The organism is Tenacibaculum aiptasiae, assembly GCF_008806755.1.
Classification (GTDB): domain Bacteria; phylum Bacteroidota; class Bacteroidia; order Flavobacteriales; family Flavobacteriaceae; genus Polaribacter; species Polaribacter aiptasiae.
The window spans coordinates 170,753-264,540 of sequence record NZ_WAAU01000003.1; the positions used below are offsets into that span (position 1 = coordinate 170,753).

Annotated in this window: 94 protein-coding genes and 1 pseudogene (1 of these 95 cut by a window edge); 14 read left to right on the top strand and 81 right to left on the bottom strand. The window is 29.8% G+C overall.

Features of this window, described 5'->3' with window-relative positions; all coding sequences use genetic code 11:
* Nucleotides 1–545: the beginning of a tetratricopeptide repeat-containing sensor histidine kinase gene (locus F7018_RS00815; protein ID WP_150898078.1), read on the bottom strand. 1,441 nt of this gene lie to the left of the window's left edge; the window shows 545 of its 1,986 coding nt (coding positions 1–545); it begins with the start codon at nucleotides 543–545; the stop codon falls past the left edge of the window.
* A 181-nt stretch (nucleotides 546–726) separates the two neighbouring features.
* Here F7018_RS00815 and F7018_RS00820 point away from each other — a divergent pair, with 181 nt between their 5' ends.
* Nucleotides 727–1,584 carry a DMT family transporter gene (locus tag F7018_RS00820; RefSeq protein ID WP_150898079.1) on the top strand — a complete coding sequence of 286 codons (858 nt, stop codon included), beginning with the start codon at nucleotides 727–729 and terminating at the stop codon, nucleotides 1,582–1,584.
* 4 nt (nucleotides 1,585–1,588) lie between these two features.
* Here the strand turns inward: F7018_RS00820 and F7018_RS00825 are convergent, their stop codons facing one another.
* Nucleotides 1,589–2,647 (bottom strand): hypothetical protein, encoded by a 1,059-nt coding sequence (locus tag F7018_RS00825; protein ID WP_150898080.1) that lies wholly within the window; start codon nucleotides 2,645–2,647, stop codon nucleotides 1,589–1,591.
* 82 nt (nucleotides 2,648–2,729) lie between these two features.
* Here F7018_RS00825 and F7018_RS00830 point away from each other — a divergent pair, with 82 nt between their 5' ends.
* Complete coding sequence (locus F7018_RS00830) at nucleotides 2,730–3,629, top strand: energy transducer TonB (RefSeq protein ID WP_150898081.1); 900 nt, start codon at nucleotides 2,730–2,732, stop codon at nucleotides 3,627–3,629.
* Here F7018_RS00830 and dprA read toward each other — a convergent pair.
* Complete coding sequence (gene dprA, locus F7018_RS00835; protein WP_150898082.1) at nucleotides 3,626–4,729, bottom strand: DNA-processing protein DprA; 1,104 nt, start codon at nucleotides 4,727–4,729, stop codon at nucleotides 3,626–3,628. The two genes, F7018_RS00830 and dprA, sit on opposite strands and share 4 nt — an antisense overlap.
* A 95-nt stretch (nucleotides 4,730–4,824) precedes the next feature.
* Here dprA and F7018_RS00840 point away from each other — a divergent pair, with 95 nt between their 5' ends.
* Both F7018_RS00840 and F7018_RS00845 read left to right on the top strand, forming a co-directional pair.
* On the top strand, nucleotides 4,825–5,724 hold the full coding sequence (locus F7018_RS00840) for an HU domain-containing protein (protein ID WP_150898083.1): 900 nt from the start codon (nucleotides 4,825–4,827) through the stop codon (nucleotides 5,722–5,724).
* A 61-nt stretch (nucleotides 5,725–5,785) separates the two neighbouring features.
* Entirely contained in the window at nucleotides 5,786–6,298 is a 513-nt protein-coding gene (locus tag F7018_RS00845) for an acyl-CoA thioesterase (protein ID WP_150898084.1), read from the top strand.
* Between the two features lie 7 nt (nucleotides 6,299–6,305).
* Here F7018_RS00845 and F7018_RS00850 read toward each other — a convergent pair whose 3' ends face one another.
* Genes F7018_RS00850 through F7018_RS00875 form a run of 6 tightly spaced genes read right to left on the bottom strand, consistent with a single transcriptional unit; the run spans nucleotide 6,306 to nucleotide 13,069 of the window.
* Nucleotides 6,306–7,340, bottom strand: coding sequence for an AI-2E family transporter (locus F7018_RS00850; protein ID WP_150898085.1), 1,035 nt, complete (start codon nucleotides 7,338–7,340; stop codon nucleotides 6,306–6,308).
* 6 nt (nucleotides 7,341–7,346) lie between these two features.
* Nucleotides 7,347–8,570 carry a murein hydrolase activator EnvC family protein gene (locus F7018_RS00855; protein ID WP_150898086.1) on the bottom strand — a complete coding sequence of 408 codons (1,224 nt, stop codon included), beginning with the start codon at nucleotides 8,568–8,570 and terminating at the stop codon, nucleotides 7,347–7,349.
* A complete protein-coding gene (locus tag F7018_RS00860) occupies nucleotides 8,570–9,337 on the bottom strand; it encodes a DUF4292 domain-containing protein (protein WP_150898087.1) in 768 nt (255 codons plus the stop codon). The genes F7018_RS00855 and F7018_RS00860 overlap by 1 nt, the downstream gene beginning before the upstream one ends.
* A gap of 22 nt (nucleotides 9,338–9,359) precedes the next feature.
* Complete coding sequence (locus tag F7018_RS00865; protein WP_217701341.1) at nucleotides 9,360–10,289, bottom strand: tetratricopeptide repeat protein; 930 nt, start codon at nucleotides 10,287–10,289, stop codon at nucleotides 9,360–9,362.
* A 43-nt stretch (nucleotides 10,290–10,332) separates the two neighbouring features.
* Entirely contained in the window at nucleotides 10,333–11,349 is a 1,017-nt protein-coding gene (locus F7018_RS00870; protein ID WP_150898089.1) for a sugar phosphate nucleotidyltransferase, read from the bottom strand.
* 58 nt (nucleotides 11,350–11,407) lie between these two features.
* Nucleotides 11,408–13,069, bottom strand: coding sequence for an ABC transporter ATP-binding protein (locus F7018_RS00875; RefSeq protein ID WP_150898090.1), 1,662 nt, complete (start codon nucleotides 13,067–13,069; stop codon nucleotides 11,408–11,410).
* 290 nt (nucleotides 13,070–13,359) lie between these two features.
* Between F7018_RS00875 and F7018_RS00880 the strand changes: the two genes are divergently transcribed.
* The 6 genes from F7018_RS00880 to F7018_RS00905 all read left to right on the top strand — a co-directional run bounded on the left by F7018_RS00880 (nucleotide 13,360) and on the right by F7018_RS00905 (nucleotide 33,586).
* Nucleotides 13,360–15,726, top strand: a complete 2,367-nt coding sequence (locus F7018_RS00880) for a GEVED domain-containing protein (RefSeq protein WP_150898091.1) — start codon at nucleotides 13,360–13,362, stop codon at nucleotides 15,724–15,726.
* Nucleotides 15,727–15,818: 92 nt separating this feature from the next.
* Nucleotides 15,819–20,102 carry a GEVED domain-containing protein gene (locus tag F7018_RS00885; protein WP_150898092.1) on the top strand — a complete coding sequence of 1,428 codons (4,284 nt, stop codon included), beginning with the start codon at nucleotides 15,819–15,821 and terminating at the stop codon, nucleotides 20,100–20,102.
* 241 nt (nucleotides 20,103–20,343) lie between these two features.
* Nucleotides 20,344–23,754, top strand: coding sequence for a GEVED domain-containing protein (locus F7018_RS00890; RefSeq protein WP_150898093.1), 3,411 nt, complete (start codon nucleotides 20,344–20,346; stop codon nucleotides 23,752–23,754).
* Between the two features lie 208 nt (nucleotides 23,755–23,962).
* Complete coding sequence (locus tag F7018_RS00895; protein WP_150898094.1) at nucleotides 23,963–27,445, top strand: M4 family metallopeptidase; 3,483 nt, start codon at nucleotides 23,963–23,965, stop codon at nucleotides 27,443–27,445.
* A gap of 192 nt (nucleotides 27,446–27,637) precedes the next feature.
* On the top strand, nucleotides 27,638–31,648 hold the full coding sequence (locus F7018_RS00900; RefSeq protein ID WP_150898095.1) for a M4 family metallopeptidase: 4,011 nt from the start codon (nucleotides 27,638–27,640) through the stop codon (nucleotides 31,646–31,648).
* Nucleotides 31,649–31,723: 75 nt separating this feature from the next.
* Nucleotides 31,724–33,586, top strand: coding sequence for an ABC-F family ATP-binding cassette domain-containing protein (locus F7018_RS00905; protein WP_150898096.1), 1,863 nt, complete (start codon nucleotides 31,724–31,726; stop codon nucleotides 33,584–33,586).
* A gap of 294 nt (nucleotides 33,587–33,880) precedes the next feature.
* Here the strand turns inward: F7018_RS00905 and F7018_RS00910 are convergent, their stop codons facing one another.
* The 57 genes and pseudogenes from F7018_RS00910 to F7018_RS01185 all read right to left on the bottom strand — a co-directional run bounded on the left by F7018_RS00910 (nucleotide 33,881) and on the right by F7018_RS01185 (nucleotide 75,297).
* Nucleotides 33,881–34,603: a hypothetical protein gene (locus tag F7018_RS00910; protein ID WP_150898097.1), complete on the bottom strand. Its 723-nt coding sequence runs from the start codon at nucleotides 34,601–34,603 to the stop codon at nucleotides 33,881–33,883.
* Between the two features lie 194 nt (nucleotides 34,604–34,797).
* Nucleotides 34,798–35,649 carry a hypothetical protein gene (locus F7018_RS00915; RefSeq protein ID WP_150898098.1) on the bottom strand — a complete coding sequence of 284 codons (852 nt, stop codon included), beginning with the start codon at nucleotides 35,647–35,649 and terminating at the stop codon, nucleotides 34,798–34,800.
* A 141-nt stretch (nucleotides 35,650–35,790) separates the two neighbouring features.
* A complete protein-coding gene (locus tag F7018_RS00920; RefSeq protein WP_150898099.1) occupies nucleotides 35,791–37,365 on the bottom strand; it encodes a leucine-rich repeat domain-containing protein in 1,575 nt (524 codons plus the stop codon).
* Between the two features lie 170 nt (nucleotides 37,366–37,535).
* Nucleotides 37,536–37,946: a hypothetical protein gene (locus F7018_RS00925; RefSeq protein WP_150898100.1), complete on the bottom strand. Its 411-nt coding sequence runs from the start codon at nucleotides 37,944–37,946 to the stop codon at nucleotides 37,536–37,538.
* A 264-nt stretch (nucleotides 37,947–38,210) separates the two neighbouring features.
* A complete protein-coding gene (locus F7018_RS00930; RefSeq protein ID WP_150898101.1) occupies nucleotides 38,211–38,552 on the bottom strand; it encodes a cyclic-phosphate processing receiver domain-containing protein in 342 nt (113 codons plus the stop codon).
* Between the two features lie 62 nt (nucleotides 38,553–38,614).
* Nucleotides 38,615–39,298: a hypothetical protein gene (locus tag F7018_RS00935; RefSeq protein ID WP_150898102.1), complete on the bottom strand. Its 684-nt coding sequence runs from the start codon at nucleotides 39,296–39,298 to the stop codon at nucleotides 38,615–38,617.
* Nucleotides 39,299–39,392: 94 nt separating this feature from the next.
* Nucleotides 39,393–39,761, bottom strand: coding sequence for a hypothetical protein (locus F7018_RS00940; protein WP_150898103.1), 369 nt, complete (start codon nucleotides 39,759–39,761; stop codon nucleotides 39,393–39,395).
* A 5-nt stretch (nucleotides 39,762–39,766) separates the two neighbouring features.
* On the bottom strand, nucleotides 39,767–40,249 hold the full coding sequence (locus tag F7018_RS00945) for a hypothetical protein (protein WP_150898104.1): 483 nt from the start codon (nucleotides 40,247–40,249) through the stop codon (nucleotides 39,767–39,769).
* Nucleotides 40,250–40,320: 71 nt separating this feature from the next.
* Nucleotides 40,321–40,854, bottom strand: coding sequence for a hypothetical protein (locus F7018_RS00950; protein WP_150898105.1), 534 nt, complete (start codon nucleotides 40,852–40,854; stop codon nucleotides 40,321–40,323).
* A gap of 96 nt (nucleotides 40,855–40,950) precedes the next feature.
* The gene (locus F7018_RS00955) at nucleotides 40,951–41,529 is read right to left on the bottom strand and encodes a hypothetical protein (protein WP_150898106.1); all 579 of its coding nucleotides are present in this window, start codon (nucleotides 41,527–41,529) and stop codon (nucleotides 40,951–40,953) included.
* 157 nt (nucleotides 41,530–41,686) lie between these two features.
* Complete coding sequence (locus F7018_RS18825; RefSeq protein WP_150898460.1) at nucleotides 41,687–41,851, bottom strand: CPBP family intramembrane glutamic endopeptidase; 165 nt, start codon at nucleotides 41,849–41,851, stop codon at nucleotides 41,687–41,689.
* Nucleotides 41,852–41,896: 45 nt separating this feature from the next.
* Entirely contained in the window at nucleotides 41,897–42,616 is a 720-nt protein-coding gene (locus F7018_RS00965) for a hypothetical protein (RefSeq protein ID WP_150898107.1), read from the bottom strand.
* Nucleotide 42,617: 1 nt separating this feature from the next.
* Entirely contained in the window at nucleotides 42,618–42,968 is a 351-nt protein-coding gene (locus F7018_RS00970) for a hypothetical protein (protein ID WP_150898108.1), read from the bottom strand.
* Nucleotides 42,969–42,972: 4 nt separating this feature from the next.
* Entirely contained in the window at nucleotides 42,973–43,371 is a 399-nt protein-coding gene (locus F7018_RS00975) for a hypothetical protein (protein WP_150898109.1), read from the bottom strand.
* A 171-nt stretch (nucleotides 43,372–43,542) separates the two neighbouring features.
* Nucleotides 43,543–43,995: a hypothetical protein gene (locus tag F7018_RS00980; protein WP_150898110.1), complete on the bottom strand. Its 453-nt coding sequence runs from the start codon at nucleotides 43,993–43,995 to the stop codon at nucleotides 43,543–43,545.
* 101 nt (nucleotides 43,996–44,096) lie between these two features.
* Entirely contained in the window at nucleotides 44,097–44,636 is a 540-nt protein-coding gene (locus F7018_RS00985; protein ID WP_150898111.1) for a hypothetical protein, read from the bottom strand.
* Nucleotides 44,637–44,721: 85 nt separating this feature from the next.
* Complete coding sequence (locus F7018_RS00990; RefSeq protein WP_150898112.1) at nucleotides 44,722–45,165, bottom strand: hypothetical protein; 444 nt, start codon at nucleotides 45,163–45,165, stop codon at nucleotides 44,722–44,724.
* A gap of 45 nt (nucleotides 45,166–45,210) precedes the next feature.
* Nucleotides 45,211–45,774 carry an NIF family HAD-type phosphatase gene (locus F7018_RS00995; protein ID WP_150898113.1) on the bottom strand — a complete coding sequence of 188 codons (564 nt, stop codon included), beginning with the start codon at nucleotides 45,772–45,774 and terminating at the stop codon, nucleotides 45,211–45,213.
* A gap of 135 nt (nucleotides 45,775–45,909) precedes the next feature.
* Nucleotides 45,910–46,059, bottom strand: coding sequence for a hypothetical protein (locus F7018_RS18230; protein ID WP_175578600.1), 150 nt, complete (start codon nucleotides 46,057–46,059; stop codon nucleotides 45,910–45,912).
* 54 nt (nucleotides 46,060–46,113) lie between these two features.
* The gene (locus tag F7018_RS01000; RefSeq protein WP_150898114.1) at nucleotides 46,114–46,686 is read right to left on the bottom strand and encodes a hypothetical protein; all 573 of its coding nucleotides are present in this window, start codon (nucleotides 46,684–46,686) and stop codon (nucleotides 46,114–46,116) included.
* 46 nt (nucleotides 46,687–46,732) lie between these two features.
* Entirely contained in the window at nucleotides 46,733–47,113 is a 381-nt protein-coding gene (locus F7018_RS01005; protein ID WP_246175019.1) for a hypothetical protein, read from the bottom strand.
* Nucleotides 47,114–47,189: 76 nt separating this feature from the next.
* A complete protein-coding gene (locus F7018_RS01010; protein ID WP_150898115.1) occupies nucleotides 47,190–47,750 on the bottom strand; it encodes a hypothetical protein in 561 nt (186 codons plus the stop codon).
* 105 nt (nucleotides 47,751–47,855) lie between these two features.
* Nucleotides 47,856–48,545, bottom strand: coding sequence for a hypothetical protein (locus F7018_RS01015; protein ID WP_150898116.1), 690 nt, complete (start codon nucleotides 48,543–48,545; stop codon nucleotides 47,856–47,858).
* Nucleotides 48,546–48,593: 48 nt separating this feature from the next.
* Complete coding sequence (locus tag F7018_RS01020; RefSeq protein ID WP_150898117.1) at nucleotides 48,594–49,688, bottom strand: SEL1-like repeat protein; 1,095 nt, start codon at nucleotides 49,686–49,688, stop codon at nucleotides 48,594–48,596.
* An 89-nt stretch (nucleotides 49,689–49,777) separates the two neighbouring features.
* Nucleotides 49,778–50,824: a hypothetical protein gene (locus tag F7018_RS01025; RefSeq protein WP_150898118.1), complete on the bottom strand. Its 1,047-nt coding sequence runs from the start codon at nucleotides 50,822–50,824 to the stop codon at nucleotides 49,778–49,780.
* Nucleotides 50,825–51,000: 176 nt separating this feature from the next.
* Nucleotides 51,001–51,393 (bottom strand): hypothetical protein, encoded by a 393-nt coding sequence (locus F7018_RS01030; RefSeq protein ID WP_150898119.1) that lies wholly within the window; start codon nucleotides 51,391–51,393, stop codon nucleotides 51,001–51,003.
* Between the two features lie 69 nt (nucleotides 51,394–51,462).
* Complete coding sequence (locus tag F7018_RS01035; protein ID WP_150898120.1) at nucleotides 51,463–52,539, bottom strand: AAA family ATPase; 1,077 nt, start codon at nucleotides 52,537–52,539, stop codon at nucleotides 51,463–51,465.
* A gap of 221 nt (nucleotides 52,540–52,760) precedes the next feature.
* Nucleotides 52,761–53,336, bottom strand: a complete 576-nt coding sequence (locus F7018_RS01040) for a hypothetical protein (protein ID WP_150898121.1) — start codon at nucleotides 53,334–53,336, stop codon at nucleotides 52,761–52,763.
* 87 nt (nucleotides 53,337–53,423) lie between these two features.
* Entirely contained in the window at nucleotides 53,424–53,939 is a 516-nt protein-coding gene (locus F7018_RS01045; protein WP_150898122.1) for a hypothetical protein, read from the bottom strand.
* A gap of 137 nt (nucleotides 53,940–54,076) precedes the next feature.
* The gene (locus F7018_RS01050; protein WP_150898123.1) at nucleotides 54,077–54,661 is read right to left on the bottom strand and encodes an RDD family protein; all 585 of its coding nucleotides are present in this window, start codon (nucleotides 54,659–54,661) and stop codon (nucleotides 54,077–54,079) included.
* Between the two features lie 144 nt (nucleotides 54,662–54,805).
* Nucleotides 54,806–55,102 (bottom strand): hypothetical protein, encoded by a 297-nt coding sequence (locus F7018_RS01055; RefSeq protein WP_150898124.1) that lies wholly within the window; start codon nucleotides 55,100–55,102, stop codon nucleotides 54,806–54,808.
* A gap of 221 nt (nucleotides 55,103–55,323) precedes the next feature.
* Nucleotides 55,324–55,941, bottom strand: a complete 618-nt coding sequence (locus tag F7018_RS01060) for a hypothetical protein (RefSeq protein ID WP_150898125.1) — start codon at nucleotides 55,939–55,941, stop codon at nucleotides 55,324–55,326.
* A gap of 116 nt (nucleotides 55,942–56,057) precedes the next feature.
* Entirely contained in the window at nucleotides 56,058–56,681 is a 624-nt protein-coding gene (locus F7018_RS01065) for a JAB domain-containing protein (protein ID WP_150898126.1), read from the bottom strand.
* 335 nt (nucleotides 56,682–57,016) lie between these two features.
* The gene (locus F7018_RS01070) at nucleotides 57,017–57,424 is read right to left on the bottom strand and encodes a hypothetical protein (RefSeq protein WP_246175020.1); all 408 of its coding nucleotides are present in this window, start codon (nucleotides 57,422–57,424) and stop codon (nucleotides 57,017–57,019) included.
* 178 nt (nucleotides 57,425–57,602) lie between these two features.
* Nucleotides 57,603–57,995 (bottom strand): hypothetical protein, encoded by a 393-nt coding sequence (locus F7018_RS01075; RefSeq protein ID WP_150898127.1) that lies wholly within the window; start codon nucleotides 57,993–57,995, stop codon nucleotides 57,603–57,605.
* 127 nt (nucleotides 57,996–58,122) lie between these two features.
* Nucleotides 58,123–58,791 (bottom strand): hypothetical protein, encoded by a 669-nt coding sequence (locus tag F7018_RS01080; RefSeq protein ID WP_150898128.1) that lies wholly within the window; start codon nucleotides 58,789–58,791, stop codon nucleotides 58,123–58,125.
* Nucleotides 58,792–59,043: 252 nt separating this feature from the next.
* Entirely contained in the window at nucleotides 59,044–59,562 is a 519-nt protein-coding gene (locus tag F7018_RS01085; protein WP_150898129.1) for an STM3941 family protein, read from the bottom strand.
* 56 nt (nucleotides 59,563–59,618) lie between these two features.
* The gene (locus tag F7018_RS01090) at nucleotides 59,619–60,089 is read right to left on the bottom strand and encodes a hypothetical protein (RefSeq protein ID WP_150898130.1); all 471 of its coding nucleotides are present in this window, start codon (nucleotides 60,087–60,089) and stop codon (nucleotides 59,619–59,621) included.
* A 226-nt stretch (nucleotides 60,090–60,315) separates the two neighbouring features.
* On the bottom strand, nucleotides 60,316–60,906 hold the full coding sequence (locus tag F7018_RS01095; protein WP_150898131.1) for a DUF6624 domain-containing protein: 591 nt from the start codon (nucleotides 60,904–60,906) through the stop codon (nucleotides 60,316–60,318).
* Between the two features lie 172 nt (nucleotides 60,907–61,078).
* Nucleotides 61,079–61,837: a hypothetical protein gene (locus F7018_RS01100; protein WP_150898132.1), complete on the bottom strand. Its 759-nt coding sequence runs from the start codon at nucleotides 61,835–61,837 to the stop codon at nucleotides 61,079–61,081.
* Between the two features lie 45 nt (nucleotides 61,838–61,882).
* On the bottom strand, nucleotides 61,883–62,467 hold the full coding sequence (locus F7018_RS01105; RefSeq protein WP_217701343.1) for a nucleotidyltransferase family protein: 585 nt from the start codon (nucleotides 62,465–62,467) through the stop codon (nucleotides 61,883–61,885).
* Nucleotides 62,468–62,492: 25 nt separating this feature from the next.
* Entirely contained in the window at nucleotides 62,493–62,780 is a 288-nt protein-coding gene (locus F7018_RS01110; protein WP_150898464.1) for a biotin/lipoyl-containing protein, read from the bottom strand.
* Nucleotides 62,781–63,095: 315 nt separating this feature from the next.
* Entirely contained in the window at nucleotides 63,096–63,551 is a 456-nt protein-coding gene (locus tag F7018_RS01115; RefSeq protein WP_150898133.1) for a GNAT family N-acetyltransferase, read from the bottom strand.
* Nucleotides 63,552–63,705: 154 nt separating this feature from the next.
* Nucleotides 63,706–64,422 carry a hypothetical protein gene (locus tag F7018_RS01120; protein WP_150898134.1) on the bottom strand — a complete coding sequence of 239 codons (717 nt, stop codon included), beginning with the start codon at nucleotides 64,420–64,422 and terminating at the stop codon, nucleotides 63,706–63,708.
* A 571-nt stretch (nucleotides 64,423–64,993) separates the two neighbouring features.
* Nucleotides 64,994–65,374: a hypothetical protein gene (locus tag F7018_RS01125; RefSeq protein WP_150898135.1), complete on the bottom strand. Its 381-nt coding sequence runs from the start codon at nucleotides 65,372–65,374 to the stop codon at nucleotides 64,994–64,996.
* Between the two features lie 161 nt (nucleotides 65,375–65,535).
* A complete protein-coding gene (locus tag F7018_RS01130; RefSeq protein WP_150898136.1) occupies nucleotides 65,536–65,961 on the bottom strand; it encodes a hypothetical protein in 426 nt (141 codons plus the stop codon).
* A 330-nt stretch (nucleotides 65,962–66,291) separates the two neighbouring features.
* A complete protein-coding gene (locus F7018_RS01135) occupies nucleotides 66,292–66,948 on the bottom strand; it encodes a DUF6705 family protein (RefSeq protein WP_150898137.1) in 657 nt (218 codons plus the stop codon).
* A gap of 16 nt (nucleotides 66,949–66,964) precedes the next feature.
* Complete coding sequence (locus tag F7018_RS01140) at nucleotides 66,965–68,497, bottom strand: hypothetical protein (RefSeq protein ID WP_150898138.1); 1,533 nt, start codon at nucleotides 68,495–68,497, stop codon at nucleotides 66,965–66,967.
* Nucleotides 68,498–68,789: 292 nt separating this feature from the next.
* Complete coding sequence (locus F7018_RS01145) at nucleotides 68,790–69,452, bottom strand: CPBP family intramembrane glutamic endopeptidase (protein ID WP_150898139.1); 663 nt, start codon at nucleotides 69,450–69,452, stop codon at nucleotides 68,790–68,792.
* 113 nt (nucleotides 69,453–69,565) lie between these two features.
* The gene (locus F7018_RS01150) at nucleotides 69,566–70,405 is read right to left on the bottom strand and encodes a LytR/AlgR family response regulator transcription factor (protein WP_150898140.1); all 840 of its coding nucleotides are present in this window, start codon (nucleotides 70,403–70,405) and stop codon (nucleotides 69,566–69,568) included.
* Between the two features lie 16 nt (nucleotides 70,406–70,421).
* Nucleotides 70,422–71,168: a hypothetical protein gene (locus F7018_RS01155; protein ID WP_150898141.1), complete on the bottom strand. Its 747-nt coding sequence runs from the start codon at nucleotides 71,166–71,168 to the stop codon at nucleotides 70,422–70,424.
* A gap of 18 nt (nucleotides 71,169–71,186) precedes the next feature.
* Nucleotides 71,187–71,570 (bottom strand): hypothetical protein, encoded by a 384-nt coding sequence (locus tag F7018_RS01160; protein ID WP_150898142.1) that lies wholly within the window; start codon nucleotides 71,568–71,570, stop codon nucleotides 71,187–71,189.
* On the bottom strand, nucleotides 71,567–71,794 hold the full coding sequence (locus tag F7018_RS01165; protein ID WP_150898143.1) for a DUF7660 family protein: 228 nt from the start codon (nucleotides 71,792–71,794) through the stop codon (nucleotides 71,567–71,569). The genes F7018_RS01160 and F7018_RS01165 overlap by 4 nt, the downstream gene beginning before the upstream one ends.
* A 103-nt stretch (nucleotides 71,795–71,897) precedes the next feature.
* Nucleotides 71,898–72,485 carry a hypothetical protein gene (locus tag F7018_RS01170; RefSeq protein WP_150898144.1) on the bottom strand — a complete coding sequence of 196 codons (588 nt, stop codon included), beginning with the start codon at nucleotides 72,483–72,485 and terminating at the stop codon, nucleotides 71,898–71,900.
* A gap of 76 nt (nucleotides 72,486–72,561) precedes the next feature.
* Complete coding sequence (locus F7018_RS01175) at nucleotides 72,562–73,491, bottom strand: hypothetical protein (RefSeq protein ID WP_150898145.1); 930 nt, start codon at nucleotides 73,489–73,491, stop codon at nucleotides 72,562–72,564.
* Between the two features lie 650 nt (nucleotides 73,492–74,141).
* A pseudogene (gene bla / locus F7018_RS18715) lies at nucleotides 74,142–74,864 on the bottom strand (subclass B1 metallo-beta-lactamase); the annotation flags it as partial.
* Nucleotides 74,865–74,907: 43 nt separating this feature from the next.
* The gene (locus F7018_RS01185; RefSeq protein WP_150898147.1) at nucleotides 74,908–75,297 is read right to left on the bottom strand and encodes a nuclear transport factor 2 family protein; all 390 of its coding nucleotides are present in this window, start codon (nucleotides 75,295–75,297) and stop codon (nucleotides 74,908–74,910) included.
* A 129-nt stretch (nucleotides 75,298–75,426) separates the two neighbouring features.
* Here F7018_RS01185 and F7018_RS01190 point away from each other — a divergent pair, with 129 nt between their 5' ends.
* The gene (locus F7018_RS01190) at nucleotides 75,427–76,317 is read left to right on the top strand and encodes a LysR family transcriptional regulator (RefSeq protein ID WP_150898148.1); all 891 of its coding nucleotides are present in this window, start codon (nucleotides 75,427–75,429) and stop codon (nucleotides 76,315–76,317) included.
* On the opposite strand, the gene F7018_RS01195 is transcribed toward F7018_RS01190, so the two are convergent.
* From F7018_RS01195 to F7018_RS01230, 8 genes are all read right to left on the bottom strand, one after another.
* Nucleotides 76,314–76,736 (bottom strand): SRPBCC domain-containing protein, encoded by a 423-nt coding sequence (locus F7018_RS01195; RefSeq protein ID WP_150898149.1) that lies wholly within the window; start codon nucleotides 76,734–76,736, stop codon nucleotides 76,314–76,316. The genes F7018_RS01190 and F7018_RS01195 overlap by 4 nt on opposite strands.
* A 58-nt stretch (nucleotides 76,737–76,794) precedes the next feature.
* Nucleotides 76,795–77,364 (bottom strand): Crp/Fnr family transcriptional regulator, encoded by a 570-nt coding sequence (locus F7018_RS01200; RefSeq protein ID WP_150898150.1) that lies wholly within the window; start codon nucleotides 77,362–77,364, stop codon nucleotides 76,795–76,797.
* A 25-nt stretch (nucleotides 77,365–77,389) separates the two neighbouring features.
* Entirely contained in the window at nucleotides 77,390–78,046 is a 657-nt protein-coding gene (locus tag F7018_RS01205; RefSeq protein WP_150898151.1) for a hypothetical protein, read from the bottom strand.
* A 99-nt stretch (nucleotides 78,047–78,145) separates the two neighbouring features.
* Nucleotides 78,146–78,349 carry a hypothetical protein gene (locus F7018_RS01210; protein WP_150898152.1) on the bottom strand — a complete coding sequence of 68 codons (204 nt, stop codon included), beginning with the start codon at nucleotides 78,347–78,349 and terminating at the stop codon, nucleotides 78,146–78,148.
* Nucleotides 78,350–78,361: 12 nt separating this feature from the next.
* Nucleotides 78,362–78,823: a hypothetical protein gene (locus F7018_RS01215; RefSeq protein ID WP_150898153.1), complete on the bottom strand. Its 462-nt coding sequence runs from the start codon at nucleotides 78,821–78,823 to the stop codon at nucleotides 78,362–78,364.
* Between the two features lie 37 nt (nucleotides 78,824–78,860).
* Nucleotides 78,861–79,466, bottom strand: coding sequence for an SMI1/KNR4 family protein (locus F7018_RS01220; protein WP_175578602.1), 606 nt, complete (start codon nucleotides 79,464–79,466; stop codon nucleotides 78,861–78,863).
* A 21-nt stretch (nucleotides 79,467–79,487) separates the two neighbouring features.
* Complete coding sequence (locus F7018_RS01225) at nucleotides 79,488–81,080, bottom strand: alpha/beta hydrolase (RefSeq protein ID WP_150898155.1); 1,593 nt, start codon at nucleotides 81,078–81,080, stop codon at nucleotides 79,488–79,490.
* A 70-nt stretch (nucleotides 81,081–81,150) separates the two neighbouring features.
* Nucleotides 81,151–81,867 (bottom strand): 3'-5' exonuclease, encoded by a 717-nt coding sequence (locus F7018_RS01230; protein ID WP_150898156.1) that lies wholly within the window; start codon nucleotides 81,865–81,867, stop codon nucleotides 81,151–81,153.
* A 360-nt stretch (nucleotides 81,868–82,227) separates the two neighbouring features.
* On the opposite strand from F7018_RS01230, the gene F7018_RS01235 reads away from it, so the two are divergent.
* Both F7018_RS01235 and F7018_RS01240 read left to right on the top strand, forming a co-directional pair.
* Nucleotides 82,228–82,926, top strand: coding sequence for a response regulator transcription factor (locus tag F7018_RS01235; protein ID WP_150898157.1), 699 nt, complete (start codon nucleotides 82,228–82,230; stop codon nucleotides 82,924–82,926).
* 55 nt (nucleotides 82,927–82,981) lie between these two features.
* Complete coding sequence (locus tag F7018_RS01240) at nucleotides 82,982–84,025, top strand: sensor histidine kinase (protein ID WP_150898158.1); 1,044 nt, start codon at nucleotides 82,982–82,984, stop codon at nucleotides 84,023–84,025.
* Nucleotides 84,026–84,064: 39 nt separating this feature from the next.
* On the opposite strand, the gene purD is transcribed toward F7018_RS01240, so the two are convergent.
* The 4 genes from purD to rnpA all read right to left on the bottom strand — a co-directional run bounded on the left by purD (nucleotide 84,065) and on the right by rnpA (nucleotide 89,136).
* A complete protein-coding gene (purD, locus tag F7018_RS01245) occupies nucleotides 84,065–85,339 on the bottom strand; it encodes a phosphoribosylamine--glycine ligase (RefSeq protein WP_150898159.1) in 1,275 nt (424 codons plus the stop codon).
* A gap of 76 nt (nucleotides 85,340–85,415) precedes the next feature.
* Nucleotides 85,416–87,095 carry a DUF6909 family protein gene (locus F7018_RS01250; RefSeq protein WP_150898160.1) on the bottom strand — a complete coding sequence of 560 codons (1,680 nt, stop codon included), beginning with the start codon at nucleotides 87,093–87,095 and terminating at the stop codon, nucleotides 85,416–85,418.
* A 42-nt stretch (nucleotides 87,096–87,137) separates the two neighbouring features.
* On the bottom strand, nucleotides 87,138–88,763 hold the full coding sequence (locus F7018_RS01255) for a S41 family peptidase (RefSeq protein ID WP_150898161.1): 1,626 nt from the start codon (nucleotides 88,761–88,763) through the stop codon (nucleotides 87,138–87,140).
* Nucleotides 88,753–89,136 carry a ribonuclease P protein component gene (gene rnpA, locus F7018_RS01260; RefSeq protein ID WP_150898162.1) on the bottom strand — a complete coding sequence of 128 codons (384 nt, stop codon included), beginning with the start codon at nucleotides 89,134–89,136 and terminating at the stop codon, nucleotides 88,753–88,755. Before rnpA ends, F7018_RS01255 begins: the two co-directional genes overlap by 11 nt.
* 139 nt (nucleotides 89,137–89,275) lie before the next feature.
* Between rnpA and F7018_RS01265 the strand changes: the two genes are divergently transcribed.
* Nucleotides 89,276–90,454: an acyl-CoA dehydrogenase family protein gene (locus tag F7018_RS01265; protein ID WP_150898163.1), complete on the top strand. Its 1,179-nt coding sequence runs from the start codon at nucleotides 89,276–89,278 to the stop codon at nucleotides 90,452–90,454.
* Nucleotides 90,455–90,547: 93 nt separating this feature from the next.
* Here F7018_RS01265 and F7018_RS18235 read toward each other — a convergent pair whose 3' ends face one another.
* The 3 genes from F7018_RS18235 to glpK form a co-directional block, all read right to left on the bottom strand.
* Nucleotides 90,548–90,685, bottom strand: coding sequence for a hypothetical protein (locus tag F7018_RS18235; protein WP_175578591.1), 138 nt, complete (start codon nucleotides 90,683–90,685; stop codon nucleotides 90,548–90,550).
* A gap of 104 nt (nucleotides 90,686–90,789) precedes the next feature.
* Nucleotides 90,790–91,332 (bottom strand): pyridoxamine 5'-phosphate oxidase family protein, encoded by a 543-nt coding sequence (locus F7018_RS01270; RefSeq protein WP_150898164.1) that lies wholly within the window; start codon nucleotides 91,330–91,332, stop codon nucleotides 90,790–90,792.
* Nucleotides 91,333–91,344: 12 nt separating this feature from the next.
* A complete protein-coding gene (glpK, locus tag F7018_RS01275; RefSeq protein ID WP_150898165.1) occupies nucleotides 91,345–92,826 on the bottom strand; it encodes a glycerol kinase GlpK in 1,482 nt (493 codons plus the stop codon).
* Nucleotides 92,827–93,788 lie beyond the last annotated feature (962 nt).

Genomic DNA, 93,788 nt, shown 5'->3' on the forward strand with positions numbered 1-93,788 from the left:
TGATCGATATGATTTTCTGCTTTAAAAAAATTACTCTGACCAAGGTAAAGACCTACCAAGTTAATATGCACTCTACACTCTCCAGAAATATCATTTAATTTTCTATAATTAGTTAAGGCTTGATTGTATAACTCTAAGGCTTTTTTAGTTTGGTTATTTTCTTTGTAATGATTAGCCAAATTCATTTTTAAACCAGCTAAATTGCTGAAATCATTATTTTTTTCGGCAACTTTAATACCTCTCTTTAATTGACTTTTAGCACTATCTACTTTATTTAATGAACTCCATAAATTTCCTTTTAACAAGTATTGCCAAGCAATAAGTGATTGGTTTTTCGTGTTTTTTTGAATAGAATCTAGAAAAAGTAATCCCTCTTCTATTTTTCGATGTGAATCGTAATAATTAGTAATCGTAGTTTGAATATCTTTTTTTGCTTTATAGGTGTAAGCAGTATCTAAAATATGACGTAAACTATCTGGAATTTGTGAAAAACAATTAGAAACGGTGAATATAATACCAATTAAAATGAAGGGATACGTTTTCATACCTACAAAAATAGCGTATGAAATTAGCCTTCGTTATGCAGATATTACCCTATACCTTGAGTCATTTACCTTAAATTGTATTTTTTAGGGGTTATAAACTCCAAAAGATCAGTTTAAACACAATTTTTCCAATAATTAATTATCAGGAATCCTTTTATATTTGCGGGCATATTTTAATAGCATGCAAAACAATCATATTCAAAACTTAACAGGCTTATTGTTAGCAACATTTTTTATCAGTACTTCAGGTGTTTTAGGTAAATATATTGCCATGCCTTCTGAAGTAATTGTTTGGTTTCGATCAGCTTTTGCTATGGTGTTTTTATACGTGTTTTGCCGTTATAAGAAAATAACAGTTACTATTAAATCAAGGAAGCACTTAATACCGTTTATTATTAGCGGGATTTTTATGGCAATTCATTGGATTACTTATTTCTATGCTTTAAAAAAATCGAGTGTTGCTATTGGGATGTTATCATTGTACACGTTTCCAGTTATGATTGCTTTTTTAGAGCCTTTATTTTTAAAAGTTAAGTTCAATCCTATATATATTGTTTTAGGGATTATGGTGTTGTTAGGAATTTATATTCTTGCACCCGATTTTAATTTAGAAAGTTCTAATGTACAAGGAGTTTTGTTTGGACTTTTATCTGCGCTATGTTATTCTATTAGAATCTTAATATTAAAGCAATATGTTACTCAATATGATGGAGTATTACTCATGTTTTTTCAAACCTTAATAATTACTGTTTGTTTGGTACCTGTTCTGTTTTTTATGGACGTATCAGGATTCGAAAGTCAATTTCCATTTTTATTATTATTAGCTTTATTAACTACAGCTATTGGACATAGTTTAATGGTACATTCGTTGCAGTTTTTCTCAGTGTCTACAGCTAGTATCATTAGTAGCGTGCAACCTATTTTTGGAATTATTTTAGCTTTTTTATTTTTAAATGAAATTCCCACATGGAACACTTATTTGGGAGGAAGTTTAATTTTAGCTACTGTAATTATAGAAAGTATTAGAAGTAAAAAATAATCGATTAGATTACTCTCATATTTTCATAATTACGCTTTACAAACTCTAGTGCAGTATCTAGTATTTCTCCCATATTATTGCTCTTTTTAAAATGAACATCTTTAGTAAAATCAAAAATTTGCTGTTTTAACAAGCTAATGTTTTTTTCGGTTGAAATTACATCGTTTTTCATACAATAAACGAGTTGGTCTACCCTACTTTCAGAACTTAAAATACGTTTAGCAACAATAGAGCGTTCTTCAATTTTGTATTGATTAATAGAAGTTTCTTGAAGCTTTTGCCCTACTAAGGTTACCATTGAAAAGTTTTCTTTAAAAAATTGAGGATAATACACTTTGAATTTTCCTTCAAAACATTGTTGATCAAAATCTATTGCACGAATTTTATACACTACATGATCAAAGTCATGAGTAGGTACAATTACGTAGTTATATGAACGCATATCGCCCAATAAACGAATCATACAACGTTCGTTAAATTTCACAAACTCTTTAGCTATCTGAGCTTTTTCAGATTCGGTACATTTTGGTAAAAAATCTTTAATAAAAACATCACCTGGAATTCCAGCAATATGTTCTTCAATTAGTGTGTCTTTATACACTAAAAAATTGAGATTGTAAGGTGATAAAATATGTTCTAATTCAAGCCCATAAATACGAGAGGCATCGGTTTTTTTTACATAAAAATAGGTATAGTTATCGTTTAAAATATTACGAACTTTTACACGGAATGGTTTAGAGTTACCAAAAGTACAGTAGTCTATGGCATCAATATTTAAAAAAGGAATGGTTTCTTCATTACCATTTGAATGTAAAATAGTGTATACTTTTTTAAGACTTAAATCAATTTCTTCACGATCAAATTCAGAATAATAGGTGCGCACCCAGAGTGTATCAACATCATTGTTATCATATACAACTATCGATCCTTGAAATCGCAATAAATCATCATAAAAAATAGGGATTTTAATGTTTCTACTATGCTCGGTTAAATAAGTATGCAGCTCTTCAGTTACTGGAAAAGCAGGCTTTTTTTGAGACATTAATTTTTCTTCTGATGACATTCGGATGGTTAATTTTTGATGTTAGCTAATTTAAATTATTTCTTTGGAATAGTCTTTGCTACTTTTTACAAAACGATTAACTATGAAAAATTATAAACTACGTATTCCAAAACCTTGTCATGAAGATTGGGAAGAAATGACAGCTAATGAAAAAGGAAAATTTTGTACTTCTTGTTCTAAGACTGTAATAGATTTTACTAAGAACTCAACATATGAAATTAAAAAATATTTGATTGAAAATATAAACCAAAGAGTTTGCGGACACTTTCATAGAAAACAGTTAGATAGCATAGTTATTCAGCTATCAGAAAATACTTTTAACCAGCAGTTGACATTTCAAAAACTATTTTTATTGACTTTATTATTAGTAATGGGAACAACTTTATTTAGCTGTAAAACAAAGACTGGTAAGATTCAAAAAATAGAGAAAGTTGAAATAATAGATAGTTTACTGGTTGATATAAAAGATGATACTATAAAATATTTGAACCCAAAAGATTCAATAGTAAAAAGGAGCTCTTTATGTGCAATGAAAGAAAATAATGAAGATGATGTAATGATTGATGGATTAATTGAAATTACTGGAAAAATAAGAATAGAAGAAGCTGTATTTGAAGAAAATAAGGTATATCCTATTCATTTAGTTGATGAATATATTAGGTTTAAAGAAGATAAACCACTTTCAGAAAATAAAGCAAAAAAGGCATTTGAAAAAAAAATTAGAACATTCGTGAAGAATAACTTTAAAATGGATATAACCAATAATCTTGGTTTACATTCTGGAAAATATAAAATTTTTACACAACTTATAATTGATAAAAAAGGAATTGTATCCAATATAAAAGTAAGAGCGCCTCATCAAAAATTGATAGAACATATCAAAGAAGTTTTAAAAGAACTACCACAGTTTATACCAGGGAAAATAGAAGAAAAAAATGTGAGTGTTAAATATACTTTTCCAATAACTTTTAAAATAAACTAAACTTCAAACATTTTACCTGGTAAAGGTTTTACAATATCTTTTAATTCCATTTGTAATAATATAGAAGATAGCTGATATATGGGAATTTCGCATTTTATAGCAATAGTATCCATGAGTTGCTTACCATGTTGCTGTAAGTAATCATAAATCTTTTTTTCAGTATCATTTAAACTTACAAATAATTGTTTTTGTATGGCCTGTACCTTTTTAGTTTGTTGAACATCCCAATTCAGCATTTTTACAATATCCTCAGCTGAGGTTAATAAATGTGCTTGATTGTTTTTTATTAAGTTATTACAACCTATGCTATAGGTGTCTGTGTATTTTCCAGGTAAAGCAAAAACATCTCTGTTATAAGAATTAGCAATATCAGCAGTAACTAATGAGCCTCCTTTTTCTGCAGATTCTACAATAATTGTGGCTTTAGAAAGTCCAGCAACAATACGATTACGCTTTAAAAAGTTTTCTCGTTGAGGTTTTTCCTGATGCCAAAATTCGGTAATAAAACCACCATTTTTATGTAATTGAGAAATATATCTTTTATGAGTTTTTGGATAAATATCTTCCAAACCATGTGCTAAAACAGCTATGGTTTGTAAGTTGTTTTTTATGGCTGCTTTGTGAGCATATATATCAACACCATAGGCAAAACCACTAACTATTATAGGGTTATAAGTTTTTAAATCTTCAATCAATTGATTACAAAAATCACGTCCATACGAAGTACACTTTCTAGTCCCAACAATTGAAATAATTTTTTGATTGTTCAAATTCATGTCTCCATCTTTAAAAATAAGAATGGGGGGATCTACAGAATTTTTTAAATTAATAGGGTAATCTTCTTCTAAAAAATATGAATATTGAATGTTTTTTTGCTGTATATATTTTAACTCCTCCTCTGCTCTTTTTAGGTTTTTTGTATCCAATAAATGTGTTGTAATATTTGGACCAATTCCATTAATTTTATGAAGAGAGTTTTTATGTTCTTTAAATACATTTTCTACACCTCCAGTAGTACTAATTAGCTTTTTTGCTAAAACACTACCAATGTTTTTTGTAGTCTGTAGCCTAAGAATGGCTAGTAATTTTTCTTCTTTCATATAGCAATATTTTGATTATCAATATACAAAAAAACTGTTGATAAATTTTAGAAGTAACCTTGACAAGAAACGCTAAAAAAACTATCTTTGTTTTTATGACATTAGCCAACTATATAAACGATTTATTATACAGATACGATTGCGTAATTGTTCCTAACTTTGGTGGATTTGTAACCAACAAAATAGGTGCTAAAGTGAATAACTTTACTCATACCTTTTCACCACCTAAGAAACAAATTACTTTTAATTCGTATTTGCAACACAATGATGGTTTATTGGCTAATTACATAGCTTCTAACAAAAACATTTCTTTCGAGAAAGCAAATGCATTTATTGCTAGTGAAGTAGCAAAGTGGAAAAAGGAGTTAGAATCTAAAACTATTACTGTTGCTTCAGTAGGTGCTTTATCTTTAAACGAAGCAAAGCAAGTAGTTTTTGAACCTAATACTTCTAGTAACTTTTTAGCAGAATCTTTTGGTTTAGCTGAGGTAGAAAGTCCTGCAATAAAAAGATTTAAAGAAGAAGTTAAAACATTACCAGCTACTGCTGAGGAAAAAGAAAGAAGAATGCCTATTTTATTAAAGCGTGCTGCTGTAGCTGCCGCTGTTGTAGGTATTGCTTATGTTGGTTGGAATGGAGTTCAAAACCAACAGCAAAAAGAAGTTTTAGCAAATCAAGAGAAATCTTTACAAAAGAAAATACAATCTGCAACTTTTGTAATTGATAATCCGTTACCAACAATCAATTTAAATGTAGCAAAGGCTGAAGATAATAACTTTCATATTATTGCTGGTGCTTTTCAAGAAGTTGAAAATGCTGAAAACAAGCTACAAGAGTTAAAAGACTTAGGTTATGATGCAAGCATCATTGGAGAAAATGCTTATGGTTTAACTCAAGTTGCTTTTGCTAGTTATAGTAACAAATCAGATGCAAGAAAAGCATTAGAATTGATTAAAGAAAAGGTAAGCGAAGACGCTTGGTTATTGGCTAAATAATCACATTTAAAATTACCCGTTTTTTTGGCTTTATGTATATCTTTGCATCAAAATTTAATTGATGAGAGTTAAAACGCCAAAAGAGTCATTAACTGTACTTACCGATCTTGTTTTACCAGGTGAAACAAATTATTTAGATAACCTTTTTGGAGGTGAATTATTAGCACGTATGGACAGAGCTTGTAGTATCGCAGCTCGTCGCCATTCGAGAAGAATTGTGGTTACTGCATCCGTAAATCATGTCGCGTTTACTAAATCAGTTCCTGTAGGAAGTGTTGTAACAGTAGAAGCGAAGGTTTCAAGAGCTTTTAAATCATCAATGGAGGTTTATGTAGATGTTTGGATAGAAGATCGTCAATCGGGTGAAAAAACAAAGGTAAATGAAGGAATTTACACATTTGTTGCTGTTGACGAAACTGGAAAACCAGTACCTATTGCACAAATTAAACCAGAAACTGAATTGGAAAAGCAACGTTACGACGGAGCTTTACGTAGAAAGCAGCTTAGCTTAGTTTTAGCGAATAAATTAGCGCCTAAAGATGCAACTGAGTTAAAAGCATTGTTTTCTGAATAAAACGAGCTTAAACCTCTTCTAAATCGCCGTTTTCGGATAAGAAAATGGCGATTGTTTTAGTTTTCTCAAACTGTGAGAATATTATAATCATAATTACAGTAATTGGTACACTTAAAATCATACCTGTAATTCCCCAAATTTTTCCCCACACAGCTAACGATAATATTGTTACAAGTGGACTTAAATTTAACGACTTTCCAAATAACTTAGGCTCAATTACATTTCCTACGATTACTTGTACGGTACCTACAGCAATTAATACGATTATAAAAGGAGTAAATTCACCAAACTGTATTAAACTAAAAATTGCTGGGAAAACTGTAGCTATTAAAGAACCAATAGTTGGGATGTAATTTAATAAGAAGATTAAAAAAGCCCAGAAAGGAGCGCTATCTACCCCTACTACTAGTAAAACAATATAACTTAGAACTCCAGTAAGTAAGCTTACATACGTTTTTAAACGAAGATAATTTGAAATTGAAAACTCAATTTTAGATAACATAGATTGCATGCTATCATAACTTGTTTGTTTACCCTGAAACATCTTTACTAGTTTCTTTTTAAAGCTAGTTTCTTCTAAGAAAATAAACAACGCATAGATTACAATCATAAAAGTATCACCTAGTAAACCGCTTATTCCATTGGCGATATTTCCTAGTACAGAACCATAATTAAAATCTCCTAAAACAGAAGTAATTGATTTAATTATATCAATATGAAAATAAGTATCTAACTTTTTAATAATTGCCTCAACATTAGGTTCGTATTTTGAATAGGAAGTAGTTAAGTCAGAAATACTGTTTGTTATAATTCCTGAAATAAATCCAAAGCTTAAAATTATTAAAGTGAAAACTATAAGGTTACTTAACCAAAAAGGAATAAACTTTTTAGCAAAAGGTATCTTATAAATAGTCTTTCGTATTTCACGAGTTAAAAACCAAAAGATTAAAGCAAAAATGAATGGAATTAGGATACCTTTTCCAATTACTAATGTTGCAATTAATGCTATGGTTATAATAATAAAGTTAGCTGAATTTTTCATGTATTTTTATTTACTACGTATCCAAAGAGCTGGATTTAAACGAACAATATTTTTGTATAAAATGAACACTAATTTTGTTTTACCTGAGATTTTATCTGTAAAAACTTTACCTAATTTATCTCCCGTTTTTATTGAGTTACCTTTTTTAACATATACTTTCTCTAAGTTATTGTAGGCAGAAATATAATTACCATGCTGTACTAAGACAGATTTTTTACCTCCTAATTGTGTTTGAATAGCTAATACTTTTCCATTAAAAATACTTTGAGCATCAGTGTTTGCTTTGGTTGTAATATGTAAACCAGGACTACTAACATTAATTCCAGGAAAAGTTGGATGTGGTTGTACACCGAATTTTCTTGTTATAATACCATGTACTGGCCAAGGTAAACGCCCTTTATTTTGTTCAAAATTTGCTAATAATTTCTTTTCAGCAGCATTTAAAACAAAACTAGCAGATGATGACTTTTTCTTATTACTTTTTTTATTCTTATTGGCACGAGCAATTGCATTTCTAATTAACCTGTCAATACGTGCAGTAATACGTTTTTCCTCTTTTAATTTCTTTTGTAAATCTCTCTTATACTTCTTCTCCTGTCTCTTAATTTTAGAAATTAACTTTTCCTGACTCTTTTTATCAGATTCTATTTTATCCTTCTGATCTTTTTCATCAGTAATTAATAACTCTTTAGATTTTTTTCGTTCAATTAAAGAATCATTTAGCTTTTGTATGTCTTTGGTTTTTACAATAATCTCCTCTCCTTGTTTTTTTCTATAGTCGCTATATTGTTGCATATATTTTATACGCTTATAGGCTTGATAGAAACTTTCAGAAGAAAGTAAAAACATAGTTTTACTTTGTTGCGATTTGCTTTTATGAGTTTTAACTACCATATCAGCATATTCTTTCTTTAGGTTTTTTAGCTGATTATTGTAGTCTTTTAGCTGTTTTTCGTTGTTATCTATCTCTTTTGATAGTAGTTTAGCTTCTAATTCAATTGTTTCAATTAAACGTTCTCTAGCGTTTATTTTTTGACTTAAATCTTTTAAATCATCTAAAGCATTACTTTTTTTCTTTACTGTTTTAATTAGTAAAGTATTTACTTGTTTTATTTCATTTTTTAGCTTCTTACGTTTGTTTTCAAGCGCTTTTCTGCTTTGTCCAAATGAAGAGAAACTAGCCAAAAAAAGGCATAGAAAAGAAAGGGTAAATAGCGTGTGCTTCTTCATTATAGTTTAATTTCTTTATATCCGCTAGGAATTTTAAAATCAGTGTTTAATTTTTTATTAAATTCTACAGAACGAGTTGTAAGGTTGATATTAGTAAACTTATCTTTTGTTTTAGCGTTTATGATAATTTTTTGTGGAAATAAAACATTCTTTTTATTTGAATATTTTGGGTAAGAAATATCTAAACGTTGATTTTTTGCTTGGTTTACAATTGATTGTTTATCTAGCTTGTAATGATTCGGATTTACATGAAAGAAAATATCAAACAATTCAGCTTGTTTTTTAGGTGAAAGTTGATAAGATTGATCTTTTATAATTACTTCTTGGCGTTGCGATTTTACATTCAAAATTGATTGCCCTAATAACATATTTTGAAGTTGTTCAAAGTTGATGTCTGTGCCTAATATTTTTCTTAGCATTGCAAAATCACCATCAAAATAGTTTTTGTAATAAGAAGAGTAAAATTGGACTTTGTTTGGTGTTATTTTGGCTTTAAAAATATTGATAACTTTAGTTCCTTTTAACCAAATAACTTCATCTTTTATGATTTTCATGCGTACAGAAAATCCTATTTTATCTTTAGTATCTCTATAATTTACTTTTAAGCGTGCATCAATAGTTTTCTCATCGAAGTTAGAAGACATATGTTTCTTTGCAACTTTACGAGCAGACATTTTTTTTACTACTGTAGAATTGATTACCTTTTTGCTCGATTTACATGAAGTAAAACCAATGAATAATATAAATAAGAGAGTATAATATTTCATAAACTAGTAATAGAGAAGTAAATTATTTTAGAACTTTTGCTGCTTTCTTTTTATAAGTTTTTACTTTTTCCGGATTGTTTAATCCTTTGTAAGCTCGTGCAATTTCTAGATAAAATTTAGCTTCAATTTCATTATTATCAATTACAAAATCGATGCCATTTTGTAAGCTTTGAATTGCCTTTTTAAATTGATTTTTGTTGTTTAACGCTTTTCCATTCATAAAATAAACTAAGGGCTGTGCAGGAAATAATGCTAAACCTTGTTCACTGTATTTTAATAAATCATCATCATTGTTTGATGAAAGTTTATTTAATAAAAGTTTTAAATTATTGAATGATTTTTCCTTTTCAAAATTAGCTTTTAAGTCTGTACTAGCAATTGTATTTTCTTCTTTCTTTATAGTTTTCTTAGTAGATCTTGTTTCCTCCAGTTTTTCTTGTATTAGTCTTAATCTAGCATTTAATAGCTTGCTCTTTTTTAATTCAAACAAAACTTCTTTTGCTGAAGGGATATCTCTGTTTTGTAAATGTAAAAAAACTAAAAGACGTTTCTTTTTTGGGTATTTATGAGCAATTTTTTCTTGAACTTCAATTGCTTCATCAAAAGCTGCAATTTTTCTTAAAATATGTACTTGATGTTCTAAAAGCCAAATGTTTTCATTGTCGATTTCTACGGCAGCTTTTATGTACTCTAAGGCTTCGTTATTTCTGCCTAGTTTTACATAATTTTTAGAGAGTTCAAATAATACAGATTTATTATTTGGGTCTAACTCATTACATTTTTCTAGGTTTTCAATTGCTTTTTGATAATTGAAAATAGCTTTGTTAGACAGTGCTTTAAAGAAGTTTTCTTGAAATTCAATATTGTCACTTTCACTAACATCTTCTGAAGGAGGAATGCTGTCTTGTGCTTTTAAGGAGAGAAAATAAAACAAAAAGAAAAATAGAGACAAAAAGAAGTTCCTTCTTGCCTCTTTAATTTTTCTTCTATTTTTTTTATGTAAGTTCTGTATAATCACCTATACTTACTGATGTATAATTAGCATTGTATTTTGCATGATTACCAATCATGGCGTTATCTAATTTTGCATTAGATATTTGAACATTTGTTTGTATTAATGAATTTACAATAGTAGAATTTTCAACTATACTATTTTCACCAATAGAAACATAAGGTCCTATTTTTGTGTTTTTTAATGTTACGTTATTTCCAACATAACATGGTTGAATAATTTCAGAGTTTTCTAATACAACGTCGTTAGCTACTAAATTGTTGCCATTGTTTTGTTCAAAACCTAAAACTTGCTTGTTTGTATCTACTGTTGGATCTTTCTTTCCGCAATCCATCCAAGCGTCAACAGTACCAGGAATAAACTTAGCTCCTTGTTGCTTTAAAGATTCTAAAACATTGGTTAATTGATATTCACCATTTTCTTTAATATCATTATCTAACAAATATTTTATTTCGTTACGAACCTTAGCTCCATCTTTAAAGTAATATATACCAATAATAGCTAAGTCAGAAACAAAATCTTTTGGTTTCTCTACGAAATCTGTAATAAAACCATCTTTTAGTTTTACAACTCCAAAAGCACTTGGGTCCTCTACTCTTTTTACCCAAATAGCACCATCTGCATTTGAATCTAATTTAAAATCTGCTTTAAATAAAGTGTCAGCAAAAGCTACTACACAAGGTCCATCTAAAGACTCTTGAGCACAGTAAATTGCATGAGCAGTTCCTAAAGCTTCTTCTTGAACATATACAGAACCTTTTGCTCCAAGATTCTCAGCGATACTTTTAAGTTTATCTGCAGTGTTTGCAGGGAACCCTTTGGCAGCAGGACCAATTATAAAAGCTATTTCTTCTATTGGTTGGTTTACTACTGAAGTTATATCTTCAACTAAGCGTTGTACAATTGACTTACCCGCTATGACGGTTAAAGGTTTAGGAATAGTTAAAGTATGAGGTCTCAAACGAGAACCTATTCCTGCCATTGGGACTATTATTTTCATGTTTCTCTTTTCTATTTTTTAACAGCGCAATATACTACTAATATAGTATTGAAAAAAGTTAAAGCCCTTTTGGGACGGCTTCTACTAATGTTTTGGTATACGTTGTTTTTGGGTTATTATATATTTCGTCTGCATCTGCAATTTCCTCTATTTTACCTTTGTTCATTACAACTAATTGATCAGCCATGTATTTAACTACTGATAAATCGTGTGAAATGAATATGTAAGTAAAATTAAATTCAGCTTTTAATTGATTTAATAAGTTCAAAACTTGCGCTTGGACTGATACATCTAAAGCTGAAACTGATTCGTCGCAAATAATTAATTTTGGTTGTAAAGCTATGGTACGAGCAATCCCTATACGTTGCCTTTGTCCTCCAGAAAATTCATGAGGATATCGATAAAAATGTTCTTTATCAAGTCCCACTTTTTCTAATAAATTAAGCACATAATCTTTTCTTTCTTTCGATGAATTAAGAATGTTATGAACTTTCATAGGTTCAAGAATTGCATTACCAATAGTAATTCTTGGGTTTAAGGAAGAGAAAGGATCTTGAAATATTATTTGAATGTCCTTTCTTAGTTTTTTAAATTCTGATTTTGAAAGCTTTGTAATGTCTTTTCCTTTGTATATAATTGCTCCTGAACTGGCTGTTTCTAGTTGTAAAATTGTTCTACTTAATGTAGTTTTTCCACAACCACTTTCACCAACTAAACCTAAGGTTTCTCCTTCATAAATTTTAAAAGAAACATCATTTACTGCTTTTACTATGTTTGGTTTTGAAAACCAAGAAGCATTAGAAATAAAATCTTTATGTAAATTTTCGATTTCCAGTAATGGGGATTTATTGTAAATTTTGTTATGATACTCTTCTCGTTCTTTATCGGTATATAAAGTAGTATCAACAGAATTGGTTATAAAATCGCTAACTGTTGGTAATGTTTTTAAACGATTCTTAGTATTTGGTTTCGAGTTTATTAATGCTTTGGTGTAATTCTCTTTTGGGTTTAAAAATATATCTTTTGAAGCGCCTTGTTCTATAACTATTCCTTTGTGCATTACAACTACATTATCGGCAATTTCTGAAACAAGCGCTAAATCATGAGAAATAAATAATATTCCCATTTTAAACTCTTTTTGTAGCTCTTTTAATAGTAAAATTATTTCTTTTTGAACCGTAACATCTAATGCTGTTGTAGGTTCATCGGCAATTAATAATTGTGGCTTACAAGCTATTGCCATGGCAATCATAACTCGTTGTTTTTGTCCACCGCTTATTTGGTGTGGATAAGAGTTATAAATATCATTTGGCCTAGGTAATTTGACTTTATTAAAAAGAGAAATAACTTCTTCTTTTATTTCACTACTTGATAGTGTTGTATGTAATTGTAATATCTCTGCAACCTGATAACCACAAGTTAAGGTTGGATTTAAAGAACTCATTGGTTCTTGAAAAATCATAGCGATTTCGCTCCCTCTAATTTTTTGAAAGGATTGATTATCAAATGCTAATAAATTTTGTTGGTTAAAAAGGATTTCTCCTTTAATATCTGCAAACTTAGGTAAAAGTCCTAAGATTGCAAGAGAGGTTATAGATTTTCCACTTCCACTCTCTCCTACTATTCCAAGTATTTCATTCTGCTGTAAATTAAAAGATATGTTTTTAACAACTGAAGGTGATTTTTTAAAAGCTATTTCTAAGTTTTTAATTTGGAGCATTCGTGTGAAATTTTAATAAAAATACAATTAATCTTATTGAAAAGTTAATGACAGATGTATTTTTTTTAAAAGTTTTAAAAATGCTTTAAACCTAGTGTAGTACTGGGTTTATAAAAAAATGAAAAGACTTAAAGATATTAAAAGTTTTTGTTTTTTGCAAAAAAAATAGCAGAACTAATGTTTTTTTCTATATTTGTTGCCCGTTTAACAAAAATTTAAGAGTTTTTATTGCGAATATGATAATAGTTAACTTTTAAATAAAAAATAATTAATTAAAAACCCCTTCAGAAATGAAAAACAAAATTACTCTGGCATTTTTATGCTTATTTTTTATTGGAGCGACATTTGCTCAACAAAAAAGGACCTGCTATGCAATGGAGGACATAGAGGAACGAAAGGCTACAGACCCTGGTCTTGAAAACCGAATGAAAGAGATTGAAAAGTTTACTCAAAAAAGAGTAAAAGAAATGGAGAGTTACCAAGGTAAGGTAAATGGAAGTATTATTACGATTCCTGTTGTAGTTCACGTTTTATATACTAATTCGACAAACAACATTAGTGACGCACAAATTCTTTCTCAAATTGATGTTTTAAATAAAGATTTTAGAAGAACTAATACTGATAAAACTAATAAATGGTCTCAAGCTGCTGATACTCAGATAGAGTTCGCTATGGCTAAAGTTGACCCTAATGGAAACGCTACTACAGCAATTACTAGAAAGCAAGTAAGTGGAGCTGATTGGGGGACAAAATTTAAAGCATACAATGCAATGAAAAGTTCAGCTTCTGGTGGGGTTGATCCATGGAATACTGCTGAGTATTTAAACATGTGGATTGTACCAAAAATGACAAATACTAGTCCTCAAGGAGATAGAACTATTTTAGGTTTTGCACAATTTCCAGGAGGATCAGCTGCAACTGATGGATTAGTAATGATTCACGATGCTTTTGGTTCAACAGGAACTCTTAATCCTTCTTTTAACTTAGGAAGAACTACTACTCACGAGATTGGACACTATTTAAATTTACGTCACATTTGGGGTGATGGTGGATGTGGTGTTGATGATTTCGTATCTGATACTCCAGAATCTGATGCTCCAAACTATGGATGTAAAACTGGACACGTTTCTTGTGGTTCTGAAGATATGGTTCAAAACTTTATGGATTATTCTGACGATGCTTGTATGAACTTATTTACTGTAGGACAAAAAAATAGAATGCGTGCTGTTTTAGAAGCTGGTGGTTCTAGACGTTCTTTAGCGTTATCTGATAAATTTGGTAGCGGTAATACAGGTGGAGGTACTACTCAAGATCCTTGTAATGGTGGTGCTACTTTAACTGAAAACACAGGTTCTTTTAATGATGGAAGTGGAAGTCAAAACTATGGAAATGGTAAAAACTGTACTTGGTTAATTAAACCTGCTAACGGAGGAAAAGTTACTTTAAACTTTAGTAGTTTTAATACTGAAAGTGGTTATGATTTCGTAACTGTTTACGATGGTTCTAGTGCTAGTGCGACTCAATTAGGTAAGTTCTCAGGAACTTCTACTCCAAGTGCTGTAACTTCTACAGGAAATGCAATGTTTGTTAAGTTTACTTCTGATGGATCTGTAACAGCTGCTGGATGGGCTGCAAACTATACTTCTGCAACTTCTAGTGCGGATACTCAAGCACCAACTGCTCCATCAAGTTTAACTGCTTCTAATGTAGCTCAAACTACTTTAACTTTAAACTGGTCTGCTTCTTCTGATAACGTAGGAGTAACTGAATATGACGTATACCGTGGTTCTACAAAATTAGGAAGCACTGCTAATACATCTGTAAATATTACTGGATTAACTGCTGGAACTGCTTATACTTTCTCTGTAAGAGCAAAAGATGCTGCTGGAAATGTATCTTCAAGTAGTAATACTGTAAGTGTTTCAACTTTATCTAATTCTGTATCTTACTGTTCTTATAAAGGAACTACTTCTTATGAGTGGATTGATTATGTATCATTCGGAGGAATGACAAATTCTACTGGTGCTAATGGTGGTTATGGTGACTTTACTTCTAAAGTAGCTACAGTTGCTAAAGGAAGTACTAGTAAAATTGTATTAAGTGTTGGATACTCAAGTACTGTTTATAAAGAGTACTGGTCTGTTTGGATTGATTTTAATAAAAATGGAACTTTTGAATCTAGCGAAAGAGTAGTAGCTGGTTCTGCTTCAACTGCATCAAATGTATCTGCTGATATTACAATTCCTGCATCTGCATTATTAGGTCAAACTAGAATGCGTGTTGCAATGAAAGATACTGCTCAACATACTACTTCTTGTGGAACTTATAACTACGGAGAGGTTGAAGATTATACTGTAAATATTACAGCAAGTACTACCAGAGATTCTGATGTAGTAAGAGCTACAAACTTAGGAAACGATACAAGCTTAAGCTTAATGGCTTACCCTAACCCTTCATCTGATTTTGTTCAGGTTGAATTAGCTTCTAAGTCTAACGATATTGCTTATAGAGTTGTAAACACTATAGGAAAAGTTGTAAAAGCTGGACGTTTAGATAACTCTCGTAGTTTAAATGTATCTAATTTAAACACTGGAATTTATATTTTAGAAGTTAATGATGGACAAAAATTATTAAAAACTAAAATTATTAAGAAATAGCTTATTAGAAACTAATAAAGCTAAGTATAACCCGGGCTTTCGCCTGGGTTTTTTTATCAATTTAATTTATTAACAATCAAACCCTTTACAAAATGAATAACAATTTAAAGTTGTTAATGGGTGGTTTGTCTATAGCCTTAGTCACGTCTATAGGTTATAAGCATTTCTCTGATAAAAATGAGATGCTAGATGTTGAAAAACAGCGACAAACACACGCAGAGTTCTTAAAGAACAGCCCTTATCAAGAAACCTTGAAATGGGATAAAAAAAAGAGAAAAAACTATGGTTTACCTCCTAATCGATATTTCGAACAAATGTGGGGTCTTACTATTAACCCAGCTACTGGTAAATTAGAAGATGGGTCTTTAAATGAGTTAAGAAATAGATTAATAGCTGAAAGAAAAGGACAAAAGAATCCTGGTACTAGTACGAATGCTTGGGTTGAAAGAGGACCTAATAATGTTGGTGGTAGAACGAGAGCTATTATGTTTGACCCTAATGATGCTACTAACAATCGTGTTTATGCCGGTGGTGTTAGTGGTGGTTTATGGGTAAATAATAATATTAGTAACTCAAATTCTCAGTGGCAAAGAGTTCAAAATGTACCTGGAAATTTATCGGTAACTTCTATTACTGTTGATCCTAGAAACTCTAATACTTGGTATGTAGGTACAGGTGAGCAGTATACTGCTGGTGATGTAGTAGGAAATGGAGTATATAGAACTACAGATGGAGGTACTACTTGGACAGCTGTTAATATACCTGCTGCTGGTACTGCTGTTATTAACCATAATGCGAGCAATGTTTTTCTTTCTGGTATTCACTATGTAAACGATGTTTTAGCATGGGATAATGGAAATTCTACTGAATTATTTGTAGCGGTTGGATCACATGTTTATGGTGATTCATCAAGTCCAAAAAATTGGTTAGGATTACAATCTGCTGGATTATATCGTTCTACCGATGGTGGTGCTAACTGGAATAGGATTGAGTCTGATAATATGAAGTATACTTTTAGTGGTAATGATTATTATTATACTCCTAACGATTTAGAAGTAAGTGCCAACAATACTATTTGGATGGGTACTATTAAGTCTGTATTAAGTGCTACTAGCGGTGGTAGAGTATTTAGTTCTACAAACGGTTCTACTTGGAATGAAGCTGCTGCTTCTCCTTTAACTGATTCGAATAGAGTTGAATTAGAGCCTTCTGCAACTGATGCTAATAAGATTTATGCGCTTACTGAAGGTTTGGCTAGAGATGCTCAAAATAGATTAATTGATCCTGTTCATATTTACAAGACTACAAATGGTTTTGCAACGATTTCTGCTACTTCTTTACCTAATGATGCTGATTTAAGTATTCCTGCTAAAGATTTTACTAGAGGTCAATCTTTTTATAACTTAGTAATTGAAGCTGATCCTACAAATGATGATATTGTTTATGTAGGTGGTATTGATTTATTTAAATCGACAAATGGAGGTACTTCTTGGTCTCAAATATCTAAGTGGTCTAACAATAACAATTTAGCTGGTTTAAATGTTTCTATTGTTCATGCAGATCAGCATGCTATTGCTTTTGGAAATAACGATTCTTCTAAAATCTTATTTGGTACTGATGGTGGTATTTACTACTCTGGAAACTCTGGAGGTTCTTTAAATGTTAGAAACAGAGGATATAATGTAACTCAGTTTGTGAAAGCTGGTATAGGTCCTGATGGAGTTGGTGATGTTAATGGTATTTTTAGTGCTGGTGCTCAGGATAACGGTACTCAAGGTTTTAGAAATGCGGTTGCTGGTGTAAATAGTTCTACAGAAGTTTCTGGTGGTGACGGTTTTTACACTTTTATTGATAAAGATGGTCAGTATATGATTGCTACGTATACGAACAATGTTATTTATCGTTTTAACTTACCTTGGAATGGTGTAAGCAGAATTCAAGGAGGTGCTACTACGATTTTAAATGAGCGTAATACAGGTGATTTCGTAAACCCTATGGGGTATGATAGTCAAGCAAATCGTTTATTATCGAATGCTTCTGCATCTTCTAAATCTATTAAAAGTATTAATGTAGCTTCTAATACTAAAGGGAATATTACAAATGCTCTTTTAGATGCAAGCCCTACTGCTTTTAGAGCTTCTCCTTTTGCTAATAATACTTGGTATGTTGGTTTATCTAATGGTAAATTATTAAAGTTAACTAACGTTACTAATAGTAGTGCTACTTGGACTAATGTTGCTACTCCTTTTGTAGGATCAGTTTCTTCTGTTCGTTTTGGTGCTACTGATGATGATATTTTTGTTACTATTCATAACTATGGTGTAACAAGTGTATGGGCTACTACTGATGGTGGTGCTAACTGGGTAAATAAAGAAGGTAATTTACCAAACATTCCTGTAAGAGATATTTTACAAAATCCATTAGACAGAACTGAAGCTATTTTAGCAACTCAATTAGGAGTATGGTCTACTACAAACTTTAACGAAGCGAATCCAACTTGGACACAAGCTTATAATGGTATGAGCGATGTTAGTGTTACTTCTTTTGATTATTGGAATGTGAATGGTAATCATTCTCAAAATAAAATTATTGCTGCTACTTATGGTAGAGGAGTGTTTACTGGTTCTTTTACTGCTAATGCTGTAAATGACACACAAGCTCCTACTGCTCCAAGTAATTTGGCTGCTTCTAATGTAGTATCTACTTCTTTAACTTTAAACTGGACTGGTTCAACTGATAATGTTGCTGTATCTGGTTATGATGTATATCAAGGTTCTACTAAGTTAGGAACTACTACTAATACTACTTATAATGTAACTGGTTTAACTGCTTCTACGGCTTATACTTTTTCTGTAAAAGCTAAAGATGCAGCTGGTAATGAATCTTCGGCTAGTAATGTTGTTAGTGTAACTACACCTGCTAAAACAGTTTCTTACTGTAATGCTAGCGGTAACACTTCTTATGCTACTGGAATTACTAGAGTTGTTTTTGGTTCTATTAACAATGCTGATGGGCCTGCTAAAGATAAAGGTTATGAAGACTTTACAAGTATGAGTACAACGGTTTCTCAGTCTTCTACAGAGAATCTTACAGTATCTGTAAATACTGATGGTAACTATAGAATTGATGTTATTGCATGGATTGACTGGAATCAAGATGGTGATTTTGCTGATGCTGGTGAATCTTTTGATTTAGGTAATATTAGTAATGTACCAAATGGTGCTTTACCTACTAAAGCTATTGCTGTACCTGCTAGTGCTAAGGCTGGTGCTACTCGAATGAGAGTTGCTGCTAGATATAATACAAACCCTACTTCTTGTGGAACTAACTTTGATGGTGAAGTTGAAGATTATACGGTTAATGTTCAGGCTGCTGTTGCTGATACTACTGCACCAACTGCTCCTAGTAGTTTAGCTGCTGCTAGTGTTGCTCAAACTTCTTTAACTTTAAACTGGACTGCTGCTACTGATAATGTTGCTGTAACTGGTTATGATGTATATCAAGGTTCTACTAAATTAGGTTCTACTACTTCTGCAACTACCTATGATGTAACTGGTTTAACTGCTGCTACTGCTTATACTTTCTCTGTAAAAGCTAAAGATGCTGCTGGTAATGAGTCTGCTTCTAGTAATGTTGTAAATGTAACTACTTTAGCAAATGCTGTTACTTATTGTGAGTCTAAAGGTGAAAGAGTTAGTTATGAATGGATTGATTATGTTGCTTTTGGTGGTATGACAAACACTACTGCTGCTAATGGTGGTTATGGTGACTTTACTTCTAAAGTTGCTACTGTTGCTAAAGGAAGTACGAATCAAATTGTTGTAAGTGCTGGATTTGCTAGTAGTGCATATACTGAGTATTTTACAGTATGGATCGATTATGATAGAGATGGTACTTTTGAAGATAGTGAAAGAACTCTTTTAGGTTCTTCTAATACAGCTTCTAATAGAACTGCAAATATTAGTATCCCTTCTACTGCATTAGTTGGTCAAACTAGAATGCGTGTTTCTATGAAGTATAATGCTGCTTCTACTCCATGTGAAACTTTTAGAGATGGTGAAGTTGAAGATTACACAGTTAACATTACTGAAACTTCTTCTTCAGGTACTGAAATTATTGCTGAAAATCCTTTAGATCAAACAGCTACGGTTGATTTAATGACATACCCTAACCCTGCAAAATCTTTTGTTCGTGTTAAAATTGCTTCTAAAGCTAATAACATGACTTATAAACTTGTAAATACGGCTGGGAAAGTTGTTCAATCTGGTTATTTAGATGTTTCTAATTTAGATGTTTCTAATTTGAATACTGGAATTTATATTTTAGAGGTTAATGATGGTCAAAAATCATTAAAAACTAAAATAATGAAGAAATAATTTGACTTTCAAGGACTTATATTTTTATATAAGTCCTTTTTTTTCAAAACCTCATAAACCTACATAAACACTAGGCTTATGAGGTTTTTTAATTATTGTTTTTTGAATATAATTTTGTGTTTTTGGTGTTTGATTAGGAATAATTCATTTTTTTAGTATATTTGCCAACGAAATGATAAAATATTAAGAGTAATTAATATTAAATTTCGCTATTAAATAACTAATCAAAATAACCCTTCAAATGAAACAGAAGTACTTTAAAAGTATTGTCTTGGCAAGTGCTATTTTGGGATTAAGTTTCCAAGCGCAAGCTCAAAACAAAAGAGAGGTTGAAAAAATCAAAAGTCAATATGACTTAGGAAAACTTCAAAGAATTCAAAAAACTTTAAAAGCTAAAGAAGATTCTGAAAGAAAAGAAGCTTTAAGAATCGCAAAACAAAATGGGTGGGAAACTCAAATTAACAATCCAGATGGAAGTTTTATGGAACTTCAAAGAGTTGTTAATGGAAAACCTATCTACTACACTACTTACAATGTAGATGCTGCCAAATCTACAAGAACCAATCATTTACATTCTGGAGGATCATTAGGATTAAATTTAATGGGTCAAGGAATGACTGCCTATGTATGGGATGGTGGTGGAACTCGTTTAACGCATCAAGAATTTGATGGAGCGGGTGGAAACAATCGTGTATCTATTATTGATGGATCTACTTTAAACAGTAATAGTTTCCATGCACAACACGTAACAGGAACTATTGTAGCATCTGGTGTAGTTGCCAATGCTAAAGGAATGGCTCCTCATGCCAAAGCTAAAACTGCCGATTGGACAAATGATAAGTCTGAAGCAACAGCTGAGGTATCTAATGGAATGATTTTATCAAATCACTCTTATGGTTTTGCTTTTAGAAACCAATTTGGTCAAGTTCAATTACCACAACACTATTTTGGTGGTTATATTACTGAATCTCGTGAGTGGGATCAAATTATGTTTAACGCTCCTAACTATTTAATGGTTGTGGCTGCTGGTAACGACGGTAATGATAACTCGGCTAATAACAATCCTACTGGTGGTTCTGGATGGGATAAATTAACTGGGCACTCTACTTCTAAAAACAACTTAGTAGTAGCAAATGCTCAAGACGCGAACATCGATTCTAGTGGTAACTTAGTTTCTGTTTCTATAAACAGTTCTAGTAGTGAGGGACCTACTGATGATATGCGTATTAAACCAGACATTACTGGTAACGGTACTGGTGTATATTCTACGTATGATAATAGTGATACTGCTTATAATTCTATTACGGGTACTTCTATGGCTTCGCCTAATGTAACTGGATCTTTATTATTATTACAACAACACTATAAAAATTTAAACAGTGGTAACTTTATGAAAGCTGCAACTTTAAAAGGTTTAGCTTTACATACTGCTGATGATGCTGGTGCTTCTGGTCCTGATGCCGTTTTTGGATGGGGATTATTAAACACCAAGAGAGCTGCTGAAACAATTACTAAAAAAGGTAATCAAGCTAAAATTGAGGAGTTAACTTTAACTTCTGGTCAAACCTACACAATTACAGTTGATTCTGATGGTACTAACCCTTTATTAGCTTCTATTTCATGGACTGATAGACCTGGTACTGCTAATACTACTGTAAACTCTACAACTCCTGTATTAGTAAACGATTTAGATATTAGAGTTTCTAAAGGTGGTACTACTCACTTACCTTATGAGTTAACTGGTCCAACTACTTCTGCTAAGAGAGATAACAATGTTGATCCTTATGAAAGAGTTGATGTTGCTAACGCTTCTGGAACGTATACTATTACAGTTACTCATAAAGGTTCTTTAACTGGTGGTAGCCAAAACTATTCTTTAATTGTAACTGGTATTACTGGTACTCCTGTAGTATGTAATGCTACTGTACCAACTGGTGTTTCTACTGGTTCTGTAACTGCTTCTGGAGCTTCTGTTTCTTGGACTGCTGTTCCTGGTGCTACTTATGATGTACGTTACCGTCAAGTAGGTACTTCTTCTTGGACTACTAACGCTGTTACTGGTACTTCTACTACTTTAAGTGGTTTATCGGCTTCTACTCAATATGAAGTACAAGTTCGTTCTAAATGTTCTTCTGGAAACTCTAATTACAGTTCTTCTGTAAACTTTACAACTACAGCTGTTCAAATTAACTATTGTGCTTCTAGTGGTAATACTTCGTATGCTACTGGTGTAACTAGAGTTCGTTTTGGATCTATTGATAATGCTGATGGTACTGCTAAAGATAAAGGATATGAAGACTTTACAAGTATGAGTACTACGGTATCTCAATCATCTAATGTAAACCTTACTGTTAATGTAAATACAGATGGTAACTATAGAGTTGATGCTATTGCTTGGATTGACTGGAACCGTGATGGTGACTTTGCCGATGCTGGTGAGACTATTGATTTAGGTAATATAAGTAATGTATCTAATGGTGCGTTACCAACTAAAGCTGTAGCTGTTCCTGCAAACGCTGCTGTGGGTGCTACTCGAATGAGAGTTTCTGCTCGTTACAATGCTAACCCAACTTCTTGTCAGACTAATTTTGATGGTGAGGTTGAAGATTATACGGTAAATGTTCAAGCTGGTTCTGCTGATACTACTGCACCAAGTGCACCAAGTAGTTTAGCTGCTGCTAGTGTAACTCAAACTACCTTAACTTTAAACTGGTCCGCTTCTACTGATAATGTAGGTGTAACTGGATACGATGTATTTAGAGGTTCTACTAAGATTGGATCGACTACTTCTGCTACTACTTATAATGTAACTGGATTAACTGCTGCTACTGCTTATACGTTCTCTGTAAAAGCTAAGGATGCTGCTGGTAATGAGTCTGCTTCTAGTAATGTAGTAAATGTAACTACTTTAGCAAATGCTGTTTCTTACTGTGCTTCTAAAGGTACTCGTGTTACTTATGAGTGGATTGATTATGTATCATTTGGTGGAATGACTAATTCTACGGGTGCTAACGGTGGTTATGGTGACTTTACGTCTAAAGTAGCTAATGTTGCTCAAGGTAGTACAAGTCAATTAGTAGTAAGTGCTGGATTTAGCGGTACAGCTTATAACGAATATTTTGTAATTTGGATTGACTTTAACGGTGACGGTGATTTCGCTGATAGTGGAGAGCAAGTAGCTTCTGGAAACTCAACTAGCTCTGGAAACAGAACTGCTAATGTTACCATTCCTGCAACTGCTAAAATTGGTCAAACAAGAATGCGTGTATCTATGAAGTATAACTCTGCACCAACTGCTTGTGAAGCTAACTTAGGAGACGGTGAGGTTGAAGATTATACTGTAAATATTACTGGTGCTTCTTCTTCTAGTTTCAATGCTATTTTTGCTGACGTACCAGGAGAAACTATAAGAAATAATAATATATCTGAGTTATTAGCATATCCTAACCCTGCTATTAACAATGTACAAGTTAAATTAGCTTCTAAAGCTGATGCTGTTAGCTATAGAATTGTAAACACTATAGGTAAAGTTGTGCAAGCAGGTAAATTAACTTCACCTAATATTAATGTATCTGATTTAAATACTGGAATGTATATTTTAGAAGTTAATGATGGTCAAAAATTATTGAAGACCAAGTTGATGAAGAAATAAATGTTTTAAATTTATAAAATCATTAAATCCGTTAAATCCAATGTCTATTGGGTTTAGCGGATTTTTTCTTTTTAAATCACTTATTTAATTGATAATCAGTTGTTTGAATGTTTTTTGTTTGTTATATTTATGTAGTGTAATGCTATTTCTATCTTATTTAAGGTACTTATCATTACACCCCAATTAACTAACTTAAACCCTTCAAACGATGAAGCACAATTATTTAAAAAATGTGTTTTTATCTTCTTTATTATTGGCTGGAATTACTACGGTAACCGCCCAAGATAATAGAGGATTAAAACATATTAAGCTCGAGAAATCTTCTAAAATCTCTTTACAGCAAGCGCCTGATATCATCAGGAAAAAATTAGAATTATCCCCGAATGACAACTTACAAAAAATTAAATCTGAAGTAGATAATTTAGGATTTACTCATGAAAAATTTCAACAAAAATTTAAAGGTTTAAAAGTCGAATTTGGAACGTACTCTGCTCATGCTAAAAATAGCGTGTTGCAAACGATGAATGGTGAATTTTACGATGTAGGTAAGGTAAATGTAAAACCGAACTTATCTAAGAATTCTGCTTTTAATAGAGCTATTGCTCATACTGGAGCCCAACAATACTTATGGGAACTACCTAAAGAGGCAAAAGCTTTAGGTAATTATAAAAAGCCCGAAGGTGAATTACTCATTCTTCCTAGAGAGGTTATTGGTACTAAAACTGCTAGATTAGCATACAAGTTTGATATTTATGCTACAAAACCTTTGAGTAGGGGTGACTTGTATATTGATGCTCATACAGGTGAGGTTTTATTTTTTAATGCTACTATTAAACATTTAGATGAGCATGCTCATTCTTCTAAACATTTAGGAGCTGTTAGTCATGATATTGGTGCTAAGTTTATTGAAACTTTGGCTACTGGTAATGCTGCTACTCGATATAGTGGTACACGTTCTATTACAACTAGAATTATTGGAAGTACTTATGCTTTACGTGATAACACAAGAGGTAATGGAGTAAATACTTATAATAGTGGTGGTCAGCCAAGTTATCCTTCTACTAATTTTACGGATGCTGATAACAATTGGACTGCTGCTGAATTTGACAATGCTGCTAAAGATAATGCTGCCTTAGATGCTCACTGGGGTGCTATGATGACTTATGATTATTTTCAAAATAAACATAATAGAAATAGTTTTAATGGTTCTGGTGCTGCTATTAATAGTTATGTGCATTACGATAATATTGCGGGTGGTCCTGGATATGACAATGCTTTCTGGAATGGTTCGGTAATGACCTATGGTGATGGTTCTTCTAACGGACAAGAAGGTAATGGTAATTTTGATGCTTTAACTTCTATTGACGTTGCTGCGCACGAAATAGGTCACGCTGTTTGTTCTAATACAGCTAATTTAGCTTACCAAAGAGAATCAGGTGCTTTAAATGAGGGTTTTTCTGATATTTGGGGTGCTGCTGTTGAGCATTTTGCGAAAGGAAATGGTAGTGACACTGCTCCTAGTAACGCTGTATGGCTTATTGGTGATGAAATTGATAGAAGAGTTGGTGCTGTTGCATTGCGTTCTATGAGCAATCCTAACGAAAGAAATCAGCCTGATACTTATGGTGGTACTTATTGGAAAGAACCTAATTGTGGTGTTCCTACTCGTGCCAATGATTATTGTGGTGTTCACACGAATTCTGGTGTTTTAAATTATTGGTTTTACTTATTAACGGTAGGTGGTTCTGGTACGAACGATATTAATAATGCTTATAATGTTACTGGTATTGGTATGGAGAAAGCTGCTAAAATATCATATCGTTTAGAGGTGAATTATTTATCTGCTAATTCTACTTTTGCGAATGCTAGAACAGGGGCTATTACTGCTGCTACTGATTTGTATGGTGCTAATAGTAATGAGGTTAAATCTGTTACCAATGCTTGGCATGCTGTTGGTGTAGGGGATGCTTATTCTGAGCCTTGTGCTTTGGCTGCTCCTGCTAATTTTGCCGGTAGTAGTATTAATGATAACGGATTTACATTGTCGTGGACTGCTGTTTCTGGTGCTGTATCATATACAGTAACTGCAAATGGTACTTCTACTACGGTAACTACTACTTCGCAGGTTATTACAGGTTTAAATCCTGGTACTGAATATGCATGTACGGTAACTGCTAACTGTTCTGCTAATGGTAGTGGTACTGCTGCGAATGTTTCTGTAACAACTACGGGTACTGCTCCTCTAGTGTATTGTACCTCTAAAGGTGCGAATGTTAGTGATGAATATATTCAAAAAGTTGAATTAGGTTCTATTAATAATACATCTACAGGTGGTAATGGATACTCTGATCATACTTCTATTTCTACGAATTTAACGAAAGGTGATTCTAACACAATTACGATTACTCCTAAATGGACAGGTACTGTTTATGATGAAGGTTATGGTGTTTGGATTGATTATAACCAAGATGGTGATTTTTCTGATGCTGGTGAAACGGTTTGGACGAAAGCTAAATCGAAAACTACTCCTGTGAGTGGAACTTTTACTGTTCCAGCTTCGGCTACTAATGGTGCAACGAGAATGCGTGTTGTTATGAAATACAATGCTACTCCAACTGCCTGTGAAGCTTCTATTCAATATGGTGAGGTTGAAGATTATACAGTTGTTATTGGTGCTGGTCAAGCCGATACTACTGCGCCAACTGCTCCTAGTAGTTTAGCTGCTGCTAGTGTTGCTCAAACTACCTTAACGTTAAATTGGTCTGCTTCTACCGATAATGTAGGTGTAACAGGTTATGATGTATATCAAGGATCTACTGTTATTGGGTCGACTACTACGGCTACTTCTTATAATGTAACTGGATTAACTGCTGCTACTGCATATTCTTTTTCTGTAAAAGCTAAAGATGCTGCTGGTAATGAATCGGCTGCTAGTAATGTTGTTAACGTTACTACTTTAGATAACCAAGTTTCTTATTGTGATTCTAAAGGTACTCGTGTTACTTACGAGTGGATTGATTATGTTGCTTTTGGTGGAATGACTAATTCTACTGGTGCGAACGGTGGTTATGGCGATTTTACTTCTAAAGTTGCTACAGTAGCTCAAGGTAGTACAAGTCAGTTAGTAGTAAGTGCTGGTTTTAGTGGAAGTGCTTATAACGAATACTTTGTTGTATGGATTGACTTTAATGGTGACGGTGATTTTTCTGATAGTGGCGAACAGGTTACTTCTGGTAATTCTACCACAGCTGGTAATAGAACAACTAATGTAACAGTACCTGCTGGTGCTAAATTAGGAGCAACTAGAATGCGTGTTTCTATGAAATATAATTCAGCACCAACTGCTTGTGAGGCTAATTTAGGTGATGGTGAGGTTGAAGATTATACAGTAAATATTACTGCTTCTAGTGTTGGTATTGTAGATACTAATATCGTTGGTGAAACTATTAGAACTAATGCTATTTCTAATTTAATGGCTTATCCGAATCCTGCTAAAAATACGATTCAAATTAAGTTGTCTTCTGAGGCTAATAATATGTCTTACAGAATTGTAAATACGATTGGGAAAATTGTTCAAGTTGGTCGTTTATCTTCTTCTGAAATTAATGTTTCTAAATTGAATACTGGAATTTATATTTTAGAGGTTAATGATGGTCAAAAAATATTGAAGACTAAATTAATGAAAGAGTAAAAAAGGGTAAAACCTTACTTGCAATATGGGAAAGCCAGAACGAAATTTTGTTCTGGCTTTTTTCGTTTTTTTTCGTTGTTGAAAAATTATTTTTTTAATACATTTATTGAGTGAAGAATAAAAATTTAAGACTTTTTATGTTTTAAATTTTATTTTTCACATATTTTTTATTAATCAAAACCCCCCGGAACAATGAAACACAATTGTATTAAAAATGTGTTTTTAGCATCTTTCATGCTCGCTGGTTTCTTAACAACCACAGCACAAGAAAGTAGAAGTCTAAAGCGAATCAAGATGGTTGAATCTTCTAAATCATCTTTAGAAAAAGCCCCCGAAATTCTTAGAAAAAAACTTCAACTCTCCTCCAACGATGGTTTGGTAAAAGTAAAGGAGAAACGTGATGACCTCGGTTTTACTCACAAGAAATTTCAACAAAAATTTAAGGGTCTTAAAGTTGAATTTGCCACCTATACAGCACATGCTAAAAATGGCAGATTGAAAACTATGAATGGTCAATTTTATGATGTTGGTAAAGTGAATGTTATTCCTAAACTCTCTAATCAACAGGCCTTTCAAAAAGCGTTGGATCATACCGGCGCTGAAAAATACCTTTGGGAGTTTCCAAAAGCTGCCAAAGAGATGGATAATTACCAAAAACCTGAAGGTGAATTGGTAATTTTACCTAGAGAAGTTATACGTACTGATGTCCCTAAATTAGCATACAAGTTTGACATTTTTGCTACCAAGCCTTTGAGCAGAGGTTACTTGTATATTGATGCGCATACAGGTAAAGCTTTGTTTTTTAACCCTATTATTAAGCACGCAGACAACTTTGGTCATGTAGGTGAGGTTTCTCATGTTTCTCATGAACATGCTAAAGAAAGTTTTGAATCTATGCTGGTTGCTGGTTCTGCTCAGACTCGTTATAGCGGCACTCGTTCTATTGAAACTAGAAATGATGGTGGCGTATTTAGCTTGAATGATGAATCTAGGAAAGTGTATACTAGAAATGCTAATAATCAGCCTGCTTCTGGTTATCCTTATATTAACAATTATACGGAGTTTACCGATAATGATAATAATTGGACTACGGCCGAACATAGTGCGAATAAAGACGATGCTGCTTTAGATGCGCATTGGGGTGCTATGATGACCTATGATTATTTCCAAGCTGAGCATAATAGAAATAGTTTTGACGATAATGGTGCTGCTATTCGTAGTTATGTGCATGTTGGTACGAATTATGACAATGCCTTTTGGAATGGTTCGGTAATGTCGTACGGTGATGGTTCTTCTAATGGTGCTGAAGGTAATGGTCGTTTTGATGCATTAACTTCTATTGATGTAGCTGCTCATGAAATTGGACATGCTGTATGTACGAGTACTGCCGATTTAGCTTATCAACGTGAATCTGGTGCTTTGAATGAAGGTTTTTCTGATATTTGGGGTGCTGCTGTTGAGCATTTTGCGAAAGGTAATGGTAACGATATGGCTCCTGACCCTGCGGTATGGTTAATTGGTGATGAAATTGATAGAAGAGCTGGTGCTGTTGCTTTGCGTTCTATGAGTAATCCTAATGAAAGAAGTCAGCCTGATACTTATGGTGGTTCTTATTGGAAAGACCCTAACTGTGCTTTTCCTAGTTTTTTTAATGATTATTGTGGTGTGCATACCAATTCTGGTGTTTTAAATTACTGGTTCTACTTGCTTACTGTTGGTGGTTCTGGTACAAATGATATTGGTAATAATTTTAATGTTGCTGGTATTGGTATGACTAAGGCTGCTAAGATTTCGTACCGTTTGGAAGCGAATTATTTATCGGCGAATTCTACTTTTGCCGATGCTAGAGAGGGCGCTATTATTGCTGCTTCTGATTTGTATGGTGAGGATAGTGCTGAGGTTTTTTCGGTAATTAATGCTTGGTATGCTGTAGGTGTTGGAGAACTTTGTTTCTTAGATGCTCCTGATAATTTTGTTTCTTCTTCTATTTCCGATGCAGCATTTTCTTTATCTTGGGATGCCGTTCCTAGCGCGATGTCTTATACTATTGATATTAATGGTACCATTGATGGAGTTACAAACCCTGGTGAATTTACGGTTACGGGTACTTCTTTAGCGGTTCCTAATTTAGATCCTGGTACTGTTTATGTTTGTACTATTAAAGCGAATTGTACGGACGGTGGTAGTGGTAAACTTGCCACGCTTTCTGTTGCTACTACGGGTACTCCTCCTTTGCGTTACTGTATTTCTGAAGGAAATAATGTTGACGATGAATATATTGGTAGAGTTCAAATTGGTAGTATTGATAATACGACTCCTAAGGGTAGTGGTTATACGGATCATACCGATCTTTCTACCGATTTAGCTAGAGGTAGTTCTCAAACAATTACTGTTACTCCTGTATGGCGTGCTACTGCTTATGAGGAAGGTTATGGTGTTTGGATTGATTATAATCAAGATGGTGATTTTTCTGATCCAGGTGAAACGGTTTGGACTAAAGATAAATCGAATGAGACTCCTGTTAGTGGTACGTTTACGGTTCCTACCGATGCTTCTTTAGGGGCTACTCGTATGCGTGTTGTTATGAAATATGATGCTACGCCTACTGCTTGTGAAAAGTTATTTTCGTATGGTGAAGTTGAGGATTATACAGTAGTAATTACTGCTGTGTCTGCCGATACAGAAGCGCCTACAGTTCCTACGAATTTTATGACTAGCGACGTTACGTTGTCGTCTGCTACTTTAAGTTGGGATGCCGCTACTGATAATGTTGGTGTTGTTGGCTATGATGTTTATCAAGGTGCTACTTTAGTTGAATCTACGGCGAATACTTCTATTGCTGTTAGTGGTTTGAATATGAATTCTTCGTATACTTATTCTGTAAGTGCTAAAGATGCGGCTGGTAATTCTTCTACAGCTGTTGAACTTACGTTTATGACCTTAAACGATACGGAAGCTCCTAGTGTTCCTTTAAATGTAGTGGCTTCTAATATTACCATGTCTTCTGCTACTTTAAGTTGGGATGCTTCTACGGATAATGTTGGTGTTGTTGGTTATGATGTTTATTTAGGTACTGACTTGGTAAGCTCTGTTACGAATACTTCTATTGACCTTAGTGGTTTAACTTTGGATTCTTCTTATACGTATTCTGTAAGTGCTAGAGACGCTGTTGGTAATGTTTCTGCTAAAACTGATGTTTCTTTTGCTACGTTAGCTGATACTGAAGCTCCTTCTAAACCTGGAAACTTAACAGCTTCTGGTATTACTAAAACGAAAGCTACTTTAAATTGGAATCCTTCTATTGATAATGTTGGTGTTGTTGGTTATGATATTTTTAGAGGCACTTCTTTAGTAAGTTCTACCACAAATACTTCTTTTGCTTTGACTGGTTTATCTGCGGGTACTTCGTATACCTATTCTGTAAAGGCTAAAGATGCTGCTGGTAATATTTCTGCTACTGCTACTGTTACTTTTAGAACTGTGGATAATGGTCCGACCTATTGTTCTGCTCAAGGGAATAGTACGAGCACTGCTTGGATTGATTATGTTGCTGTTGGTGGTATGTCTAAATCTTCTGGTTCAAATGGTGGTTATGCTAACTTTACGAATAAGGTTGGAAATCTTAGTAAAGGCGGTAGTTCTTTAATTACGGTAAGTGCTGGCTATGCTAGTAGTAATAACAGACCTACGATGTTTTTTGCTGTTTGGATTGACTTTAACCAAAATGGTTCTTTTGATAACAACGAGCGTATTATGACCAATGCTTCTAGTCAGCAAGGTAATCGTTCTACTAGTTTCTCTATTCCACATTCGGCTAAATCTGGTAAAACGAGAATGCGTGTTGCTATGCGTCATAATAGAGAGCCAAATCCTTGTGGTTCTTTTTCTAGTGGTGAAGTTGAAGACTATTCTGTTAAGATTGGTTCTGGTGGTTTTATTGTTGGACTTGATGGTACACCTCAGGAGGATGCTATTTCTAAAATGTTGGTATATCCTAATCCAGGAACTAATGAAATTCAGGTTAAACTTCCTGATACGGGTAAAATGATGCATTATAGAATTATAAATAGCATAGGGAAAGTTGTGTTATTTGGTGATTTGAACTCTTCTCGTATTAACATTTCTAGTTTGAATACTGGTATGTATTTTATTGAGGTTTCTAATGGTGAAAAATCATTTAAATCTAAATTGATGAAGAAATAATAAGTTGTACTTATTATCTGATAGAAAACCCAAGCTTTTGCTTGGGTTTTTGTTTCTTTGCATAAATTTTAGCAAATGAATTACCTATCTGTAGAAAACATATCGAAAGCATATGGCGAAAAAATATTGTTTCAAGACATTTCTTTTGGAATTAACAAAGACCAAAAGATAGCTTTTGTTGCGAAAAATGGTAGTGGTAAAACTTCTATTTTAAATATTGTTGCTGGTGTTGATGAGTCGGATACAGGACAGGTAGTGAGCAGAAAAGGTATTGATATTGCTTATTTATCGCAAGATGATAAATTAGATCCTTCTTTATCTATTGAAGAGACCATTTCTTCTACAGATAATAAAGTTCTAGATATTATTAAGCAATATGAAAAGGCTTTGGAGAATCCGGATAATACGGAAGCTTATCAAGAAGCTTTTGAATTGATGGAGCAACATAATGCGTGGGATTTTGAAACGCAATACAAGCAAATTTTATCGAAGTTAAAGCTGGATAATTTACAGCAAAAGGTTGGTTTGCTTTCGGGTGGTCAGAAGAAACGTTTGTCGTTGGCTCTTGTTTTGATTCAGAAACCTGACTTGCTTATTTTAGATGAGCCTACTAACCATTTAGATTTGGAAATGATTGAATGGTTGGAAGCTTTTTTTGCTAAAGAGAAAATTACTTTGTTTATGGTTACGCACGACCGTTACTTTTTAGAGCGTGTGTGTAATGAAATTATTGAACTTGACAATGGTCAATTGTATAAATACAAAGGGAATTACTCGTATTATTTACAAAACAAAGAAGAACGTTTGGCCTTAGAAGCTACCAATTTGAGTAAGGCTAAAAGTTTATTTAAGAAGGAGCTGGATTGGATGCGTCGTCAGCCTAAAGCTCGTACTACGAAGTCTAAATCTCGTATTGATGACTTTTTTGAGATTAAGAAGAAAGCGCATAAGCGTAGAACTGAGCATGAAGTTCAGTTAGAGATTAATATGGAGCGTTTAGGTAGCAAAATTGTAGAGCTTCATAAGATGAAAAAATCGTTTGGTGATAAAGTTATCTTAGATGGTTTTGACTATGTGTTTAAACGTGGTGAGCGTATTGGTGTTATTGGTAAAAATGGTACTGGTAAGTCTTCTTTTTTAAATATGTTAACTGGTGCTATTCCGTTAGATGGTGGTAAAGTTGTTGTTGGTGAAACGGTTAAGTTTGGTTACTATACTCAAAAAGGGATTGTAATTAAAGAAGGGCAAAAGGTTATTGAGGTTATTAAGGAGTTTGGTGAATATATTCCGTTGAGTAAGGGTCGTAAGATTTCTGCTGGACAACTTCTTGAACGCTTTTTGTTTGACCGTAAAAAGCAGCACGACTTTGTTGAGAAATTGAGTGGTGGTGAGCAAAAGCGTTTGTACTTATGTGCGGTGTTGATTCAGAATCCAAACTTTTTGATTTTAGATGAGCCTACGAACGATTTGGATGTGGTTACGTTGAATGTTTTAGAGAACTTTTTATTGGATTATCCTGGTAACTTGATTGTGGTTTCTCACGACCGTTATTTTATGGATAAGATTGTTGATAATCTATTTGTGTTTAGAGGTGAGGGTGCTGTTGATAACTTCCCTGGTAATTATTCTGATTTTAGAGCTTATGAGGACTCTAAGCCTAAAGAAGAAAAAGAAGTAAAGCAAGAAGTGGTTGCTTCTGTTAAAACTCCTAAAAAGGGTGTTTTAAGCTATAATGAGAAACGTGAATGGGGCTTACTTGAAAAAGACATTGATAGATTACAAAAGAAAAAGGCTGCTCTTGAAGAGAAGTTTATGAATGTTGAGTTTTCTGCCGATGAGATTAATGAAAAATCTAAGGAGCTTCAAGATATTATTGAAAGTATTGAAGAAAAGGAAGAACGCTGGTTTGAACTTTCTATGAAATTGGAAGGGGAGTAGTTCTTCCTTTTCTTTTGGTTTTTATTTTAGATTGCTTGTTTTATACTTTAGGATACAAGAATATTCAATTGGATTAGCAGTTTTATAAAACCGACCGCTTGTTTTATACTTTAGGGCACAAGAATATTCAATTGGGTTGGCAGTTTTATAAAACCGACCGCTTGTTTTATACTTTAGGACGCAAGAATATTCAATTGGATTGGTAGTTTTATAAAACCGACCACTAGTTTTATACTTTAGGACACAAGAATATTCAATTAGATTGGTAGTTTTATAAAATCGATGACCTGTTTTTTATAGGTTTACTATGAATTTAATTTTTGCTATGTTTTGATATTCTGGTGATTTGGCTCCATAAATACTTTTGACATATTTTTTTACATTTTGTACTGTTGTATATAAGTTTGCGCCATCTTTATACAGTATTGCATTTCTTTCTATTAACTTAGAACTGAATGCTGCTTCTGTTTGATCTACCTTTTTGGTACTTTCCACCAATGAGGCATGGTAATCGTTTAAGCTTTCTAATTTTAATTCTTCTAAGTTTGGACTGTAGGCTGGTATGGTTGTTAGCAGTTGTATAAGTTTTGCAAAATTGTCTGCTAATTGGGTATAGGATTGTCTTGATGTTGATATTGTTTTCTTTTCTTCTCCTGTTGCTTCGTCTATTTGTTTCTTTTTCTTTGTATTTCCTTGTATGAGTTTATTTAAATGTTTTGCTTGTGCTAATATTCCTTCTGTAAGCCCTAAAATTTCTAATTGATTGATTACTCTTGTTGAGGTTTTCTTTAGGGTATTGTATTTTTCTTGTCGTACTGAAATGGCGTTTTTCTTTGCATTTCGTTTTTCTTCTGCCTCTGTTATGGCATTGAGTGCATTTGCATAGAGTAGATTTAAATTTTCTACGGTAAGGCTTTCTACTGGTGGATTGTAGTTGGTGTATAAACTTATGTGTTCTATTAGCTTTTGTAAGTTTGCTACATTTTTGGCATTTCCTGTTTCATATTGCTTGCTCATTTTTAATGGTTTTTGAAGTAAGTCTTATACCTTGTATTCTGACTTACTTGTGTTAATACTGCTTTTAATTTAGCTGTATTCTTTGCCTTTTACTAAGGCTAATGAACAAACGGTAGGTTTTATGTAATTAACGGTTGTGTTTTTTGTTTTTGTGGTTTTATTTTGTTGGGAGTTAATAGTTTATGTATATGGTATTAATTACTGTTGTTTATTTTTAATTGAGAATAAAAGTTTAAATAATTCATTTCTTCGTTTTTAAACTCTATAGTTTTGTTTTTCAAAATTACAGTAGAATTATCAATCCATTTAGCAGAAAAGGGTCCCCAACCATCAGGTTTATAACTTCCTATATTTTTTAACTTTCCATTAATATTTTGGAATAACTGAAAACCATTATTACTGTAACCTGCTTCTATATCTGAATTTACAGAGATTAAGAATTTTCCATTTTCCGAAAAATATGGCCTACCAAATAATTTTGTGGTTTCTCCGCTGATGTCATTAATTAATTTATATCCATTTCCTTCTCCCCATTGGGTACGAACAGAATAAAAACCAAAATCTTTAAAATAATGTTCAAAGGTGTTATCTGTCTCGTCTGTATTTGGGTCTAATGAAATAAGTTTCCAGTTATTATTAGTCATTTTTAAGTGAAGCCCTGCAGAATCTTTTTTTGCGAATTCTTTATTAATGTTTAAAAGATATTTTTCAATTTCTAAAGCAGTTCGATGACTATTATTATGAAGCGTAGTTAAAGAATCTAAAACTTCAATTTCAAGAAAATATTCTGTGATAGGTATTGAATCAGTATTCTTTAATATTATTGAATAAGAATTATTAAAATGTAAAATTGTATCTAATTTAGTTGGTTCAAACCATCTTTCAATTTTGGATTCAACGGTTGTTATTGGTTCTTTAATTTCTTTTTCTTCTAATGTAAGGTCTGTTTGCAATTCAGCTTTTACTGATTGTGATTGGTTTGTTGTATTCTGTTTACAACTTAAAAGAATGAAAAATAGGATTATGAATATTAATTGTTGATTCATATTGTTCTAACTGACGTTTAATGGATGATTCCGTTGCGTGCTTAGTCAACTAAATTAGTAAATACAAACTGAATAGTAAAACTGTGAGGATTTTTATAGATAGAAACAAGCAATTATTTATATGGATTGTTCTGTGTAGTTTTATCTCCTAAAAAACTCCCACCATTTTTTGTTATTCTTATCTAAAGTTTTAAATCCAGTGGATTTATTTTGATTTTCGGTACTATTTGTTTTCTCTTTTTTCCTATTTAAATCATCTATCACACAGTCGATGGCGCCATCAATATCAGAATTTATCTCTTCTGGTATAAGTGTTTTAATATGATTTAAGTCTTCCAAACTAATCTTATTCACAGAAATTTTTAACCAATTTAAGTTTGATATTTGGGTAAATATAGATTCAGGGAACTTTTTAATTTCATTAAATCTTATATCGAATGATTCTAGATTTTTAAGCTTGCTTATCGACTGGTTAAGGGTATTGATTTTATTATTTGAAAAATCTAAAATTTTCAGACTTTGAATACTAAAAATAGAATCAGGTATACTTGTAAACTTATTATAATTCAATTTTATATCTTCTAAAACTTTAAGATTTGAAAATGATTGAGGTAAGTTCGAAAACTTATTGGATCCTAAATTTAAATCCTTTAGGTTGGTTAGTAACCCAATTTCTTTTGGAATTGATTCCAATTTATTACCATTGAGATTTAAATATTTTAAATTTATTAAAGATGAAATTTCAACAGGTATGTGTTCTATCTTATTATTACTAATAGTAAGTTTTTCTAGTGCTGTTAATTTAGTTACTTGTATAGGAAAAGTCTTCAGTTTGTTGAACGACAAATGCAAAGATGTTAAGTTCTTTAATAAGTTAATTCCTGAAGGAATTTGATCGATATGATTTCCATGAAAACTAAGTTCTTTGATTTCGTTTAATAGTACTATAATTTCTTCCGCAGTTAAATCAGAATTTCTATTTCGGTAACCATAGATCATTTTAAGGTCTACTAACCAATTAAAAATCTCTTGATAAGGCGCTGTATTTTCGACTTCAACAGATTGACTTAATTTTGCTAACCGAGATTTACGTTCTTTCAAGTTTTCGAGCAGATGAAATTTTGTGAAATAATGTGTTAAAAAATGATCATCTTCATCTTTACTATTAGCCCAACTAGGACTATTACCATATTCCCAATCGGCAACATGTAAAAGTTTTTGGCCATGAAACGCTGCTCCAAAACCATGCTCACATTCCCATGTACAAGAACCAGAAAACCCTATGAATGCTATATCATCTTGATCAGAATCACTAATATTTATAGAATCAATAGTAATATAATTTATAAATTCTATTGGATCTTTAACTAATGGAAAGCCTGAATAGCTTGTGTAACTGTGTTCTTTTTGGTTATTATAGAAGGGTTTATGCTCAATTTCTTTGTAAACACCATGGAAATCAAAGAAGTATTCTTCATCTTGTTTTAGGTATTGAATGATGTTATTCATCATTTTATTTGCGCTTGACACTAGAATTTTATGTGTTTGTAGTTGTATCTCGCTTGGTTGGTTGTCTTCGTCAGTGAAACTAAAATTAATTGCTATATAATGGCTTTTACTTTTCTTGTAAAAAGATGTAAAATCTGTAAATAAATCTTCAAACTTTATATAATAACCTAGTTCATCTGATTCTGTAAGTTCTAATTCAGGTAGCATTTAAAAGTTTTTATTATGATTGTTGTTTCAATTGCATACAATTTGTTTATATGAGGAGCTTTTATAGACTCATAGTCAATTTATATATTAAATGTGTAGCTTTGTTTTTTAGTATTTCTTTTCAATTTTCGCGAGTCTAATGTACTCAATGTGTGTTGGGAATTTATTTTTTAATCTGTTATTATCCAGTCTCCTTTCTCTTTGTTATAGTAAGCTGCGTATCCGTAATATGACTGAAACCATAGTCGATAATCTTGTTCTTTGACTATTTTATATTGATATAGAGTTCCAATATTGGTTCTTGTAGGAACATTTTTGTTTAGTGTTTTTTCAAGTTCTGTTAATGTAGTTGGATATAAACCGAATTGTTGTTTATAGCTTTCCAAGGGCTTAATAATCAGTTGAGCTTTTTCTAATGAACTGTTTATTTGCCAAGTCCTGATTGGGTTGGAAATAGCCCAAATGATGAACAACTGAATTATTGAGATTAAAAAATATTTTTTTAGTTGCCAACCGAATTTCTTGTCTAATAGTTTAGCAATAACAAATCCAATAATTAATATAACTAAGAGTCTTATCATAAAATGAGTTACACTAAAGATAAGTTCCCAAACAAATGAAAATTTCCAGGTATAGGCACTCAAACAGAAAAGGGACAGTACTCCATAAAGCAACAGGATTATGGAATCAGGTTTCAATACTCTTACTATTAGTAGTCTCATTTTTAGACTTGCACGCAACTTATTTATATTAAATAATTAAATATATAGCGTTGTTTTTTATATGTTTCTTTTTCATTTTTTGTGAGTCTAATGTACTTAATGTATGTTGGTTTTGCAAGTGGACTATTTGCTATTGTTTTTTAAATATTTGATATAATTATTTAAAAGCCCTTTTATTTGTTCAGATGCTACTGGATTTGCTGAATGAACTTTAAATTTTAAGTTTCGTAAATCAAGTCCTGATTCATAAACTAACCATTTAGCGCAAGCCAATCCATCCAAAGCTACAACTCCGTTTTTGTCAAGGCCAAGATCATTGTCAAAACTTATATAATTAGGCAATCCATTCTTGTTTATGTAAGTAACAAATTCATCATAAGTTCTAACGATATCGAATTCAGATTCCATTGATTTATCATAAATCATTTCGATGGTTCTTATATCGTCTAAAAAAAGCTTTTTCATATTTTTATTTTGGAATAACTAGGTGCTCTTTCTCCTAAGTTTAATACTTCTTTTTCAATTTTTTATTCAGTTTTATATTCAATTTTTACTTCATTTCCTTGGAAAAAGGATTTACACTCTTTTTTTACAAAATTTAAATTAGGTTCATGAATTATTTCTAAGTTGTTATTGTCAATCCATTTGGCAGAAACTTTTTTACTTTCTCCATTAAAATAAATTATTCCAGCACCACCACCAGAATTCCATTCCATTATTCCACTTGTATGAATATATTTTCCGTTCGTAAATTCTTCATTTACTCTAAATTCCTTTGTTCCATCAGCAGTTGAAATTCGGACGATTTCATTTGTTGTAAATTCAACTTTTGGTCGAACTCTTCTTTTCGCTTTTGGTTTTTCAGTTGAGATTAGTTTTAAGAAGTTTTGTAATTCAGTTTTTCTTTCCTGAATTGTCTTTTCATCTGCACCAAGCTCTTTCCATAATTCCAAGTCAATTCCGTTATCAATTATTTCTTTGACCATGAATAAAATTTCTGGTTCAAGAGATTTTGTTTCCCATTGAGCTAAAGCAAGTCCGAACAATGAATTATTCCTGTCGTCTGAGTCGGAAAAATAGTTAGCAAATTCTTTTTTTATTTGATTCGAAACCCAAACTTGATTTCCACCATTATTATACTTTTCGAAAAAGCTCGAATAAATATCTAATGTAGTATCATTCCCTTTTATTTTAGTGTTCCAAACTCCCATTCAATTTCAATTTTTACGAGCCTAATGTACTGAAAGCTTGCTAGTGTTACAAGTGAGGTTAGATGAATATGCTTTTTTAATTGATTATATAATATTAAGCAACATTTTTATTCGATTTATATTCAGATAGCCAACTTTGAAACCCCATTGCTTCAGCTCCATTTCCATTAGCCACCTTTTTAATTATTTTCAATGCAATTTGTTCAGTTTTTTTATCAACTTTCAATTTTTCCAGCATTTGGGTTGCAACCCAAAGGTTAGTTTTATTTTCCTTAACGGTAAGTAATTCTGCAAAGTTTAGAATTTCAGTTTGGTTGTTTTTTTCTGAAAGTAAATTTATAATCTCATACATTCTTGCAACTGCAGAATTATTTCTATTCACAGATTTTTTATCAGAATAATCTACTTCTGCACAGGTTTTAGTAAGATTTAGATATTCTCTTTTTAGTTCGTTTATGTCCATTATTTTTAATCTTTTCTCAATTCGGATTTCGACTGAGTATTTAATTTAGATTGATACTTTTCTCTGTCCTTTGAGTGAATTCCGAAAATTGTAATTCCGCTATCAAAGATTTTAATATCAAAATCACGTTTTATATTATATTGGTCGTTTAAATCGTTTGATAAGTAAAGAAATCCTAAAAACAAAACAGTAAATCCAATCCAAAAAACTTTAGAAAAAAGCTTAGGAATATTGACTTTCCAAAATCGATTAATAGTCAAAGTTACTATTAACCAAAAGGCAAAATAAATTAGTAAATCAATTGCCATTTCAGTCAGAAAATATTGTGTAGATAAAGATGTATGAAATCCATCACATTTATAAATTAGCGGAAATCCGTAAAAGAATTCATCAGTTCCGTCAACTACAATTCCGTACTTCCATTTTGTTATACTTCCAAATGAAATTAAAGTTAGAGGTAAAGCTTGATGTAAAATCAGTTTTTTCATTTATCAGATTTGAGTGAGGAAATGCATCAATAGGTTTGTGTATGGTTTGTTGTGTGTTTTAAGGACAAGCTTTATTTACAATTTGTTTTGATTGCTTTGAGTAAATGTTTTTGGAATTTGTATGTTACAAAACGAAAAGGCAAGTGTAAAATAAAACCAATAAACCCTTTAAGTTTATAGTTACTTGATAATTCTAATAAAACTCCGTTGGATTTTCTAGTCAACTGATACCCTCCAGTTTTTATTTCAAATGGACCATTAGACAAATTCATTACATGTCCCACTTTAAAATTGTCTGAAGCATTGAAACTGAATCGATACTTTTTATGTAAATCCCATTCAAGTATTTCCTGTTGAAACTCTGCATCATTTGAGAAATGAGCAACTCGATAACCGCCAACACCTTCCTTTATTACTTTGGCAGAAACTGGTTTAGGTACTCCTAGGATTGAAAGAAAAATAGGATACGGAAATTTGTTAACCATTACATCTGTTATCTCTTTCCAAATTTGTTCTGGAGAACTATTAAGAGTTATCTCATTGCAAATATATTTTTGTTTGTAACCACTAAAGAATTTCATGTTTTTATAATTTTTCTTTTTCAATTATTGCATGTCTAATGTACTAAAAGTGTGTTAGTGTTACAAGTGGGTAGAGGGTTTGTGTTTTTGAATTGATTTAGTTATTAATTATATACTGTATTAAGCGACGTTTTTTCTCTTATACAATACAATATTATTTATTTCAATTGGTTCAGTTTTGAATTTTGCTAACCAATTTTTATTTATTTCCTTTAATGAAATTATGAGTTTATCATTAAAATCTTTCCAATAACTTGACGTTTCACAGATTTCAAATCCCTTTAAATTATCGATTCTTAGATATAGACAAACCTCATTTTCTATAAATAAATTTTCACGAACAATGATTATTTGAGAGATTTCATTCCATTCAATATTTTCTTTTTTGTTATTAATTATAGCAGTGAATCCAGATTTATTATATAATTCAATTTTTAAAGATTTAAATTGATCTTTTCTTTTATCTAATTTAATTTGTTTAGCCTTTTCAGTATTCTTTCCAATTATTTTATTTTTTGGAGATATGTAATCCCATATGTATATCATTGAAGACATTCCTATCAAAGCCATTATAATAATTCCACCTGTTGTTAGGGATTCTTTATTTAAATAGTAAAATAGAAATGAAAAAACTAGACCTAGAATTCCAAGTAATAAGTTTTTATATCCAATAATATATTTTGAATTGTTTTGTTTCATTGTGTTGATTAGCGTTAATGTATAAGCGTAAAAGTGGTTTTTTTAGAATTTTTATTTAAAAGCATGCTAGTTTTGTAAGTGGGATTAGAGAGGTTATATTTTTGTTGAAGGGATATGTTTTTTGTATTGATTTAGTTATGCTGTTAGACATTAGACTTTATACAATGTAAACCATTGTATTCCAAAAGACATGAAAGACAATAGATGGTTCAATAGATTTCGATTTGAAATATAGGAATCCTGATATTATTCCGCCAAAAAATGTTAAATAGAATAGATGCCAATCTTGATTTGATGATTCTAGGATTAAATTATAATTAATTGTGTGTTTTTGTACTCAACTTAGCAATTAAACAGGATGCTACCGCTATTTTATTTCTTCTTTTAATAATTCTTTTACTAGTCTTTCGAGGTGTTGTTTGTATTTTACTTCTACTTCCAATTCTTCCTTTTTATTGAAATTAGCATACATTTTCATTTGATTATTACCTAAGAAATATATTCCTATATGCGGTGTATCATCATTTATAATATGTCTTCTAGTTCGAGATATAATTAACCAAGATAATCGAGTCCCTATTCTTAATGATTCATTAAGCCCTTCCTTTCTCATTTCTTTGGTTAATCTAATTATATCTTTGTTAATATGATATTCTTCGTCGTTGACAGATAAATATTTAGAGCAATTTTCTTCTGTATCATTCCAGCTCTCTATAAATTCTCCTTTTATTCCTTCTCCATTTTCATAATATTTTGCAAGTTTATTTAGCTTTATTTCAGGGAACTGTACTTGTATTTCTGATGGCTTTGCTTTTTTAAATATCCAACTTTTTAATATTTCTACTTGCCTTTTAACATCACTGCTTGTTGTTTTAAAAATAGTACAGCCATCCCATTCGAACTCATATATTGGATTTTTACTAAAATAAAATGGATATATCTTACAACCTCTGTCTTTGTCTTTTAATTCAATATGGGATTCGTTATCAAAACCTGGTATAATAATTATTTTATTACTATCTATTTTTTGTAATTCATTACAGGTCCTATTGAGTTCTGATTGTAATAATTCTAACTGGTTACTCATTTTAATCTTGACTTTTTCTTAATTCGTTATAAGGTTTTTTTGTATGGTTAGTTATGGGGTTAAGCAAAGAGTTTTTATTTCTTAATAATGAAATCCCTGAAACTAGTCCAATTGTGGCAATTCCAAACATTAATAATTGTTTTTGTTTAATAGTCTTTTCTAAATTGCCAATCGCTTTGCTTTTTTCTCGAATTTCTATTTCAGATAATTTATTTGAATCTATTTCTAAAAATGTTCTTGCATGTTGAATTTGATATTTATCTGTAATCATTGTTCCTAAAATCCCGATTCCAGATAAAGGAATTAGCAAAAATAAAAGTCCGACAATAATGTAAAATATAAGTGTTTTCATAGCTTTAAATGTTATGAATTCGACCTTTTAGTTTACTTCTATTAAACGAATTGACTCTAGTTTGGTCTTGTTTTTTTATAATCTCATATGTGATTATAGGAACTAGTAAAAATCCACCAATAGCATATATTACATAATGATTCCAATTTCCATTAAATACTAGGTTTAGTGATAAGAAGATTAAAGGTGTTCCGATTAACAAAATTAAACCAGCTCCAATTTGAGCAATTTTAGATTCTTTTGTAAATAATTCATCAACGTGAAATTTTGTTTTTATTCCGCAATTTTTACAATTCAGTATTTTGTTTTCTCCATCTTGCATAGCAAATTCAACTCTTGTATTTGCACTCGTTGAAAATCCAATTTCAGTTTCACAATTTTTACATTTTCCGTAAATTTTCATTCGTTTTCTTTAATCGTTATAGACGCTACATAACTTATTGTAAGTGGAACTCTGTTTATTAAGTGGATAGCATTATTTTTTTATGTTTCTTTTTCAATTTTAGTGAATCTAATGTACTCAATATTTGTTAGTGCAGAATTAGATTTGAGGTTGTAAATTGTTATAATTTCGCTACTCTATTCTATTGATATAGTTTTTAAATTTTTTAAACAATCTTTTTTCTTGTATTCTAAAAATAAACCAAAACCATAGTAATGAAAAAGGTAGCAACAAATAAATCCAAATAGGAAAATTTTCTCCAGAGATATATCCTACAAAGAATATGAAAAGAGAAACAAATAGAGCGAAATATAACTCTATCCGAATTTTTGTATTCATTTCAATAAGTGTATTTCCATTTTCAGACTCACTTAAACTTCCATAACCTTTAATTCCATCAATTGCTCCAGGAAATCCACTCATGGTTAATGTTCCAAAAGAGATATTAGATAAAAATTTAAGTTCGTTTTGTTTGCTCCATTCTATTTTGAAATCGGGTTTATTATTCAGGTTTATTTTTTCTTTTAAATCGGATATTGTTCCGTTAAATTCAATAGTATCTTTTAATAGTATTTTGGTTAACAATTTTTTTAGTTTTAAAGTATTTTCATGGTTTCGTTTAATCGTTAATGGAGAATATGAGAATGTAATCCAAGGTTATTTCGATCGTAAATTGTTGGGAACCACTAGTTGTTAGTTATTTTTATTCGTTTTATTTGATTTTTGTATTGTATTTCAGTTTTCCCAATTTCATTTTGGTCCAGTCCATTATAAATTGAAAAGAAATTTTCATTATCGGACTCAGATTCTTTTTCAAGTACAAATTCAATTCCAGTAAGTAATTCGCTCTCTTTTGTATAAGTTAAAATATTAATTCCAATTATTGGCTTGTTTAAATTTTTAACTAATTCTGGTTTACCATTTTCTTTCCAAGTTAGTGGCATTTCATCTCCACTTCCGTACCAGTCTAGTTTGTCAGATAATTCAAATGAGTTTATAGTTAGGCTGAATTCAGCTATTTGATATACTGTAAATTCAAACCTGATTCCATTAATTTCTAAGATTACTGGAGCATCGGCAAGCCATTCATTTTCATTGATGTCCCACATAATCCAAAATCGGTTAATCTTTTTTCCAATAAGCTCGGATAAGGTTTTGTTAAATTCTTTTTTAAAGCTTTTGGCTTTAGTGTGAAAGTTTGGTTTGTATGTAGGAATTCCAAGCATTAATTTTTAATGTTTCTTTTTCAATTTTAGTGAGTGTAATGTACTTAATATGTGTTGGTGTTGCAAGTGGTGGTGATACTTGTTTTTATTTTAATATAGAGTATCCTTTATGTTTTAGATAAATTCTGTTATTTATTTTTAACTTGGTTTTAGATAAAAAATCAATTTTAGTTGTATCGGAACCTCCAAGTCCAACAAACACTATTTTCACAGTGTCCTTTATTTTAATTAAACTAGCAATTGGTTCAGAAGAGTTAGTTTCATAGTAATTATTTAGAAGTTTTTTATTGTAGTTAATGTGTTCCCATGAACTTAAATTATTATAGAATTGCAAGCATAAAATAGTTTCTATATCTGAGTTTTTAGTATTCAAATCCATCAACCAAAAACCATTAAGATTCTCTCGTACTGAATCTATTATAGTTAAATCAATTTTATAATCATTCTTAACACGAATTAGATTCTGTTTTGGATTAGTACAACTAATTATTCCAAGAGAAAGAATTAGTATATAAAATGTATTTTTCATTTAGCAACTTTATTATTTAAATAAAAGTAGTTGAATTTTAGTTGATTATAGGTTGTTGTTATACGTTTTTATATTTCGCCAACCTCTTTTTTCAATTCTTCTTACATTTTCGGATTCTTTTATTGTTTTAAGAAATTCTGAGAGTAAGTTTAACTCATTATCTTTTTGGTTTCCTTCGAATGGTAAAATATAAATAGCATTTCCGAAGTTATCTCTTGTTTTTTTAGGTGAATCATCTACAATTAGAGTTTTTTCAAGCTTGAAGCCTTGTTTTTTTACTTTTTTAAGTCTTTTTTCATGAACATATTTATCCAATTGATAGTCACGTCTTGGAGTACATCTGCTACGTGCCCAAACAAATTCAAATTCTATTTCTGCAGGTTTTATTAGTTTAACAATATCATTTACATATTTATCATCTGCAGATGACCAAATTGCAAGTTTGAAATACTTATTCATTTCAGTCAGAAACTTCATTAAGTTTGGTCGTTTATATACGTAATATTGCACATACTGAAAGTCCGAATCAATCTCAAGTTTTGTTTCGGTAGCGTGAATTAGAGTTTCATCTAAGTCAAGAATTAATAAAATCTTTTCTGTTTCTTTCAAGCTGCTTAGGGTGGTTTTGTATAATTGTTTGTTATGGGTAATACATTAATTTTTTTCTTCAGTAATAATATCTCCTTCAACTATTGGTACTATTACGAATCCGTATTCTACATCATTAGGAATTTTATACTTTTCCTAATATTCACCACTAATTCCTGCTAATTCACCTTTTTTGTCATAGACTTCAAGTCTTGTATCACCGAAAAATATTTTAGCTCCAATATTAAATAAAATTGAATCTGTATTTACAAATTCAAATATTTTCTCTTCATTCGATTGCAACATGTAATTCCTTTTTTAGGTATTGCCATTTTCTAATTAATACATTGTTGTAATGCGTTATTTTTTATTTTGATAGAGTTCAATTGCTTTTAGGTATTTTATTCCACCAGTTTTTGTTTGGTCGTGAATAAATCCATTCAATTCTGGATGATTTTTGTCAATCCAATTCAAAAGTTTATCTCGATTTTTAACAAAAATTGAATCATTAAAAATCACATTTTTTGCCGTTTCAATACTTGTTATTTTATCATTATCGAAATAGATGATTTGTTCGCTGACAATAGGCTCTTTATGAAGGAAAGAGATTCTTTTATCTGTTTTTGAAATTTTAGCTTTTACAGTTTTATTTTCTTGTTTTATTTCGATGATTTTGTAAGTTGGTTCATACACAGAATCCCATTTTAACCATTTGATGTATTCTTTTTTAGAAAATGTTTGCTCATAATCATATTCGGTTTCCTTTATTAATAGGCTATCGGTAAGCAAAATTTCGATTTCAGAAACATTTGATTTATCAAGAACGTTATAATATTTCTTAGCAATTTCCAATTTATCAAATTCCTTTTCAGAATTTTTACAGGAATTGATTACTATTGTTATGAGTAGTAAAAAAACTGTGAATTTATTCATTTTATGTTTTTTGTATTGATTTAGCTATTATTTATATACAGTTTTATTACATATTTATTGGAGGTCCTGCTTGTCCTGTTATTTGTCCGCCAAAGTTTATCAATTCAAATAATCTTAAGACAGCTTCATCCAAATAGTCTTGATTGCAATAATATCCATTTATTTTTCCGTACTCAGTATAATCGGAAATATTAAACCCTTCCTCAATATCGTTATACCAAATTATTTTACGTCCGCAAATTGCAACAACCCAAAATCCACCACCCTCGTTTCCAAAATTTGGTTCACTCCATTTTTCAGGACCTATGTTTATTAAATTCCAAAAATTAAGATGTTTTCCTTCTAATTTATATTCTGCATCCCATATTTCAGAATAGAGTTGTTTTTCGGTTATTGGTTCCCACATATTTAATTCAGTTTTTTTCAAATTGCAAACAAAGGGTTTGTGTATGAGTTTGTTGTATAAAGCTAGCAATTTTTTATAGTTATTGTTGATAATAGTTTTATTTAATTTTATGTTCAGCGATAATATCATAATAGAACATGATTGCTATAGCTAGTTTTGTATTCTCAACATCGTAATCGTTTTCTCCCAGATAAGTTGTAAAGACTGAAACTAAAATGTATGGACTAGGTTTAAATTTAGCATTATGATTATTGTTAAGCTTTTTAAACTCTAATAAAGATTGTTTTAAATTTTTTTGATCACAATTTTTTGTAATGTATTCATAAAAATCTCCGTTATAATCGATTATAAATTTTTTATTTTCCTCTTTTACAGGATTTAACTTCCATACTTTTTTGAAAGTACTATCCTCAGTAAACTTCTTTATAGCGTTGAAGCTATTTTTCTCATTTATGATATTCGGATTTATTTTTTTTTGAAGTAAATCTTCAAGGTAATTTTGATAAGCTTTGTTACTTTCAGTTTTTGGATAATATTTCTTTAGAACTACGTCAAATTCATTAACAAGATTTTTAAGTTGTTTTAAATCAGTATTATTGATTTGGCTTTGTGAAATTTGAGTGACAATAAAAAAAATAAAAATTAAGATTCGTTTCATAGGTGTTTGTTTTTAATTATTACCAAGGATATTGGCTATGTGTAGTTGGGTGGGGTAGTACTTAATTTTATAAGTACACATTAAACTGAAAATTTGTGAGCAATGTTATTTTTTAAAGTTCATTCTGTATATAATTCTTTCTATTACTAATTCCCCATTTTTAGTTGCAGGAATATATAATAATTTGTTGTCAATTATATTACTTATCAAAGGTTCAGAAATCTCTTCTATTTGATTTAAGCTTTTGTCAAAAGATTCAATATCAAACTCTGTTAAAAAACCTATTTTTTGAATATGATAATATCCTTTTTTGTCTATTATTGAAGCTATCCAAATATTTTTTTGTCCATATTTCTTTCTTAGAATTCTAAGTTGTTTTTTTGATAGATTATTCAGAATATGACTTTTTAAATCTTTTTCTTTATTTATTAGGCTTGCACTTCTATTTCCTTTTCCATTTTCATCTAAATATTTTGCTTTTTCTTCTGTATGTTTTAAGAAGTTAAAACCAAATTTTTTATTAAGCAATTTTTCTATTTTGTAGTCATAACAATTATTCATATGAAATCTTGAACTTTCAATTTTTATTCCATATTCTTTTATAATTCTAATTTGAGTGTCTGTTAACCAAGGAGTTTTTTGGATTCTTAAAGTAAAGTTATTTTGATTGAAATCTTTTTCAGCTTTATCGAGTTCTTTTTTACATGAAACCTCAGTCGTATCAGGCTGGAATTCGAATTGAGCCTGAATTGAAATGGTAAAAAATAATAAAAATATAAGCAGTTTGTTTTTCATAATATTTTATAACTTGTTTATATGAGAATTTTGTACGTTGTATTACTTTCAATTTTCATAATACTTATACACGACCGCTAATTCTTTCCATCGATTGTTTTCGAGCGAGTAAAAGCTAAAATTTAGTTGCGTGTAGTTTGTTCTATATCTTTTTTGATCTAGAAAAAGAGCTAGTGTACCGTTTCTTAGAATAATTGGTTTTGAAAAAGTATAAACAATAGCGCACATATTCTTTTCCTTTTCTGTTCCTAGTTTTTCAGTTCGGTTGAATGCATTTTGAATTTCTTGCGGACTATCAAGGCGACTAGAGTAAGGAAATAAATGTTCTTGCCATTCGTGGTTTAATAATGTACTTAGTTCTTTTATAATGTAACTCTTTTCTTTAGCTGATAACTTTAAATTTTTAGTTTGTTTTCCTCTATATAATGACGATAATTCAAATTCTTTAGTTGATTGAATAGCTGATATTGTTGCATTGATTATTGATGCTTCTATGGACTTTGTATAGTATAGAGTGTAACACTCAAATTGTTCATATTTCCACCTTGATACCCAATCTCTATAAGGATCTTCCATTAGTCCTAACTTATTCTTAGGAATCTTAGATCTTTTGGATTTTTTATTCCTCTTACTAGGAATAGAAGCCTTAAATTCTTCAAGGTTTATTTTGTTAAATGTTTGCTTCTTTTTTTCTAGTAGTTGCTTAGCTAATTGTAATTCCTCAGAAGACATATAAGCCTTAATTAAATGTCTAGTAGTAGTTCCTTTTTGAATTGGATCGTAAGCTGCAGCAATTTCAGCCCAAACCAAGGCATTTACTTTATATTTTGGAGTGGTTATACTCTTTTGAAAATAAATAACAGATAATAATCCCATTGCTCTACCAAACTTTTGGTTTGCCGATTTAATTAAATATTGTTCGGCTAAGGAGTCATTCTTTATTTCTAATTCTTTATTGTAATAACAATATCCAACTATAAATTGAGCTGTTTTGTCGCCCGAATCGGCATAAGGTTGCATGATTTTAAAGGATTTTATAAACTTCATTGAGTCAAAATATTTCAATCCTTTTTTATACTTAGCGTTTTGTGAAAATGATATTGCTGATATAAAGCAAAAGATTATTAATGTTAGTTTTTTCATTCTATTTAATTTGTGCGTAACGGTATTGTGTATAAGTTTGTTACGTAAGGATAGCAATTCTTTATAGTTATTGTTGTACGTTCTTTATTTTAAACAATACTTTTTCCTTTTTCAGTTATAAAGATATTGTCTTGATTTCTGGTTAAACATTCAATTTCAATCAATTTTGTTATTGTTGATTCTATTTCTTGCTGAGATAATATTTCTCTATATCTTTTATTTACTTCCGAAATATTGGTTTCTCCTTTATTAACATAATTAACAAAGCGAAGAAATGAATCATCTCTATAAGTGAAACCTTTTTTAAAAAATATCCTATATTCAAAATCTTCATCTAGTGCTTCTTGAGCTTGGTTAAAAGAAGAAATTAAATCCATAGTTTCATTGTCATAACCTTTGAATTGATATTCAATTGATTTATAATTAATACTTTTAATTGAATTAAATTTAGAAAGTCTTTTTTCTTCTATAGGCTTTTTATAGTTTTTTAATTTTTCTTCGATTAGGTTTTCTAGTTCTTGAATTAAATTTTTAATGTCCTTTTTATTTAGTGATATAATACTAATTGTATTATTTAATTTTTCATTCGATATTTTATGTTTTATAAATGGCGAAATTGTAAAACTTTCAAATATTGAAGCATAGCCTAATTTTATATATTCACCATTTTTATAAAAGTACATTGATACTCCATCGTCATATGGAAGAGCATTTTTTATTCGATGGTTTTGTTCTCTGGTTAAATGACAAGGATAACAAACCTCTTTAGGAAGGTATTTACTGTCAGTTTGTATTATTGGTATTCTACAATCTTCACATTTAAAAGCAGTTTTCGAAAGCCACCAATCAGGGCACTCTCTTGACCATTCATCAGGTGAAGGGAAGTAAAATTCAGCGTTATGTTTTTCAGCTAAAGTTTTTCCAATTGTTTTGGCTTCTTTACTGAGTTCTTGTTGACTTTCAAAGTCTATATAGTTAAGAGTAGTTACACTCTCTTTTTTATACCCTAGCCTAGTTTTATAAACTAGCTCAATTTCTAATGCTAGGTAATCAAAATCTGAATACCATAAGCATTGTACAGCTTTAGGCTTTTTATAGTCTTCTCCAATGATCTTCTGAATTATTTTTTTTAGCATTTTGGTTTTAACTACGCACTACTTATTTATATATTAAGTGTTAAGTGCATAGGATTATTTTTAATGTTTCTTTTTCAATTTTTGTGAGTCTAATGTACTCAATGTATGTTGGTTTTACAAGTGGGGTTTATGCATAGTAGAATATATAATAATAGTGAATATATTAGTGTAGTTTTCTATTTATCTAAAACTCCAATAAACTTTAAATATTCAATTTCAACATTATAGATTTCGAGTAAATGGTCTTTTGTTAAGTCTATTTTTTCCTTATGCATAGCATATTTCACAAGTTCATTTATATCTAAATAGGCATTTGATTTATTTTTTGAATCCGGATTTTTGGATAGTAATCTGATTTTAGACATATAGTTCTCTTCTGCAATCAAAGCATCGCGAATTAAATTCAAATCGGACTTTTTCTTTTCTAGTTTCAATGCAATGAAGCAGGTTGCTTCATCCAAGTCGTAGGTTTCTTTTCCAGCATTATTTTCATTAATAGTGCAGATTGGATCTTTTTTACAGCTGAAAAATGAGAATAAAATTAAAATGTAAGTAAGTTTGAATTTCATTAGGTTTAAATTAATTCCAACGTTTTGGTTCAGGTATTTTTAAAGTTGTTTAGGTATTGTTGTAATTAGTTAAAAGCCTATTTTTTTTAGTTTAAGATTAGAATAATTTTCTTCATCTTGATTATATATCTCAGATAGAGGTAAAGCCTTATTCGAGTTTTCAAAATTTAAACTATTCAATAACTCATTAGTTTTATTTATTTCTAAATCTTTGAATTCGTATTTAGAAATAATTCTACCTTTTCTTAAAAGCGCATTGTCAATTTTAGATAAACTAGTATTGAAAGTACAGATAATTTTAATATTTAAATAATCGCTAAAGAGCCCATCTGTTAATTGAAGAATAGTAGAAACAACAGATTCTTGTTTTAAATTTTCTCTTGATGTAATTACTTTTTCAGCATCTTCAATTATTAAAATAGAATTTCTTTGTTTTAGTAGAAATGAAATAAAATCAGGATCTAATAAATTGTTTACAAATTCGTTTTGAACAAAAATAAAATTAGCTTTATTGTTTTTTGAAATAAGTCCTTTAATTAAAGTTGTTTTTCCTGTTCCTGGTTTTCCATATAATAAAATCAAGCCTGATTGTTTTGACTTAATTGCTTTTTGAATTTTTTCATATTCAGTAACGAAATCAGAATTATAATTTTTAGCAATATCGAGTTCAATTTTTTCAGTTCCTACATCTTCGGTTTCAAAGCCTCCTGCGTCTTTTGTTAAAACCTTAAAAGTTGGAGTCTTCGGCATTCCTAATTCAGAACGAACTTTATGATTTTGATTTATAATGTATTTTTCAAGATTAGAGTCTTTACAATCATAATAGAAATCAATTTTCAATGTTTCATATTCTAAAGAAATCCAAATGATGCATTTATTGGATATGGATTTAAATAAAAATTGATAAGGAAAATCTGAACTGAAATCAGCATTATTTGAATCTTCTGTATTCCAATTTTTAAATACTAATTCATAATCTCCATTTTTCAGATTTAAAATTTGTAATACTTTCTCAATGTTCTCTTTAGATTCCTCAAGGTTAATTTCGAGAGACAAAGTAGATGCTATAGAATTAAACATCAATGTGAAATATGAACTTTTTTCAAATTCATTATAAGAATCGAAAGCTTTTAATAATTCGGACATTTTGACTTTTTTATTTTTTATGTAATAATTATTTGCAACTTGTTATATAAGGAACTTTGTTCCTTGTATTTATACATTAAGTGTTAAGTGTGTAGCATTATTTTATGTTTCTTTTTCATTTCACGTAAGTTAAGAATTAATACATTTTTCTGCCTTATTCAAGTTGCTTATGTTTAGTGTAAAATGCGTTTTAATGCATTTTAAAATAGTGTTTGGTAGTTTTATATTAATGTCCTTTTTACAATTACATGATAACCCCAAAATCCTTTTGAGATATCAATTTTGACTTTTTTGCTTTGAAGTTCCTTAGTTGATATTTCCCTAAAGTTTATTCTTTTACTGGTATTATTATAATTAATTTCAGCACTTTTTACACCATGCTTTTTTTCATAAATATTTTGAGGTTTAATATAAATAGTTTCAATATTTTCTTCCTTAAACAAAATATTTGTTCCTAAAAATGTTGCAACAAGAAAATTCCCAATTGGCATCATGATTAATACATATGTTGCAAAACGGATTAAGAAATTATAATTCTGACTATCTTTTATTTTAAGTTGATAACCTAACGAAGTAATTATTTTCTTTGATAGAAAAGGGGTTATTATTAATGCTGGAATAAATAAAATGAATAATATTAGTTTTATATTAATAAAAATGATGGGGTATAAAAACAATATCCAAAAAAGCATAAATCCGAATCCTATTAAAACAGAATAATTAATAAAGCGTTCAACTTTTTTGTTTTTCTTTTCTGTTTTTCCTTTTGCTAATATGCTGTTTATCTTGTTTTTCATTCAAAGTTATAGTGCTTAAGGGGTTTGTACTTGAAAAGTGTTGTGTTTTTAATGCACTAACTTTTCTGTTTTATATTGACCTCTAATTTATTGATGCTTTTTTAGGTTGTTATCTATAGTGTTTTTTTCATGCTCTTGTTTATAAACCCAATGTTCAAGAGCTAATAGTTCTGATGAATTTTTGTTTGGTTTGATTATCATTTTCAATCCGCTACTGATTAATTCGTAATTTTTATCTATGATTACACAATCTCCGTTAAGAATTTTTTTAGAATTATTTACTTTAACTAAATCATTAAAAATATTTTTTAGCTCTTCAAATTCGGTTTGAGTAATTTTAAATTTAGATCTTTTTCCTTTCAGTTTATCATTATATTTAACTCGATATTCCTTTCCGTTATTTTTTCGTTTTACAATCAGTTTACTAATTCCGATTATGTTTGCTCCTGACCCGCCATGATTTGTAATCCGTATTTGAACTCGTTTATTAGCGAATATTTTTTCTACACTCTGCTTTTCAGTCGGGAGTAAATTTCTAACTGAATTTCTAACAAAACTTGTTAAAATAAGAAAGCTACATATTAAGAAAACCGTTTTTTTCATATTGTGAGCAATTAATATAGCGTTGTTTTTTTGATTTTCTTTTAATTGTTTAGCGTTTTAGGTTTCTTAAAGGTTTAATAATTATTTGACAAAAACATTAATTAGGGGTTATAGTAGTACTTACTATTGTTAAAACCTTATTCTAAGGTGTCTTTAACAACTTTTGTTTTTGATAAAAGATCGTGAAATCCATTTTTTTGAAATAGAAATGAAATTCTATCTAATGGAATTAATCGGCAAAAAGTTCTAACTATTATATCTTCATCAGTTGGTTTTTTACCATCTATTTTTACCACTTTTGTTTTAGTTATAAACTTTCCAATTGTTTTTTGGAATTTTATTTCCATTAGAGCATAATAAGCAATAAAAGTTCCTAAGATTAAAAGATTGACAATTAAAAAATTAGTTAATTGGATAAAAAGACTAACTATAAAACCGGTAATAAATATTACGATTAACCATGCGATAAGATCTATTAAAAAATTCAAAAATCGAATTTCTGAACTAACAACATTTGAATCAATTTTTTCTTTTTGTTTTCTTTCTTCTGCTGCTTTTTGTCTTATTTTTTCGAAACCTGAGGTATCGATACCTCGCTTTTCAACTTCTGCATCAGCAGCTTCAATTGCAATGGGGTTATATTTTTCTCTTTCAACTGTTACAATCTTAATTAATTCATTGTCTGTTCTCTCAGACATTACTTTTGCAAATTCGTTTTCCATATAGTTTGTTCTGAATTAAACCAACTTATTTATGTAAGCATAGCTGTGTTTTTAATGTTTCCTTTTCAATTTTAGCGAGCGTAATGTACTCAATGTATGTTGGTTTTACAAGTTGGTAAGAGGGATTTGTTATGGGAGGTGTTGTTAATTAGTCATTATAACTGTAAAATACATCAGAGGAACTGCACTTAACAATATCCAAATCCAATTAGTTTTTAAATCAGATTTATGCTTTGAAAGTAAAAAGATTGTATTTATCAAGGATGCAAGAATTCCGCCAAAGAAGGTAAAATAAGAAGTAAGGTTTCCGTATTGATAAATCCATGTTCCACGGTAAGGTTGTACTAAATGTTGTAGTAATATAGCGCATAGACAAATTCCAATAATTAGAATTCCGCTTCCTTCAGTCCAGTTTTTATTTTGTTGTATAATATTCAACATTTTGTTAAAGGTAAATGAATTACTGTATTTAGGTTTTAATTTGCTCGTTTTATCTTAATCAGAAAATCAATTTCTTTATAGTAGAATTCCAATTATTATTTTCTTTTTTATAGGTAAGTTTTAAAGCTACTTTTCAATTTTAGCGAGCGAAATGTACTCAATGTATGTTGGTTTTACAAGTGGGTAAGAGGGATTTGTTATGGTAGAAGATGTTATATGTTTTAGGCAATCCATACCTGAGTTGATGAGCATATTTCCCAATCATTTTTAATTTTTTTAAATACTAACACATACCCGCCACCATTTGTATTATTAGACTGATTGGAATAATATAATAAAGCTTTATTTTTTTTCTTGTTAAAACCTATTCTGGATAATGTTAATAAACCTTGAGCTTCTTCTCCGTAAGTTTCGTAAAACTTTTTCCAGCCATTATAAATTGAATTTTTTAAAACTTCATTTATTTGTTGATTTTCTAGTATAACGATGTTCTTTTGAGTATAAAAATTGCCTTTAATTTTAACAGGAGATTGATTTTTAAGAAGAAAATTATCAAAAGTTTCTTTATCTAAACAAGGTAACCTGTAATTAAAATTACCGAATTCTATTTGTTCTGTATCCTGAGTTATATCAACAATTGTTGTTTTTTCTGTAATTACAATTTTTTTTGCTTTATGAAATGAATTTATGATTTTGGATAATATCTTTTTATTATCATTAACTGTAATTGTTGAATCAGAGTTATTTAAGTTTAAAGTGTTTTTTGAAGGTTCTTTTTCTATCTTTTTGCAACCAATAGTTAAATGCAATATGAATACTAAATAGAAATATTTTTTCATTTTATGCTAGGTAAGGACTTTGTGTAATTGCCAATTATAAAATTAAATTTAATTTAATGTTTTTTGATTTAGACTTTTGTTAGTATTTCCGATTATAGATTGTAGGGAACTAGCAATTATTTTTTTCGTACTCTTAGTTTTTCAACTTCTTCAATTGATAATCCAGTTGATTCAGATATTGTCTTTTCATCAATACCTTTTCTTTTCAACTGTTTAGCAATTTCAATTTTCTCTTTTCGTTTGGCAATTTCAGTGGCTTCTTTTTTTATTCGTTCGGCCAATACATATGGTGGAACATACTTTGTACTTTTTTCTAACTCTTCTAAAAGTCCAATGTCCTTAAAACTCAAATAGCTTTTGTTTGATACAATTAAATGATCAATCACTTTTAAGTCAACAATAATACCCACTTGTATTAGTCTGTCTGTAATGTCTTTATCGTCTTCAGAAGGTTTTAATTCACCACTTGGATGATTATGGCAAAGAATGATATTAACAGCTCTTTTTTGTAAAGCAAAGCTAAAAACTTCCATAGGTTCAACTAATGTTTTATTAACTGTTCCTAAGCTGATTAATTCGATAAAAAGAATTCGATTGTTATTTTCCAATCCAATTACCCAGAAGTGTTCTCGGTTTTGGTCAATTTTTTGTTCTCGAAGCAGAATCTTTTGCATAATTCCGTACATATCATCGGAATTAAGCACTTTGATTTTTTCAGATTCTGTTAGTTTTATATTCATAGCATAAATGTAATGCTTTATTTTAAAACCGAAGAGGGATTTTTATGCTTGTGTTTAATGGTTTTGTATGACTGTTTTTTTATGTGAAAGTTAGCGGTTTATTTCGGGTTTAGCATTAGCCGTATTTGTGTTTATATATTGTTGTTATGTCGTTTTATTTTCAAAAAAACCATTTTAGAACTGTTATTACTCCAAAAATTTTTTAAAAACAGCGTGGACTTGGGCATTGCAAATAGATGATGCTAAAAAATAAAATAATATATAAACTTTCAATTTCATTTAATGAATCACAGGCATTGTTAGTCACAGCTTTTTAATTCGGTTAGTATTTTTCTTTATTCAGTTATTTCAGTAAGCTTTAAATCTAGTTCCTTGATAACTTGATCAATGTTAAATTCAAAATTTTTAGGAATGTTGATTGTAGCAATACTTCCAAGGTCGACTTGCCAAAAACCACCTCTTTTACTCAATTCCTCTCCAAGCATTCTGTAGTCTGATTCTTTATATTTAGGAGCTAATCTAAATCTACGAGTAATAAATTCTGATTCCTTTGTTATTTTTACAACCTCGTGTTCATTTTCAGAATTAATTTTGGTTTCAAATTCAGTGCCTAAAGTGAGTTGGTAATTGAATATATGATTATCAATCATTCGAAATTGGTTTACTGATATTTGTTCAACCCAAAGAGTAGTTGTTACTTTTTCTCTTTCGTTATGAATTTGAATTTCAACTTCTTTCATCATTTTTGAACTTTACTTATTATCTAAAGAAGTAAAAAATGTATTAAGATTGTCTTATTCATATTTACTCAATATTTTTTTCATTTAGTTCTAAATCTCACATTTGTTTTAATTAAACATAAAGTATTTTTACTTCTTGAACTAAAACTTTCAATAAAACCTATTCTATGACAACTCTTTTTTAATTTATTTTTTCAAACTTTTGATAATACCCTTCATTAGAAATAAAACTTAAAATCAAAAACTGCCTTTTTAATTCAAAACCAATTGTTGCAATATTTGAATTTTGACAATTTGTAGTTATTGTATTATTAGAATAAGTTCCTGAGCTTATTATTTCTTTTGAATAAGGATTGCACAAAGAACCGTTAGTTGTTATAGTCCCATTAGCTTTAAATTCAATTGTTTTGTTACTTTCAACTGCTTTAAAAGTTCCACTTCCGTTACCAGGGTCTGCCAAAACTTCTATTAATTTCCAGTTTCCAACTAATTCTACATTTGAATTTAGTTCATGATCATTGTCGCAAGAAAATAGAATTCCGATTGTTGTTAAAATTAATACTATTCTTTTCATAATACTTTTAATGTTTATTTATTAGATGTAAAAGTTTTGATTTGGTTGCGTTAAATTGCTTACAATTTGTTTTATTTTTTAGACTTCTGATTCTTACTTGTTGTTAACGTTTGAGCTAAACTATGCTTTAATGCTGTTTGGGTATTGTTATAGGTAGTTTTTCTTTTTCTCTCGATACTAATTTTAGATTTTTAATCTCGTTCTTAAATTCAAAATCTTCACAATCGAATTCATAAATACTCTTGGTCAGATAATAATTTCCATTTTCAGAATTAATACTTCGTTTTATTAACTCTCCCTTTTCTCTCCCCATAGTGCAGTCGCGTTCTTCAGAATAGAATTTAAATTGACTTATGATTTTTTTGTTTTTATCAATCTCAAAATATTCATGAAGAGTAACAATATGTGGAACAGAAGTAGTTGGTAAAAAGATTTTATATAAAACTTGATTTTGATTGTTTTTTAAATCATTTGATAACTTAAATGTTCCAGAGTGATATTTATAGTTTAGTCGTTCGATTTTATCTATTATTTTCTTTTCCGCTATTAAATACAATAATGCTTTATATTCTCCAGTTAAGATAGATTGAAAACTTGTTGTTAAGATCTCATAGTTATTATTTCTCAGTAGACTAAAGATGTTATTTGAAATTCTATTTTTCTGGATTGAATTGCCTGCATATTCATCTTTCAAATCAGATAATACTAATTCTTGATTTGTAAAAATCTGCTTTTGTGCATGACAACTAATGATTATAATTAGAAAGGGTATTAGTATATGAAATGTATTTTTCATTTAGCAATTTTAATATTTAAAGCAAGATGGAAGGAACCCATATAATTAAGGTCATATATTGTTTTATGTAGTTTTTATATTTCGCTAACCTCTTTTTTCAAATCTTTTTACATTTTTGGATGTCCTTATGACTATAACTTATTTATTGATATTCAATGTTAAGTATATAGGGCTGTGTTTTGATGCTTCTTTTTCAATTTTTTTGAATCTAATGTACTCAATGTGTGTATTTTTGTAATTAAGCTTGCATGTTTATGAAAGAGATTGATCGTTGAGGTGTTGTTGTATGTTTTTGTTTTTTTTAAATTCTGCTAGTACTAGGTTTTCTAGTCGTTCAAAGTTATAATTCAATGTGTTTGATGTTATGGTAATAGGAGTGTAGTATTTACTCATATTAGCTTTCATTAGTTTTTTTTGTGCTATGTTTTTAGCTTTTTTAATATATTTTTCTGGGTTGTTAACGTCAATCAATAGAAACTTTGTTGATACTACTTGTTCGGTTCGAATTCCTGTAATGTCTTTCCATTCAATTAAGCCAATACTTGTAGCATTGGTGTTGTCAGTAATTCCTTTTGAATCGATTTTTAAACCGGTTTTGAAATCAAATAATTTTGATAACCCATAGATTCCTGTTGCTCCAAAAAATAGTATTCCAATTATTCCCATTACATTCCATAAGATAAAGTAACATGCATATACAAAACCGATTGAACAAAGTGTTAATAATCCAATTTTTAATTTGTTAAGAGGTATTTTAATTTCTGAGTTCATTTTGTGAATAATAAATATAAGCTTGATTTATAAGTGAGTTTATTGATGTTAAGTTTTTATATCCAATCCATTGATAAGTTTTCTGTTTTCAAAAATTCTCTTGGAGTAATTTGTTCTTTTCCTATGTCTTTTAATATTTCTTGAGCTATTTGTGAAACCTTTACCCAATCTGGATCATTTCTTTTCATTTTGTTGCCCAATGTATTGTTTATCATTGGACTTATAGTTTCTCTCAATAAATATATTTTCTCTCTTACAAATAGAGGAAAATGATAAGGTTTTGAAATTGCATTGATTGTTTCTTGATGAAAAATAAACCCCAATTCTTCATCTAGTGTTTCTGCATATTCACAAATATCGTCTATACCTTCTTTTTCGTAATTCATAGCGATGATCTGAAGTATATAATTTATTAAATTATATATATGTCTCTTTATTTTTGGAATTTTTTCTGAATCATTTCCATTATAATAGAATATAATTAAAGAATCATTGTTAAAATCTTTTATTTCGAATTTCTTACTCATTTTTTCTAATGAATACCGCTTATTTATATGTGGGGGTTTTTTAAGTGTTGACAGTCAATTTTTGCAAATCTAATGTACTCAATGTACTTTGGTTTTGCAAATAAGGTAGAAGAATTGGTTATGAGAGGTGTTGTTATATGTTTGTATTTAAATACTAATAGTGCCAATATCAATATTGATATTGGCACTATTTAATGCTTTTTATATTATACGATAATCTATATTTTTAATTTGAATTGGACTGAATGTCGAAATGTTTTAAATAACCCTCTATTGGTTCCATTCCCATTTCCTTTCTTCTTTCGTTTACTGTTTCTGGATTTTCTAATTTATATAATTTACCATTATTTATTTGTGAACCATATATCTGAGGCTTCCCTTCATCCATTAATATTCTATCTTTCATTAAAGCATATTGCTGTTTGGATAAGTCTCCATTTTCTACCGCTTTTTCTATTTGTGGAAAATACTTTTTTCTGATTTTTTTATTACTATGTTGCAGCCCCAACCAGATGGCATTCATTTGTTTTTGAGATACCTCCTTTAATGTCGGCATTCCACATTTTTCAATAATGCTTATTACTAATTCTTGATTTTTGTGATCTTCTTTAGCGTACTTAATGAGGTCATTTGCTTTTCTAATCCTTTGATCGCTTTCATATACTTTGCTCAAGATTTGTTGTTTTTTACTGCAGTCTATCTCAATAAGATCTACTGAACCTACATAAACAAATTTGTCTTTATTTATAAATAAAAATGTTGAAATTGCTACTATTAAAACAGCAAATATGCTCAGGAATACTTTTCTCTTTTTCATTTTTTTAGAATTTATTTTTTGATTTAATATAATTCATAACAGTTTTGTTATTATTTGTGTAAAATCGATTTTCAATAACTGAGCCAAGTAAAATTCTAAGACAGTTTGTCTTTTTAAAAGACTTATTGACTGGTTGTTTTCTATTAATATAGAATTGTTTTTAGAATCTATTTTAATGATTATGAGTTGCTTTTCCCTGATATTTAGGTTTTATTTCATAAAGATCTATTCCGTTAGGTTTGTTCCTTAAGATTTCATTAATTAATTCAGCTTTTCCACCTATAAATGTCATTGGGCAATCATAATCTGTAATTATAAACCAATCATTTCCTTTTGTTGGATAGATTGCATTTGGACTATTACTAATTTCGGGTTCAAAATCAAGAACTTTTGGTAATTCAGATAGTTTTCCTCGTAAAATCTTATTTTCTAAAGACTCTTTTGTTTTTAAAAGGCTATAAAAGAAATCAGATTCTAAGTCTCCATAATTTTTAATCAATAATTGAATGATAAATTCCAAATCAGAAAACTCCGCTTCTCCTTCAGCAGGATACCATATGTATTTGGGCCAATCATTATCTTCTCTAAAATATTTATCCGCAATTTTTTCTTTTATATTTTTTGCCGTTTCTAACTTAAATTCTTCATTATATTTTTTGAAGAATTCGAAATACGTTAATCTTTTAAAGTCTTCGTCATTGATATCTTTTTCTCTTAAAAAAGAGACAGTTTTATTTAGTTTTTCTGCTTTATAGTTTATCCAGAAAGGATGAAGGAGAATAAGGTATTTTTCAAAATTGGGAGGACTACACATAGCTTGTAAATACCAAAAAAAGTTGTCATGATTGATTTTTATGTCAAGCTTTATTCCAGGTCCAAATTCAGCAAAGGGTTTAATCCATTTTGGTATATCATCTTTTACAAAGATCATATTTCTTTTTCAATTTTTGTAGACCTAATGTAGTTATTGTGTTTTTTATTTCCAAGGTTCTATTTGTATATTTTCCCACCTCTTTTTAAAACTATTGGTCATTTTAATATAATTATCCTCACTCATTGTGATTTTATTTGGTTTTACAAGCATATTAAAAGCATCCTTCAATCCGTATGGTGCATATATTTGGTACTCTTTTGTTTTTCGAATTCCAATTGCAAATGCTGAAAGCCAAGTTTGTATTCCGTTTTCTGTTTTATTAAATGGTTTTATCTTATTTCCGAACTTTTCCGGATACCATTCATGAACATATGCTTGATTGGTTATATCGAGAGGGAATTTATGACTTATTAATTTTTCTATTTCTAATTGATGGACTTTTGATTGCTCCCTTTTTTCGTTTTTTGAATAGTATACGATATCAAAATCTTTTACATTTTTAAGTGTTGATTCTCCGTTTAAATTATTCCAAATTATTTGTGTTATTGCTCCTCCTGCAACATAATAATCTTTTAATCCATACTTTGTACAAGCCTCTATTGTTTCGACTATTTCGGGACAATCTATGATTAGTGAAATTAGCTTTTCTTTAAGCAGTTTATTTTTCTGTGTGTTTAATGTATTCAATGTATGTTGATGGTGTAAAGGGAGGTTATATTCCTACTATTTTTACAATTTCGGTTCCGTTTGTTAGTTTTTGATTCAGTCTGCAGGTGTTTACTATTTTTCCACTATAAAAAGTTTCAAATTCCATTGTGATTTTTTTGTTTTCTATTTCACAAATTACATCTCCGCTTTTTACAATGTCCCCTGGCTTAACATACCATTTTGTTAAAATGAACCCTCTTTGGTTTCCCGTTGTTGGTAGGAAGATTGATTGGGTTTTTCCTTTTTCTAATTTGGTTTCTGTTTGGGTTGAGGTAGTTCCCTTTTTCTCCATTTCTTCTTTTGTTTTGAAGTTTGGATTGCTTTTTAAATCGTTTATAACCGTATTTCGGTTTTCATTGGAAAGAAATAGTTTACGGATTAGAGATTTTATCATTTATAAGATTGATTTTGCAGTAAGTATAGCGTTGTATTTTGATGTTTTTTTTCAATTTTTACGAGCGTAATGTACTCAATTTATATTGATGTTTTAAACTGATATAATAGAACTATTATATAGTATTTTTTGTTTTCAAGTTTTTATTTCAGAAAACGAATTTAGTTGTATTCATAGCAATTACAATTATACCTTGTTGATAACTAGATTTTTTTATTTAAAATGCATTTTCATTCCTTCGTGAGTAGCTTTAAAACCTAAGTCTTCATAGAATTTAATGGCCTTTGATCTTTTTTTATCAGATGTAAGTTGTAATAAATGAGCATTTCGTTCTTTTGCTCTATTAATTGCCCATTCAAACATTGTTTTTCCTATTCCAAGGTTTCTTTGGTCTTTTCGAATTCTAACTGCTTCTATTTGTGCTCTAATACCACCACGATAAGTCAGATATTGGATAAATGATAATTGTAAAGTTCCAATAATTTCAGAGTTTTTATTTTCGATAACAATCAGTTCTTGATTTTGGTCAGAATTTATATTTTCGAAAGCGTTAAGATATTCTGCTGGTAATGGTGTTTGAAAATCTTCTCTTGTTTTTCCTAGTTCGTCATCTGCAATCATTTCCACAATTTTTGAAACATCATTTTTTGTCGCTTTTCTAAATTTCATTATTGAGATTAGTTTTTTAGCTTGTTGCTATCTTGTTTATATGTGGAACTTTTGCGTGTTTACAGTTAACATTGATGTTCCTTTTTCTTTTTTTGTAAGTCCAAAGTACTAAATGTATGTTGGTGTTGCAAATGGGGATTTGTTAGTTGTTGTTCTAATTTTTTGGTTTTCGTTTTTTTGAATCTAAATGTTGGTTTTTATGACGAAAACTTGTAAAACCACGGTTTGGACAAAAAGTATAGATATTATCTTGATTTCTTTTTTTTCCTTCTCCAACTGTCCATCGAAATGTAAGGCAATGATTAGGTCCGTCTAGTTCTATAATTTCTATTCTTGTTGGTCTGCGTGATGGATAGGTACGTACTTCTCCTTGTTTCCAATAGCCTAGTGGAAATTTACTTCCTAATCCGTCATATGCTCTTTCTCCCCATTGTTTTCGTTTATCATAAATTCTAACCAGTCCATCTTTTGAATTGTTAATGGTAAAAAACGATTCTACTTTCCCTCCTCGTTTGGTGTTATATATTCTTTGATAATAGGGAATTTTATTACCTACCCATTCAATTTTTGTGTTGTTCTTTTCTGTTTTGAAAGGCCCTGTAATAGTATATTTAGTGCATCGTTTTCCTGTTACTGGATGACAGGAAGTGGCTGTGGTAGCAACTTTTTTTAATGTTAATTTATGTTCCCCATCCCATTTAGCTCCTGTAAATAATTCCACTGGAATGAATCTTTCTTTTGTTGATTTATTATATGATTTTTTCGAATAATTCTTTTGTTCTGTATTTGTTGAAATTTTGTTTTTTGGCTTTTGTCCGAATGATATGTTACTGATACTTACTACTAGGAATACTGTTGTTAATAGCCTCATTTTATTACTTTTTTAATTTAAAAGTTCAATATTAAATATGTGAAGCTTTTAAAAAAAAGAGATGTAGTCAACTGTAGAATTCATGTTATGAAATGCTGTTTTGGTGGTTGTTTAATGTGTATTGGTAATTTAAGAATAATGTTATCAAATACTAGTATTGTATTATGAAATTATAAAGGAGGAGGTATGTTTGATATTTTAGTTAAAATTAAATGGGTAATATTGGTTTTGTATATGAAATGTAGTTAATTTAATGTTCTATTGTTTTCAGTTTAAGAATAAAGTAAGCAGAAAGCACAAACTTTGTAGTTTGCACTTAACTGCTATTTTTATATACTATGTTGTGAGTTTTTTTCTTTTCCTCTTAAAGTTAGTCAAAAGATATCTTAATAAATAAATAATGCTTCCAAACGGGAATATTACTATCATTATTATCCATAAAAAGACTGAAATACCTTTTTCTTTTTTTAAACAAAGAACTAAACTTGTAATTAATAAAATACAATATATAATACTGAGTGTTAAAAATTCTTTAGGTGCTAGTATGCTGTTTGCTATCATAATATTAACTTTAATTACAACAAACAGCTTGTGAAGATAAACACATATGTTGTCCCCAAGCACAACTAGTATTAATACCTCCAATTTTAGAACAACCCCCTAATTCTCCAGTCACTATTTCATATGCTGCTTCTTGGTCAACATTTGTTTCTGAAACACTTTGATTGCCCCCAAAACTATACACATAATAAGTATTCCAAAAACTACAAGCCTGTTTTAATGGTAGTGTTTTATGTATTATTGCTTCTGTATTTACAAGCGTGACTCTATTTTGTGTAATTTCATTAAAATATAAAAGCAAAATTGATAGTTCATTTACCTTTATAATTTCTTTAGTGTTAGTAGTATAAAAAGGCTCATTATTTTGATTAGTTTTAGAAAGTTTTTTCATTTTAAGGTAAATCATTAGTTATTTAGATATTAGCAATATGAATTGTAACGGTAACGTATAAGCATAGTAAGGGATTGATAAGCGATTAGTTTCGGTTTAAACTACTTTTGATTTTAGCCTTTTAGCCCTTATTATAGTTATACAATGTTGTGGTTTCGTATTTATTTCAAATCAGAATCATTAATCTCCAATATCTTTTTTATCCAAAGATTATTTTCAACATATTCTTGCCAATTATCTTTAAAGTTATATCCTTCTTTTTCTAACTTTTGGTAAAACCATTTCGTTCTTGAGAAAAACACCATATTTAGGAAATCTATATGTGAAGCACCTTCAAACCATATTTTATCAATTTTTTCGATACATTCGTTTAATGGCAAATCAAAATATTCATAAGTTTCGGTACTTCCTACTCGTAATATTTTTTTTGATAAAAGAATTTTGATAATATTAAGAACTTTGCTTTTAATTTCTTGTTCTTTTAAATTTGGATAAAACTCTTTCACGTTTTCTATAAAACTATATAAATATTCAAAATGACAGGAATTATCGATTATCATAGATTGTATTTTTTCTATTTCAGTCATTATTTTATGAATTTTAATTCTCTTGTTTTGCCCAAATTGAAGGGAATTTTAAATCAATGTTAGCAACTAAATTAGCTGTACCTGAATTATCAAAATTTCTAAATGTAATATAATTTCCGATATGATATCTGCAACTTTAATTTTTGATTCAATTCGCTTCTTTCTTCCATCTTGTAAACCGTCCAAATAATCATCTCCCAGCCTGATAAAATCTTTTTTGTTTCTAATATGAATAGCGTAAATGGTGTTTTGTGCTGTTGTAACAGAAAAACAAAATCACTATGGTTTTTAACGTGATTATGAATAAAACCATGCTGCTGTACTATGAAATTATAAAGGAGGAGGGGTGTTCGATATTTTAGTTAAAATTAAATTGGTAGGAATACTGAAATTATAATTATCCGGTTCGATTTTACCAGAAGTATGTATTACAATACCTTCAAAATTATTAATTAGTTTTAAGGACATTTTTAAGGGTTGTGTTGAATTAGTAATTTTCAATTCGGCATCTGCTCTTTTACCTTCACTTATAGAGCCATCAGAATTTTTTCCTTTAATACCATAGTCTATAAATCTAGCACTTGTAATTGTTAAACCGTTAAAAGTAAAACCAAAAAAAGGCCCATATTGCTTTTTATTAGGAACTAGAGGATTTAATAACCATTTTTTAGAATTAATTTTTACAATTCCGTTTTCTTTATATATATAATATCCCATAATACCATCTTGAAATTGAAGCCCTTGAGGACCATATAAACCATTAGGTACTTTATCTAATTTATATAAATACAGAGTAAATTCTTTAATTCCTTGTTTAGCTTTCCAGATTCCTATAAAAGGATTTCTAATATTGTTTATATCTTTAGTATATATAGGAGGCTTGGGGTCTTCTATTGTACCGTAAGGACCTTCTATAGGATATATAGTTTGAGCTTTACAGTTTATACTTATTATAGAGATAGTTAATAATAAAAATAAATTTTTCATAGTTTTTAGTTTTCAATTAATTACAAGGAGTTATTGAGGTATTTTTAGTTTTAGGGTTATATTTAATTTTAGACCACTTATTAAAGTTGGTATTTGTCTTATATAGTTCTAAACCAGTATCTCCTTGGCCGCCTCCAAAAAACAGCATTTTTGTAAAATGCTTTTCATTTAAGGTATTACTATTAATGTTTTTAATGCCTTTATGAAAATAAACGCTATCTATACCACCATATATAAAAGGTAAAAAATCGTTACTTCCATCTTGTAAACCGTCCAAATAATCATCTCCAAACCTGATAAAATCTTTTTTGTTTCTAATATGAATAGCGTAAATGGTGTTTTGTGCTGTTGTAACTGCAAAAACAAAGTTACTATGGTCATTGATATTATTATTTTTTAATAATAGATATAAGCTGTATAAATCTTTAGGGCTAAAAACAGATAAATCTTTGTTGTTATTTGAATCATAATGATTATGTATAAAACCGTCTATTTTGTATCCATTTTTTATAGTAAAATTTATCCCTAATTTTTCAGGTATACCTATTTTAATATTATAATTATATTCATTATTAGAGAGTTTCATTATATACCCTGTTTCATAATTATCTGTTTTAGTTTTATTAAGCAAGTCTTTAAGTTTGTCTTTGAACTTTTTATTTTGGGCTAGTTTTTTAAAATTTTTACAAGGGTTAATTAAATGGCTAATATCTGTAGGAATAAAAGCTACATCTCCATTTTCTGTAGGACAGTTGTTATTATTTTTCATAAGTACAACAACATCAAGTTTTCCATTGGAGCATGAAGTAACTTTAGTTATAGATGCTCTATCACTACCTTCTCCCTTACAATTTTCTCCAGGTAAATGATTTCCTCCTGCAGTACATCTTCTTACATGTAAAGTAGTAGTACAAACAGGTGCACTACCAGAAATTGAACCTCCTCCTAATGTAATGTCATTATCATTTGGAGAACTACTTACACCGTTAGAGTTATTAGGAGAAATGTTATCTGATGGATTAAAATCTTGAGGGTCGCAATTCCCTAACTTGCTTTGTAAGTTATTATTAAAATTTTCTAAATAGAACTTATAAAGTTTTCCTTTAAAAAATGCTAAATCAAAATTATGTTCTTTAAAAATAGGATATTGCTCTGGAGCACAAACATATTTTCTTATATATGGTTTAGCTTTTTTACCATTTTTATCTTCAGGTATAATCAGATTATAAAAAGTGAATTTATTTGCTGTTGGAACATTTAAGAAAAAACTATAATTACTGTAACCATCAGCATCTTTTACCTTTATAATTTCTTTAGTGTTAATAGTATAAAAAGGCTCATTATTTTGATTAGTTTTAGAAAGTTTTTTATTTATACTTTGTATTTCAAGCTTTAGTTTAGGAAATTCAATTATGTTAACAAATTCGTATGTTCCCTTATAAGAATTTATATTATTTGTGGGAGTAATAAGTATTTGATCTTTATTACAAGCAGAACAAAAAATTAATAATAGAAATAATTTTAGGTAGTTTATTTTTCTCTTTTTCATAGATGTTAAAAGTTTTTTTCATTTTAAGGTAAATCACTAGTTATTTAGATATCAGCAATATGAACTGTAACTTACTTATAATGAGAGCTATTTTCTTTATTAAGGTATCTAAAAAAGAGGTTTTTACATAGGTAAAATGAATAAACGGTAACTATGATGTAATAAACGGTTAGATTTTTTGTTTTATCGGTTTAAAACAAGTTTTATGAGTTAATTTAAAAAGAATAGTTTTATTCTTGTTAAAACATGATAGTACTAAAATGTAAGTTTTAAACATTACTATTTAGTATAATTATAACAAACCAAAGTATATACATATGAGTGCTATGGTATCAAAAAAACCATGTACTGCTATAATAAACCATAAATCGTATTTACGTAAGTAATATATGAGTGCTAAGAGTGCTCCTACTGTTCCTGCAACTATTTGGCCAGTAATTCCTTGATAACTGTGCATAAAGCCAAAAAAACAAGCTAAAAGAATAATATTAGGGGCAATGCTTATTTTGCTTTCTCCAAAGAATTTTACAAATTGTCGCATGAAATAACCACGAAAGATAATTTCTTCTCCAAATCCGGCCGTTGCCCACACTAATAATAAAGCTATTAAACAGGCTGGAAGATTTCCTTTTAATTGATCAAAAGCTGAATAATCTATTGGTGCTTCTGTAAGTTTTGTAATTCCAGGAACTAATATAAATATATAGAAAATAAAGAGTGCTAGTGCAACTAATGGTGCTAGTATAAAGATGTTTTTGGTGGTAAATTTTTTGCGTTGAAAACCAAGTTCTAAAAATGCTTCTTTTTTATATTCTATATAGTTTGCTATAATAATTAAAATTGAAATAACGATGTTTTCTATGTAACCTATACTAATAGGACCAAACCATAAAGTGCAGATAATTGTAATGGTAATTAATGGGATTAATGTTTGTTTTAAGGTGATTTTGTTCATTGTTTTGAGTTTTAAATTCGAAACGAAATAATGAACTAATTTTTTGAAATCCCTTTTAAATACTGATGTTTTTGCTGAGTGGTCGTGAATTTTTACTGAATAGTCGATATCTTTTATTGATACCAATTTAAAAATGCTTTTCGTTTGTAACGACTGATATTAATTTCGGCTATTGCATCATTTTCAAATGTTGTTTTTAACTTAATTAGCAACTTACCATTTTCAATTTTTTTAACTAAATCTACTGCATTTTTATGAATGATAATTTTACGATTGGCTCTAAAAAATAACTGGTCGTTTATTTTTTCCTCTAGTTCATTTAATGTAAAATCGGTATTAATTGTTGTTCCATCATTTTGTACTGCAAAAACAATTTTATTTTCAATATAAAAACATCTAATATTTTCATAAGTAAGCTTTGTTATTTTTGTGGCATTTTCTATAGTTATTTCTGCATCTTTTAAAGAAAACTTATATAAACTATAGATGTCTTGTGCGTAGAATAAGCTGATGAAAATAAAACATATTAGTAAGGTGATTAGTAATCCGATTAATAAATAATAAAATACTCCTATTTGTCCTACTGCAATTATATTTAAAAGGATATTTACAGGTATATACATGATTGCTATATACCCTAGTGTTGAAATTATAAACCGGGCTATAGTTTTTATATCTACCTTTTTTGAGAAATGTTTTTTCTTATAATATTTGAAATTAAAGTCTGCTATGATTCCAATAAGAATTGATAAAATAATTGTTGAAAGAAACCCTTCTATAGGAAACCTATACGATTCACTAGTTGGAAAACTTTCGCGTTTAGCTAAATGATTTACAACTAAAGAGAAAAAAATTAATATGGTTACCTTCTGAAACCAATACCATGTAGTACTATTGATAAATTTATGCCATACTGTTTTTATTGTATTCTTGGTTGGTTGTATAAAACTCATGGATTAGAAGATTGTTTTAATATTCATAAGTAAAATATTTTTCTACCTTTTCAGAATCGTATTCCGTTATTTCCCCTGTTGTAGCATTCATTTTAAAATGATGTTTTACTTCTGGAAAACAACTAGGTCCAAAAATACTTCCATTTCTAACTAACGTATTTGTTTCCCAAATAAAAGATTTAGTTTTTTTATCAAACCATAATTCTATATTTAGTTTTTTATATGGAATTTTTCTACGAATTAACTCTGAATGTACCGAGTCTATTGGTATTGTTTTATTGAATACTTCAATTGTAGGAAATTGAATGCCTTTAATTATTTTTCCATTTTTATCTAGCATTAAATTCAATCCAATTTTTTCGATTCCGATTTCTGGTTTTTTTAAGTGATATGTTGCTGAATATATAGGAAATGCTATGATGGTATCACATTCTTCTTTTTCTTTTAGTTGTCCTAAAAGAGATACGATATCATCTGAATTTCTCTTAATTTTAATAGGCTTATTTGAGAATACATCAACGTTTTTAAATTCCAGTTTTTGAAAGATTGAATCTCCTAACCTTTTTTTGAAGTAAGCTTTTATGCTATTATGTATGTCAGTTGGAATTTTGTCTAAAGTATTTAATTCAGCAGAATAACAGCTGTTAATGTTTTTATAGGATTCTAACTTTGAAACTAATTGAGGATATTTATCTCGTGAGTATTTATTACACGATATAAGAATAATGGTAATAAATAAGAAATGTAATATTTTATTTTTCATCTAGGAAGTAGCAATTTGTTATAAACAAAGTTTTATTTCTAAAGGGTATTTTTTTCCGTTGATATAGGTTTTTCCTAAAATTATAATCCAATTATTCAGAATACTTATATTAACATCAACATTATTATGTTCCATAAAATATAATGCTATTTCATAGTTATTTTGATTTTGTTCGTTGATAACAATTTGTTTACTTTTACCTAAATCTATTTGATGTGCATAAAATTCTGGTGAATATAATCCATAGCTGAATTCAAAATTTTCTTTATCACATAACAGATCGAAGACATTTTCATCTGCTTTTATGGTTAAATCAGTTATTTGATTTTCATTTATTTCAATAGTACTTTCGTTACGATCTATGGAGAAATTATAATCTCCTATTGAAAACTTTTCTTTCATTCGTATATTTTTGCTCCTTCTAATATTGTTTTGAAGTTTTGCCAGGTAGGCTTGTCTGCATCAATATTCATTTTCATATTATCATAGTAGCCTTGAATATCTTCTGTATATGCCTCCATTGCCTCTATGAAATCTTCTAAGGTCTTATTCTCCCAATCAGATTTATTTTCTTTTAAATCTTTTCTAAACTCTTTTAAAAAGTCTATAAATTCAATTCTAGTCATTGTGTTTTCTAATATTTCTTTTTCAGTTTTTGTAAGCCCAATATACCTAATGTAGATTAGTATTTCAAGTGTAGAATTGTACTGTTGATTTTAAGAAGTATTTCTAATTTTTATTTCCTTTAATCCTTATCTCATTTGCTTTTTTAATATTATCAGCTGTTTTGGTTATTATTTGTATTAGATTGATTTTTATTTTATTGTTTGATGTTTTTATTTTGGTTGGAATGATTTTTAAAATAAAGTTTTCATCTATTAGAAATTCGGTTTTATTACTTTCCAGTACTTTTTCGTTTATTTGATAGAGTATTGGATTTTTATTCAAAGTCAAATATTTTTCTGTAAGGCTTTTTAATGTTATAAAGTTTGGTTTATAACCTGATTTCATTTCTACTAGAATCTTACCATCGTAGGCGGTTCCGTTTTTTTCAAAACTCTTCTTTTCTACTTTTAGCGTTTCTATTTTATCTGAATTTATAAAGTATAAGGATAATTGATTCCCTATAAAGTTTCCATTTACAAAAATTCCTATAGGACTTTGATTTAGATAGATACTTTTTGTGTTATTTATTACTCTTATTTCTGAATCGCTCGAATAAATTGGTTTATTATTGATTAGCTTTTGTTGTATATTTTGACTACATAAATTAAATACTTGTAGTATTATAACTAAAGTAAAAATGCTTCTTTTCATAGCTATTAGGTTGATGTTTATTCAAATATAAACCCTGTTTTTTAATTAGGTTTGCTATCTCTTGATTCTATTATTCTTATTTATAATATTCATATTGATAAGTTATAGTAAAAATTAAATCACTTTTTTTATATACATCTGCTTTTTTCAATAGCCCATTTTTAAGATAGAAATGTTTGTATAAATAATGGTCGTCTAATCCCATACAAGGGTCACTAAAATACGTATACTTACTTTTTATAGATCCATTTTTATTATATGAAATTTTTGTAATTAACTCATTGATATCTTCTCTTTTACTAAATTTGATGTCATTTAAAAGTTCAATTTCTTGGATATCTTTTTCTCTTTTTTCTATTAGTCTATTTGATGAATCGTAAGTGTAAATAATTGTATTTATTATGACATTGTTTTTATAATGAATTTCTTTGATTAGATTCTTTTTTTTGTCATATTCATATTCTACATAAGAGATATCTAACTTTTTATATTTTGTAGGTTTTGTTGTTTCAAATAGAAGGGTTTCGATAGTTTCTTTTTTCACTTTTTCAAAGCTAGTCCATGCTATCGTTTTTGTTTTTTGAATTATCTTTTTCTTATTGTCGTGATTTTTAGTTATTTGTTTTATTAGTTGTTTTTTAGAATTATAAAAGTTCTCAAACTTATTTTCTCCTTCCTGTGTTAATTGATTATTTTTATCAAATATATAAGGGATTGAGTCTATTTTTGTTGAATCTAATTTGTCGATATAAAGTGTAAGAATTTTATAATTGTTTTTGTTATATATATTTCTACGAATCATACCAAGTCGTCCCATATTCCATTCAATAGAGTTCCCTTTTCTATCGTATTTTTCTGTAATTGAGGTGCAACTTGAGTTTGAGCCTGAAAAACAATGTATTTCAAACGATTCTTTTACTTTGTTTTTTAAAATGAGATTCTTATTATTTTCAATTTGTGCAGAAATAGTTTGAATAAAACCTATCAAAATGAATACCTTTTTCATAACAGATTTTTGTATAAAATTATAATATGTTTTTAAAGTTAGTTTAAGTGCTTTTCATTTTCTACAATTCCTTACTCGATTTCATAATTTCCATTAGCCCATTTTGCTGATGGTTCTATCCATTCTTTTAATGGTTTGAATAGAAAACCATGTTTCATTCCCGTATGCAGCTCTATTTCTTTAAAATGTGCTATTTCGCATGTAGAATTTTGTTTTCGCTTGATGGCTGATTGCCCAAATGGATCTGTTTTTTCATAAATATTTAAAATATTTCCACAAAAGTTTATTTCTGGAATATTTTCTAAATCGCTATTTTGAAAACTTGCTACAAATACAAAATTCAATTTTGGATTATTTGCCAAGGTTGATACATACTGTGCTATATAGCCTCCTTTTGAAGTTCCTATAACTGTTATATGCTCTGGTTTAGCCCCATTTGTAACTAAACTGTCTATTTGATTAACAATCCTCGATGCATATTCCCTTGCATTTACATTGCCTTTTCTTTGTTCACTTATTACTGTTAATTTTCTTTTTTCGAATGCTGCTATTATTTCTTTGTATTCTGTTCTTCCATATTCTGGATGTGATTCTTCTAAATCGTGTTCTTCTAAAAATCGATTGTGTAAGAAGAATACATATTTTTTCTTCTTTTTTTCGAATAGTTTTATGGTATAATCTAAGAGTTCTGTTCCGCCGCTTTTTCCATGCCCTGGTATAACTACTTTTATATCTGTTAGTTCTTTTTTTAGTTTTTTTACACTTGTTGGCCATGCTGAGGTATTGGCATCTTCTAAGTTGCCTTTAGGTGCTTTTACTTGTTTTATAAAGCAGCCCCCAAACAATACTTTTTCTGACGGTACATAACCAACGATATTATCTTTTGTATGTCCTTCTCCATAGTATTTTGCTAGTATTGTTTTATTGCCTATTTGAAATTCTTTTTCTTTTTCAAAACCATTTTGTGGCAGTACTTTTTCGTTGTTTGCTCTGGCAAGTTCAATTGTTTGTTTGGTAGCATAAGACTTTATTCCTTTTGCATGAAATTGTTCTAAAGTTGCCAAACAGTCAATATGAAAATGCGTTGCTATTACTGCTGTAACTTTTCTCTTTCCTATCCAGTTTATTAGTTCTTCTGTAGCTTTTTTATTGGTTGGAGTGTCAAATATAATTGCTTCGTTTTCATTTAAATATATCATTCCATTGCACGGAACTGACCCCCAGCTTTCTGTTTCTAAGTATGATATATGCTGATAAACATTGTTGGCTACTTGTTTTATTTTTAATGTTTCTGATTCATAGTTTTTTGGCTCTTTTTTACATGAAGAAATAAAAAAGATTATAAGTAAAGTGAAAAGTAATTTCGATTTCATTTTGCTATCTTTTGTTTATAGCGAATATACTTAAAAAGCAGTTTTAATTGATTACTTTTTCGAGGTGCCATATTTTAGAAACTATTTGCCATCCTTCTTCTCCGTTTACAAATCCTAGGTGATCTACAAATACGTTTTTATGTGCTCTAATTCTTATTTTGACTGTTGCACATGCTGGTGATAACCAATCAATCATTAAAATTTCAGCTGTTAATTTTTGTCCTTTGCTCGCTGGCGATATTCTTTCTCCCACATCTTTGCTAAAACTTGCTATTGGTTCTACAAAAACTTTTTCTTCATCTACATCAAAAAGGCTGGAGTTTTTGTGAAATATTTGATTTAATTTTTTAGTGTCGCAATAATGAATTGCATTGAAATAGGTTTGTACTGCTTTTAGTAAGTTGTTTGTTGTATTGTTTTTTTGCTTCGACATAATTTTAATCTTTTTGTAAAATTAGTTTGAAAGTAGTGGTGTTTTGAATTTCGAAATTGAAGGTTTTTATTTCTTAACTGAATTTTTTTCAACTAAGCTTTAACCTCTAAATCGTTAACTTTGTGTGACATGGAAATCAAGTATTTTAGACTTATTAAAACAATTGTTGAAGAAGGTAGTATTGCCAATTCTGCTAATAAATTGTTTTTAACACAATCGGCTTTGAGTCATCAATTAAGAGAATTAGAGGAACGCTTAGGTTTTAAGGTTTTTCTTAGAAGTCGAAATAGATGGAAATTGACTGATGAAGGAGCTGAGCTATACAAATTAGGTAACGAAATCCTTGAAAGTATTGAAAATGGTTTTCGGAATATTGAGCAGTTAAGAATGGGATCTGTTGGTACCATTAAATTGAGTACTGAGTGTTATAGTTTTTATCAAGGTCTTCCTGTTTTTGTACAAAAAATGGGACTTCTATATCCTGAAATTACTATTGATTTAATTTTAGAAGCTACACATCAACCTATACCTAAAATTTTATCTAATGAAATTGATATTGCTATTGTTACCTCTAAACCTGAGAATGATACTTTATCGAGTATTGAAGTTTATGAAGATGAGGTTTTTGCTATTATGCATAAAGAAAACCCTTTTAGTAAAAAGGATTTTTTAGATATAAATGATTTCACTAATCTTCACTTAATTATTCATTCTTTTCCTTTAGAAACGGTTTCTGTTTATGAACGCTTTTTAAAACCAAATAAAATAATTCCTAAAAAGATTTCAGCGATTCCGTTAACAGAAGTTGCCTTGGAAATGGTTAATGCAAATATGGGAATATTATGCATGCCTCAATGGGCGGTTAAATCATTCAAAATTTCTGATGATTTGGTTTTTAAACGAATTAGCAAAAATGGCTTAAAAAGAAAGCACTATTTGGTTTTTCGTACAGCAGATACATCGAAGAAATTTATTCACGATTTTATATCGAATTTTCAAGATAGTTTTTCGAAGGGCTAAATATTCTCTGCTCGTAATTTTAATTCGTTATTCATTTGTTCAAAATTTGCTTTAGTATTTGTATCTAAACTTTTTGAAAATAAAGGAACCAATATTCCACTAAAGATTTCACTTTGTTCAAAATAAGTAGTTCCATTTCCGTTGTCTGTGAGTTTGAATTTATGCTCTCCATCAAAAAGCCCTTTAAACCAGAGACTACCAAGCCATTTTAATTCTAGGTTTTTATCCAATATTTTAATTACAGGGTTGAAAGTCATTCCAGATAGTTCCACATGAATTTTGTTTCCAACTTTTAAATCTCCCGAAATAGCTTTAATAAAGGAGTTCCATTTGGAGTAATTCTCAAAGTCCATAAGAATGTTCCAAACTTTCTCTTTGCTAGCGTTAATAGTAATTGAGGTTGTGATTTGCTTTGCCATATTGTTTGAATTATATAACAAAGCTAGATTGAAATTGAAGTGATGCTCTTGACAAAAATCAAGAATTTTTCTTGTTTCGTATTCTACTAAATGTTTCTGGTGACATTCCTAACATTGAAGCAAGATATTGTAAAGGAACTTGATTAAAAAGCTCCTTATTATTCTCAAAAAATTGATGGTAGCGTTCTTCTGCATTAAGAGATAAATGACTAAAAATTCTATCTTCTAATTGGATAAAACAACTTGCCATAAATTGCTTTTCTATTTCAGCCCAATTTGGAACTATATTATTCAAAAGAACATAATTTTCTTTATTTATGATGTATAGTTCACAGTCGGTTAATGCTTGTATATTCCACCTAGCTCTTTGTTTAAAATTAAAACTGTATAACTCTGTTAAGAAATGTCCTTTGGCAGCAATCCATTGTGTTACTTCTTTGTCATTAGCCTTAGCAAAAAGCCTAATATATCCACTTTTTACAAAACTTAGTTTTTCGCAGTATTGTCCTGATTTAGTATAATATTCTCCTTTTTTAAGCTCAGACTCGTTAAAAAGCGATGTTATTTTGTCTAAGTTTTGGTTTGTTATTCCAAAGTAGGATTTAATATAATTTTCTAGTTCGGTCAATTTTAAATGTTTTTGATTTGTCATTCTATATTATAGAACCAACTAAGCGTTGAGTTAGGCCATTTTTATTTATGACCCATAGTAATTCATAACCTCCAGCACCATCACTACAATTTTGGTAGATAAAGTAGGTGTTACCATTTTTATATTTGTTAATATTTGTATCACACTCAAATAAATCGAGAAATAAAACTTTATGAATTTCTATAATTTTGTTACTTATTGATGTATTTATTTTTTCAATTTCAACTTTAGGATAATTCCCGTCCGTTCCCCAAATTTTTCTTCCATCAATTTTTGTTACAAATTTCCCATCTCCATTATCAATATGGTTTTCCCTTTTAAATTTTCTAAATATGTACTCAAATTTTACTTCATTTTGATTAGCAGTAGGAAGGTTTTCGATTTTTTGTAATCTAGATTTATGAATGTAACCTCCTATCATTAAATCGTTAGTATCCTCAACACTAAATTTATCTTGAGGAATAAATACTTCAATCCAATCTTCTCCAATATCATTAAACCAAAAAGCTTCATTTTCCTTTAATTTGTATACTATTTTAGATTTTATACTTGTAGCCTTTCTAACATTTGTGAAACCATCTTTATCTTTAATTATTCCGATTTGCGAATAAGAAATGAAAGATGTTACACAAATTAAAAAGTTTATAATATTTTTCATTTTAGTTAGCAGTTATGATAATTGTTTTATAAAAAAAACTCAATATGTTCGTTTAGAAATTAATCTATTTTTCTAATTCTGTTTTATAAGTTAGATATATTATGAACATTTATTTTGTGTTTGTTTCTTTTCGATTTGTTTATTCATTTGGGTTACTAATAATTCAGTCTCTTTTTCAAGTTGTTCTAAATCATTTCCAGTTTTTTCTACAGTTGGTCCCAATGTATGAGTTAAAGTTATTTTCCAAATAGAATTAGATATTTCATCAATTTCTTTTTTCCAATTAGCAAACTTATTTTTCATAATATTTTTGGTTTATACAATTAAAAATATCAGATCAGCTATCAATAAGGTTTGAAGTACAAATAACAGTGTATTCATTTTCTTTTTATATCGATAAGTTATAAATATTGAAAGAATAACTAATAATGGAAGTACGAGTCCGGTTACTATTCTTAATGAATAAAACGATTTGTTATCTGAATTAGGCTGTTTATACCAGTTTACTTTTTTAAATATTTGAGAAACTGAATATTCTATTTCTTCATTTTCTTTTACCAATACAGCAAATTCTTCTGTAACAGAAAACTCGTGTTTATCTGTGCTTATTTTATATGAATAATGATAGTTTCCGCCTGCATTGTAATATTCTTCTAAGCTCTTTTGAATGTTAGCAATTTTGTCAGTTATAACTTTTCCTGGTAAAACAAAATCAGCTATGATTACAAGCGATATCAAAATAGATATAGTATATACTGTTAAGCGTAATTTATTCATTTTTTAAATATTGTTTAATAAATTTTTTAAAAGAGGATTATCCTAACCCTAATTTATTTTCTATATCAAGAGCTCTAATAACTTCACTTTTGTTTTTAATAAGTAATCTTAACCATTCAGCAAAATTTTTCACTTTATAATGTAGCTTTTTGTCATCCATACTATAATAAGCTAAAGACCATTCACCATTTTCTGAATTTTCAGAAGTTAACCAAACCCATGCTCCTCCGTTAGAGTCTTCAGACATTAGACTAAGTAATGTGTTTACTTTTAATTCTTTTTCTCCTATTAATTCAATTATTTCTCCTAATCCTTCTCTATATGTACTTAAGAAGCTTTTTTGTTTTATATCATCTATCGGGTTCGCATACAACCAATATGCTCCATTACCAAATTCTTTTAAAAAGAATTTATATGAAGGAGGTAATTTTAGTCCAAGATCGTTTTCTATTTTTTGAATTTCTGTATTGGTTAATTTAGGACCAATTTTTTCATGTAGTTTAGAATCTTCGATTAGTATTTTTATCAATTCTTGTATTTGAATTTCCATACCAACACTTTGTTCAGTATTTACTTTATTGTTTTTCAAAGTACAAGAACTTAAAAGAACGATATATAGTACTATATGTATGTATTTATTCATTTTCATAGTTTTTTATTGATGCTATTTAGTTCCTATTAAAGAAATCAATCCATTGGCAAGTGTACCTCTCCAATTAACATAATTATGTCCTCCTTTAAATTCATGATAATCTACTTGATACCCCTTTATTTCGAGAATATCTCGGAATTGTCTATTCATTCCTAGCATTGAAGCTCCTGCATCATAAAGTCCAACATCCATATAAAAACGAATAGGTAATTTTTTACTTTGTTTGTATAAATTTATTAGTTTTCCATTGTCTTCAGGATATATCCAATGGTTTTCATTTTTTGTCCCTTTAATCCAATATGAACCCGATTGCGAAAGTACATTACCAATAATGTTTGGATATCTTAAAGCAATATAACTAGCAGCAAAACCTCCTCTACTTGAACCTGCTAAAACTATGTTATTTGGTGTAGAATGAATATTGTATTTTGAACGTGTCCAAGGAATAAGTTCTTTCGCTATAAAATCTCCAAACTTTTCACTGATTAAATCTCTACTTCTTTTTCCCATTGCCCATACCAAAATAGTTACTGTTTGTGTAATTTTTTTGTCAGCAATAAGGTTGTCTATAATAGTTGAGGTAGGTATCCTTGATCTTCGATTTAACCTTGCTCCATATGATTCTCCATCAAAAACAATTAATAAATTGTGAGGCTTTTTAGCATCGTAATTTGCAGGTGTATGAATGGTTATTTTTCTTTCTTCGTTTAGATATTTACTTTTTATAGTAGTAGGAAGTAAAGTTCCTTTTTTTACATTTTCTCTTTCTGTAATATAAGATTGTTTTGGAGCATTTGGCATTTCGATTGTTCCGTCATAAGCATGCTCTACAGTTCTAGATTCAATTTCCCCGTTAGGTCCAGCTTTATCTAAATTAAAATAGTTAAAACCATAATTAAAACGAGCATCTTTAGGAACTCTCTGTGTAACAAAAAACAGATTGGTATTAGGTAGTTTTTGAAAACGTAAACCTAAGAAGTCTGGCCCTCCACTTAACATTACATATTCTGTGTTTTTATTAGGTACACAAAAATAAGTGACTAACATATGAGTTGTACTCCCTTTAATAGGTTCTATAATATGTTTTTGTTGGTGTTTAGCAATGAAAGCATCAATTGCTTTGTTATTGGTAAGTGAAGATTCCCACAAATTATATAAGGTTTCTGTAGGCAACTCCCTTTTAGCAATTCGTTTTGTATTGTCTTGAAGACTTAAAACCCGTTTAACTGTCAATGAGTATTTTCCTCTTTTTGCATTTTTATCTAATGAACGAATCACAAATTTATATATACCTGATTGATTGGCTGTAATATCAATTGGTTCGTCTCCGTTTGTGCCATTTGGACTATCGATTTGTTTTAAAAGCTCTCCGCTTGGTTTATATACATCTACAACAAGGTCTATTCCTTTTTGAGTTACTTTTCCTATAATGGCCATCCCATTATCTAATTGTGCAGTATAAATATGATTTTCGCCTGCTGAAATAGCTTTTTCTAGGGAAGTATTTACAACTAGTTCTTTTCCTTTTTGTGCTAAAATTGTATTCTGGAAGCTTATTAGAAATAATAAAAGCGTTAAGATTGTAAATTTAAAATGACTGTTCATTTATTCTTTTTTTGAGCGGTTTTGATTTATAGATAACGGTTTTGATTATAATTTGTTTTAAACTTTTATGTTATATTGTTACAATGTTTTTTGTTTCTAAAATAGGTTTGTTTAAAAAACGCAATAAAAGCTGTGCCACTGCTATGGTATCTCTTTCACAATAGTCAACAATACGAGATAAGTTTTTCTCTTTATAATATACGTTAGCTACTTCGCTTCCATCAATATCCTGTTTGGGTGATGGAATGTCTAAAATAGAAGTTAATAATTTTAGAGAAGTATAATGTTTATAATCACCAAACTTCCATAAATCTAAAGTATCTAAATGGGGAACTTCCCATGGTTTTTTACCAAATAAGTTTAGTTTTTTAGGTAATTCAATGCGATTGATTATCATCCTCCGAGCTATGTAAGGAAAATCAAATTCTTTTCCATTATGAGCACATAAAAGATGTTTGTTTAAATTAAAATGTTGATTAAGTAAGTTTTTAAAATTGGTTAATATTTTAACTTCATTATCACCATAAAAAGAAGTTACTCTAAACTGACTTTCATCTTTTTTGTCAACAAAATATCCAACAGAAATACATATTATTTTTCCAAACTCTGCCCATATACCAGCACGATGATAAAAATCTTCGGCACTGATTTCATCTTTTCGTTGGTATTGTGTTTTTAAAGCATATAACTCTTGTTTTTCTTCGGATAAATCAGAAAATAATTCTACTTCTGGAACAGTTTCAATATCTAAGAACAAGATATTTTGAAGATTAATTTTATTCAACATTTTTTCTTTTTATTAAAATATAAATACTCGTATTTTAAAGATAATTCTTCGTTTTTTTTGTGGAGATTTTATAAACTAAATAATATTAAAGAAGGGTTTTGTTTACAGGTTAGGAATTTCTTTTCTAAACTTATTAATAAAGACTTCTTTAGTTTTAGAAAATATTTCATCAAATAAAGGAATAAGTTTCATAGTAAACAATTTTTATAAAGATACAAAAAACAAAAAATTACAGCTTAATTTTTCTATTAACTATTTAAGCAAAGGTTTATTAAAGATTAAATGAATGTTAAGTTCAATAAGAGAGCGAACGATTTATAATTTTATGGTTACTTTTGGATAACACAATACAAATGATCTATGAATACGAATGATATTAAAATTTTATTAGTTGATGACGAACCTGATATTTTAGAAATAGTAGGTTATAACTTAAAATCAGAAGGCTATCAGGTTTTTACTGCCAGTAATGGTAATGAAGCTGTAAAGACTGCTAAAAAAATACATCCACATTTAATATTATTAGATATAATGATGCCAGAAATGGATGGTATTGAAGCGTGTGAAAAGATTAGAAATATTAAGCCGTTAGAAGATGTTATTATTTCTTTTTTAACAGCTAGAGGTGAAGATTATTCACAAGTAGCAGGTTTTGATGCTGGTGCTGACGATTATATTACCAAGCCAGTAAAACCAAAAGTTTTAGTAAGTAAGGTAAAATCGTTGTTAAGACGTTTGAAAACAGAAGAATCTGTTGATACAACAACTAAGATTGGAGATATTATTATTAATAGAGATGAGTATGTTGTGTTTAAAGGAGATAAAAAAATAGCTTTACCAAGAAAAGAATTTGAATTATTCTCATTATTAACATCTAAACCAGGAAAGGTATTTAAAAGAGAAGTTATTTTAGATAGCGTTTGGGGTAATGAAGTTGTAGTAGGAGGACGTACAATTGATGTTCATATTAGAAAACTTAGAGAGAAAATCGGCGATGATTACTTTAAAACTGTAAAAGGAGTTGGTTATAAATTTGTTTTGGAAGGAGCAGAAAAATAAATTAAACTTTAAAATATTTATATAGATTGCTTAATTGGCAATCTATTTTTTTATAATGAAAAAAATTAAAAAAACATACAAATACGCACTTTGGTCGTCATTATATTCTACGATTATTTCAGTCGTTATAGCATTACTTTCTTATTTGTTCTTAATTAATTTATTAGGAATAGGTACTGTGCTTGTTTTTGGTGTTGTAATGTTTATTATATCATTTTTTATTATCCAATACCGAGCTGAATATTTTATTTATCAACGTGTTAAAAAGTTATATCAGGACATTTCCATTTTAGATGTAAATGATTTGGAAAGGAAAAAAGTAACAACCGATGTTGAAGCACTTACAAAAAGTGTTCAAAAATATGTTGAAGGTAAGAGTGAGGAAATAGCATTGTTAACTCAAAGAGATTCTTTTCGTAGAGATTTCTTAGGGAATGTTGCTCACGAGTTAAAAACACCTCTTTTTACTGTTCAAGGATATATTTTAACCTTAATTGAAGGAGCTGCTGAAGATGAAGAAATTCGTACAAAGTATTTAAACAGAGCGAATAAAGGTGTTGAAAGATTAACTTCTATTATCAAAGATTTAGACATGATTGCTAAATTAGAAACTGAAGGAATGAAAATGAATATTGAAACATTTAATATTCTTGAGCTGATTCAAAATGTTTTTGATTTATTTGAGATGAAAGCAAAAAAGAGAAACATAACTTTAATGTTTGATCGAATTTATGAATTTCCTCATTTTGTAAAAGGTGATGTAGAACGTATAGAGCAGGTTTTAATTAATTTAATTGTAAATTCTATAAAATACGGAAAAGTTGGAGGTGCAACTACAGTTAGTATAGAAACATACAATCCTAATAAGTTTATTATTAAAATTTCCGATAATGGAGAAGGTATAAAACAAGAACATGTTTCTCGTTTATTTGAGCGTTTTTATCGTGTAGATCAAAGTCGTTCAAGAGAACAAGGTGGTTCTGGTTTAGGATTGTCTATTGTAAAGCATATTATTGAAGCTCATAATGAGACAATTTTATTAAAAAGTGATTTTGGTAAAGGATCAGAATTTTCTTTTACTTTAGAAAAAGCAATGTAAAAAAGAAGGAGTTGATTTTTCAACTCCTTCTTTTTTTATTTATACTAGATCGAATCCAATATCTTTTCGATAATTAATTTTATCGAAAGTTATTTTATCAATATTCTTATATGATTTTTTTAGGGCATCTTCAATAGAATCACCAAAAGAGGTAATTGCCATTACTCTTCCTCCATTTGTTACCACTTCTCCATCTTTTACAGTTGTTCCTGCATGAAAAACAATTGAATCATCAATAGTATCAAAACCTGTAATAGTTTTTCCTTTTTCGTAAGCTTCAGGATACCCACCAGAAACTAGCATTACTGTAGTTGCAGTTTGCGGTGTTACTTCGTATGATTTCTCATTTAAAGTCTGATTGGCAACTCCTTCAAATAAATCGACTAAGTCCGATTCTATTCTTGGTAAAACTACTTCTGTTTCTGGATCCCCCATACGAACATTGTATTCAACTACTGAAGGATTTCCATTATCGTTCATTAATCCAATAAAAATAAATCCTCGGTAATCTATTCCTTCTTTCTGTAAACCATTTATTGTTGGTTTTACGACTAGTTCTTCTACTTTTTGAAGGAAATCATCAGTAGCAAAAGGAACTGGGGAAATAGCACCCATTCCGCCTGTATTTAAACCTGTATCTCCTTCTCCAATTCTTTTATAGTCTTTTGCAGAAGGTAATATTTTATAACTCTTACCATCTGTTAAAACAAATACAGAAAGTTCTATTCCTTTTAAAAACTCTTCAATAACTACCGTTGATGACGCTTCTCCAAATTTTTGATTTGAAAGCATTTCTTCAAGTTCCGATTTTGCTTCTTCTAAATTGTTTAAAATTAAAACACCTTTACCAGCAGCTAAACCATCGGCTTTTAGTACATATGGAGGCGTTAAGGTTTCTAAAAAGCTTTTTCCTTGCGCCAAAGTATCACTTGTAAACGATTCATATTTAGCAGTTGGAACATTGTGCTTAATCATGAATTGCTTAGAGAAGTCTTTACTTCCTTCTAATAAGGCACCGTCTTTTTTAGGACCAATTACAGGGATGTTTTTCAAATCATCATCAGCTAAGAAGAAATCATGAACACCTGCTACTAATGGTGCTTCTGGACCTACCACAACCATATTAATATTGTGTTGTAATACTGTTTCTTTTACTTGCTGAAAATTGGTTGGATTGATATTGATATTTGTAGCTATTGAGTTTGTTCCTGCATTACCAGGTGCTACAAATAAGTTTTGAATTTTATTACTTTCAGAAAGCTTCTTTGCAAAGGCGTGCTCTCTACCACCTGATCCTAAAATTAGAATGTTCATTTTATGTGTTGTTGTGTTGTTGTTGCAAATATAGAATAAGAAAAAAGGCTATTTGAAAAAATAGCCTTTTAATTGTTTAAAATATTTGTTCTAATATTTTTTGTGTAATTGCATATGTTGGTGTTACTCCGCTCATTCCTAAACCACCCGAAGCTAGTGTTGCACCAGTTTCTAATGGGTTATCCGAAGCATAGTATGCATATCTTACTTTGATATCTTCTCTAACGTTTCCTCTAATTTTTGAAGCCGATTGAATTGCTTTTTGATAGTGAGCTCCTTCCATTTCTAATCCAATTACATTCCATGTAGAATCGTGGAAGAATTTTAACAAGTCTTTGTTTTGTAATGATGTTCCTAGCACACTTACCATAGCTCCATCAAATACTTGTACTCCAAACCCTTCTAAATCTTCTTTGGTTAATTCGTTATTAAAAGGATAATTGTCGGCAGTACCTTCAAAAATATGAGAAGAAGGAATCATAATATCTCCTTTACCTCCTTCTAAAATACCAGCTTTACCCATTATAGAAACAGAAACTACATCTAAATGAACAGATTTATCTCCTATTTTATATGGTTTTAATAACTCGTCCATTGTTTCATATGCTTGCTCTCCAAATGCATAATCCATTACAATGATTACTGGTTTTTCTCCAACAGAGTTCTTCTTTTCAAAAGAAGTAGTGTCAAAGTTTATTTTTTCAGTATCAATAACTTGAACATTAATGTTTGTTCCAGATGTATCTTTAATATATATCAACCCATTTTCTGAAGCATAGTTTTTAACTGCTTTTTGTAGTGGTTGACTGTTAGCATTACTCAATACTTCAAAAAGTTCAAAACCTTTATGTTTTTTAACTTCATCAGGTAAGGCATTTTGAGCATAAATACTATTCATAACACTGTGCATGTTTGCACTAATAATATGAATAGGACGCTCTAATAAATCATTATCTACTAAAACTTTTTTAATGCTGTTTGCCCAAATTTCTCCATAAAAATGGTGTCCTATTTCTTCAATTAATACTGAACTGAATTTTACCGAACGCTTTTGTTCGTATAATTCTTCATTGATAGCGAGTTTTCCTAACCAGTAAATTAAATGGAAAAATCTATTAGGGTTTTCTTCTGTTGAAAAAGTATTGTAAACATCATATACCTCGTCATAAGTTCTACCTAAGATGTTTCCTAGATGTACAACAATTACATCTTTTTCTTCATCGGTAAGTGTTTTGTTATTTAAAACAATGTCTTCTAATTGAAGCCATTCTCTAATAAAACTTTCACCGTTATTAATAATTACACGATCTTTTATTTTATGAGATTCAATAAATAAAAAGGTAAGATGTGTAAGTATATCATAAATTTCAGAACGACCACGAGTAATTTCAATATTCATTTGATCCTTGTCAATACGATAACAATTTCTTCTTCTCTTTGGAGGAACTATTGCTTTGAATTTTGAATTTCTATACCCTTCATCTGCAGTTAAGTAGATGTATTGACATTCTTCAATACCTTCAGGTAATCGCTCAATAATATAAACCAAACCATTTAATTCGGTTTTGTTTTCAGCGATTGATCCATAAATTTCAGGACGTAATTGTAATAAGGATTTACGTAACGTTTCTCCAGAAACTCCCATTGGCTTATAAAATCCACGACTAAATAAATGACGCATTGAAATGTATAACTTTTCTATGGCATTTGTAGATTCTTGAGCTCTGGTACGTTCTTTATGATTAGGTTTTGACATATATTTTTTTAAAAGGCAAAGATACAAATTATGTAATGCATATTATTTTGTTAAAATACCGCTATATTTTTGCTGGTTTTTTAACAAATTAACTGCGTTTTTAATAGTAGGATCATTGTTTAGTTGGTGCTTAAACATTCCTTCCTGATAGGTGTATCTTTTTATTATTTCGTTTTGAATTTTGTTTGATAAAAGATCTTCGTTTACAGCGATTTTTTGAACTTTCTCTTTTTTTAATTTTTTAAGAATAGCATTGTATTCTGATGAAAGTTTCTCCTCATTTTCTACTGATGAATAAGCTTTTTTGAAAAGTTTTTCACTCTTTGTTACAAAAGCAGTGTCTTGTGTAAGTAAATAGTTTTTAAAGGTATTAAAATCGGCAGATTTAAAAGTATAGTTTTCTGTAGAGAAACTAGGATTTTTATAAGTGAAATCTGTCACGAAATTAAATATAGCTTTCGATTTTAAAAGTTTTTTTGTTTCCTCAGATTTTTCAGATATATCGATGCGAATATCTGGAGTTACTCCACCACCATCGTATACTTTACGTCCATTTTTTGTAGTAAATGTGTTTACAGGACCGTCGGAAAATTTTGGAACTTTTCCTGTTTTAGAATCTCTATTAGCATAATCTAATTCTTGTATACAACGACCACTAGGAGTGTAATATTTAGAAATAGTTGCTTTCATTTGCGTTCCATAGTTCAAGTTAAAATAACGTTGTACTAAACCTTTACCAAATGAACGTTCTCCCATAATTACCGCACGATCATAATCTTGTAATGCTCCTGATACAATTTCTGAAGCAGACGCAGAACGATCGTTTATTAAAACAACGATTGGAATTTGTGCGTCTAAAGGCTCTCTACTAGTTTTATAAGTTCTACTGTTTTTCTTAATTTTTCCGCGAGTATCTACAACTTTTAAACCTTTTGGAATAAATAAATTTGTAATGTTTACTGCATCAAATAAAGAACCTCCAGGATTACTACGTAAGTCAAAAACTAATTTTTTCATTCCTCTATCTTTTAACTCATTAAAAGCATCTTTAACTCCTTGTGTAGCTTTTTGACTTGTAAATCTGGTTAAAATAATGTAGCCTGTTTCCTCATCAATCATGTCATAAAAAGGAACTGGATTTACAATAACTTTATCTAGTTTTAAATTAACCGTTTGATTCTTATTATTTCTATTAACAATTAAAGAAAGTTCTTTGTCTGGAGTTCCTTTCAACAGTTGTGAGTATTGACTTTTTTCTAAATCAGCTAATTTTTGACCATTGACATCGGTAATAATGTCTCCAGCTTTCATACCTGCTTTGTCTGCCGAAAAACCTTTATATATTTCAGCAATTACGATTCCTTGTTTTGTGTAAAAAGTAGAAACGCCAATACCTCCATACTCTCCTTCTCTGCGAATACGGGCATCTTCTACATCTTGTTCGTTATAAAAATTAGTATAAGGATCTAAGTTTTTTAAGGTGTTTTTAATAGCCTTATCGGTTAAATCACCAGGGTTAATTTCATCAATATAATTGATGTTTAATTCCTTAAACAAATTGTTGTAAATTTCTATTTGCTTAGCAATCTCAAAAAAGCGAGACTGAAACGAGAATAAAAATGAAATAACAATTAGGGAACCAAAAAAAAGTATTTTTTTATTTTTCATCTTTGGTAATTTCTTCTGTAAAAAGCGTTAATAACTTCTTCATTTTATGCTCAATATCGGCATATTTCCATTCATCTCTTGCAATATAAGAAATCATAAACACATAAGGCTTATCTATTCCGTTGTAAACAGTATGTTTTTCTTTTCGATAAATTTCTCTTAACAAGCGTTTTATTCGGTTTCTGTCTACAGCTTTTTTAAAGTTTCTTTTAGGAACCGATACACCTACTTGTGCAGGGAATTTTGAAGTATGTTCCGTTTGTATATAAACCATTCGAAGAGGAAATACTTTTATCGCTTTTCCCTCTTCATAAAGTTTTCCTAATAACTTTTTACTCTTTAATCGTTCTTGCTGTCCTAATGTAAATCTCATCTAATACAAACATACGTAAACCTGTACTAATAACCATTTTTTTGAGTATTTTTGAGTCTATACTATTAAATAAAACTAGGATAATTAATTTATCAATCATCAACACATACAAAATCAGTATTTAACGTAAAAAAAACTTATGAAACCAGATTTATTTCAAGCACCTGATTATTATCAAGCTGATGATTTGTTAACTGACGAACATAAACTTGTTCGTGATACTGCCCGTGAATGGGTAAAGAAAAATTTATCTCCAATTATTGAAGAGACGGCACAAAACGCAACTTTTCCAACTCAATTAGTTAGTGGATTAGCTGAAGTTGGAGCTTTTGGTTCCTATATACCTGAAGAATATGGAGGAGCAGGATTAGACCAAATTTCTTATGGGTTAATTATGCAAGAATTAGAGCGTGGAGATAGTGGTATTAGATCCACGGCCTCGGTTCAATCTTCTTTAGTAATGGGCCCTATTTTTAATTATGGAACAGAAGCACAGCGTCAAAAATATTTACCAAAATTAGCATCTGGTGAATGGATGGGAAGTTTTGGATTAACCGAGCCTAATCATGGATCAAATCCAGGAGGAATGGAAACTAAATTTAAAGACATGGGCGACCATTATTTATTAAATGGAGCTAAAATGTGGATTTCTAATGCTCCTATTTGTGATGTAGCTGTAGTTTGGGCGAAAAATGAAGAAGGACGTATTCATGGTTTAATTGTTGAAAGAGGAATGGAAGGTTTTTCAACTCCTGAAACTCATAATAAATGGTCACTAAGAGCTTCTATTACTGGAGAGCTTATTTTTGATAATGTTAAAGTTCCTAAAGAAAATTTATTACCCAACAAATCTGGTTTAGGTGCACCGTTGTTGTGTTTAGATTCTGCTCGTTACGGAATTGCTTGGGGTGCTATAGGTGCTGCAATGGATTGTTATGATACCGCTTTACGTTATGCTAAAGAGCGCACTCAGTTTGGTAAGCCAATTGGACAGTTTCAACTGCAACAAAAGAAATTGGCTGAGATGATTACCGAAATAACCAAAGCACAATTACTAACATGGAGATTAGGAGTTTTAAAAAATGAAGGACGTGCTACTTCTGCTCAAATATCTATGGCAAAACGAAATAATGTAGAAATGGCTTTACAAATAGCTAGAGAAGCAAGACAAGTTTTGGGGGCTATGGGAATTTCTGGGGAGTATTCTATTATGAGACACTCAATGAATTTAGAAAGTGTAATTACTTATGAAGGAACCCACGATGTTCATTTACTAATTACAGGTTTAGATATTACAGGATTAAATGCCTTTAAATAGTAAGAAGAAGTGCTCTTGAGTTAAACCACCAACACATCAAAAACGAGCACTTCTTCTAAATCAACTATTAAAAACTAAAAATACAACCCGTAACTACTTCTTTTTTTTCTCACCACCATTTACGAGAATTAAGAGAGTAGTAATTAATCCTACACAAACAACTCCAAATACTGCGATCATAATTGTGCCGTTTGTCCAAGAAACTAAAGGAGTATTAATCAATTGTATCATTTTATTTACTTTAATACCCCAAAAGTAGTTGTATGTATTTATTTAAAATATGATTTTTATCAGGGTTTGAAGTAAATTGTGAAAAAGTGCAATTTATGTTATGCTTATTCTTTAAACTTCGTGCTTAAACCATCTATACTTACTTGGTTGCGGTCTTTCCAGTATTGCTCAATACCGTTTTTACCTTTTTCGTCTGCCCAATCTAGTAACTGATTTCTCTCTTCTTTATATTCATAAAAAGGAATAGACATCCCACATGATGTTTGAACGCTTTCAATAGTTACATCAAAAATTTGTCGCGTTCCAGAGAGCTTTGGAAATAATGAAATTAATGAAGCCCATTCAGTGTCATCTGGTAAAATTTCTTTAGCTTTTCCATATAAACGCAGAATATTAGGAGCTCCTTCAAAAGCACAAAACATAATAGTAATTCTATTGTCTTCTAGTAAGTGTGCTGAGGTTTCATTACCACTACCTGTTACACTTAACCAGGCAACTCTATTTTCGTTTAGTACACGGAAAGAGTCCATTCCTTTTGGAGATAAATTAATGCGCCCATTTTTTGGTGCTGTAGCTACAAAAAAGACTTTTTGTGCTTCTATAAATTTCTGAATTCTAGAGTTTATTTTGTCATAAAACTTTGCCATATGCTTTATTTTTTAATCAATCCAATCTTTAGTGCGTTCTACAGCTTTTTGCCATTTTTTATATAATCTTTCTCTTTTTTCTAAAGTGAAGTTGGGAGAGAATATATTATTGATTTTTCTCCTGTTTAAAATATCCTCTTGTTTCCATAAACCAACACAAATACCTGCTAAATAAGCAGCGCCCATTACGGTAGTTTCGATAATTTCTGGTCGTTCAACTTTTGTGTTTAAAATATCCGATTGAAATTGCATTAGATAATTGTTCGCACATGCGCCACCATCTACTTTTAAAGAAGTTAATTCGATAGCGCTATCTTTTTGCATTACATCTAATGTGTCTTTTGTTTGATAAGCAAGAGCATCGAGAGTTGCTTTTATTAAATGATTTTTACCAGTATCTCTAGTCAAACCAAAAATAGCACCTCTAGCATACATATCCCAGTAAGGAGCTCCCAAGCCAGCAAAAGCAGGAACAACATATACTGGGTTTTCATCTTCTATACTTTTTGCGAAAGACTCACTTTCTTCAGCGTTATTTATAATTTGTAAACCATCACGTAACCATTGTATAGCTGATCCAGCTACAAAAACACTTCCTTCAAGGGCATAGTTTATTTTATTATCAATTCCCCATGCAATTGTAGTTAATAAGCCGTTTTTAGAAAACTCTAAGTTTTCTCCAGTATTCATCAACATAAAGCAGCCTGTACCATAGGTGTTTTTTGCTTCACCTTTATGAAAACAAGCTTGTCCAAATAAAGCAGCCTGTTGATCGCCAGCAATTCCAGCAATTGGAATTTGATGACCTTCTAATTCATAATTTCCAAAGTGAAATGAAGAAGGTTTTACTTCAGGGAGCATAGAATTTGGAATATCTAATTCTTGTAATAATTTATCATCCCAGCATAAATTTTTAATATCATAAAGCATCGTGCGAGAAGCATTGCTATAATCTGTTGCATGGACTTTTCCTTTTGTTAAGTTCCATAACAACCATGTATCAATAGTTCCAAATAATAAGTTTCCTTTTTCTGCTTCTATTTTTGCTCCTTTTACATTATTTAGTATCCAGTTAATTTTTGTAGCAGAAAAATAACTGTCAATTACTAATCCAGTGGTTTTACGAACATGGTTTTCTAGTCCCTTTCCTTTTAAAGACTCACAAATATTTGCAGTTCTTTTATCTTGCCAAACGATAGCATTATATATAGGTTTTCCTGTGTTTTTGTCCCATACTACAGTTGTTTCTCTCTGATTTGTAATACCAATTCCAGCAATTTCATTTGGGGGTATATTTGCTTTTTGAATAACATTTTTTAGAGTAGAAAGTTGCGTAGTTAAAATTTCTTCTGCATCATGTTCTACCCATCCTGATTGTGGAAATATTTGCGAAAATTCTTGTTGATCTATTCCAATAATTTCTCCAGATTCATTAATGATAACAGAACGAGAACTTGTAGTGCCTTGGTCTAATGCTAGAATATACTTTGCCATTTAACAATTTTGATGAGTAATTTAAAATAGCAATTTACAATTTAAAGTTTGGGAAATAAAAAACCTCCCTGATAATTTTATCAGGAAGGTTTTTATCCCTTAGTTAGTTACTACTAGTGTCTTAAAGCATAGCTAGCTCCTTTACCAAGTTCTGATAAAGATGATAAAAATGCATTTAAAATCTCAGTAGCTTTTTGTAAAAATTTCCCCATTTTTTACTGGTTTTTAATAATTCCCCTTAATGTTTTGTTCAAAAGAACATTACAAATGTAAGTCAGGTATTTTGTTTTATAAAGGGGATAACCGCAAAGTAAGATGTGAATTTCCGTATGTAAGTTATTGGTAGTTAGTTTTTTAATCAAAAAAAAACCTTCCAGATGTGCCTAGAAGGTTTAATTTCCCCTTTAAATATCATTTTCCGTTATGAATCGAAATTTGATGTTACAAATGTATAACAGCTTTAGGATTATAAAAAGGGGATTAACGAATTAAAAATTGTGGATTTCCGCAATTGATAAAACTTTTAAAATATATGTTTTTATAATAAAAAAACCTTCCAGACACATCTAGAAGGTTTAGTTTTCCCCTTAAAAATCGTTTTTCAATTACGAGTTGAAATTCGATATAACAAATATACAAGAGATTTTTATTTATTTGAAAGAGAATGATATAATAAAAGAAAGATTTAAGGTAAGTTTATGATTTTTTTGAAAAAATTAACCATAAAAAAACCTTCCAGATTTTTTATCTAGAAGGTTTAGTTTTTTCCCCTTAAATATCGGTTTTCACTATGAGTTGAAATTCGATGTTACAAATGTATGATGGTTTAGTTTTTGTAAAAAGGGGATTTATGCAGTGTTTAGTGTGGATTTCCGCAAAAGTTTATTTTTTGTAAAACTCTTTTTTACATAGGCTTATTATATAAAAAAACCTTCCAGATTTTTTATCTAGAAGGTTTAGTT

Bases quoted from the DNA above. Each gene is read 5' to 3' on its own strand.
- F7018_RS00920 (WP_150898099.1), bottom strand. From the start codon at position 37,365: ATGCTACCTGAATTAGAACTTACAGAATCAGATGAACTAGGTTATTAT.
- F7018_RS01205 (WP_150898151.1), bottom strand. From the start codon at position 78,046: ATGAAAAATATTATAAACTTTTTAATTTGTGTAACATCTTTCATTTCT.
- F7018_RS00890 (WP_150898093.1), top strand. From the start codon at position 20,344: ATGAAACAGAAGTACTTTAAAAGTATTGTCTTGGCAAGTGCTATTTTG.
- F7018_RS01080 (WP_150898128.1), bottom strand. From the start codon at position 58,791: ATGAAAAATACATTTCATATACTAATACCCTTTCTAATTATAATCATT.
- F7018_RS01130 (WP_150898136.1), bottom strand. From the start codon at position 65,961: ATGACTGAAATAGAAAAAATACAATCTATGATAATCGATAATTCCTGT.
- F7018_RS01135 (WP_150898137.1), bottom strand. From the start codon at position 66,948: ATGAAAAATTTATTTTTATTATTAACTATCTCTATAATAAGTATAAAC.
- F7018_RS01015 (WP_150898116.1), bottom strand. From the start codon at position 48,545: ATGAAAAACAAACTGCTTATATTTTTATTATTTTTTACCATTTCAATT.
- F7018_RS18230 (WP_175578600.1), bottom strand. From the start codon at position 46,059: ATGTTGCAATCGAATGAAGAGAAAATATTTGAATTTGTAAATACAGAT.
- F7018_RS01155 (WP_150898141.1), bottom strand. From the start codon at position 71,168: ATGAAAAATAAAATATTACATTTCTTATTTATTACCATTATTCTTATA.
- F7018_RS01175 (WP_150898145.1), bottom strand. From the start codon at position 73,491: ATGAAAAAGGTATTCATTTTGATAGGTTTTATTCAAACTATTTCTGCA.
- F7018_RS01060 (WP_150898125.1), bottom strand. From the start codon at position 55,941: ATGAAAAAATATTTCTATTTAGTATTCATATTGCATTTAACTATTGGT.
- F7018_RS00910 (WP_150898097.1), bottom strand. From the start codon at position 34,603: ATGAGCAAGCAATATGAAACAGGAAATGCCAAAAATGTAGCAAACTTA.
- F7018_RS01195 (WP_150898149.1), bottom strand. From the start codon at position 76,736: ATGGCAAAGCAAATCACAACCTCAATTACTATTAACGCTAGCAAAGAG.
- F7018_RS01165 (WP_150898143.1), bottom strand. From the start codon at position 71,794: ATGACTAGAATTGAATTTATAGACTTTTTAAAAGAGTTTAGAAAAGAT.
- F7018_RS01055 (WP_150898124.1), bottom strand. From the start codon at position 55,102: ATGTTGAATATTATACAACAAAATAAAAACTGGACTGAAGGAAGCGGA.
- F7018_RS00905 (WP_150898096.1), top strand. From the start codon at position 31,724: ATGAATTACCTATCTGTAGAAAACATATCGAAAGCATATGGCGAAAAA.
- F7018_RS01120 (WP_150898134.1), bottom strand. From the start codon at position 64,422: ATGAGGCTATTAACAACAGTATTCCTAGTAGTAAGTATCAGTAACATA.
- F7018_RS01215 (WP_150898153.1), bottom strand. From the start codon at position 78,823: ATGAATAAATTACGCTTAACAGTATATACTATATCTATTTTGATATCG.
- purD (WP_150898159.1), bottom strand. From the start codon at position 85,339: ATGAACATTCTAATTTTAGGATCAGGTGGTAGAGAGCACGCCTTTGCA.
- F7018_RS01110 (WP_150898464.1), bottom strand. From the start codon at position 62,780: ATGGAGAAAAAGGGAACTACCTCAACCCAAACAGAAACCAAATTAGAA.
- F7018_RS01040 (WP_150898121.1), bottom strand. From the start codon at position 53,336: ATGAAAAACAAGATAAACAGCATATTAGCAAAAGGAAAAACAGAAAAG.
- F7018_RS00965 (WP_150898107.1), bottom strand. From the start codon at position 42,616: ATGAGTAACCAGTTAGAATTATTACAATCAGAACTCAATAGGACCTGT.
- F7018_RS01265 (WP_150898163.1), top strand. From the start codon at position 89,276: ATGAAACCAGATTTATTTCAAGCACCTGATTATTATCAAGCTGATGAT.
- F7018_RS01050 (WP_150898123.1), bottom strand. From the start codon at position 54,661: ATGGAAAACGAATTTGCAAAAGTAATGTCTGAGAGAACAGACAATGAA.
- F7018_RS01230 (WP_150898156.1), bottom strand. From the start codon at position 81,867: ATGTTGAATAAAATTAATCTTCAAAATATCTTGTTCTTAGATATTGAA.
- F7018_RS00990 (WP_150898112.1), bottom strand. From the start codon at position 45,165: ATGAAAAATACATTTTATATACTAATTCTTTCTCTTGGAATAATTAGT.
- F7018_RS00900 (WP_150898095.1), top strand. From the start codon at position 27,638: ATGAAACACAATTGTATTAAAAATGTGTTTTTAGCATCTTTCATGCTC.
- F7018_RS00955 (WP_150898106.1), bottom strand. From the start codon at position 41,529: ATGAAACAAAACAATTCAAAATATATTATTGGATATAAAAACTTATTA.
- F7018_RS01270 (WP_150898164.1), bottom strand. From the start codon at position 91,332: ATGGCAAAGTTTTATGACAAAATAAACTCTAGAATTCAGAAATTTATA.
- F7018_RS01190 (WP_150898148.1), top strand. From the start codon at position 75,427: ATGGAAATCAAGTATTTTAGACTTATTAAAACAATTGTTGAAGAAGGT.
- F7018_RS00975 (WP_150898109.1), bottom strand. From the start codon at position 43,371: ATGAAAATTTACGGAAAATGTAAAAATTGTGAAACTGAAATTGGATTT.
- dprA (WP_150898082.1), bottom strand. From the start codon at position 4,729: ATGAAAGAAGAAAAATTACTAGCCATTCTTAGGCTACAGACTACAAAA.
- F7018_RS00935 (WP_150898102.1), bottom strand. From the start codon at position 39,298: ATGGGAGTTTGGAACACTAAAATAAAAGGGAATGATACTACATTAGAT.
- F7018_RS01025 (WP_150898118.1), bottom strand. From the start codon at position 50,824: ATGCTAAAAAAAATAATTCAGAAGATCATTGGAGAAGACTATAAAAAG.
- F7018_RS01030 (WP_150898119.1), bottom strand. From the start codon at position 51,393: ATGAAATTCAAACTTACTTACATTTTAATTTTATTCTCATTTTTCAGC.
- F7018_RS00860 (WP_150898087.1), bottom strand. From the start codon at position 9,337: ATGAAATATTATACTCTCTTATTTATATTATTCATTGGTTTTACTTCA.
- F7018_RS00830 (WP_150898081.1), top strand. From the start codon at position 2,730: ATGAAAAATTATAAACTACGTATTCCAAAACCTTGTCATGAAGATTGG.
- F7018_RS01140 (WP_150898138.1), bottom strand. From the start codon at position 68,497: ATGAAAAAGAGAAAAATAAACTACCTAAAATTATTTCTATTATTAATT.
- F7018_RS01185 (WP_150898147.1), bottom strand. From the start codon at position 75,297: ATGTCGAAGCAAAAAAACAATACAACAAACAACTTACTAAAAGCAGTA.
- F7018_RS01095 (WP_150898131.1), bottom strand. From the start codon at position 60,906: ATGAAAAAGAGAAAAGTATTCCTGAGCATATTTGCTGTTTTAATAGTA.
- F7018_RS01035 (WP_150898120.1), bottom strand. From the start codon at position 52,539: ATGTCCGAATTATTAAAAGCTTTCGATTCTTATAATGAATTTGAAAAA.
- F7018_RS00945 (WP_150898104.1), bottom strand. From the start codon at position 40,249: ATGAAAAAACTGATTTTACATCAAGCTTTACCTCTAACTTTAATTTCA.
- F7018_RS01075 (WP_150898127.1), bottom strand. From the start codon at position 57,995: ATGAAAAGAATAGTATTAATTTTAACAACAATCGGAATTCTATTTTCT.
- F7018_RS00925 (WP_150898100.1), bottom strand. From the start codon at position 37,946: ATGATAAGACTCTTAGTTATATTAATTATTGGATTTGTTATTGCTAAA.
- glpK (WP_150898165.1), bottom strand. From the start codon at position 92,826: ATGGCAAAGTATATTCTAGCATTAGACCAAGGCACTACAAGTTCTCGT.
- F7018_RS01065 (WP_150898126.1), bottom strand. From the start codon at position 56,681: ATGAATATAAAACTAACAGAATCTGAAAAAATCAAAGTGCTTAATTCC.
- F7018_RS00850 (WP_150898085.1), bottom strand. From the start codon at position 7,340: ATGAAAAATTCAGCTAACTTTATTATTATAACCATAGCATTAATTGCA.
- F7018_RS01250 (WP_150898160.1), bottom strand. From the start codon at position 87,095: ATGTCAAAACCTAATCATAAAGAACGTACCAGAGCTCAAGAATCTACA.
- F7018_RS01115 (WP_150898133.1), bottom strand. From the start codon at position 63,551: ATGAAATTTAGAAAAGCGACAAAAAATGATGTTTCAAAAATTGTGGAA.
- F7018_RS01240 (WP_150898158.1), top strand. From the start codon at position 82,982: ATGAAAAAAATTAAAAAAACATACAAATACGCACTTTGGTCGTCATTA.
- F7018_RS00870 (WP_150898089.1), bottom strand. From the start codon at position 11,349: ATGAAAATAATAGTCCCAATGGCAGGAATAGGTTCTCGTTTGAGACCT.
- F7018_RS01045 (WP_150898122.1), bottom strand. From the start codon at position 53,939: ATGAAAAAAACGGTTTTCTTAATATGTAGCTTTCTTATTTTAACAAGT.
- F7018_RS00845 (WP_150898084.1), top strand. From the start codon at position 5,786: ATGAGAGTTAAAACGCCAAAAGAGTCATTAACTGTACTTACCGATCTT.
- F7018_RS00855 (WP_150898086.1), bottom strand. From the start codon at position 8,570: ATGAAGAAGCACACGCTATTTACCCTTTCTTTTCTATGCCTTTTTTTG.
- F7018_RS01125 (WP_150898135.1), bottom strand. From the start codon at position 65,374: ATGAAAAAACTTTCTAAAACTAATCAAAATAATGAGCCTTTTTATACT.
- F7018_RS00840 (WP_150898083.1), top strand. From the start codon at position 4,825: ATGACATTAGCCAACTATATAAACGATTTATTATACAGATACGATTGC.
- F7018_RS01145 (WP_150898139.1), bottom strand. From the start codon at position 69,452: ATGAACAAAATCACCTTAAAACAAACATTAATCCCATTAATTACCATT.
- F7018_RS00940 (WP_150898103.1), bottom strand. From the start codon at position 39,761: ATGGACATAAACGAACTAAAAAGAGAATATCTAAATCTTACTAAAACC.
- F7018_RS01090 (WP_150898130.1), bottom strand. From the start codon at position 60,089: ATGAGTAAGAAATTCGAAATAAAAGATTTTAACAATGATTCTTTAATT.
- F7018_RS01070 (WP_246175020.1), bottom strand. From the start codon at position 57,424: ATGATGAAAGAAGTTGAAATTCAAATTCATAACGAAAGAGAAAAAGTA.
- F7018_RS01220 (WP_175578602.1), bottom strand. From the start codon at position 79,466: ATGAATAAATACATACATATAGTACTATATATCGTTCTTTTAAGTTCT.
- F7018_RS00985 (WP_150898111.1), bottom strand. From the start codon at position 44,636: ATGCTTGGAATTCCTACATACAAACCAAACTTTCACACTAAAGCCAAA.
- F7018_RS01150 (WP_150898140.1), bottom strand. From the start codon at position 70,405: ATGAGTTTTATACAACCAACCAAGAATACAATAAAAACAGTATGGCAT.
- F7018_RS00885 (WP_150898092.1), top strand. From the start codon at position 15,819: ATGAATAACAATTTAAAGTTGTTAATGGGTGGTTTGTCTATAGCCTTA.
- F7018_RS00915 (WP_150898098.1), bottom strand. From the start codon at position 35,649: ATGAATCAACAATTAATATTCATAATCCTATTTTTCATTCTTTTAAGT.
- F7018_RS01160 (WP_150898142.1), bottom strand. From the start codon at position 71,570: ATGAAAGAAAAGTTTTCAATAGGAGATTATAATTTCTCCATAGATCGT.
- F7018_RS01255 (WP_150898161.1), bottom strand. From the start codon at position 88,763: ATGAAAAATAAAAAAATACTTTTTTTTGGTTCCCTAATTGTTATTTCA.
- F7018_RS00880 (WP_150898091.1), top strand. From the start codon at position 13,360: ATGAAAAACAAAATTACTCTGGCATTTTTATGCTTATTTTTTATTGGA.
- F7018_RS01000 (WP_150898114.1), bottom strand. From the start codon at position 46,686: ATGAATAAATTCACAGTTTTTTTACTACTCATAACAATAGTAATCAAT.
- F7018_RS01235 (WP_150898157.1), top strand. From the start codon at position 82,228: ATGAATACGAATGATATTAAAATTTTATTAGTTGATGACGAACCTGAT.
- F7018_RS00895 (WP_150898094.1), top strand. From the start codon at position 23,963: ATGAAGCACAATTATTTAAAAAATGTGTTTTTATCTTCTTTATTATTG.
- F7018_RS01170 (WP_150898144.1), bottom strand. From the start codon at position 72,485: ATGAAAAGAAGCATTTTTACTTTAGTTATAATACTACAAGTATTTAAT.
- F7018_RS00875 (WP_150898090.1), bottom strand. From the start codon at position 13,069: ATGCTCCAAATTAAAAACTTAGAAATAGCTTTTAAAAAATCACCTTCA.
- F7018_RS01020 (WP_150898117.1), bottom strand. From the start codon at position 49,688: ATGAAAAAACTAACATTAATAATCTTTTGCTTTATATCAGCAATATCA.
- F7018_RS00930 (WP_150898101.1), bottom strand. From the start codon at position 38,552: ATGAAAAAGCTTTTTTTAGACGATATAAGAACCATCGAAATGATTTAT.
- F7018_RS00970 (WP_150898108.1), bottom strand. From the start codon at position 42,968: ATGAAAACACTTATATTTTACATTATTGTCGGACTTTTATTTTTGCTA.
- rnpA (WP_150898162.1), bottom strand. From the start codon at position 89,136: ATGAGATTTACATTAGGACAGCAAGAACGATTAAAGAGTAAAAAGTTA.
- F7018_RS01210 (WP_150898152.1), bottom strand. From the start codon at position 78,349: ATGAAAAATAAGTTTGCTAATTGGAAAAAAGAAATTGATGAAATATCT.
- F7018_RS00825 (WP_150898080.1), bottom strand. From the start codon at position 2,647: ATGTCATCAGAAGAAAAATTAATGTCTCAAAAAAAGCCTGCTTTTCCA.
- F7018_RS18235 (WP_175578591.1), bottom strand. From the start codon at position 90,685: ATGATACAATTGATTAATACTCCTTTAGTTTCTTGGACAAACGGCACA.
- F7018_RS00820 (WP_150898079.1), top strand. From the start codon at position 727: ATGCAAAACAATCATATTCAAAACTTAACAGGCTTATTGTTAGCAACA.
- F7018_RS01225 (WP_150898155.1), bottom strand. From the start codon at position 81,080: ATGAACAGTCATTTTAAATTTACAATCTTAACGCTTTTATTATTTCTA.
- F7018_RS01085 (WP_150898129.1), bottom strand. From the start codon at position 59,562: ATGAACTCAGAAATTAAAATACCTCTTAACAAATTAAAAATTGGATTA.
- F7018_RS01010 (WP_150898115.1), bottom strand. From the start codon at position 47,750: ATGAAACGAATCTTAATTTTTATTTTTTTTATTGTCACTCAAATTTCA.
- F7018_RS01100 (WP_150898132.1), bottom strand. From the start codon at position 61,837: ATGATCTTTGTAAAAGATGATATACCAAAATGGATTAAACCCTTTGCT.